This is a genomic window from Paenibacillus sp. PAMC21692 (assembly GCF_014303795.1).
GTDB lineage: Bacteria > Bacillota > Bacilli > Paenibacillales > Paenibacillaceae > Pristimantibacillus > Pristimantibacillus agaridevorans.
On sequence record NZ_CP060293.1, the window covers coordinates 802,056 to 917,398 of the forward strand.

At 50.2% G+C, this 115,343-nt stretch carries 104 protein-coding genes, 3 tRNA genes, 2 rRNA genes and 1 pseudogene (2 of these 110 cut by a window edge); 30 read left to right on the forward strand and 80 right to left on the reverse strand.

Going from position 1 to position 115,343, the window contains the following annotated elements:
- Nucleotides 1–998, reverse strand: partial view of a pectinacetylesterase family protein gene (locus H7F31_RS03145; RefSeq protein ID WP_261800285.1) — the 5' portion only. It extends 202 nt beyond the left edge of the window; 998 of the gene's 1,200 nt are visible here — the first part of the coding sequence; its start codon is at nt 996–998; the stop codon falls past the left edge of the window.
- Between the two features lie 218 nt (nt 999–1,216).
- Between H7F31_RS03145 and H7F31_RS03150 the strand changes: the two genes are divergently transcribed.
- Nucleotides 1,217–1,486, forward strand: coding sequence for a hypothetical protein (locus tag H7F31_RS03150; protein ID WP_222622735.1), 270 nt, complete (start codon nt 1,217–1,219; stop codon nt 1,484–1,486).
- A 219-nt stretch (nt 1,487–1,705) separates the two neighbouring features.
- Here the strand turns inward: H7F31_RS03150 and H7F31_RS03155 are convergent, their stop codons facing one another.
- From H7F31_RS03155 to H7F31_RS03195, 9 genes are all read right to left on the reverse strand, one after another.
- Complete coding sequence (locus H7F31_RS03155) at nt 1,706–2,890, reverse strand: glycoside hydrolase family 88 protein (protein ID WP_187103014.1); 1,185 nt, start codon at nt 2,888–2,890, stop codon at nt 1,706–1,708.
- A gap of 12 nt (nt 2,891–2,902) precedes the next feature.
- Nucleotides 2,903–3,970, reverse strand: coding sequence for a M14 family zinc carboxypeptidase (locus H7F31_RS03160; protein WP_187103015.1), 1,068 nt, complete (start codon nt 3,968–3,970; stop codon nt 2,903–2,905).
- Nucleotides 3,971–3,995: 25 nt separating this feature from the next.
- Entirely contained in the window at nt 3,996–7,241 is a 3,246-nt protein-coding gene (locus H7F31_RS03165) for a polysaccharide lyase family 8 super-sandwich domain-containing protein (RefSeq protein ID WP_187103016.1), read from the reverse strand.
- Between the two features lie 36 nt (nt 7,242–7,277).
- The gene (locus H7F31_RS03170; RefSeq protein ID WP_187103017.1) at nt 7,278–8,111 is read right to left on the reverse strand and encodes a carbohydrate ABC transporter permease; all 834 of its coding nucleotides are present in this window, start codon (nt 8,109–8,111) and stop codon (nt 7,278–7,280) included.
- Nucleotides 8,101–8,991: a carbohydrate ABC transporter permease gene (locus H7F31_RS03175; protein WP_187103018.1), complete on the reverse strand. Its 891-nt coding sequence runs from the start codon at nt 8,989–8,991 to the stop codon at nt 8,101–8,103. The genes H7F31_RS03170 and H7F31_RS03175 overlap by 11 nt, the downstream gene beginning before the upstream one ends.
- A 28-nt stretch (nt 8,992–9,019) precedes the next feature.
- Nucleotides 9,020–10,351 (reverse strand): ABC transporter substrate-binding protein, encoded by a 1,332-nt coding sequence (locus H7F31_RS03180; RefSeq protein WP_187103019.1) that lies wholly within the window; start codon nt 10,349–10,351, stop codon nt 9,020–9,022.
- A gap of 85 nt (nt 10,352–10,436) precedes the next feature.
- Entirely contained in the window at nt 10,437–11,204 is a 768-nt protein-coding gene (locus tag H7F31_RS03185; RefSeq protein WP_261800286.1) for a response regulator transcription factor, read from the reverse strand.
- Nucleotides 11,201–12,964 carry a sensor histidine kinase gene (locus H7F31_RS03190; RefSeq protein WP_187103020.1) on the reverse strand — a complete coding sequence of 588 codons (1,764 nt, stop codon included), beginning with the start codon at nt 12,962–12,964 and terminating at the stop codon, nt 11,201–11,203. Before H7F31_RS03190 ends, H7F31_RS03185 begins: the two co-directional genes overlap by 4 nt.
- Before the next feature lie 178 nt (nt 12,965–13,142).
- Nucleotides 13,143–14,819 carry a DUF6138 family protein gene (locus tag H7F31_RS03195; protein WP_187103021.1) on the reverse strand — a complete coding sequence of 559 codons (1,677 nt, stop codon included), beginning with the start codon at nt 14,817–14,819 and terminating at the stop codon, nt 13,143–13,145.
- 132 nt (nt 14,820–14,951) lie between these two features.
- Between H7F31_RS03195 and H7F31_RS03200 the strand changes: the two genes are divergently transcribed.
- Both H7F31_RS03200 and H7F31_RS03205 read left to right on the forward strand, forming a co-directional pair.
- Complete coding sequence (locus H7F31_RS03200; RefSeq protein ID WP_187103022.1) at nt 14,952–15,191, forward strand: hypothetical protein; 240 nt, start codon at nt 14,952–14,954, stop codon at nt 15,189–15,191.
- Nucleotides 15,192–15,363: 172 nt separating this feature from the next.
- Nucleotides 15,364–15,996 (forward strand): pentapeptide repeat-containing protein, encoded by a 633-nt coding sequence (locus tag H7F31_RS03205; RefSeq protein ID WP_187103023.1) that lies wholly within the window; start codon nt 15,364–15,366, stop codon nt 15,994–15,996.
- A gap of 13 nt (nt 15,997–16,009) precedes the next feature.
- Here H7F31_RS03205 and H7F31_RS03210 read toward each other — a convergent pair whose 3' ends face one another.
- The 7 genes from H7F31_RS03210 to H7F31_RS03240 form a co-directional block, all read right to left on the reverse strand.
- Entirely contained in the window at nt 16,010–16,651 is a 642-nt protein-coding gene (locus tag H7F31_RS03210; RefSeq protein ID WP_187103024.1) for a hypothetical protein, read from the reverse strand.
- Nucleotides 16,652–16,678: 27 nt separating this feature from the next.
- Nucleotides 16,679–17,395, reverse strand: coding sequence for a response regulator transcription factor (locus tag H7F31_RS03215; RefSeq protein ID WP_187103025.1), 717 nt, complete (start codon nt 17,393–17,395; stop codon nt 16,679–16,681).
- A gap of 1 nt (nt 17,396) precedes the next feature.
- Nucleotides 17,397–18,878: a sensor histidine kinase gene (locus H7F31_RS03220; RefSeq protein WP_187103026.1), complete on the reverse strand. Its 1,482-nt coding sequence runs from the start codon at nt 18,876–18,878 to the stop codon at nt 17,397–17,399.
- Nucleotides 18,879–18,881: 3 nt separating this feature from the next.
- Nucleotides 18,882–19,604 carry an ABC transporter permease gene (locus H7F31_RS03225; RefSeq protein WP_187103027.1) on the reverse strand — a complete coding sequence of 241 codons (723 nt, stop codon included), beginning with the start codon at nt 19,602–19,604 and terminating at the stop codon, nt 18,882–18,884.
- Nucleotides 19,601–20,323: an ABC transporter ATP-binding protein gene (locus tag H7F31_RS03230; RefSeq protein ID WP_187103028.1), complete on the reverse strand. Its 723-nt coding sequence runs from the start codon at nt 20,321–20,323 to the stop codon at nt 19,601–19,603. Before H7F31_RS03230 ends, H7F31_RS03225 begins: the two co-directional genes overlap by 4 nt.
- A 30-nt stretch (nt 20,324–20,353) precedes the next feature.
- Nucleotides 20,354–21,322: a hypothetical protein gene (locus tag H7F31_RS03235; protein WP_187103029.1), complete on the reverse strand. Its 969-nt coding sequence runs from the start codon at nt 21,320–21,322 to the stop codon at nt 20,354–20,356.
- A gap of 131 nt (nt 21,323–21,453) precedes the next feature.
- Nucleotides 21,454–22,368: an NADP-dependent oxidoreductase gene (locus H7F31_RS03240; protein WP_187103030.1), complete on the reverse strand. Its 915-nt coding sequence runs from the start codon at nt 22,366–22,368 to the stop codon at nt 21,454–21,456.
- A gap of 163 nt (nt 22,369–22,531) precedes the next feature.
- Here H7F31_RS03240 and H7F31_RS03245 point away from each other — a divergent pair.
- Nucleotides 22,532–23,413 (forward strand): annotated as a pseudogene (locus H7F31_RS03245) (LysR family transcriptional regulator).
- Between the two features lie 245 nt (nt 23,414–23,658).
- Complete coding sequence (locus tag H7F31_RS03250) at nt 23,659–24,876, forward strand: multidrug effflux MFS transporter (protein ID WP_187103031.1); 1,218 nt, start codon at nt 23,659–23,661, stop codon at nt 24,874–24,876.
- Between the two features lie 186 nt (nt 24,877–25,062).
- Here the strand turns inward: H7F31_RS03250 and H7F31_RS03255 are convergent, their stop codons facing one another.
- The 11 genes from H7F31_RS03255 to H7F31_RS03305 all read right to left on the reverse strand — a co-directional run bounded on the left by H7F31_RS03255 (nt 25,063) and on the right by H7F31_RS03305 (nt 37,145).
- Nucleotides 25,063–26,046: an NAD(P)-dependent alcohol dehydrogenase gene (locus tag H7F31_RS03255; protein ID WP_187103032.1), complete on the reverse strand. Its 984-nt coding sequence runs from the start codon at nt 26,044–26,046 to the stop codon at nt 25,063–25,065.
- A gap of 110 nt (nt 26,047–26,156) precedes the next feature.
- On the reverse strand, nt 26,157–26,858 hold the full coding sequence (locus H7F31_RS03260; protein ID WP_261800287.1) for a hypothetical protein: 702 nt from the start codon (nt 26,856–26,858) through the stop codon (nt 26,157–26,159).
- Nucleotides 26,821–27,168: a hypothetical protein gene (locus tag H7F31_RS03265; protein ID WP_222622736.1), complete on the reverse strand. Its 348-nt coding sequence runs from the start codon at nt 27,166–27,168 to the stop codon at nt 26,821–26,823. Before H7F31_RS03265 ends, H7F31_RS03260 begins: the two co-directional genes overlap by 38 nt.
- A gap of 204 nt (nt 27,169–27,372) precedes the next feature.
- Nucleotides 27,373–30,063, reverse strand: coding sequence for a winged helix-turn-helix domain-containing protein (locus tag H7F31_RS03270; protein ID WP_222622737.1), 2,691 nt, complete (start codon nt 30,061–30,063; stop codon nt 27,373–27,375).
- 348 nt (nt 30,064–30,411) lie between these two features.
- Complete coding sequence (locus H7F31_RS03275; RefSeq protein WP_187103034.1) at nt 30,412–30,978, reverse strand: hypothetical protein; 567 nt, start codon at nt 30,976–30,978, stop codon at nt 30,412–30,414.
- Between the two features lie 216 nt (nt 30,979–31,194).
- Nucleotides 31,195–31,671, reverse strand: coding sequence for a GyrI-like domain-containing protein (locus H7F31_RS03280; RefSeq protein WP_187103035.1), 477 nt, complete (start codon nt 31,669–31,671; stop codon nt 31,195–31,197).
- Nucleotides 31,672–32,751: 1,080 nt separating this feature from the next.
- A complete protein-coding gene (locus tag H7F31_RS03285) occupies nt 32,752–33,138 on the reverse strand; it encodes a VOC family protein (protein WP_187103036.1) in 387 nt (128 codons plus the stop codon).
- A gap of 282 nt (nt 33,139–33,420) precedes the next feature.
- Nucleotides 33,421–34,686, reverse strand: coding sequence for an ABC transporter permease (locus tag H7F31_RS03290; protein ID WP_187103037.1), 1,266 nt, complete (start codon nt 34,684–34,686; stop codon nt 33,421–33,423).
- Nucleotides 34,687–34,698: 12 nt separating this feature from the next.
- Entirely contained in the window at nt 34,699–35,430 is a 732-nt protein-coding gene (locus H7F31_RS03295; protein ID WP_187105190.1) for an ABC transporter ATP-binding protein, read from the reverse strand.
- A 212-nt stretch (nt 35,431–35,642) separates the two neighbouring features.
- The gene (locus tag H7F31_RS03300) at nt 35,643–36,053 is read right to left on the reverse strand and encodes a hypothetical protein (RefSeq protein WP_187103038.1); all 411 of its coding nucleotides are present in this window, start codon (nt 36,051–36,053) and stop codon (nt 35,643–35,645) included.
- Between the two features lie 288 nt (nt 36,054–36,341).
- Nucleotides 36,342–37,145 (reverse strand): nucleotidyltransferase domain-containing protein, encoded by an 804-nt coding sequence (locus H7F31_RS03305; RefSeq protein ID WP_187105191.1) that lies wholly within the window; start codon nt 37,143–37,145, stop codon nt 36,342–36,344.
- A gap of 542 nt (nt 37,146–37,687) precedes the next feature.
- Here H7F31_RS03305 and H7F31_RS03310 point away from each other — a divergent pair.
- The gene (locus tag H7F31_RS03310) at nt 37,688–40,321 is read left to right on the forward strand and encodes a chitobiase/beta-hexosaminidase C-terminal domain-containing protein (RefSeq protein ID WP_187103039.1); all 2,634 of its coding nucleotides are present in this window, start codon (nt 37,688–37,690) and stop codon (nt 40,319–40,321) included.
- A 274-nt stretch (nt 40,322–40,595) separates the two neighbouring features.
- Here the strand turns inward: H7F31_RS03310 and rlmH are convergent, their stop codons facing one another.
- Nucleotides 40,596–41,075 (reverse strand): 23S rRNA (pseudouridine(1915)-N(3))-methyltransferase RlmH, encoded by a 480-nt coding sequence (rlmH, locus tag H7F31_RS03315; RefSeq protein ID WP_187103040.1) that lies wholly within the window; start codon nt 41,073–41,075, stop codon nt 40,596–40,598.
- Nucleotides 41,076–41,335: 260 nt separating this feature from the next.
- On the opposite strand from rlmH, the gene H7F31_RS03320 reads away from it, so the two are divergent.
- On the forward strand, nt 41,336–41,491 hold the full coding sequence (locus H7F31_RS03320; RefSeq protein WP_087568469.1) for a DUF1540 domain-containing protein: 156 nt from the start codon (nt 41,336–41,338) through the stop codon (nt 41,489–41,491).
- 192 nt (nt 41,492–41,683) lie between these two features.
- On the opposite strand, the gene H7F31_RS03325 is transcribed toward H7F31_RS03320, so the two are convergent.
- Both H7F31_RS03325 and H7F31_RS03330 read right to left on the reverse strand, forming a co-directional pair.
- The gene (locus H7F31_RS03325) at nt 41,684–41,851 is read right to left on the reverse strand and encodes a CxxH/CxxC protein (protein WP_087568470.1); all 168 of its coding nucleotides are present in this window, start codon (nt 41,849–41,851) and stop codon (nt 41,684–41,686) included.
- Between the two features lie 109 nt (nt 41,852–41,960).
- Nucleotides 41,961–42,554, reverse strand: coding sequence for a TetR/AcrR family transcriptional regulator (locus H7F31_RS03330; protein WP_187103041.1), 594 nt, complete (start codon nt 42,552–42,554; stop codon nt 41,961–41,963).
- Between the two features lie 228 nt (nt 42,555–42,782).
- On the opposite strand from H7F31_RS03330, the gene H7F31_RS03335 reads away from it, so the two are divergent.
- Nucleotides 42,783–43,541, forward strand: coding sequence for an SDR family oxidoreductase (locus tag H7F31_RS03335; RefSeq protein WP_187103042.1), 759 nt, complete (start codon nt 42,783–42,785; stop codon nt 43,539–43,541).
- Nucleotides 43,542–44,436: 895 nt separating this feature from the next.
- Entirely contained in the window at nt 44,437–44,958 is a 522-nt protein-coding gene (locus H7F31_RS03340; RefSeq protein WP_187103043.1) for a hypothetical protein, read from the forward strand.
- A gap of 8 nt (nt 44,959–44,966) precedes the next feature.
- Here the strand turns inward: H7F31_RS03340 and H7F31_RS34540 are convergent, their stop codons facing one another.
- From H7F31_RS34540 to H7F31_RS03355, 3 genes are all read right to left on the reverse strand, one after another.
- Entirely contained in the window at nt 44,967–45,098 is a 132-nt protein-coding gene (locus H7F31_RS34540; protein ID WP_187105192.1) for a transposase, read from the reverse strand.
- Between the two features lie 696 nt (nt 45,099–45,794).
- Entirely contained in the window at nt 45,795–47,021 is a 1,227-nt protein-coding gene (locus H7F31_RS03350) for a hypothetical protein (protein WP_187103044.1), read from the reverse strand.
- A gap of 570 nt (nt 47,022–47,591) precedes the next feature.
- Nucleotides 47,592–47,801 (reverse strand): hypothetical protein, encoded by a 210-nt coding sequence (locus H7F31_RS03355; protein ID WP_187103045.1) that lies wholly within the window; start codon nt 47,799–47,801, stop codon nt 47,592–47,594.
- A 403-nt stretch (nt 47,802–48,204) separates the two neighbouring features.
- Here H7F31_RS03355 and H7F31_RS03360 point away from each other — a divergent pair, with 403 nt between their 5' ends.
- The 3 genes from H7F31_RS03360 (at nt 48,205) to H7F31_RS03370 (ending at nt 49,336) form a co-directional block, all read left to right on the forward strand.
- Nucleotides 48,205–48,357 carry a hypothetical protein gene (locus H7F31_RS03360; protein WP_187103046.1) on the forward strand — a complete coding sequence of 51 codons (153 nt, stop codon included), beginning with the start codon at nt 48,205–48,207 and terminating at the stop codon, nt 48,355–48,357.
- Nucleotides 48,358–48,485: 128 nt separating this feature from the next.
- Nucleotides 48,486–48,659: a hypothetical protein gene (locus H7F31_RS03365; RefSeq protein ID WP_187103047.1), complete on the forward strand. Its 174-nt coding sequence runs from the start codon at nt 48,486–48,488 to the stop codon at nt 48,657–48,659.
- A 485-nt stretch (nt 48,660–49,144) separates the two neighbouring features.
- On the forward strand, nt 49,145–49,336 hold the full coding sequence (locus H7F31_RS03370) for an ATP-binding protein (RefSeq protein ID WP_261800467.1): 192 nt from the start codon (nt 49,145–49,147) through the stop codon (nt 49,334–49,336).
- A 404-nt stretch (nt 49,337–49,740) separates the two neighbouring features.
- On the opposite strand, the gene H7F31_RS03375 is transcribed toward H7F31_RS03370, so the two are convergent.
- A complete protein-coding gene (locus H7F31_RS03375) occupies nt 49,741–51,183 on the reverse strand; it encodes a S1C family serine protease (protein ID WP_187103049.1) in 1,443 nt (480 codons plus the stop codon).
- 136 nt (nt 51,184–51,319) lie between these two features.
- Here H7F31_RS03375 and H7F31_RS03380 point away from each other — a divergent pair, with 136 nt between their 5' ends.
- Nucleotides 51,320–51,541: a hypothetical protein gene (locus H7F31_RS03380; RefSeq protein WP_087568475.1), complete on the forward strand. Its 222-nt coding sequence runs from the start codon at nt 51,320–51,322 to the stop codon at nt 51,539–51,541.
- On the opposite strand, the gene H7F31_RS03385 is transcribed toward H7F31_RS03380, so the two are convergent.
- The 14 genes from H7F31_RS03385 to H7F31_RS03450 all read right to left on the reverse strand — a co-directional run bounded on the left by H7F31_RS03385 (nt 51,474) and on the right by H7F31_RS03450 (nt 68,622).
- Nucleotides 51,474–52,316: an MBL fold metallo-hydrolase gene (locus H7F31_RS03385; RefSeq protein ID WP_087568512.1), complete on the reverse strand. Its 843-nt coding sequence runs from the start codon at nt 52,314–52,316 to the stop codon at nt 51,474–51,476. The two genes, H7F31_RS03380 and H7F31_RS03385, sit on opposite strands and share 68 nt — an antisense overlap.
- A gap of 280 nt (nt 52,317–52,596) precedes the next feature.
- On the reverse strand, nt 52,597–53,358 hold the full coding sequence (gene yycI / locus H7F31_RS03390) for a two-component system regulatory protein YycI (protein ID WP_187103050.1): 762 nt from the start codon (nt 53,356–53,358) through the stop codon (nt 52,597–52,599).
- 6 nt (nt 53,359–53,364) lie between these two features.
- On the reverse strand, nt 53,365–55,200 hold the full coding sequence (locus tag H7F31_RS03395; RefSeq protein WP_187103051.1) for a YycH family regulatory protein: 1,836 nt from the start codon (nt 55,198–55,200) through the stop codon (nt 53,365–53,367).
- Nucleotides 55,197–57,047, reverse strand: a complete 1,851-nt coding sequence (gene walK, locus H7F31_RS03400; protein WP_187103052.1) for a cell wall metabolism sensor histidine kinase WalK — start codon at nt 57,045–57,047, stop codon at nt 55,197–55,199. The genes H7F31_RS03395 and walK overlap by 4 nt, the downstream gene beginning before the upstream one ends.
- Nucleotides 57,044–57,799, reverse strand: coding sequence for a response regulator YycF (gene yycF / locus H7F31_RS03405; RefSeq protein ID WP_087568479.1), 756 nt, complete (start codon nt 57,797–57,799; stop codon nt 57,044–57,046). The genes walK and yycF overlap by 4 nt, the downstream gene beginning before the upstream one ends.
- A gap of 228 nt (nt 57,800–58,027) precedes the next feature.
- Nucleotides 58,028–59,590 carry a M23 family metallopeptidase gene (locus H7F31_RS03410; protein WP_187103053.1) on the reverse strand — a complete coding sequence of 521 codons (1,563 nt, stop codon included), beginning with the start codon at nt 59,588–59,590 and terminating at the stop codon, nt 58,028–58,030.
- 167 nt (nt 59,591–59,757) lie between these two features.
- Entirely contained in the window at nt 59,758–60,501 is a 744-nt protein-coding gene (locus tag H7F31_RS03415) for a hypothetical protein (RefSeq protein WP_187103054.1), read from the reverse strand.
- Nucleotides 60,502–60,701: 200 nt separating this feature from the next.
- Nucleotides 60,702–61,988 (reverse strand): adenylosuccinate synthase, encoded by a 1,287-nt coding sequence (locus H7F31_RS03420; protein ID WP_108993117.1) that lies wholly within the window; start codon nt 61,986–61,988, stop codon nt 60,702–60,704.
- Nucleotides 61,989–62,164: 176 nt separating this feature from the next.
- On the reverse strand, nt 62,165–63,526 hold the full coding sequence (gene dnaB / locus H7F31_RS03425; RefSeq protein WP_087568483.1) for a replicative DNA helicase: 1,362 nt from the start codon (nt 63,524–63,526) through the stop codon (nt 62,165–62,167).
- Nucleotides 63,527–63,646: 120 nt separating this feature from the next.
- On the reverse strand, nt 63,647–64,090 hold the full coding sequence (gene rplI / locus H7F31_RS03430; protein ID WP_087568484.1) for a 50S ribosomal protein L9: 444 nt from the start codon (nt 64,088–64,090) through the stop codon (nt 63,647–63,649).
- A complete protein-coding gene (locus tag H7F31_RS03435; RefSeq protein ID WP_187103055.1) occupies nt 64,087–66,048 on the reverse strand; it encodes a DHH family phosphoesterase in 1,962 nt (653 codons plus the stop codon). The genes rplI and H7F31_RS03435 overlap by 4 nt, the downstream gene beginning before the upstream one ends.
- Before the next feature lie 19 nt (nt 66,049–66,067).
- Nucleotides 66,068–66,973, reverse strand: coding sequence for a DUF2232 domain-containing protein (locus H7F31_RS03440; protein ID WP_373271274.1), 906 nt, complete (start codon nt 66,971–66,973; stop codon nt 66,068–66,070).
- Between the two features lie 173 nt (nt 66,974–67,146).
- Nucleotides 67,147–67,557 (reverse strand): CBS domain-containing protein, encoded by a 411-nt coding sequence (locus H7F31_RS03445; RefSeq protein WP_087568486.1) that lies wholly within the window; start codon nt 67,555–67,557, stop codon nt 67,147–67,149.
- 18 nt (nt 67,558–67,575) lie between these two features.
- Entirely contained in the window at nt 67,576–68,622 is a 1,047-nt protein-coding gene (locus tag H7F31_RS03450; protein ID WP_187103056.1) for an LCP family protein, read from the reverse strand.
- A 241-nt stretch (nt 68,623–68,863) separates the two neighbouring features.
- Here H7F31_RS03450 and H7F31_RS03455 point away from each other — a divergent pair, with 241 nt between their 5' ends.
- The 3 genes from H7F31_RS03455 (at nt 68,864) to H7F31_RS03465 (ending at nt 71,536) form a co-directional block, all read left to right on the forward strand.
- Nucleotides 68,864–69,217 carry a DUF4870 domain-containing protein gene (locus H7F31_RS03455; RefSeq protein ID WP_087568488.1) on the forward strand — a complete coding sequence of 118 codons (354 nt, stop codon included), beginning with the start codon at nt 68,864–68,866 and terminating at the stop codon, nt 69,215–69,217.
- 278 nt (nt 69,218–69,495) lie between these two features.
- Complete coding sequence (locus H7F31_RS03460; protein ID WP_087568489.1) at nt 69,496–70,158, forward strand: potassium channel family protein; 663 nt, start codon at nt 69,496–69,498, stop codon at nt 70,156–70,158.
- Nucleotides 70,145–71,536, forward strand: a complete 1,392-nt coding sequence (locus H7F31_RS03465; protein WP_187103057.1) for a TrkH family potassium uptake protein — start codon at nt 70,145–70,147, stop codon at nt 71,534–71,536. The genes H7F31_RS03460 and H7F31_RS03465 overlap by 14 nt, the downstream gene beginning before the upstream one ends.
- Nucleotides 71,537–71,677: 141 nt before the next feature.
- On the opposite strand, the gene H7F31_RS03470 is transcribed toward H7F31_RS03465, so the two are convergent.
- From H7F31_RS03470 to H7F31_RS03530, 13 genes are all read right to left on the reverse strand, one after another.
- A complete protein-coding gene (locus tag H7F31_RS03470) occupies nt 71,678–73,129 on the reverse strand; it encodes a SulP family inorganic anion transporter (protein ID WP_187103058.1) in 1,452 nt (483 codons plus the stop codon).
- Between the two features lie 366 nt (nt 73,130–73,495).
- Entirely contained in the window at nt 73,496–73,975 is a 480-nt protein-coding gene (locus tag H7F31_RS03475; RefSeq protein ID WP_187103059.1) for an ATP-binding protein, read from the reverse strand.
- A gap of 1,089 nt (nt 73,976–75,064) precedes the next feature.
- Nucleotides 75,065–75,325, reverse strand: a complete 261-nt coding sequence (locus H7F31_RS03480) for a metal-sensitive transcriptional regulator (RefSeq protein WP_108993104.1) — start codon at nt 75,323–75,325, stop codon at nt 75,065–75,067.
- 58 nt (nt 75,326–75,383) lie between these two features.
- The gene (locus H7F31_RS03485) at nt 75,384–75,863 is read right to left on the reverse strand and encodes a DsrE/DsrF/DrsH-like family protein (RefSeq protein WP_187103060.1); all 480 of its coding nucleotides are present in this window, start codon (nt 75,861–75,863) and stop codon (nt 75,384–75,386) included.
- Nucleotides 75,864–75,935: 72 nt separating this feature from the next.
- Nucleotides 75,936–76,160, reverse strand: coding sequence for a sulfurtransferase TusA family protein (locus tag H7F31_RS03490; RefSeq protein WP_187103061.1), 225 nt, complete (start codon nt 76,158–76,160; stop codon nt 75,936–75,938).
- A gap of 38 nt (nt 76,161–76,198) precedes the next feature.
- Nucleotides 76,199–76,768 carry a sulfurtransferase TusA family protein gene (locus H7F31_RS03495; protein WP_315970570.1) on the reverse strand — a complete coding sequence of 190 codons (570 nt, stop codon included), beginning with the start codon at nt 76,766–76,768 and terminating at the stop codon, nt 76,199–76,201.
- 137 nt (nt 76,769–76,905) lie between these two features.
- Nucleotides 76,906–77,685 carry a sulfite exporter TauE/SafE family protein gene (locus tag H7F31_RS03500; protein WP_187103063.1) on the reverse strand — a complete coding sequence of 260 codons (780 nt, stop codon included), beginning with the start codon at nt 77,683–77,685 and terminating at the stop codon, nt 76,906–76,908.
- A 91-nt stretch (nt 77,686–77,776) separates the two neighbouring features.
- Complete coding sequence (locus H7F31_RS03505) at nt 77,777–78,928, reverse strand: MBL fold metallo-hydrolase (protein WP_187103064.1); 1,152 nt, start codon at nt 78,926–78,928, stop codon at nt 77,777–77,779.
- 259 nt (nt 78,929–79,187) lie between these two features.
- Nucleotides 79,188–79,472: a 30S ribosomal protein S18 gene (rpsR, locus tag H7F31_RS03510; RefSeq protein ID WP_087568496.1), complete on the reverse strand. Its 285-nt coding sequence runs from the start codon at nt 79,470–79,472 to the stop codon at nt 79,188–79,190.
- Between the two features lie 27 nt (nt 79,473–79,499).
- The gene (locus H7F31_RS03515; protein WP_187103065.1) at nt 79,500–80,063 is read right to left on the reverse strand and encodes a single-stranded DNA-binding protein; all 564 of its coding nucleotides are present in this window, start codon (nt 80,061–80,063) and stop codon (nt 79,500–79,502) included.
- Between the two features lie 35 nt (nt 80,064–80,098).
- Complete coding sequence (gene rpsF / locus H7F31_RS03520) at nt 80,099–80,383, reverse strand: 30S ribosomal protein S6 (RefSeq protein ID WP_087568498.1); 285 nt, start codon at nt 80,381–80,383, stop codon at nt 80,099–80,101.
- Nucleotides 80,384–80,541: 158 nt separating this feature from the next.
- Entirely contained in the window at nt 80,542–81,507 is a 966-nt protein-coding gene (locus H7F31_RS03525) for an ABC transporter substrate-binding protein (RefSeq protein WP_187103066.1), read from the reverse strand.
- 166 nt (nt 81,508–81,673) lie between these two features.
- Nucleotides 81,674–83,236: an AraC family transcriptional regulator gene (locus H7F31_RS03530; protein WP_187103067.1), complete on the reverse strand. Its 1,563-nt coding sequence runs from the start codon at nt 83,234–83,236 to the stop codon at nt 81,674–81,676.
- 192 nt (nt 83,237–83,428) lie between these two features.
- Here H7F31_RS03530 and H7F31_RS03535 point away from each other — a divergent pair, with 192 nt between their 5' ends.
- Complete coding sequence (locus tag H7F31_RS03535; RefSeq protein WP_087572553.1) at nt 83,429–83,611, forward strand: YjzC family protein; 183 nt, start codon at nt 83,429–83,431, stop codon at nt 83,609–83,611.
- Between the two features lie 287 nt (nt 83,612–83,898).
- On the opposite strand, the gene H7F31_RS03540 is transcribed toward H7F31_RS03535, so the two are convergent.
- From H7F31_RS03540 to H7F31_RS03560, 5 genes are all read right to left on the reverse strand, one after another.
- Nucleotides 83,899–85,803 carry a WG repeat-containing protein gene (locus H7F31_RS03540; protein ID WP_187103068.1) on the reverse strand — a complete coding sequence of 635 codons (1,905 nt, stop codon included), beginning with the start codon at nt 85,801–85,803 and terminating at the stop codon, nt 83,899–83,901.
- Nucleotides 85,800–86,540 carry an ankyrin repeat domain-containing protein gene (locus H7F31_RS03545; RefSeq protein WP_187103069.1) on the reverse strand — a complete coding sequence of 247 codons (741 nt, stop codon included), beginning with the start codon at nt 86,538–86,540 and terminating at the stop codon, nt 85,800–85,802. The genes H7F31_RS03540 and H7F31_RS03545 overlap by 4 nt, the downstream gene beginning before the upstream one ends.
- A 1,012-nt stretch (nt 86,541–87,552) precedes the next feature.
- Nucleotides 87,553–87,643: transfer RNA gene (locus H7F31_RS03550), tRNA-Ser, on the reverse strand.
- Nucleotides 87,644–87,768: 125 nt separating this feature from the next.
- Nucleotides 87,769–87,981 carry a DUF951 domain-containing protein gene (locus tag H7F31_RS03555; RefSeq protein WP_087572549.1) on the reverse strand — a complete coding sequence of 71 codons (213 nt, stop codon included), beginning with the start codon at nt 87,979–87,981 and terminating at the stop codon, nt 87,769–87,771.
- Nucleotides 87,982–88,253: 272 nt separating this feature from the next.
- Nucleotides 88,254–88,490 carry a putative Se/S carrier protein gene (locus H7F31_RS03560; protein ID WP_087572546.1) on the reverse strand — a complete coding sequence of 79 codons (237 nt, stop codon included), beginning with the start codon at nt 88,488–88,490 and terminating at the stop codon, nt 88,254–88,256.
- A gap of 110 nt (nt 88,491–88,600) precedes the next feature.
- Between H7F31_RS03560 and yyaC the strand changes: the two genes are divergently transcribed.
- Nucleotides 88,601–89,209 (forward strand): spore protease YyaC, encoded by a 609-nt coding sequence (gene yyaC / locus H7F31_RS03565; RefSeq protein ID WP_087572545.1) that lies wholly within the window; start codon nt 88,601–88,603, stop codon nt 89,207–89,209.
- An 8-nt stretch (nt 89,210–89,217) separates the two neighbouring features.
- Here the strand turns inward: yyaC and H7F31_RS03570 are convergent, their stop codons facing one another.
- The 12 genes from H7F31_RS03570 to rpmH all read right to left on the reverse strand — a co-directional run bounded on the left by H7F31_RS03570 (nt 89,218) and on the right by rpmH (nt 100,597).
- Nucleotides 89,218–89,700: a DUF4446 family protein gene (locus H7F31_RS03570; protein ID WP_187103070.1), complete on the reverse strand. Its 483-nt coding sequence runs from the start codon at nt 89,698–89,700 to the stop codon at nt 89,218–89,220.
- 15 nt (nt 89,701–89,715) lie between these two features.
- Nucleotides 89,716–90,888, reverse strand: a complete 1,173-nt coding sequence (locus tag H7F31_RS03575) for an aminotransferase class V-fold PLP-dependent enzyme (RefSeq protein ID WP_187103071.1) — start codon at nt 90,886–90,888, stop codon at nt 89,716–89,718.
- 168 nt (nt 90,889–91,056) lie between these two features.
- Nucleotides 91,057–91,911, reverse strand: coding sequence for a ParB/RepB/Spo0J family partition protein (locus H7F31_RS03580; RefSeq protein ID WP_187103072.1), 855 nt, complete (start codon nt 91,909–91,911; stop codon nt 91,057–91,059).
- Entirely contained in the window at nt 91,892–92,665 is a 774-nt protein-coding gene (locus H7F31_RS03585) for a ParA family protein (RefSeq protein WP_087572541.1), read from the reverse strand. The genes H7F31_RS03580 and H7F31_RS03585 overlap by 20 nt, the downstream gene beginning before the upstream one ends.
- 484 nt (nt 92,666–93,149) lie before the next feature.
- Nucleotides 93,150–93,968, reverse strand: a complete 819-nt coding sequence (gene noc, locus H7F31_RS03590) for a nucleoid occlusion protein (protein WP_187103073.1) — start codon at nt 93,966–93,968, stop codon at nt 93,150–93,152.
- A 304-nt stretch (nt 93,969–94,272) separates the two neighbouring features.
- Nucleotides 94,273–94,995 (reverse strand): 16S rRNA (guanine(527)-N(7))-methyltransferase RsmG, encoded by a 723-nt coding sequence (gene rsmG, locus H7F31_RS03595; RefSeq protein ID WP_187103074.1) that lies wholly within the window; start codon nt 94,993–94,995, stop codon nt 94,273–94,275.
- On the reverse strand, nt 94,996–96,891 hold the full coding sequence (gene mnmG, locus H7F31_RS03600; protein ID WP_187103075.1) for a tRNA uridine-5-carboxymethylaminomethyl(34) synthesis enzyme MnmG: 1,896 nt from the start codon (nt 96,889–96,891) through the stop codon (nt 94,996–94,998).
- A gap of 12 nt (nt 96,892–96,903) precedes the next feature.
- Nucleotides 96,904–98,283, reverse strand: a complete 1,380-nt coding sequence (mnmE, locus tag H7F31_RS03605; protein WP_187103076.1) for a tRNA uridine-5-carboxymethylaminomethyl(34) synthesis GTPase MnmE — start codon at nt 98,281–98,283, stop codon at nt 96,904–96,906.
- 111 nt (nt 98,284–98,394) lie between these two features.
- Nucleotides 98,395–99,015 (reverse strand): RNA-binding cell elongation regulator Jag/EloR, encoded by a 621-nt coding sequence (gene jag, locus H7F31_RS03610; protein ID WP_087572536.1) that lies wholly within the window; start codon nt 99,013–99,015, stop codon nt 98,395–98,397.
- Entirely contained in the window at nt 99,012–99,794 is a 783-nt protein-coding gene (locus H7F31_RS03615; protein WP_087572535.1) for a YidC/Oxa1 family membrane protein insertase, read from the reverse strand. Before H7F31_RS03615 ends, jag begins: the two co-directional genes overlap by 4 nt.
- Before the next feature lie 132 nt (nt 99,795–99,926).
- Nucleotides 99,927–100,271, reverse strand: coding sequence for a ribonuclease P protein component (rnpA, locus tag H7F31_RS03620; protein WP_087572534.1), 345 nt, complete (start codon nt 100,269–100,271; stop codon nt 99,927–99,929).
- Nucleotides 100,272–100,462: 191 nt separating this feature from the next.
- Nucleotides 100,463–100,597: a 50S ribosomal protein L34 gene (rpmH, locus tag H7F31_RS03625; protein ID WP_087572533.1), complete on the reverse strand. Its 135-nt coding sequence runs from the start codon at nt 100,595–100,597 to the stop codon at nt 100,463–100,465.
- Between the two features lie 565 nt (nt 100,598–101,162).
- Here rpmH and dnaA point away from each other — a divergent pair.
- The 6 genes from dnaA (at nt 101,163) to gyrB (ending at nt 107,635) form a co-directional block, all read left to right on the forward strand.
- Complete coding sequence (gene dnaA / locus H7F31_RS03630) at nt 101,163–102,518, forward strand: chromosomal replication initiator protein DnaA (protein ID WP_087572532.1); 1,356 nt, start codon at nt 101,163–101,165, stop codon at nt 102,516–102,518.
- A 376-nt stretch (nt 102,519–102,894) separates the two neighbouring features.
- Nucleotides 102,895–104,031, forward strand: coding sequence for a DNA polymerase III subunit beta (gene dnaN / locus H7F31_RS03635; RefSeq protein WP_187103077.1), 1,137 nt, complete (start codon nt 102,895–102,897; stop codon nt 104,029–104,031).
- Nucleotides 104,032–104,060: 29 nt separating this feature from the next.
- Nucleotides 104,061–104,276 carry a S4 domain-containing protein YaaA gene (yaaA, locus tag H7F31_RS03640; protein WP_187103078.1) on the forward strand — a complete coding sequence of 72 codons (216 nt, stop codon included), beginning with the start codon at nt 104,061–104,063 and terminating at the stop codon, nt 104,274–104,276.
- A gap of 24 nt (nt 104,277–104,300) precedes the next feature.
- The gene (recF, locus tag H7F31_RS03645; RefSeq protein ID WP_087572530.1) at nt 104,301–105,410 is read left to right on the forward strand and encodes a DNA replication/repair protein RecF; all 1,110 of its coding nucleotides are present in this window, start codon (nt 104,301–104,303) and stop codon (nt 105,408–105,410) included.
- Nucleotides 105,411–105,437: 27 nt separating this feature from the next.
- Nucleotides 105,438–105,689: an extracellular matrix regulator RemB gene (remB, locus tag H7F31_RS03650; protein WP_087572529.1), complete on the forward strand. Its 252-nt coding sequence runs from the start codon at nt 105,438–105,440 to the stop codon at nt 105,687–105,689.
- A gap of 38 nt (nt 105,690–105,727) precedes the next feature.
- Nucleotides 105,728–107,635 carry a DNA topoisomerase (ATP-hydrolyzing) subunit B gene (gyrB, locus tag H7F31_RS03655; protein WP_187103079.1) on the forward strand — a complete coding sequence of 636 codons (1,908 nt, stop codon included), beginning with the start codon at nt 105,728–105,730 and terminating at the stop codon, nt 107,633–107,635.
- A 58-nt stretch (nt 107,636–107,693) separates the two neighbouring features.
- Here gyrB and H7F31_RS03660 read toward each other — a convergent pair whose 3' ends face one another.
- Nucleotides 107,694–108,470: a YheC/YheD family protein gene (locus H7F31_RS03660; protein WP_261800288.1), complete on the reverse strand. Its 777-nt coding sequence runs from the start codon at nt 108,468–108,470 to the stop codon at nt 107,694–107,696.
- 352 nt (nt 108,471–108,822) lie between these two features.
- Between H7F31_RS03660 and gyrA the strand changes: the two genes are divergently transcribed.
- From gyrA to H7F31_RS03690, 6 genes are all read left to right on the forward strand, one after another.
- On the forward strand, nt 108,823–111,303 hold the full coding sequence (gene gyrA, locus H7F31_RS03665; protein ID WP_187103080.1) for a DNA gyrase subunit A: 2,481 nt from the start codon (nt 108,823–108,825) through the stop codon (nt 111,301–111,303).
- 67 nt (nt 111,304–111,370) lie between these two features.
- Entirely contained in the window at nt 111,371–112,432 is a 1,062-nt protein-coding gene (locus tag H7F31_RS03670; RefSeq protein ID WP_187103081.1) for an HD-GYP domain-containing protein, read from the forward strand.
- A 374-nt stretch (nt 112,433–112,806) separates the two neighbouring features.
- Nucleotides 112,807–114,361: ribosomal RNA gene (locus H7F31_RS03675) — 16S ribosomal RNA — on the forward strand.
- Between the two features lie 136 nt (nt 114,362–114,497).
- Nucleotides 114,498–114,574: transfer RNA gene (locus H7F31_RS03680), tRNA-Ile, on the forward strand.
- Between the two features lie 30 nt (nt 114,575–114,604).
- A tRNA-Ala gene (locus H7F31_RS03685) sits at nt 114,605–114,680 on the forward strand.
- A 143-nt stretch (nt 114,681–114,823) separates the two neighbouring features.
- Nucleotides 114,824–115,343: ribosomal RNA gene (locus H7F31_RS03690) — 23S ribosomal RNA — on the forward strand; it runs 2,418 nt beyond the window's last position.
- The 16S and 23S rRNA genes sit together here with 2 tRNA genes alongside, the layout of an rRNA operon.

The window sequence follows — 115,343 nt, forward strand, 5'->3', positions numbered from 1 at the left end:
TAGCCTGGCACTACATCCGTTAGCTCTCCGGCAGACTGCAGCATGCGAGCCGACCAGAGATCGACATATTCGCCGTCATCCGAATCGTCATTATTCAGATCCTTTTCAAAGTCGAACAGTAGCTCGTCATAAAGCGTATTGGACTGCAAAAGTACCGCGTTGTCCGGAAGCAGCTTGCGGTTCGCCTCGAATACGGACGAAATCAAATCGCCGTGAACTTCATATCCGAAGGTTTCTACCATGTTAGCCTTCCATTCGTTATCGATAATATCCGGCCAGCGGTCGGAGTTTAAGTAGGAGCCGTCCGAATATTGATAAATGCGGGTATTCGGGTAGAGTTTTGCAATCTCGGGCGCCCAGAATGCAGCTCCGAATCCTCCGGCGCTTTCTCCCGCAATGAGGATCTTTTCCGGCTCGGCGAAATGGTTTGTAATCCATTCCAATGCTGCTCGCGTATTGGTTTGACCATTATAACGCATTGTAAACGGCTTGCCTTTGGCGTCCGTATATTCCTTGGATTCATTTCCGATATGCAGATCACCGGTAGAATAAGGGATATATACAATATTCCAATCCTTGAACGGATTGTCGGGATTATCATTTTCCAACAGGCCGCCAAGTGTACTTACTTTAAAGAATGGAATGTTAGGAAAGTAATATTTGATCTCGCCGTTCTTCATTACATTACTCAGACTAATCGGCTGCGCGGCAGTCGCCGCATCCCAGGCCACGCCGCCCCCGGAAAAATAAATGATCAATTTATCTTCAGCAGCCGCTCCCTTATTGGCAAGCAAATAGTATTTGGAACCATCGGCTGAGATGACTTGTGCATCCTGGTCAAACTTGATTTTATTCCAGACATAGTGCTCCGCAGCATCCCATTTATCCGGTTCGGCAGGCTTTTCAAGTACAAAAAAATAAACATAACCTGCTAAACCAGCTGAAATAAGCACAATTCCGCCTATTGCAGACAAAAGAATCTTGTTGATTCTCTTCATTGTTTTCTTCCTTGTCACACAAAAACCATCCTTTCAACCATAAAGTTATGCAAAAAATTCTCAAATAAAAATAGACTGTGTTCACTACCGTCTGTAACGCACTGTCGATCAGATTTTTTCGCTTCTTTTTATGAGTAGTAACTCAACGCCAGACATCAGTAACGCAGATCCTCTTAGCAATTACAGGAATTATACCATGTTCACAAGCATACACCTTCATGAATGGTGTTGGTACCAAGGACTGCTCAACTACCGCCACTCCAAAGAACATACATATGCGCCGTACATTGGTTTCTTCCGAGCAAAGCCTCGATGGCAAGCTGTTTATTGAATTTGTTGCACTCATTTATCTTTCTTACATCAAAAAGCAAATGCAGGATAGCGGTTTATTTAAAACGTATACGATGCAGGGCATTCTCGTCGATGTCATCGAATGTTTTGAAGCGCCCGGTCAGAAACTCCGGATCGGTGAGCTTCTGGAGTTATGAACCTGGATTTACTGTATGAGAAAACCTCTATCGAGGCCTTTCAGGGATGATCGACCGCGTTTAAAGGTGGGTTTTATCGCCAAATAGAATTTCGGTTTTCGATTTTTCGAAAACTTATAAATTCTATTGTGGTAAAAAAGGCCCCCTAGGCTGAACACCTGGAAAAAAGCGTTCAGGCCTGGAGGGCCGGTCTAATTATTTATCTTACTGCAAAATGATTTACCAATACATTTTCCAGTCCTTGGACAGACGCACCAGCGCCTCGAAGTAATAGTAGTCTCCCCACAGATTGCATTCATCCACGCCCATACCTTGCGGAACGCTATATACGGCATGCAGCAGAAGTCCGTTGCATTCCGGCTCAGAAGCGGCAGAATAGCTACGGATAAGGGAACGGACGATGGCTTTTGCCATCTTCTCGTACATTCCTTTGTCCGAATCCGTCTCCGGCAGAGCCTCTACGAGCTGCAGCATTCCGCATGCGGCTACGGCTGCCGCCGAACTGTCTCTCGGCACTTCTGGCCCCGACAGCGACAAGTCCCAATACGGAATCAAATCTTCGGGAAGTCTGTTCCAGAAATAATGGATCAGGTTTTGGCCAAGCTTCAAATAGTGTTCATCTCGTACGTAGGCATAGTTCAGCGGAAATCCGCATATCCCCCATGCTTGCCCGCGCGCCCAGCAGGAATCGTCGGCGTAACCGCCGGATGTTTTGCCGAAGAGCGGCTCGCCTGTTTCCGGATTCATGTAGTAAGTATGATAGGTCGATGAATCCTCGCGAACAATATGGGAGGCCGTCTGCTCCAGATGGCGCTCGGCCGCTTCCGCATAGCGGCGTTCGCCGCTTACTTCGCTTGCCCAATACAATAGTGGCAAGTTATTGAGACAATCAATAATAAAACGTCCGCGTTGATTGGGATCGCTCAGGTTGCCCCATGCCTGGATGATTCCCGCTTGCGGCAAGTAACGATCCATCAACCGATCCGCCGCTTCCAACGCGGCTTCTTTCGCTTTTAAGCTTCCTGTCAATTTGTAAGCCGATACGCAAGATAGGGTATACAGAAAGCCAAGATCGTGCGTCTCGATATCGATTCGCTCGCGAATACGGCGATCAAAGCTTTCCGTATGAATCTCGGCCGCCGCACGGTATTTCTCTTCTCCCGTCACCTCGTAAGCGAGCCATAGCTGCCCGGTCCAGAATCCCGTCGTCCAGTGGACATTGTCACCCGCCTCGTATTGTAGAGAGGTCGTCGTTGGTCCGGGAAAAGCATGCGTAAAGGCCTCGAGCTTGCGATCAATCTGCTTCAAAACAAACGATATCGCTTGTTCCAGTTCGTCCCGCCCGAGCGTCGTTGACGCAAATTTATCTCGAGATTGAATTTCTTCCTTCATAACCGTCTTCATGTGAACACCTCGTTATGTGATGTCTTGCCCTTCGGCATCTCCGGCTATCGGTATACCGTTATCGCCTGCAAGGAGATCGCGAATCAATTCTTCAAACAGGACAAAATGTGCATCCAAAATTTCGTCCGCGCTTAATACGATACCGCCCGCATCCAATCCCATGCTTGTTTCGTAAACCACGCTCGCCCCTCCGCATACATGATGGACGGCCGATGCCAAATTAAAGGACGGGGGCGGCGACTCCATTCCGTCTTCGGCCGGCGTAAGACGACTGATATACGGCAGGCCCCGTTCGCTTGAACGCTTATCCAGCCGTACGTCGAGACAATGCAATCTCTGTTTGACCGTATGCGGAATGTAATGGGTCGGCAGCATGCCGTTTTTTCCGTTGCCACCGGAATGAAGAAGGACGGTCATATCCGGCGCTTCATCAGCCGCAAGACGCAGGAGAGCTTTCGTTTCGTTCGCGAACGGTTCAAAAAACTGATCATGCATCATATTGACGCCGTCATCATTAAAGTAGGCGCCGAGAAAATCGACATGCTCGCGAATCGGATGCGCCTTCTTGCAATCCGGGTACCCGCACAGCGTGCCGTCCTTCCAAGTGCCTTGCATATAATAGCGCATCGTTTCCATTGTTTTGCCGGAGAAGCTGTCGAACGGAACACGCGCCCTGCCGTCCGGATTCATGCACGGAATGAGAAGAAAGCGAAGCCGCCGGGCATGCTCGAATATATAATCATGCCGTTTCCCCCTGCCGTCGACTCCCTTTTCCAGAACATGAATGAAATGGAGGAGCGCGACGATTGCGTCCATTTCACCGCCGTGAATCCCTCCGACGAGCAGAACGACAGGAGCCGAGCTCGTCTTGTCGGCGTAGCAGGACAGATCGCCCGCTCCGGCGGCGGAGCCGTAATTGGCTTGCCGCCTTAGCTCTGCCTTCGGGCCGTATTCAAACAGCGTCACTTCTCTATGGCCGGCCGAGCGGACAAGGACGCTCCTGCGCCCCGTCCGAACGGAGCTTGCCGCCGCATCAATATGCTCCGGCCTGGATGTCCACCAGTCAGGATGCGTTCCCACAAGCTTTCCCTCCCTGAACAACCGCTTATTGCGCGGTCAGCTTGATATAATCATTGCCGAGCGTGTAGCCTGAACTGCTAGCGTGCTTGCCCGTGACGATGAACCTGAACCGCTTAGTGCCTGCGGAGCTGAATGTATGCTGGCCCATATCGAACGTCTCATAGCCGTCAACGGAAGCATATTGATCCTTCTCCGTTCCAACGTACACGCTTTCCTGTGGCAAATAGAGCTTGAATTTTGCGCGCGTATTGTTGGTTTTGGCATGCAATTGAATCTGATACGTTCCTGGTGCCGGCACATCGTATTCGTACTCTACATAATCGTTCACGGCCGTCGAGTTCAGCTTCTGCCACAGGTTGTTGCTGGCCTTGGAATCCAGATGCTGCGACAAAGCCGCTCCCGAGGTAACGGCAGGCAGCTTCTCCGCTTCGCCCACTAGCTGGTATTCCAGCTTTACGGCATCGGCAATCGTATAGCCCGGATTGGTTGATAAAATTTTAATGGTGTTGCTCGTTCCGGCTTGCATATCGTAGTTGCCGATAAACACCCATTGTCCGCCGTTTTGTTTTTGGTTGACCGTTTTGTACGTATCGACGCCATCGGCGTCCCTTATTTCCAAAGGCGCGGCGGCCGGCCGATTGGATGCCGAGGCCCATTGCATATACAAAGCGTAGTTTCCGCTTTTCCCGATATACGGCGTCCACATGGCCCACTTCCCGGGATCGGCGCTGCTCGTATTGTCCGTCAAATAATCCTCGCCGTAATAACCGGCCACGTTGGACAAACTGCGCCATGCCGTATCGCTTGCGAACCCTTTGTCCTTATTGTCGACGATAATGACATCCTGCGCGGCGGGCGGACCCGGCGGCACCGGATTAGCAACGGGAGTACCGGTCAAGCTGAACTTCGCCTTGAGCGATTGGCCCATCGTTCCATTCACGTCGGCTCTGATCTTAATGGTCGGATGGTATTGTAACACCGTAATCCCGGGATCGGCGGAGATCAGTCCGGTCGCGCTTCGAGCGATGGATAGCTCGATGTAGCCGTCATTAAGCTGGGTAGGATCGGAGACGGCGATCTCGATGTCGCCGGATGTTTCACGCGTCATCACGGACGCGCGGCGGTTCGTTGTGATCAAGTCAACCGATTTTACGCCGTCGTTCCAGAAGTTGGCCGCGACGATACCCAGCCCCGTTTCCTTGACCGCGTGGACCTCGGAGGTGTTCTCGAGAACGACAATATCCGGAGCGGCCGCGTAATCCCCCGTTTGGACGGCTGTTTTATTAGGCAGCAGCACGTATTCGTACTTCTGTCCGGAAGGGTTGATCCCGTGGTTGAACCATAGATTCAAAAAGTTGTTCGTGTGCATCGCCGCCGACGTGACGGGACGGTCGTTGATGCTGGTCCAGCTGTCCGTTCGCGATTCGCGCAGGGCATTGACCGTTGCCGTCCCCGGAAAATAGTAGCCGATATCGGAGCCTGCCACGTTGCCGGTCAAATGAGCCCAGCTCGTATTCGACATGGTTTCGGACCATCCTACAGTGCTCGGCTTTGCCGTGCCGTTAACGATAAGCGCGTTGCCGCCGCTACCGTTCAGCTTGCGGTTCTCGACGATGCTCTCTACCGCGATGCCGTCCGTGCTTCGAATATCCGACCCTAGCGCAACGATTTCGTCATCAAACATAAACCATGATTTTTTGGCACTGAGATTCTGATTGTACGGATGCAGCGACATGCCGGATACGCCGTATAAGCCGGCGATGTCCGAGCCGCCGACCCATGCTTGATCGGAGAATCGTCTTGTCAGGCTGACGGAATCCTTCAGTACCGTCGTGCCGGGAAGACGAAAGGCGTTGACGGTCGGCCAGAAGTTGTCGCTGAACTGCGTCAAATCATTGTTGTACAAATAGGTCATCCCGTCCGATGTATGGTGCGCGCGCAAATTTTCATTGTGCATCGTCTCGAAATTATGAACGCGCATCGAATGCATGCTTACGCCGAAGCCGAACCCCGGCCTCAGATGGACAAGCCGGTCCATGGCGGGATACCGATGATGCTTCACCAATTCTCCTCTTGGAACAATGGCGGTATCGTTCATCAGCTCTTTCGTCCAAACAATCAGATAGATGGGGGCATCCCCGTAGAAGTTTCTCGTCGTGTCTTCTTGCAGCCAATACTTGGCCATTTGCTTGAAGGCAAGCGCGTCGCTTGGCGGCGCGAACTGCGAAAGCTCGATAATGGTGCCGATCAATTGCTGCCCGGAAACGTGCTCCTGAAGCTGCTCTCTGCTCGCCTCCCGGCCGGACACCATGCTCATCATGCCGCCCTTATAAATCAACGGTTCATAGGAGTCATACACCCATTGATATATATGGCTCAAGTCGGGGTCGGTTACTTCCCAAGTCGAGCCGTCCAGCAGCCGCACCATACCGGTCAAAGTGGCGAGCAGCGATCTGCCGTACCCCCCGTTGTAAGGGATATAGTCATGAAATATATAGGAGCCGTCCCTATAGAAGCCAGGCCCTTTATCCACATAGTCAAACACGTCGCTTAACGCGTCCCGGGCGGAAGCGATTTTGGTGCCGTCCTTCACGATAATGCCTCGAACGGCAACGATATTCGCCTTCCATACGCGGTTGGACGACGTACTGACCGTGTCCCCGCGCAACAATGTCGGATCGGGACTAAATGCTTCGACCGCATTCATATAATCCGTAATGGCGGAGGAGGCCAGCTCGTCGTAAAGCAGGACGACCGTGTCGTTAAGAGCGGCTGGAACGCCGATTTCCCAATCCCACCAATTATCGTAGCGAGTCACGGTCTCATTAAAGCGGTTGTCGTACAACCACTCCAGCGCGCTCTTCATATCGGACAAGAGGGCCGCATTGCCTTCAAGCGCGCCGCCCGCCGTCCGGTATGCAATAGCCATGCTTTTCAACCGGCTGTAGCTTCGCGTAATATCCGCCGATATGGCGGAGCTGGCGGAATCCGTCCATAAGAAGGTTCTTCCGCTCGACTTGTCCATACTGTCCCAGAACGTCTGGGCGCTTGAATCGATGGAGCCGATTCTTGCGGCGATGTCGGGATCGAGCGGATCGTAGCTCGAACCACCCGTCAATTTGTCCTCCAGCTTCGCGCGGAGTCCGTCATATTCATCGGCGGCTCGAGCATCCGATGGGGGAATCAAACAGAAGACAAGCGCAACGGCCAGCCATATATTCAGGATTCGGCGGCCGCTGCCCGCTCGATGATTCGTTCCGAATTCAAACATGAAGCATTCCTCCTTGTTTATATACAAGATAAGCAATTACTTCAAACCGGTATTGGAAATCCCTTCAACGAACTTGTTTTGCGCCACGAAAAATACGATAAGCAGCGGCAGAGTCGCCACGGTGGACGCCGCAAGCAGCAGCGGCCAATCCACGCCGGCGTCCGTCGTCAATAACGCAAGACCGATCGGTAGCGTAAATAGTTCTTTCGTATTGAGATAGATCAACGGATCAAAAAATTCGTTCCACCTGTCCAGAAACGTAAAAATACTGACCGTCGCAAGCGCCGGAACCGCAAGCGGAAGCATAATGTAGCGGAAGGTTTGAATGGGCGAGCAGCCGTCCAGCTTGGCTGATTCATCCAGTTCATCCGGAATCGTAATAAAAAATTGCCTGACGATAAACGCGCCGAAGATGGCTCCCGCCCCCAGCATCGGAGGCAAAATCAACGGAATATGCGTATCGACCCACCCAATCTCGGACATCCAAGTGAATAACGGAATGGCGGTGACTTCGGTTGGAATCATCATGCCCGACAACAGGACAAGAAAAATCGGGTTGCGCAGCGGATACTGCATCTTGGCGAAGCTGTAGCCCGCCATTGCGGCCACCAAGCCGGTTCCGGCAGTGACGATAACAGCAATATATACGCTATTGAAAAAATAAGAGCCGAACGGCATTTTCGTGAAAATATCGGCATAGTTTTGCCAAACCGGCGGATTGGGCAGCCATTGCGGCGGGAACTGGAAGACAGCCGCCTCCGGCTTGAGCGACGTTGTCACCATCCAGAAGAATGGAAACAACATGCCCAGGCTGACAACGGTAAGTCCTGCATATATCCATATCTGCCCGACGATCCCTTTATTGTTCATAGTGCACCCACTTTCTGCGAAGCTGCCATTGCACGATGGTGAGCAGCAGAATAATAAAGAACAATATAAACGCGATCGTCGACGCATACCCGAATTCAAAGGATCGGAATGCAAGCCGGTAAATGTAGTACACCATGACATAGGTGCTTGTGCCGGGTCCGCCCTGCGTCATGACGTACACCTGGCCGAACACTTTCAGCGAACCGATAATCGTAATAATCGTAGTCAGAAAAATAGCCGGCGAGATGAGCGGAAGCGTAATGCTGCGAAAGGCCTTCCACGGCGAAGCTCCGTCGATTTTGGCGGCTTCGTAATAGGACGTTGGCACAGTCTGGAGCGCGCCAAGGAAAATGACCATGTTCATCCCGACGTTTTTGAGCGCGCTGACTAGAATAACAACGGGCATCGTCCATGTCATGGAGTACAGCCACGGAATGTCCGTACCGCCGAACTGCCGGACGAGCAGGTTGACCAGACCGCCGTCCGTTGCAAATATAAATTTCCACACGATGGACCAGACCACGAAAGAAACGACGACCGGCGTAAAGATCGCCGTGCGGAACAGTCCGATTCCGGGCAACTTTCTCCGGAGCAGCAAGGCGAGCAGCAGCGCAGCCACGATATTGATCGGCACCATGCCGGCAGAGAAATACAGCGTATTGCGCAGCGTCGTCCAAAGTACCGGGTCCTCGGTCAGCGCCCGGGTATAGTTGTCGGCTCCGACAAACTCCAGATTGTTCATCAGCGACCAATTGGAGAAGCTCATAATGAACGCATATACAATCGGACCAAGCAGGAATAATGCAAAGCCCAGTACGATCGGTAAAATAAAGGCGTAGCCATAGACCATTTCCGTTCGCCTCAGGCTGCCGATTCGCATAGATCCCACTCCTTCATTTGCACCCTTCTTATTTCAACAGCGGATTAACGGCTTGCTCCATCAATTTAAGAGCTTCCTCGGCTGAAATGATGCCTGTCAGGAATGCATCCAAATTCGCGGCGATCTGCTCGTCGATTTGCACCCAATTGGGATGCCCCGGACGAATGCGCCCATTGTCCATGCGATCGTAGGCCGAAACTTTCATGGTTTCCGCGGATGGATGCGCATACAGATTCAAGTAATCGTCGGAATTAAGAATCGACTTGCGCTGCGGCACGAAGAAGTCGGCAATGGTTGAAGCGTTTTCTTTATTGGTTAGGAATTTCAGAAACTTCGCGGCCTCTTCTTGCTTCTCCGATTTGAATACGGAATATCCCGCAAATCCAAGCGCTACGGGGTGTCCGCCTGCTCCGGTCGGCACTGGCGCTATATCCCAGTCAAAATCGACCTTGTCGCGGTATTTGCTCGTATTCGTGACATTTTCGAGAGACATGCCGAGCTTGCCGCCGTCAAACGTAATTTGAGAACCGATGCTTGGGTGGGAACGGCTCTCGAGAAGCTGCTTGTAATAGTTCAGCACATTTACGCCAACTTCCGAATTCAGCGTAAACGCCGACATGTCTTCATTAAACACATCTCCGCCCATCGCCCATACGATGCCAAACAAGTAATCGCTCCAAAGCTTCGTGTTGACGCCGAACGTGGCGCCGAACACGCCTTGATTCGGGTCGGACAATGCCGCCGCCGTTTTTTGCAGCTCCTCATAGGTCCAGTTGCCCTCATTGAACAGCTCCATCGGCGTCTTCAAGCCCTTGCTTTCGAACATCGTCTTATTGTAGAAGATGACATGCGGCGGCGTGGAAAACGGGATGCCGTACAAACCGCCATTATGCTGAAAGATTTCCAGCGTACTCGGAATAATGTCTCCGAAGTCATAGTCCGGATCGTCCTGTACGTAGCTGGATATGTCCAGCAACTGGTCGTTTTTCAGGAATTGAGGCGCCATCCGCTCGGCCAGCCAAGCAATATCCGGCGCCGTCTTGGATGCCACCATGATCGATAGCTTCTGCTGATAATCCGCGAACGGAATCGACATGACTTCAACGCTTACGTGAGGGTTAAGCGCCTTGTATTCCTCCGCCAGCGCCTGATACGTTTCAACGCGCGCTTCGCTCCACACGCTCATCGTCAGCTTAACATCCTTCTTTGGAGCAGAGCCTTCCGTATTCGACTTCGCATCATTTCCCGAAGACGCCCCTTCTCCATTACCACCTCCGGAAATGCTCTCGCCTCCCGCGCAGGCCGCAAGCAAACTAACCAGCATAATCATGACCGCAATACCAACCCATTTTTTCGTCATAGGGCTCCCCTTTCTTGAAAGCGTTTTTTTCGCCTTCTCATTGGTAAGTATAGCAACGTCGGTACGGCTCCAAAAACCACGCAGGTTATTGAAAAGGTTCGTAATCTTCACCATTTTGCCGCTCGGTACGGTCTCGGTAATCAGTCGGCGTGCAGCCAACGGCTTGCTTGAATATGACCATAAAATGTTTGGCGCTGGCATATCCGCATAGTCCGGCAATCTCGTAAATTTTCAGTTTGCTTTCTTTCAACAGCTTCTTCGCTTTGTCCATTCTGCAGCGTTCGATATAATCGGAAAAGTTGATGCCCGTCTCGGCTTTGAACAACGTCGACAAGTATCTGTGATTCATATGCACCTCTTGCGCGATCGCTTGCAGCGTAATGGGCTCGTGCAGACGATCGGCAATCCGTTGTTTGATCGTACGGATAACTAGCCGCTCCTGCTTTGCGTCCTCCATATCGACGGAGGAGGCAAGCGGCGACTTCCCGTCCCGCACTTTGTTTAGGAACAGAGTCAATTGCAGCCGATTGATCGGCTTGAGCAAGTAGTCGTCGGCGCCGTACCGTAACGCCTTCTGGGCGTATTCGAACTCGCCGTGCGCGGATATGATCAATATTTTCATCTCCGGGTAACTCTGATGAATGCGCTCAATCAGCTCGAGACCGTCCATCCCTTTCATTCGGATGTCCGTGATGAGCAGATCCGGCGCCTCACGCTCCAGGCGTTCAATCGCTTCCGCCCCGTCGGAAGCTTCGCCGATCACCTTGAAACCGCTTACCTCTTGTTCCACAAAGTCTCGCATGCTGTTGCGAATTTTCAGTTCATCCTCCACGATAAAAACGGTCACCATCATTTATCCCTCCACTGGAACGGCAACCGAATCAAGAAAGCCGCGCCGCTCTCCACGTTATAATCCATTTGAACACCATAAGGTTCCCCGTATCGAATGCGAATCCGCTGGAACACGTTTCGTAATGCGACTCCTTTGCCTCGCTTGTCGTCAAACGCAACAAGCTCGGTGAACAAGTGGTCCCGCCGCTGCATTCGCTCCTCCAGTCTGCTCTTGAACTCGTCGGTCATGCCTACGCCGGTGTCGGAGATGCGTATCCATACATCGTCTTCCTCCATCCAAGCTTGAATCGTCACTTCTACCCTGTCAGAAGACGATGCAAATCCATGCTCGATCACGTTTTCTACAAACGGCTGCAGAACCAGCTTCGGTACCAGACAACTCTCGAAGGAGGAATCCACCTGATTCGTCCATACAAGCCGGTTATCCAATCTTGAGGATTCGATTTCGACGTACGCCTCGACGAACTGCAATTCGTCGCGCAGCGTCGCTGAACCGATCTGATTATGAATCGTGTAGCGAAGCAGCGCGCCCAGATCCGAAATCAGATCGGACAGCTCCATCACGCGATGCTTCATCGCCACCGCGTTCATCGACTCCAGCATGTTGTACAGAAAGTGGGGATTGATCTGGCTTTGCAGCGCGGACAGCTCCGCGTCGCGTTCCCGAAGCTTGGTTTCATAGACTTCCCGAACGAGGCGGTCGATTTCCGCCACCATATTGTTGAAGCCGACCGACAACACGCCGATTTCATCATTGGTAACGACAGTCGACCGGACATTGAACGAGCCGTTCTGCACCAGCTTCATCTTGCTGCGCAAATGGTGGATCGGCTTTACCAAATAGTTGGATGTAAGCAACGCAAGCAAGTAGGCCAGAAGCAATGCGGCCCCGGACGTGAACAAATTAGAGCGAACCAGCCGGTAGGCGTCCTGCTGCATATCGATGACCGACGCTATGCCGACGACTTGAATGCCTGTATAGTCCGATACGACCGAAGCCGTCAAGTAATCGTCGTTTTTCATATAAAGCAGCGGATCTTCGCTCGTCAAGTAAGGGTAGAGCAGCTGTTTGTCCCGGTCGAGCAAATATAGCTTATCGTGCGCATTCGGCTTGCCGGATGCATAAGCAATTAAAGACTGAAACGCCCCTGCAGTCAGGTCGATCTTAATCATTCCGAGATAGTCATAGCTGTATGGATCGTAGATTTTCCTGGCAACCGATATCGTAGGGTTGTCATCCTTGGAATAATAGCGGGTATGATGAGGCTTTACGATGACGAATTCCCCTTCGGACAACTTGACATCACTGATCCAAGGCTCGGACGCTTCGGACCATGTGTTGCTCACTTTCGATTTGCTGCTGAACAGATTACCGTCCGGCGACATCAGCACGACATTGCGAATTTCGGGGCGGTCAAACTCCAATGAGGAGATAAATAGCATCATCTTCTGCTGATCGTTAAAGGATACATGGGATTTCCGGCTTTCGTCCCCCGTATGCTTGGACAGGATGTTTATCACCTCGTTGTCATAATACAAGGCGAGTGAAAGCCTTTCCATTTCTTTGATGAAGCGATCCAAATTAATGTGGATCTGCTCCGTCATTTGTTTCGTGTTAACGGCGGCGCTGACCTTCACCTGCGACATATACCCCTGGTAGGTGACAATGCCGCTGATTACGTACGGGATTGTAATTAAAGCCATAAACAGCACCATGAATTTGGCTCTGAGCGGAACAAAAAGCTTGTCCCATTGCTTCATACGCATCCTCCTTTTAATGTCCGATAAGTATACTGGAACGACCGCTCGAAAGACACCATGCAAAGTATTGAAATGGTTCGTGTTATATTCTGAATATCGGAAGTTGAACGTCAAAAGAGAAGCCCGGAAATACATTCGGAGCTTCTCTTTTTCATCAAGAATATATCGTTGCCGTTACTTATGATACGGCTGCTTCATTCAACGCCAACAGCTGCTCCAATCCTTCTTTTAGCGGCGACTCTGCTTTTCGTGCGGCTCCTTCTAGCTTCTTCACGCTTCCAAAGACTCGGCACAGTACCATTTCAAGTTCATGAATCTCTTTGCCTTTCAGCGTCTCGATTAGTGCCTCGGCAAGCTCAGGACGGTCGATAGTTAGATTTTTGACCTGTCTTCCCTCGTCATTCCCTGCCAGCAAAATGGATACGATCACCGGCATATGCTCTGCCTTTACGCCATGCGCCTCGATAAATGCCTGCGCATACCCATCCTGTACCATTTGGTGCTCCGTATCCACCAGGTCCATATAGCGGCATACCAATGGGAAATAATCCTCGCTGTACAAGCCAAGGCCCAGTACGGCATAAGTGCCCGGCATAACCGATTTCTCGCCCGGCTCCACATCGCTGTACCACGCGAACTCCTCCATCGCTGTATCCGCATATTCCGCAATTTTTGGGAACAACGCCCGGTAGTTGAGTGCATTGGCAAAAAACTGATGCAGCTTGGACTTTGCCAGCTTTTTAAACGGAAGCAGATGCTTTTGGCTGCTTTTCAGCTTTAGATTGTACCCTTTGGGGAAGCCCTGCCGCAACAGTTCGATGATATAATCGATCGCTACTCCGTAGGCAGCCTCCTCTTCAGAGAGAATCCGGATGTCGATCATCTGCAATACGTCATTGTTGCGGGCCTCTACTCTCTCTCCCCGATAAGTACTCGCAAATTTCCCGCTGCCTATTTTCAAATAATCTGCTGCCCGCTTTGAACCCAATTGCACCGCAAGTTCTAGGTACTTCAGCCGAGTATCCGGATCAGTGAAGCCAATCTGTACGGCAGTATAAAGGAAGAAATCCATTTCTCCAGCATCTACGGAAGAATGAATGGCATCCTCCTTCAACACCCATTCGTTTCCATAAAAACCGGTTTGGTTAAAATGCCGCGGTAAAAAGTAATCCTGCGCCCAATGTTTGAAGGCCGAAGTATATTGGCTGATCCAAGCGTTTTTGCGCTCTTGGTTCGTCTTCAGCTTATCGGAGAGTCGTTGGATCAACGGTTCAATCTCTTTTACTTGCTGCTTCATCAGATCAGGATTGACCAAGTGGTTGGCAAAAAAGAAAAATTCTTTTTCTCCTGGTATCACTGGTGGATCAGATAAAACCTTTGTGTGAACAAATTGCTCCAGTGTCTGTTTCAATTGACTCAACTTTGGCTCATTGATGATCTGATGGTTAAACGATAATTTCGACTGTTCCCATTCAAACTCAAATACAACTTCAAACTTGTAATCAAAGAAACTCGCTCCCAGCTCCTCGGAACGGAACAGTCGATCTACACGTTCGCACAAGGCAGGAAAGAATTCCTCAGTTAAAAGTTCATCGGTCAACTCTGTTATATAGGAACCCGCTTCGACTTCATAGGAGCTGTCAGACCAAGAGAATGGCTCGTGCACATCGATATGTATGCGTCCATTTGCCCATGTAAACTTGCCTTTTCTCCATGCTACTCGAAGATAATCATTGATTCCGGCTTGCAGCCTGCTTCTATTTTTAAGTTCATTAATTCTCTTGCTTTCTTTTGCGTAAATCGTAGTGACTTCCTTCCATACCTCATTCAGAAAAGCTTCTACAGCGTGATTCAACGGCTTCCCCTCCCACGTTCTTTTTATTGATTTACCTAATTGAGTTAACTGGCACAGTATCATAATCCCCAAACCTCATCCTGTCAAGAGATAATGTGATGGGGATTGGATAGACAGGAAAGGAGGGTCTGCATGAACAGAGTGGACAAAATCAGATTTAAGCTCCTATACGGTAAAGCGCCCGAAGCAGAATGTTACGGGTACATGGAATTGAATCGGGATGGCAATATGATTGCGCTCTACAATAGGTATGGCGAGGAAATAGACATGAACGGCGGACATGAAATTGTCAGGGTACGGACAATTGGCAAATTCGATGATGAAGACCGCGATAACTTTTATTCCTTGTTGGAGAGCGATGATGCAGGATAATCTGCACGACAGAATATGAGCTAAAAGCCGCCGCTGTGCCTCAGCAATTTCCTCTTGGCTCGCCGGAATGCCTACTACTGTGCTATTATCTTTCCGATGAAGGAAAATCTCTAATCTCTCCATTAACGCATCTTTCATATGGAATGTCAGTAAAAGATAAGGAGGGTTTATGTTGAACAAGAAATCGCTCATTGCAAGATGGGACGACGACCAGCTCGCCGAAGTGAATCGATTGCTTGCCGCTGTTACAGGCAAACATAACCTGCATCAAAAAGACCGCTCCTTTCCATCGTCCCCCTATGGAAAAACGGATGCTGGACTAGAGGATTATCGGGGAGTTGCCCTGACCGAGACCATACAATACCTGACAGTGCAGGGCGCCGATCTGTCTTATGCGCGTTTCGATTATTCTGCAAGCTTGAACACCTCAACATTTACAAATTGTTGCTTTGACGGGGTCAAGCTGGATAGCAGATATGTGAATCATACATTCAGCCACTGTTCTTTCCGAGGAGCAAAGCTAAATCATGCAAGGATCGGTAAACAATTTAACGATTGCGATTTTACAGGCTGCAATTTAAGTAAAGCGATAGCGAACGATGTATCGTTCATACGCTGCCGTTTTTCCGACGCCAATTTTCGCGAGGCATTATTGTTGTATTGCCGGTTTGAGGAATGTAGTTTTGATGGAGCTTTTTTTCATAACGGTTCGTTAGCCGGAAGCCGCTTTACGGGAGAGACTGGCTTGCTCCCTGTTTGGGGAAATACGATACTGGACAATGTCAAAATCAAAGAATGTGATTAATTAAAGAAGAAATTCAAGAAAATTGCCAAAAACCTGCTACTGGATTTTGTATCTCATCCGTCCCGATCTTGGTGAAAATATAAAGAGAGCCAAAACCAAAAGGATAGCTGTAATCATCTTGAAGCAAAGTTTCGGGGTAACCGTCTTCATCTACCTGAAATAGAAAAGAAAATGATTCATCTTTCAGCTTCGTATAATAATAATCTTCATTTTGAATAAGTCTCGGGTTTCCGCCTAGTTTGATCAAGAAAGACTGATCCATTGCTTTCTCGTCATTGCTTAGTGCCCCGTCCGAAATTGCATGTCTTATAAGACCTGGGTTAGTGAACATATCTTTGACGCTTTCAGTTGAAATTGGATGCTCAATCACCTTTATCGAGCAATTAGGATACATATTGTTTTCCAAATATTCCTCATAGTCCTCAGGAATGAAGATCGAAATCATGCTCTCAGGTTTATAGGGAATGACGAGGCTCAAATAAAAGTAATATTTTAGGTTACCTTCGTGGATGAGGTCATCTCGATCATCAAAGAAGTCAGGTGCATTCCCGCCGATCCAGCCTTTACCCTGTTCGTTCGAAAGGCTTGATTCTGCATAATAAAGAATACTGTCCGTTCTCTCAACTAAAATATTCTTGTGATTTTCCATAGGCATATTACGAATCCCCGTTCATGCGTAAATTTAAACCTTGAAGCGATATCCAGCGCCCCATACGGTCTCGATAAACTGGTGCTGCGCCGGGTCCTTCTGGATCTTGTCCCGGATCTTCCCTACATGGACCGTGACCGTGGCGGTATCGCCATAATTCTCGATCCCCCAGACCCTGTCCAGCAGCGCCTCCTTGGAATAGACCCGATCCGGGTTTTCCGCGAGGAACAGCAGCAGGTCGAATTCCTTTGCCGTCATCGTAACCTCCGCCCCGCGCAGCGTTACCCGTCTTGCATCGACCTGGATCGCGAGTTCGCGAATGTTAAGCTCGCGCGACTTACGGGCATGCGAATGGCCGGTGCCTGCCGCGACACCGGTCAATCGGTCATATCGTTCGAGATGGGCCTTTACCCGCGCCACGAGCTCCGTCGGGCTGAACGGTTTCGTAACATAATCGTCCGCCCCTAAGCCGAGGCCCCGGATCTTGTCGATATCCTCTTTGCGGGCGGATACCATAAGCACCGGAATAAACTTGATCTCTCGGATCCGTCGCAAGAGATCAAAGCCGTCCATGCCCGGCAGCATGACGTCCAGAATGATTAGATCGTATTCCCGTTCCAGCGCTTCTTCAAGCGCTTGCCGGCCGTCTGCCCGAAGCGTAACCTCGTAGCCGTTTACCTCGAGAAAATCCCGCTCCAGCTCGGCAATCGCTTGATCGTCCTCAACAATTAACACTTTCCGCTTCGACATCTCACGCTCTCCCCGCTTCGTTGCTATCCCGTTTCATCGGAATGCTGATCATCACCGTCATGGACTGTCCCGGTTCGCTTTTCGCATGGATCGTTCCGCCATGATTCGCAATAATCTGCTTCACGATGGCAAGGCCTAATCCGGAGCCGGCCACGTTCTGATTCCGGTACGTATCCGCTCGATAGGAACGATCAAAGATCCGCTCCAGCTCGTTCGGGCCCATCCCGGGTCCGTTATCCGTAACCGCGAATACCCAATCCTTCGACTGCCGCCCGAAATAAACGTGAATATGGGGCTCTTTCTTGTCCATGAATTTCACCGAATTGCCGACTATGTTCTGCATGACGCGCCTCATCTTCTGGACATCCATCGTCACAACATCATCTTGCCCCGCCTCGTATTCGCCCGTCAGCCGCACGCCCGCGCTCTCGCATTCCATTTGAAGCTCGCTCATCGTCTGCCGATAGAACGGCTCCAGCGGCACCGTCTCCAGGTGGAAACGCTCTTGCTCGAGATCCAGCTTCGACAACAGGAACAGATCGTCGATCATCCGGTCCATATCGAGCGTCTTGGCATAAATCACGTCAATATACTTCTTCAGCTTCTCCGGATCGTTCGCAACGCCTACCCGAATCCCCTCTACATAGCCCTTGATCGAGGTCAGCGGCGTCTTCAGATCATGCGAAATATTCGAGATCAGCTCCTTGCGATTCTCCTCTAGCGCCAGCTGAGCGTCGATCGACCGCTGCAGCTCGCTGCGCATCTTTTCATACGAGCGGATGACGCTTCCCACTTCGTTGCGCGCCTTGGATTCCAGATGGAAGTTCAAGTCCCCTTCGGCAATGCGCCGGGATCCTTGTTCGAGCTTTCGCAGCGGCCTTACGATATCCTTCGTCGTGATCCAGAGCAGCGGGACCAGAATAATACCGACCAGAATCGCGATGCCGAGCAGCACGAATTGCTCGAATCGGCTCGTATTGGACTCTGCAATCGTCATGTCGGCCACCAGGTAATACGTTAAAGGATCGTCGATTTCAGGGAAATCATAGGCAATCGAAAGCAAGTCGCGTTCCTCCCACTCGCTCGCGACGAACAAGCCATCTTTGTCCGGCCCAGCCGTGGACACATCCTGCCGCAGCTGCCCCAGAAATGCCTCACCTTCGCTGAGCGCGCCGTAGCTTTCCCAGCGCTCCCCTTGCCGGACGACAAGGAACCCCCCGAACGGCTGCAGCCGATCGCCAATGGAGGCTCCGAACGCGGGGGACGTCAGTTCCTCCGGCGTATACCGCTCCGCATAGCGCAGGTCCACGAACAGATCGATGCCGCGAGAGAACGCTTCATGCGGGGATTGATCCTTCACGATACCGCTCGCGAGATACGAGAGGATCGCCGTGACGAGTCCGACTCCGGTCATCGCAACGATAATCGCCGTCAGTATCGTGCCAAATAAATACGTTAACATGAGTTTCAATCGAATGGACATACGTCAGAACCCTTTTCTCTGGAAGGCCAGCAAGCCTAATATAGTGCCAATAATATAGTAGGCTGTCATAAATAGCAACGTTGAAATGGTCATGCCGGCATTCCCCCCATACAGGAGCGGCTGCAGCCAATCGGCATAGTCCGTGACGAAAAACCGATTCAGCTGCGGCTCGAGAAATCCGACGACGCTCATTGCCATCCACAGCACGACGCTTACCGCCAGCCCAACACCGCTGCTTCCCACCCATAGAGACACGCTATTCGCCAATACGAGCAACAAGCCGCTGAACAGGATCGCGCCGCCAAGCTCCGCTAAACCCGCCCCAAGCGAGGAAGCCGCGGGCACGCCCTGAAGAATGAAGCCTCCAACGAATGTCGGCACGAACATACACAATACAATGAAAGCAGCGGCCGCCAACCCCGCGAACAATTTCCCCAGGAAAAGAAACTCCCGGCTGATCGGCAGCTTCAGCGCATGCTTGATCGTTCCCTTGCATTCGCCGACCATTAGGTCGCTGCCCAGCGCCGCCATAAGAAAAGGGAGCACGACCGCAAGCAGCAGCTCGATAGCCGTCAGCGGGAGGTTATCCTCCAGTCCGAGGCGGTCACCGATAAAGACGAAGAGAACGCCAATGATGAAGGAGAGAAGCAGCAGAACCTTCAGCTTGCCCCCGCGGAACAGCTTGCGCAGCTCCTCTGCGGCGAGGTAATTCATCTGCGCGATCATACGGCCCCGCTCCTTTCCTGTGCGAGATGATGCAAATAATAGTCCTCCACGCCCGCAAACGACTCCCGAACCTGTGCGATACCCGCCGTATGGATATGCCGCCCTTCGTAAACAATGCAAGCATGAGTCATCCAGTCCTCGATGTCGTGCACCTGATGCGACGACACAATGACGCTCATCCCCGTGTCAGCCACGAGGCCGCGCAGCATCAACGCAATCTCTCGCCTACCCTCGATGTCCATGCCCGAGAACGGCTCATCGAGCAGCATCAGCTTGGGCCGGTGAAGCAGCACGCTGGCCAGCTCGAGCCGCTGCTTCATGCCGGTGGAATACTTCTTGATCTTCAGGTCCCGGTGCTTCGTCATGCCCACGAGCTCCAGCGTCTGCTTGATGCGGGCTTCGTCGACACCCGGGTATAGCTTATGGTAGCATCTCAGATAGTCATATCCCGTCAGATAGAGGTACGGAGACGGCTCTCCGATCATCAGGCCCATGTACGGCCTCGTCAGCTCGGGCCGTTCGGCGACCGAGGCGCCGTTCCAGCACGCTTCCCCGCGGTCTGTCCCAAGCCAGCCGGCCATCGCCTGCATCGCCGTTGTCTTCCCGGCGCCATTGGGTCCCAATAAGGCGACAACCTCACCGGAATGCACGGTGAGGTTCAGCCCTTGAATCCCGCGACCGCCGGGATAGACCTTCGTCAGATCGTTCACTTTGAACATATTCGCATGGTCCTCCCGAGGTCAATTGCGTTAGCTGCGGTCGTCGAAAGTTGCCGCGTCGATCATTTCCACGGGCTTGCCGGCAGGGTCATACGCATCCGGCGTCGTGGCATTGATGCCGCTAACGTCGCCTGCGCCCTCCATCTCCACGCGGTGGGTGACGCCTGCCTTATCTTTGCCGCTCACCTCAAGCTCGCCTTGCACGCTTTGCACCTCGTTATTCGCATCGACCGTCATTTGCAGCCGCACATGTTCAATGGCAACGTCTTTCGTCAACTCCGGCAATTGAGCTTCCAGGTCGATTCCCTCAAGTCCTTGGAAAAAAGGAAGTTGTTTGAGTTGCTCCCACTCCGCATGCGCTTCCGGCGCATGTGCGCGCCCCACCCGTTCCTCAGCCGATGCCGCGTCCAATAGTAAACGTATCGGGAGCGGAATGTCCTCTTTGCTGATGTCGACCGTAATCGTCTTCGAGCCGTCTGCCAGGTTAGCCACGCTGAAGTTGTCCTTCAGATCGCCGACCATGAAATCGAGGAGCGCTTCTTCCGCTTTGTTCATCGGACGATCCTGGAACTCCTCATCCGACCATTCGCGATAATCGCCGGCGTGTTCATCGTTCATGTTGATCACCTGATAATGCAAATCATGCGTCCGGTCTACGATAAAGACCTTGTCGTCGCCACTGCTGTACAAGCTGGCGTTTCGTTCGACACCCATGAGCGTGAAGTCGAAGTCGCCGCTGACGTTGTGCCCGCCGCCTGCTTCACCCATTTTCGCCAAACCGTCCGCCTTCAGCACCGTCTGGCCGTCAACCGTAACGCTAAAGTTTCCGTTGAACGTCGCGCTTTCGATGGCAGTCCCCGACGTATGATTCGCTTTCAGCACCGATTTAAACGCATCATAACCTTCCGTGTTCGGACTATACGCGAAAGCCGTCGCCGTAAATAGTGTTATGGCACCCAATGCCGCGCCTATCATGATGAATTTGTTTTTCTTTTTCATTCTCGCTCGCTCCTTTAAGGTTGTATGGCCTCTCTCGCCTACAACTTCATTCTAAAGGAGGAGTCTAAAGTCCCTCGAAAGCAATTCGAAAAATTTTCTAAAATCGGGGAATTGGGTAATTCCGCCTCGCCTTATCCGATAGTGAGGACAATCTTGCCGCGGCCGTGCCTTGTTTCGATCAGTTGGTGTGCATCCGCGACCTGTTCAAGCGGGAACGTCTGCCGGATATGGATGCGCAGCTTGCCCTTACTGTGCAGATCGACGAGCTCGGCCAGACGGGCGGCGGAGCGCTCGCCGCGGATGACACGGAGACCAAGCTCCTCGATAAGGTCGTAAGCGACAAACGTACAAATACGGTTTCTGTCCTGCACTAAATCGACCGAGGCACGCACCGCTTCCGCCCCGGCCGTATCGAACGCGGCGTCGACGCCGTTCGGCGCTAGCGCCCGTACTCGCTCGACAAGCCCCTCCCCGTACGTAATCGGGATAGCCCCGAGCGAGCGCACGTAATCGTGGTTGCTTTCGCTGGCTGTGCCGATGATCGTCATGGCCCCCCACTCCTTCGCCAACTGTACCGCAAAAGCTCCAAGCGATCCGGCTGCGCCATGGATCAACACCGTATCGCCCGGTCCAACGCCGATGGCTTTCATGGCGACATACGCACCCTGGCCGTTGCCCGTCAGCCCGCCTGCCTCTTCCCAGGTCATACTGCCGGGCTTACTTGCGATTTGATCAGCGCCCACGACCACGTATTCGGCGTAACAATTCAATAGCCCGAAGCCGAGCACCTCGCTGCCTATGTCAAGGCCGGTAACGCCTTCGCCCACTTGATCGACGATGCCCGCGAACTCGTTGCCCGGAATTTGCGGAAGCCGAATGTCAACGCCCTGCGGAGTCCACCCGCTCCGCACGCCGCAATCGTAATGCTGTACCCCGGCCGTTTTCACCCGAACCCTGACTTGACCTGGACCGGCCTGCGGATCGGGAAAAGACATGACCTCCATAACCTCGGGTCCACCGACCAAACGAAATGCTGCTGCTTTCATCGTACAATCCTCCTCCTGTTTATCCCTTTTTCTTTATCAACGTGCAGTGAAAATCGTAGTTTTCTCGCTACAGGTTTTATTTTACAATTACGTATAGATAAACAGAAATATATCTTATAACATAAAGGTCATATACTCGGGTATATGGAAAGGAGAGACGCAAATGGAATTGCTGCAGTTGCAGTATTTTCGAACGGTTGCCCGGATGGAGCACATGACTAAGGCGGCACAGGAGTTGTTAATTGCGCAGCCTGCGTTGAGCAAGACGATATCGAGGCTGGAGCAAGATGTAGGGGTTCCGTTGTTCGATCGGCACGGAGGCCGAATTCGCCTGAATACGTTCGGCAAGGCGTTTCTGGACAAAGTCGAGAAAGCTCTCACCCTATTGGAATAAGGAAGGAAAGAAGTATCCGAGCTGGCGGGACTCGAGCAAGGGAGCATTCACCTCGCGACATCGACGCTGGACCGGTTATCGGATGCGCTAGGCGAATTTCTCGCGCTTCATCCGGAAGTCAACTTCAAGATTACACAGGCTTCAATGGAAGAGATGACGCAGTTAGTGGAGGCAGGCGGAGTCGACCTGTGCTTTACGGCGCTGCCAATCGATCTGCCCGATATTAGCGCGGTATCCGTCTTGAAGGAAGAGGTTTATTTGGCTGTTCCCCAAAGACACCGTTTTGCCGGAAGAAAGAGCATCCGGTTAAGTGAACTGGCGGAGGATCCGTTTATCGGATACAAGGAGGAATTTCCTTTTCAGAAAATGAACGATTTGTTTTTTCAAGAAGCCGGGATATCGCCTAACTTCGTCTGCCGGGTCGACGAGCCTGCCGGCATTGCAAGTCTTGTCCAGACCGGGCTTGGCGTTGCGCTTGTAGGAAATTGCGGCGGTCCCAACTCCCCGCTAAGCTTGCTGCATATTGAGTTCCCCGTTTGCCAGCGCAATTTCCAAATCGTATGGCATGAGAAGCGGTACCTATCCCTCGCTGCGCGCAGGTTTCGCGATTTTTTCATCGAGTACTATGCCAAATCAGCAAAACGGGCATAGTAACTCTTCCTCCCGATTACTTAAAGCTAGTAAACTAAGTTTACAAAACAAGCCTGCTGAAACCTGCTTGTGGCAATAAAGCAACCCTGTTATACTGCTAAAAAGATTATCTCCCCCTATAAACGAAAAGGCTGTTGATTCGAATGTTATTATTTTCCCGGTTATGCAAGTGCAAGCCCCCAATCCCGTAATCTCAACAAATAAATGATTTGATTGAGATTTTGCAAGTATAGGGGGAAGCAAAAGTGTTACGAAAAATCTCAGCACCATCATTATTGTTGTTAATCGTATTGGTAGGATTTCCGCAAATAAGTGAAACGATCTATACGCCGTCACTGCCCGATATTGCGGAGCAGTTGCAAGTCAGCGGCAATCGTATTCAATTAACATTAAGTATCTATTTTCTCGGCTTTGCCGTAGGTGTATTTTTCTGGGGCAGATTATCCGATCTAATTGGCCGCAGACCTTCCCTTTTGTGGGGGATCGCTGTCTATGGAATCGGAAGCCTTGGCTGTTATTTCTCGCCGTCTTCAGAATGGTTGCTTGTTAGCCGTTTTATTCAAGCGTTTGGGGCAAGTACAGGCTCTGTTGTGACACAGACCATTTTGCGGGAGAGCTTTCCGAATGACAAGCGACATGGCATGTTTGCCCAAATTTCTGCCGCACTCGCTTTCACTCCGGCTATTGGACCATTGCTGGGCGGATGGATAGATCAATGGCTCGGCTTCCGTGCTGTCTTTATGACCTTAATTGTGATGAGTGTTGCCATATTCGCCTTTACGTGGACCTCCTTGCAGGAAACGCGAGATGCAGCTTCGATTAAAAAGACTAACTCCTTTGCGGTAGCTCGTAAAATGCTTACAGATGGCCGCATCTGGGCATTCGGCTTTTTGATTGGCGCAATGAACGGGATTCTTTTTAGCTATTATTCCGAGGCCCCTTTTATTTTTATTGACTTCTTCGGACTGGAGCCTGGCTGGTTTGGGTTGCTTGGCATTTGTGTGGCCTTGTCGTCTATTATGGGCGCCATGCTGTCCAAGAGGCTTCTAAGTCGGCTAACCGCTGAAAAAATTATTGTCTGGGGCTGCCTTACAGCTTCAGCCGGGGCTTTGATATTAGTGGCCCTCGTTTTGATCGGACTTCAGTCCAGCACAATCTCGTTGGCCTTCTTCGTTGCCTGCCTATTTATTTTGCTGCTCGGCGTCGGTATGGCGATTCCGAATTGCCTAAGCCTGGCTCTTGTTCAGTATAAGGATGTGGTCGGCACTGCAGGAGCGGTATTCGGGCTGGGCTACTATTTACTTGTCAGCCTGATTACGAGCGGTATGAGCTATTTGCATAACGATTCTTTGCTTACGATGCCGCTTTATTTTCTCTGTCTGGCCATTGTAATGATCTTGGTCAGCACAGCTTTGGTTAGCAGGAGCACAGTAGGAAAGAGCCTTCAAACGAAGCGATCATAAGATTTTGGAGCTGGCCTAACTAGGTCAGCTCCTTTTTGCTAGAGAGGGCTCCGAGTGTGTCGAGTATTTGTGCTTCCTTCTGCAAATTTAGCATTACTTCGTCAAGTAAAATTTCATGTCTAACTCTGTTTACGATCACTTGTGGTAGGGCTCACCGTATCATCTATAGAACTAAATCGAAAGGCCTTAGAAATCATTTATACTATTCTGCCGAACGTTTAAAACCACGTTGCCTTTCTTATGGCCCTGCTCCACGTAGCGGTGAGCTTCCGCCGCTTGCTCCAGCGAATAACGGCGGTCAACGACCGAACGCAACGTGCCGGCCTCGATCAGTTCCTTCAAGTAAATCAAGTCTTCGGCGCTTTCCTTCATTGTTTCGCCAATCACCTTCTTGCCGCTCGTCAAGTTGATCCATAAACCTCGAACGATTAGCAATGGGCTTACTTGGACCGCTTGCAAGTAGAACCCTCCAGGTGTCAGAAGCTTGATGCAAACCTTGAATGGACTCTTCCCAACCGTATCGAAAATAATATCGTAAGCCGGACCGCCATCCGAGAACCGTTCTTTCGTATAATCGATCATACAATCGGCACCGAGCGATCTTACTAAATCCACATTCGATGTGCTGCATACTCCGGTCACCTCCGCGCCGAAATGCTTGGCCAGTTGCACCGCATATGTCCCGACGCTGCCTGAAGCGCCATAGACGAGCACTCTGCTGCCGCGCCGGATGTTGCCCTTCCGGAGAAAATGCAAGGCCGTACAGGCGCCGACCGGAACCGCGGCCGCCTCCTCGAACGTCATGTTCACCGGCATTGGTGCGACACTTCCCGTCTGCGGCAGGCATTTGTATTCCGCGTATGCACCGAAACTGGCACCACAGGCGGCATACACGGCATCTCCTGGCTTGAATCGAGTAACGCTTCTGCCCGTCGATTCGACTACGCCGGCTAATTCGAATCCAAGAATCTTGATTCGTTTCGGTCTCCATAAACCGTTGAACAACCGTGCCAGGAAAGGATCTGCCTTACGTAATCGCCAATCCCCCGCTGCGGCAGTTGCCGCATAAACCTTAATCAGGATCTCGTCGTCTTGCGTTACCGGCTTGGCGACCTCCCGCAGCTGCAAGACATCCGGTGGCCCATACCGCTCGTATACGATTGCTTTCATCCCTATCCCTCCATTTCTACGGTCCCAGTTCCGCGCGGGTGTAATGCATTTTCCCTTTTATCTTGTTGTTTCTTCGAGTTGTTACGAGCGCGACCTCTTTTATTCTCATATCAGGCTTTCTCACGCCGTTTGGACCAGACCGAGTACCCCAACCAAGCCAGACCCAATCCTACCGGCACCGCCAGTATCCGATCGTACGGGTGGTGGATCAGCGAAGACAGCGGGAGGGGCAGAAGGGTCCCAATGGTAAGCAGACCGGCAGCCCAGCGCGACAGAATGCCTGCGCGGAGCGTAGCGATGCCGAACAGCAGACCGCCGAGCAAATACAAGCCTCCTGTTACCGAATAGATCGTTTCGAGGAAGCCGACATTGATATCGCCGACATTGCCGCTTGGAATTCCCAACATGCCCTCGACAAAGGTTGGCGATTCCGCAGCGAGCGGTGGCGAGACAAAGGCTTCGATGAATTGAAAAGCCATTGTGAGGGCATAGAAGATGCTCAACAGGAGATAACCGGCCAAACCGAGCCAACCGGCCTTCTCCACTTGCCTTGCGTAGATCCCCGTTACGCCGAGCATGCCCAGAAAGCACATGGCGACGCCCAAGTAGTGAACAATGGCCCATCGACCGGTGTTGACTGACGAAAGAATATCGGCAGGATGGATCATCTGAACGACGATAAACAGGATCCCTGCCAGCATAGCGGCTATACCTGCGAAACGGATAAGATTCGGGGCTGTAATAGCGGCTCGCCGATTGGTTTGCATATGCTCGCTACCCTTTAGAACTGCGGTAGGTTGATTCGTTGTCATAGGTTTGTCTCCTTTTTTTCGAATGATTAGGATATTTGTTCTCGTTGCTATTCGGACCATTCGCCTGATTGGGATCAAGCTGGAGGACCGAGACCAAAGGCAAGCCGAGATCGCGAACTTTCCTGAGCACGCCGTGCAATGCGGGCTGATCGACCACTTGAACAGTGAGGATGGTTGTTCCGTCGCTGTCGTGGGTGAGGCTTAGCCCCTCGAACCTATAAATCCACCGGTCATCAAGGTGGCCCTTGAGTCGAATTTCATACAGATCGGGGTTGTGATGTTCCTCTGTGGAACCGTGTGTTTCACTCATTTTTTACCGCCGCCTTCCTTGCTTCTTCACGTAGACCAATGAGGTGGAATTGTTCCTTGCATAATTAAAAATACACGTACATAGGGTGAGACCGCATCACCACATGTGGTGAGTGACGTGGTGATTTGTTCAACAAGGGACTTGCTGAAAATGAAAAAACGCCCGGCAATTGTGCCAGGGCGTGGGGGGATGAACTATTCAAGCTCACTTTAATAGATCGAGTTCCTCAGCGCGGCGGACGGCTGCCCGACGGTTATTTACCTCAAGCTTCTCGTAAATGTTCTTGGTATGGGTCCGTAAGGTGTTCAGGGACACCCTGAGTTCGCGGGCCATATCCGGGCCGCTCAAGTCGGTTCCGAGCAGTCGAAGCACGTCGCGCTCACGTTCGCTTAGCGGTTCTCCCAGAGGTTTGCGAATAACCGGTTTGGCAAGCATTCTGCCCTCTTCTTTCCCAAATGCCGTCAGAAGGCGTCGGACATAGTTCGGGGCTATCCCCTCTTTCTCAGCCGCTTCCAGCAGGACCTCCAGTGGCCGGCCTTCGTCTGCAAAAATTCGGACGTAGTCTTCCCGCTCGGCAAGCGTTAAGGCTCGTTCCAGAAGCAAAAGCGCTGCAGGGATGTCGCCTTGCATATGGCGAGCAATTGCCTGCAACACCAGGATTTCGATCGCGCTTCCCGACCTTCCTCCTTCTTCGGCTGCTTGAAGGAGACGCTCCAGGAGACCGATCGCCTCAAGTAAGGTTCGATCCGCACGGTCGCTTCTATATTGGGCCAGAATCACCCTTGCCAGGATGATGTGCTCGAATTCGCGCAGGTAGCAAAGATCGTCCTTGGCGGACAGACCCTGCTCCCGTGCCCAATCGAGGGCTTCACCTAACCTCCCCTGCTTAACCCGCACCCGCGCCTTCAACGCCGCTATAGGACGTACATTTAGGAAGAAGTCGTCCACATACAGGGACTCCGCCTCGCAGAGAAGATCGTGCGCGTCGTTCAAATCCCTTTCGGCCTCCCGTATTCGAGCCATTGCGACTCGCCAGCGATACCGGTATTGCGGGAACCCAGTGTGTTCCCCCTGCTCCTTGCTTCTTAACAGGTTCCGTGTGGCGGCCTCCAGATCGTCATGCTCGCGGCAAAGTTCGCTCATTCCTACGTAAATGTCTGCCGTCCCCCGCAGAGCAGGCTCGCCATGTTCCGCCGCAAGCTGCAATCCCCGCTCATAGATGTGCATCGCCTCGCGGAGTCGGCCTTGTGCGATCCGTATTTCGGCCAAAGCGATGGAGCCATTGATCGCGTCGGAGATAGCCCCAGCCTGCTGCACGCTTGCTATGCCACCGGCAAATATCCGGCGCGCCTCCTCGAGATCCCCGTTCCTCCATAATGCGAGTCCCAGAAGCGCAGTCGCCGCTCCGCGCGGAAGATGGTCATCCTCTGGCACGAGTTCGAGCGTTCGCCGCGCGTAGTTCATGGCGGTGGGCACATCACCGAGAACCAAGGCTAGTCCGGCCCGATACACGGTGATCAAACCCGGGAGACGGCGAAATTCCTCTTCGTCCATAACGACCATCATGACCGGGCGGCCTTGCTGTCGTTCACCCGGATCTGCCACTGTCTCAAGCCATTGTTCGGCGTCTCGCAGTCGGACCTCAACGGCATCTAATTTGCCTCCGGCCAGCAACGCCCCGGCATACCAGACGCTGAGCACAGGTCTGCAACGGATCAGTTCGTCGGGGAGCTCCTCCAGCCAGTTCAACATCACAGCCTCTTGTCTGCTCCTGCGCAAGGCTGGTATCGCCAGCTCGATCAAGCCTGCCGCCCGCCCGAAATCATTGCCGGCCAGCGCGTGTCGGATCGCATCGTCCGGCAAGCCATGCCGCTCGAACCATATGCTTGCGCGCTGATGTAATGCAGCCACCTGATCGGGCTGATCCGACCTCAAATGGACAGAGAGAACCTCGGCGAAGAGGTGATGATAACGATACCATTGGCGCCTGTCATCCAGCGCAACGACAAAGAAGTTGCCTCGCTCCAAGGATTGGAGCCGCGCTATGCCATCCACCTGGCCGGTGATGGCATCACATAACGGTCCATGCAACCGGTCGAGAATGGAGGTCTGAAGCAAAAAGTTCCGGGTCTGGTCGGACTGGCACTGAAGGACCTCTTCGACCAAATAGTCCATAATGTACCGATTGTCTCCGGCAAATTCCTGAATGAACGTAGGGATATCCTCGCGCCCCTGCATCGAGAGCGCCGCCAGCTGAAGCCCAGCGATCCAGCCTTCGGTACGGGTTTCTATCGCCATAATTTCGTCGGCCGTAAGATTCAGACCCATGACCTGATCGAGGAACGCGGCCGCTTCGCCGGGAGTAAAACGCAGGTCGGTGTCGCGCAGCTCAGTCAAGTGGCTCCGGGCGCGTAATCGGCCCAGGGGAAGCTGCGGATTTTCGCGTGTGGCGATGACAAGGTGCATTTGTGGAGGGAGATGCGCGATTAGGAAGTTGAGAGCACCGTCGATCCATTCGGCATCAATAACATGGTAGTCGTCCAGGACGAGGACGAATTTGTATGGGAGAGCTGAGATTTCATTCAACAAGATCATTAGAATCGATTCGATTGACTGTGGATTCGGGGATTTGAGTGCAGTAACCGTGCCACCTCCAATATTGTCCTCAATCGTCCGCAGAGCAGCGACAAGGTGAGACAGGAAGCGCACAGAGTCGATATCCCCTTCGTCCAGCGACAACCATGCGACAGGTCGATCGCAACCAGCGACCCATTCGCTGACCAGCGTAGTTTTGCCAAAGCCGGCTGAGGCAGAGATGAGGGTCAGCTTGCGGTCCAGACCCTCGTTTAGCCGATCGATCAGGCGCGGTCTTTGGACAACGTTTGTCCGTGGCACGGGGATAAACAGTTTTGTGGCTAAAATGGTCATATTCATCGATTTATACTCACATTCAAATGAGTTCCGCCCGTATTTTTTAAAATAAGGATCACCTGCTCCATCCTACTACTTCATATGATTCATTTTATCGTCAATTTTAGCTTTTCACCACTTCATATTTACTTTAACAAAACGCCTTGTACCATGGCACCTTCCTGCACTTATTCTGCAGGCCTTTCGCCCTACTTGTGATACGGTTCAGCTTAACGGGGCTATCGGCGAAAAATGCTAAAGGAGCTGTCGCGGCCAGCTCCTTCGTTGATTTGCTTATAGAGTAGAGGGACTTCATATCCACTCACAGCCTTTTTACAACTGATAGGGCGGAGCTTTTCCGGCTACAATATTATCAGGATGAACGTCTGCCTGCTCATAGTCATTCATACAGAGAAGGATATACTCTACTTCTTCTAACGGCATTTGCAATTGTTGGCTGACTTCATAAAGTCCCATATTCTGCGTAAGAAGTTCCCGTGCTTGATTTATCTTTCCATCTAGCCAATTGTTTTCCAACATCCATTTTTTTACCTTAGCTAAAAATTGATTTTGCGTTTCCTTATCTGCATACTTCTTATATTTAGGAACAGACTCCGACATATAAGTATAGAGATAAATCCCTAATGCCTCACGTTGTTCATTTTTAGACATCAGTTGATACCGTTCATAGATTATGCTCATGTCTAACGCTAAAGTATTATCATTGCTATCAAAGCGTCTGAATGTTTTTCGGCCATAACTTTCAGGTAACACACGCCAGACAACAATGATATCATACGGAAACTGCCATGTTTCTGCTACTTCTTCTAACGGTAATAGTTCATCACTCAATTGACCTACACACGTTCCATGTGTATCTAGATAAAAAGCTAGTTTCATTCATGCCTCCTTCTTGTAGACAATATCAATCTCACTGCCAAATTTGAACTCATTATATACTATCAAAGTTTTAGCAAACATGACATCTAAGAGGTCTGCTACCTATTCCACAGATGATCTTGTTTTCTTAATATGCACAGAAGGCCACCAAAGTAATTGGCGGCCTTGTTATCGGTATTCAACTATCGTTCTCCGTAATGGATTCTTGAGGCATTTTTAGATTTTTTCTATCGGGATGCATAAGTACAATTCCCCACTATTGTCCTTTGGATTATAGAACTCTTGAATTGCTCCGACGATTTGATAATTGTTTGTGGGCAAGTAATCCGAAAGAATGTTATTCAAGGTATCTTGATATGTCTCTTGCGTACACTTTGACACAATATATTTGAATGCAGGGAGAGTCCACTTCCACCATCCCTCTGGAGGTATCGCATCGTCAGTAACTTCGCATCCCGCTAAATATTTGCCTCCTTCTTTCCACCTTTCAAAATTACCGCTAACATCACTCATAGCTCCCCAAATGCCAACAATGTTTCCATCAGCATCTTTTTTTGCGAGAGCACTGATTTCTATGAAATTACTGTTTGCTTCTTTCCATAGAGGTGGTATCCAATTTGAACTTTCAGATGAAAGTCCTTCCCCTAATTTACCAATTACAGAAAACCGCTGCTTTTCAATAATTTCGACCACTTCGACAGCCTCCCTAGAGCTTTTGATAATTGACAAATTCTACAAGATGTTTCAACTATCCTACCTGTTAGCTTAATTTAACAGCGCAGCAGCGGCATTTCGGGCTTCAAAGCGACTTGCGTATTTGATGTGTTCATGGTTATCGTTATTTCAAGCTTGAACTTAGGCACATTTGAATTCAGGCTGCTTTTTATGCTTATACTTAATGCTCCACTGGCCTTTCTTATTAATGACATCTACTTGAAACATGCGGAGAAGAAGATTGAGAATATTATTAAAGAGAACTCGGACGAAAAGCTCCAAGATTACCACATCGACAAAAAAGGTGGACGTAGCTTCTTTCTACCGTATACGGTGTTATTCATCCTTCCGATCTGTTTGACCTTGGTTTACATCAACTTGTTTTAATACGACTTGATTCTTAGCAAAATGTTTACGGCGCGTTACAATCAATTTCCGCACAAGATAGTGTGCGAATGAAGCTCGGACTACTTTATTCCGTAAAATGCCCCTATATGCCAAAACCAGCCATTAGATTGCTGGTTTTGAGCTTATAGGAGCTTAATTGGTTTTACGAATTGAGAAATGCTTGTTTTAAATAACCAAGTTAACATTGTAATGCTGGCTCTTAATCGTCGGTGCTGTTGGATTCAACTATTGTTCTCCGTAAGCTTAAGCAACTTTCCCGGTTACCGCCATTGAACGATATTAGGCGCCATCACGAACTCTTTCAAACATGCACTTTTTGAGCAACATCCCATAAGTATCCGAATGGATCCTTTAATCTTGCTCTTATGTCCCCCAGAAAGTCTCTTCGGGTTCGATTAGAACCTCGGCATCTCTATTTTTCATCTTTTGGATGAGCCTATAAACATCCTAAACATACATATAAAAAATAACTTGTTGAATATGTTCACTAGATGGTCCAAATGCATCCTCGTTTTCTTTGCTTAGGGTAAGATTAAGACCTGGTCTAGGATGGTTTGGAATCTCGTCATTCTCAAACCTATTTTTTTCTCTTCATGATACTCTCCTTAGGAAAAAGCACCAAAAAAATAGAACTTCCTTATCAATCTCCCCTTACTCCATCGGGATTTCATGATATAACTCGATTAAGTTTCCTGCGGGATCTCTGAAGTTCACACTCCTTATCCCATATTGTCTAGAAATCGGCTCCGATAAAAATTCAATTTTTTCTTTCAGCTCCAGAAATGACTTGTCTACATCCTTCACCTGAAACACAAGTACCATACGATCATTAAATTGATCGTTTACAGAATAAGCCTCGTTGATTGCATCAGCCATGGACTTTCTATCAAAAAGAGCTAGCGTGGTATTTCCTGCATTGAAATCAGCATATCTGCCCTCTTCCGTGCCCCATATAGGTTCAAATCCCATTACATCCCGATAAAACATAAAACATTCTTTAAAGCAATCCACTAGTATGCGAGTGTGAGTTAGTTCCATTTCAATGTTCCTCCAGACTCATATTTTTATAATAAATGCCAACACCTTACAATCACCATTATAGTTTCTATGTCACTCTTGTTGATTGTAAAAAACGGACTGACTTCAATAAAACATGTATGTTACCTCAACGAATAACGGCAACCGATCGCGTGGCCGGCTGCCGTCATGTCGTGGTGCTATTGACTCCCGTTAGTTGAATCCTCTTAAGTGGCCTGCTCCTTCAGGAGTCTTGCCCACATGTAGAATATACGAAATGGAAGCTGCGCCTCCAGAACTGTCCTACGCGGTCTCCTTCTCCTTCTCGCGCAACTTCATTACCACCTCACTTCTGCTTATCCCCCACCAAATCAATCCGCATACCACCGCTGCAGGAACAATCGCCCATAGCCCGGCCCACCTGTACCCTGCCAAGCCCGACCAGATGGACAGATGAGGCAGCAACAGCCAAAATCGTGATAACCGAATCGCTCGTTTGACCGAATCGCCTTTCCATGGAAACTGTGCCACGAATTCCTCAGCGTACCACTGCTCCCATTGCATGCGCAACCAAGAAACACCGATAATGAGGAATCCTATTATTAAGGCAAAAGCAGCGGGCGGAGACACCAGTGTTGATGCGTACGACGTAACAAACAGGAATCCGATCCACACCCGAAGAGGCATCATAGACCGCAAAAAAGCTTTCAATCTCATCTCGGCCAGCAGCGTACCCGCATCCGTCCCTCCAAATAAGCGTTGGGAACGCCTGAATAACAGCGGACGCTTCACTTTAACGATAGGCTTCGAAGGTATGATACGGCTCATCAAGAATTCCGTGCTGCTCAATCGCGCGTTGCGCTCGCTTCTGACCTCGGCCTCATAATGAATGCCTGTTCGCAAGCACACGAACAACGACAGCAGGAATACGAATGACATGCCAATCCAGGCTGGTATGAAATTGGATGAGCCAGGCGAAAGCATAAGCATCGGTATCAGATAAGCTGCCGCTAATACGATCAGCGTCACGAGTTGCAGCAGCCATTGCCGCCAACCTCGCGCGATGTTTTTCAACTGATGGAAGACCGTGGATGTGAACATTCCGTACAGCCAAGCATACAGATATGCTGCTCCGATATGCTCCCATTCCATTCCCTCAGCCCTAATCAGAAAAGGTAAGAGTATAGCAAAAGGAATCAGCAGCACAAGCGCCTGCTTCAAGAAGGAAAAGAACATGCCGTATCGCTTCAGCATCTGTAGCCACCTTGGCCGTTGCAACAGGAACAACCGATCCGCTTCCTCCATATAGGTTCGAATACGTCCAAACGCCATCAATACAAAAATGACGATCGGGTACAGCGCTGTCCAGGGAACATCAATCGCCCATTCGGGTAATCGTTGCCAAAGCTCCCGATAAAGCCCCCCGAATATGACGAGACCTGGAATAACCAAATATAGCCATACCGTCCAATCGAGTACACTATTCCATACCCGGAATTGCTCCTTTCCATTGTTTTTCAACCGAATAAGGAATAAGCGTCCTGGTGTTAACAATGTCTTGTTTAACATCATCTTACCTCCTTACGTCAAAGCAAGGAAGCATTCGGATAACGCAGCATCCTCCGGGCATCCCGCATCTATTCTAACCTGCTGAAGCGTACCTTGCGCCACGACGGACCCTCCATTGATGAGCACGAAGCTCTGGCAGATTTTTTCAGCGGTATCCAGCACATGCGTAGACATCAGCACACCTGCGCCTCGTGAAAGCTCGCTCATCAGCAGCTCAAGGAAGTCGCTTGTAGCGCGCGGGTCAAGTCCAACGAATGGCTCGTCCACTACATAGATATCCGGTTCCAGCAGGAACGCGATAATAAGCATCATTTTCTGTTGCATGCCCTTAGAGAAGTTCACCGGATACAGATGTTTTTGTTCTGTCAGTCTGAACCGGTCCAGCAGAGCTTCTGCTTTGCACTCAAATTCGCCTTCCTTCAGTCCGAATGCGCTTGCCGCAAGCCTCAGATGCTCCCACAGTGTAAAATATTCATAATATATCGGCTGCTCTGGCACATAGGCATAACGTTTGTGCTTGCCTCCCAGTTCAACTTGCCCCTTCACATGAGCCAGCAGGCCAAGAATTGTCTTCACTGTCGTGCTTTTGCCCGCTCCATTCGGACCGATCAACCCAACAAGCTCGCCCGGTGCAACCCGCAGTTGGATATCTCGTATTATTGGCTTATCCTCTTCATAGCCCGCCTCATCAATCGCTATACGCAATACATATTCTTCAGAATTTGTTGTTTTCTCTTCGTTCATCTTAACCACCACATCAGCTCCTAACTCGGGCATACTACAACTATTAATTCCTTTCCTGAATATGCATTACGAAGCAGCCATCCACCCGGTAACGGCATTTTGTTCAAAGCAACTCAAGTCGAAACAGCCACTCATCCTTGGCGGTGCGATGCGATACCGTGAATATGGTGTTAGATGAAGTACCTGACTTCTTGCCTTAAATTCAAAATTCATTACGGTCTTTCATATTTATCAATTATCTTCCATACCCCTTTAGAATATTTGACAGTTAATGTTATTGGAGCATGAGATCCATATTTCGATTCATTTGAACTAATGTCAATGCCTTCATATTTATATGTAATCCATACCTTTCCAATAAAAAAGAAGTGCAGCGCTTTACCAGTACTTAATGAAAATTTGATTTTATCATTTGAGCTTGAAGGATATATTCCTTGTCTAAAAAACTTATTCTTTAGCTCAGGTTCAACGTATTTCCCTTCGATTTGAGCATCTTGATCAGGATGTAAATAAATTGTCTTTAACGTATCTTTCACACTTGCGAGTATCCAAATGTAAAACCAAATATACAGGACCAAGAACAGAGATAAGGACAAAGTAATATAAAGTTTTTTTCTACTCATTGTTCTCTCCTTCAGGAATTTCGTCTTCTAACGTCTTATTCACGAACTTCGTGAATAGCCCGTCATCCCCTTATTTCAGAGCCCATTACCTATTCTTCATCCTATCACATAAATGGAAAACAACGGTAAATTTCCTAGCCAGAAAGAACTAAAACACTCCTGAACCAAATGGTCTCAGGAGCCCTAATATCGAAATATTCTTCGCGTTTCCCAATTACTCCCCGCAAACGACTGCGAAAAATTTCGCCGTCACTTATGATAAGGCCCAGCTTAACGGGCCTATCGGCTTTACCGATCGGACAGAGGCGGCTCGTCCTCTAACCAGTTCCACTCATTATTTTGGATAAACCGGCTCACTGCTTCGTGCGGAGCTATTCCCCACGCGTGAAAGGAACGAATACACTCCACAAAAGCCTGGATCGTTTCCCTCTTGGGATTCAACAACATTTCTTCCTGCAATTCAAAATAACGGTCCGGTATATGGGTTAGCGTTCTTAACACACCCATCATAGACTTGTGGCATGGGAACAACACTCGGTTATAGGCGAGCAGCAGACGACCGGAGAACAAAGCGACCTGACCGATCGCATGGATCAGTAGATATTTGTTTCCCAATTCGATCGCCCGATTCGCAAAGTAGCCACCATAAAGCTCTACTTGAGCAAAGAAATCCTGGAAATTCCTTTCCCTGTTTTGTTCGGGATAGACGGGGATTTTTGCGACTATATCCTCCAGTCCAGAAATCCGCGAGAATGCAACGAACGCCTTTTCGAACGAAGCACGGGTCGGCTCGCTGCCCCTGACGATAGCAGCTTCAAGGAAGCTAAAAGGTATAATTTTACCATCGTAATAGCCGCCTGGATAGTCGCATCCTTCACTCGCCAAATAAAACAATTGATCTCGTTGTTTCTTCTCTTCAAATAAATCATCGCTCACGACTAGATAGCAATCAATGTCAGAGTCCTCGCGTGCAACTCCTTTGGCTACAGACCCGGCGATAATAATAGCTAGAAACGAAGGGTCTGTGCTTAACTTGCTAACTAGATAATCAATCGAATTCTTATGATGGGCTCGTAACGTAATGCCCCTAATCTTGTTATCCGTGGTAACCCCCCCTTATTTTCCCACAATCTTAACATAGCAACCTTCATCTCTTTAGGGGTATTTCGGACATCCAATAAGGGTATTTAAGACATATTGAAAAGCCCATCATATCTCTGTGGAGAACTATTCCGGCAAAACTTGCCGTTATTTATGATACGGTTCCGCTTAACGGGCCTATCGGCGAAAAATATGCTGAGGCGTGTAACGACCAACCTTCTACCCAACCTGCGATTTTGATCAAATCTGCTTAATAAGCACACTAAAGGCCACCGAAGTAATCGGTGGCAAGATTGTCGGTGATTCAACTATCGTCTATGTGGGATTCCTTATAAAATAGAGATCCCTCTAATATAAAAATTTAGAGAGACCTAAGCAGTAACCAATTATGAATTTAAAGTTTTCTTTACATTTCAGCATGAACATGTCGAATGTGATAGTATGAGAAAAAATTTTGTGGATTTTTAGCTGCAATCTTTATTCATCTTAATATGTAATTGGAATTTGTGGGAATTAGGCTAGGAGGCAAAATGATGGGGAAGAATGTAATTCTATTGATGACAGCATTGTTTTTATGCTTTACTTTTGGAGGCTTTCTGATTGATACCCCAACAGCAGCAGCAAAAAGCTCTTCGGATTTCTCGGATTTGAAGGACTTGGATGCCGCAACAAAGGCCAAGTTCGATGCCTTGATCTCGGCAGGGGTATTTGATGGTGTAGCGGAAGGCACTTTTGGTCTTAAGGATGAGATGAATCGAGCGCAATTCGCTAAGGTTGCAGCAAAGATTTTTGATTTGGAGGTCTTTACGGACCTAAAGACGTCGTCATTCTCAGACGTCAACGCGAATGATGCTGCGAATGGTTACGCATTACCTTATATCGAGGCGGTGAAGACTGCGGGCATTACGGACGGATTTTCAGAAGGCCAGTATAATCCGGCAGGTAAGGTAACCAAGGAGCAGCTGGCTACGTTTTTGGTTAGAGGCCTTGACTTGAAAGTAGACGATTCCGCTTCGCTAGATGACAATTCTGTTTCCGACTGGGCGAAGGGGTATGTCGCTTTAGCGATAGAGAAAAAAATACTGTCGAACGGTGAGGACGGAAAGTTCGGTGGAACGACTAACGCAACGCGTGACCTTCTCGTTCTGGGTGCATATGAGGCCAAAGAACAATACCGTCCAATCGGGAAATTGCAGATCTCAGCGAAGCAGACAGGCCTTAAGAAGATTACAGTGTCCTTCAGCGCGAAAGTTGACTCGGCTAAGGCCGGTCTATCCGCGACGAAAGGCGAAGTTGTACAAGTCGATTGGAATGCTGATAACTCTGCTGCTACTTTAATCTTCGCGAAGCAATTGGAGCCAGGCGACTATGTCATCAAAGCAAGCGGCTTAGATGTCGACGCCCCCAATCCATTAACTACCACCGTGACTGCGATTCTCGAGAAAATCGTCAAGATTGAATTCACTTCAACATCCGATACAATTGCCAGATCGAAAGCGGTTGCTATCCCTATTAAGGCTACCAATCAGTTCGGCGAAGAGGTTGAAGATATCTCCAAATTTGAAGTACGAAGTAACGGCTCTGTTTCAATCGACCCAGTTAAGACGGCTGTTATTGCAGACACCTCGATAGAAGAAGGAAATAATCGTGTTTCCATTACCGTGTCCCACGAAGAAAGTGGAGTTCAAGTTAGCAAAATTTTCACTGTCGGCGAAATGCCTGTGGCTAATAGCGTAGAACTCTACGGGCTCCGTGATATGAACGGACAAGAGGTGTCGCAAGTCGAATGGGGTAAAAGTTATTATGTAAATTTTGATGCCTATGATCAGTATGGCAATATCATCTTGCACAACCCTGCTAGGACTGCTTATTTGGTCACTGCCACTTCTTCTGATCCTTTTATAGCTTCTCTTGGAACGGTGGGGGCAGCATTCGCTGGCGACCCTGGTGCCTTGTCACTTTCGGTCACATTAAGAAGCTATTTAGGGATTGGTTCTAATTATAACAATGTTTCTATATCCATTTACGCGAACGGAACAGGCAGGATGGATAGTATATCTTTAAATATAGCTGCGCTTCCACCGGCAGTTGTTGCGCCGATAGTCATTCCGCCTGCGCCTAGCGTAGTTGCGCAACCAACAACCGACATATCAAGCGGGGTTGTAGAGGTGGGAACGAGTGTTGCGCTGAGCGTCGCGACACAGGGAGCAACGATCTATTACACAACGGATGGCAGCACGCCTACTATTACCAGCATGCCTTATACCTCTCCAATCCCGATAACCGAATCAATGACGATTAAGGCGATCGCGGTAAAGAGCGGCTGGACGAATAGCTCCATTGCGAGTTTTGAATATGCCATACTTATCGAATTGCCTGAATCGATTGTATCCACCTCATCTTTGGTTGTCGGACAAGCCTATACAGGCAGCGTAGCGGCATCTGGCGGAACAGGAGCCCTTACTTACACGATTACGAGCGGACAGCTGCCTCCGGGATTGGGATTGGATTCGAGTACGGGTGAAATTACTGGAAATCCAAGCTCTAGCGGTTCGTATAACTTCACGATCAGCGCAACGGATTCGGCTATAACTCCGGCTACAGCGTCTATGCAATATATGGTGACGATCGCATCGCCAGCCCATACCTTGACCCATCTGACATCCAATCCGGCCAATGTTATGTTGATGGCTTTTGGTGCGACAGAAGCACTCGCCATTACGGCCAACTTCAATGACGACACATCGATCAACGTAACCGCGGACGCGCAATATGAGAGCGAAGACGAGAGGGTCGCGACGGTCAGCGCCGAAGGTGTCGTGACGGCGGTGACGAACGGAACCACGAACATCGTCGTCACCCATGGCGGCCTATCAAAGCATGTTCCGGTGATGGTGACAGCAGGGCGCCAATTGGAGTCCATTTACGCCTCCTTGTCATCTGTCTCGCTAGCAGTAGGGGTGACAGCTAACGTCACAGTCACGGCGTTCTTTGACGACTCGGCGGAGGGGGCGACCGCTTGGGCAACGTTTGAAATCGAAGATCCGGACTTAGCCGCAATCGATGCCAATGGCTATCTTACGGCGCTCAAAGCGGGCAAAACTAGAATTAAAGTTACGTTCCTTTCTGAAGAATTTATTACAGACGAACTCATTATCTGGGAATAGCCCGTCCGTCAGCCTCCGATTCTATCGGGGGCTTTTCCTTTTTTGTTAACCATCCCCGAGATAGTAATAGTTGCATCAATTCGAGTGGCATCTCGAACTGGAGCGTGGTACTCGTCATGTTTGGTGCTCCAGATCTTGACTAGCTAATCAAAGCAGAACAAGTGAAACCGATTAATGTCTATGAAGATGTTACGTTTAGAGCGAACAATTCGTCCTGCTTCATCCCTATGAGTTATCCGCGTCAAGTAAGTCTTTTCATTACAAAAGTTTCGCTTCACTTATGGTAAGGTTCCCCCCGATTAATCTTAAACGCCCTATAAACCTGCTCCAGCACCAGCACCTTCATCATCTGGTGCGGATACGTCATCCGCCCGAAGGACAACTTCTTGTCCGCCCGATTCATTACAGCGCGAGACAACCCTAGCGACCCGCCGATAACGAAGGCGACGGATCCACCGCCGTAGATGGCCTGCTTGTCCAGGTGGGCGGCGAGCTGCTCGCTCGACCATGTCTCTCCCTCGATAGCAAGCGCGATGACGTGCGCATCGGGCTTGATGGCCGCCAGGATGCGCTCGCCCTCCCGCTCCTTCACCTGCTCTGCCGCGGCGGCGCTCATGTTCTCCGGCGCTTTCTCGTCCGGCACCTCGCGCAGGTCCAGCTTGGCGTAAGCGCCCAGACGCTTCGAGTATTCGGCTACCGCGTCGTTCCAGTATTTTTCCTTTAATTTGCCTACCGTTATCAGTTGTATCTGCATCGCTGTGGAGCTCCTTCGTGAACCAAGGGACCGACGCTGGGATTGCGGACATGCACGGACGGCCCTCGCCTTTGTTTGTTAAAGCTATTGTAGTCGAATTAACAGTTCGAAGTCGACCAGCCGCCCTTTCGCGACAGAGTCTGCAAGCTCCGGGAACGCAAAATTACCCGATTTTTCTCAAAAAGAGATTCAAATCGGGCTGTTCGAGGTATATGGAGGTACACCGTTAGACCATCCTATTGCCAAGGAGGTGAGAACTCATGGCTCAAGATGTTCTGTGCGAAGTGAATTCCTGCAAGTACTGGGCGGCAGGCAACAAGTGCAATGCTTCCTCGATCTACGTTGTCAGTCACCATGGCAAGAAGGCGAGCAACTCGGGAGAAACGGATTGCAAAACGTTCGAACCTAAAGTTTAAGCAGCACCACCTGGGCAGCCGAGCCACCGGCTGTCCTTTTCCTTGCTCCCTTATATATTAACCAATAATGATAATTATTATCAGATATTCGGAAAAATTTTTCTGCCCGCGTATATCCGGACCGCCGCAAGGCGAACCGGCCAACGCACGGCATATCCGGCGCAGCACGGCTCACCAATTTACAGATCCGTCTTAGACGACCAAGAACTCTGCAGCGTCCTCGCAGAAGTCGCATTTTCTCGGCGGATCCCAATCCGCGAATTGCGTTTCCTTCAGGTCCACCACATCCGGCGCATCTTCGTATTCGTCGACGAATCGTTCCAAGGCTTTTTCAATATCCGGTTTGCATACACAATACATACGTTTTCGCTTCCTATTCTACAGTTGGTCTAGTCACATAACGGCTTTCTCCAGAATAGCAGATCAAGCAGTCCCCTGTGAAGCACGGTCATCAAAGTTTAGCTTCTCTTTACTTCCTCACATTCGTCCTTGCCGCCCCGGGCCGGTAATTCAGGATAAGCACCAGCTGCTCCTGCATATAAGCCGGTTCGTATTGGAATCCGCCCTCGATCCAGTGAAAGACGAGTCCCATAAGAGCGTTCATGGAATACGCCTGCATCAGCTCCCGATTGATCGGCCCCGTCGTCTCGTGCTCCAAGTCCTCGTTCGAAATCCTCTTCACTGCCGAGAACATCTTTTCTTTGACCATGGGCAGCACGTCGCTCTGGAACAGGACCGTATAGGCCTCCCTTCTGCTATAAATATGCTCGAACAGCTTCACCGCGGTTGCCGGCATCTCCTCCACCTTGAACAGCTCCACCTGATCGTACGGCGCGCGGAACGCGGCAATCAGCTCTTCGATTAGCTCGCCCAGCACCTCGTCCAACAGCGCTTCCTTGTTCTCGTAATGCGTATAGAACGTCCCCCGGTTGTAATTGGCCGTCTCCACGATTTCCGTGATGGACACTTGGGAAAAGCTTTTGCCCGACATCAGCGACAGCAGCGCCTCCTTCAGCGCCAGCTTGCTCCGCAAGACGCGGCGATCGACCTTCGTTTTCCCCATATGCCGCATCCTCCCTTATTTTCCTTCAAAAAGTATTCAACAATTCCCATCGCATTGTCTATTATCGAACAAATGAAAGCGGTTTATATATGGTTTGCCCCAAATTCATTATAGTATAATAACCTCAACAGATGTGCTCTATTGTACAGCTGTTCAATAATTATTTTCTCCTGCGTATCAGTCACTAGCAACAGCGCATACTAACCAAAATTCGAGGAGGAACCACTTATGAAGCTTCAAAATAAAGTAGCCGTCGTCACAGGCGCGGCATCCGGCATGGGCAAGGAAATCGCGCTTCTCTTCGCGGCCGAAGGCGCCAAAGTCGTCGTCTCCGACCTTAATGTCGAAGGAGCAGGCAAAGTCGTCGAGGAAATCACGGCGAAAGGCGGCACGGCCGTCGCAGTCGCCTCCAATGTAGCCAAGGAAGAAGACGTTCAAAACCTCATCGATTCCGCGGTCAACGAATACGGTACGCTTGATATTCTGATCAATAACGCAGGTATTATGGATAACTTCGTGCCTGTCGGCGATCTGACGGACGAGCTGTGGGAACGCGTCTTCGCGGTGAATACAACCGGACCTATGCGCACGATCCGCAAGTCGCTGCCGATTTTTCTGGAGAAGGAATCCGGCATCATCGTCAATATTGCATCCGCGGGCGGCCTGTTCGGCTCGAGAGCCGGAGCGGCTTATACGGCAGCGAAGCATGCCGTAGTCGGCTTGACGAAAAACGTCGGCTACCAGTATTCGGTCAAAGGCATTCGCTGTAACGCCATAGCTCCAGGTGGCGTTGCGACGAACATCAGCACATCTATTAATGCGCCGAACGAATTCGGCATGGGCCGCGCCATGGCGGGCATGGGCATCAACCCTCGTACAGGAACTCCAGAGGAGATTGCCAAAGTAGCTCTGTTCCTCGCATCCGACGACTCCAGCTTCATCAATGGCACGGTCGTGACGGCAGACGCCGGCTGGACGGCTTACTAAGCCAATAACCGAACGACGCGCCTACTCTCATTCAAACGGCGACCTAGAATTTCTATCGTCAGTTTTAACTGCAATAAACCGCGATCCCATGGGAGCGCGGTTTATTTGATGTGTCCATTCAGCAACATACTTAACTAAAAAATCAACGAAAATGCTTCTTACTCGAGCGACCACGAAAACAAATTGTGCATTTATAACCAAATTCAGAGGGTTGAGCACGTTTTTCATTTCCGGAAAACTGCCACGTACGAGAGGTTATTTGTCCATACTTGCAAAATAAGCTATTGCGTACAATAGCCGCCGGCTTTAGATAAGTATTGGAGGATACCCCTAATACATCTTCAAAAGCCTTTACATGGGTGTCCAAATCCAATACGATAATGTTGGTAAAGACTGGGGTATTTAGAATACGGGACAGCAAACCTTGTAGTCTCCCTGTTAGTATTTTTGTCTCCCGATCGTCGGCTGCTCCATATGATTGTCAGTAAGTGAAACCTTCATAATCGCCAGTTATATTGTATTCTCTCCTGAACCCGTACATAATAAATCGCCGCTCATCTTCCAGCGGCTGAAGTAAGTCGTGACACTCAAAGAAAAGAGGCCTTCGGCCACGCATAGGTTGGATCAGAAACTGAGCTATTTGGGGAACCAGCTGGGAAATATAATGCGTTTGACCAGGCGTTACAATCAATGCGCGAGCAATATTAAACGGATCGTGATCGAGACTTTCTCCAGACCCAACGTACAAATGGAGATCTGGGCTGTGGTCATTGTCTTAAATTAGTGGCTTTGGTATGGGAAGAAAACTTTAATATGCTTACGTCTACGCTCTTACTGATAATTATGGTGCAGAATAGAAAAAGACCAAAATTACTTTTTAGAGAGAAGGTATATAATGAAATTTAAGATATTATTCGTTATTTTACTATTGTGTGCTGCTATATTATTTTTTTATTACTCAATCAGCCCATTAAAAATTGTTGGATATACTGTTATTCATGATAAAGCAATAATAATTGAAATTAAAAACGAAGGGAAGAGCGATATCCAGATTGAGAATGTATTGGTGGATTCTCATCTTAACCACGTTCTAATAGAATTTGGAGTTAGTTACTCGTTACAAGTAGTAAATGGAACTGGATTGAATAAGGATAACAATATACTGTTTGAGGAAATAGGAAAACAGAAAATCCATCCTGATTTAACATATAAAAAAAAGATGGAAGAAATACGCATGAGGAATGGAACCCCAATTCATTATGGTATTCGCATTAATGACGAAAATATCAAAGAGGTGATTGTCAGCTATCGATATTGGGGAATGAGATTCTCTAAAAAAGTAAATTTTAAAAGTGGGGACATAGGAAGCGCTAGTGATGTCCAGAAATCGGAACCATTTTGGGGCCACCTAGTTTAAATAAATAATTAATCGACACTCCTATAGAACGTTTCAAAAAAGACGTTGGTGACTCCTTCGACTTTGAACAACAGCCAGAGTCCTTCGACTGGATTGAAATTCGGGCTGTAAGGTGGCAGAAAAAATTTTGGTGCGGAAATACCCTCATAGCAGTTTGTAACGACGTAGCACGATGAATGCTGCTGTTATCCAGAATCAGATCGATTTTTCCGTCAGGGTAAGCAACGAGAAGACCTGTAAAAATCGAATAAAAGCAGGAAAATCGGCTTTTACTTCTTCTCGGTGATGCAGAGATCCCCCGTTTCAACATTAATGGCTCCAAATAACTGCGATCCTTCGTATTTGCTATATGTTAGCACTTGCATTGTCTGACGCGTGGAAACCAATTTTTTTCCAACGCTTGTGACGAGCGAATGAACGCTTGATTCATCTTTAAACAGCAAATGATTGATTTTTCAGCTTCAAGTTACTTTTTGAATAGAGTGAAAGCCGTGCTTGTGGAAAAACGCTTGGTTCTCTTAATCGGCGTAAAAGTCGCTTTAATAGAGCAAAATTCATCCTTTTCAACATGAAGCTGATCCCGCGAACACTCATTTTGATGTTACATTCCCGCTTAATTCAAATCGCTACCAACGAGAACATCCAGGTGCACATTGTTAGTTTTTTAATTGCGTTGTACATAGAAAAGAAGCATACTCACAAGAAAGCCGGGAGAATTATAAGATAATAGGTAATAATGCAAAAAATTAATCAGAAATAAAGTAAACCTAAGAGCCAAGTTCCAGAACGCTAGAACTTGGCTCCTAGGTTTGCCTACTGCCTACTACTAATCAATGTTAATAGGTTGCGAAATACATGCTGTTGTTAGTGCCCATATCATAGTGATAATAAATATTATTGGTTGTTGTAGACCACGTCATTTCGTGAGCATTTTTGTGCACTGTAGTATTATTTCCGTTAAAGGAACCGATTGGTGTTGGGATCGTAAATGCAAGAGTATATTCACGGTCTGTACTATAACTTTTCGTTGTGCTTGCATTTTTAGAAATTTCAAAGTAAGCACCGTGTTGATTTGCTATAACTTCAGCCTTCGGCTTACTATTCGAAACATTATGAAACCACTGGACCGTAGCGCTGGAACCTACAAATGATTTAGGAAATACTCTGTGTTCCGTACGAAGGTAATCATTACGTAACCAAATTTCTTGTTCTTCATAACGATAAAGATATTTTGCATAAACTCCCCGAGTTGCTCCATTGCATATTGACGATCCGTTGAACGAAATACATGTCCCATCAAAGTTATAAGTTGCCGTCGTACCGCTAACAGAGGTCATTTTAACAGAATTATCAATTGACCACCCGGATCCTGTTCCCTTAAAACCAGTACTTAGACTATTCTGGGCCGATGTAGTTAATTTAAAAGAAGCTTTTTCACCATTTGATAAATTAACTCCACCTATTCTTGTATCCTGCGTATATTCATTTGCGTTTACGGTACATCTATATACAAAATTCCCTATATAAAAGCAACCGTCTGGACGATCAGCAAGTGTGCTTACTGGTTTGTCCTTGTCATTTTTAGGTCTGTTGTCTTCACCTTTAAAGTTAATTTTAACATTTGTCGGTTGTGCAGCTTCTAATGACTCTAGGTCTTTATGAGCTATTTGTTTTCCCTCTTTAGGTTTAGAAACTGTGAAATATTCTAACTTAAATTCTGCAAGTGGCGACACAAAACTAACTTCATACACATAATCTTGAATATCACTTGGGGTATCCTCGAGCCTTTTAGTCGTTTTCTTTGCATTGAATAAAATTTTACCGCTTTTATCAACTTCTCCTTGGAATACAACTTCAGGTTCTTCCACTGTGTTAAGTAGTCTAACAGTTACAACAGTACCTACTTCCGGCTTACCCTCGATGTTAAACGCCTCTAATGTTATTGAATCTTTAGTTATTAATTCCAAATTATTGATATCCTTGGCAGATACAGAATCTACAGTCGAGAGAGAAATTGCTAGAATGGCTGTAATAATCAATGACTTAAATCGAATAATTTTCATATTCTCCTCCTAAAAAGTATATTTTTTACTTCTCTTAAATCTTATAGAAAAGGAATTTTTTTGTCAACTGATTGAAATCGACATAAAATTACATAATTATACAAAATAGAGGTGTCTATTGCAACTCAGGCACTACTCCAGTTCCTGCAGATCTCTGATCATTGACCGCGCTAGGGCGTTTATGCAAACTATTAGAATAATCAAAAATTGGTAAATATAACTTATAACTACTTGGTTGAGAAAGTTCCTGCAACGTCATAGAATCGGCCATGATTCTCCTTGTGTGCAACAAAGAGAAAGGATGAAGAAGAGCATGGAGCAGATCCACCACTTAAAAGAATTGTAGCGTCAACAGTTGGGACTATATCAGATTGCTAAGGAGTTCGGGATGGATCCGAAGACCGCGCTCAAGTACATGGCGCAGAGGGATTTTTCCCCGAGGGCGCCGGAAACGTAAACACGAGAATCCAAGCTGGACCCATACAAAGCGACAATTGAAGCCTGGTTGAAGGCGGATGAGTAGAATCGCTACAAACAACGGCATACCGGGAAGCGCGTGTATGAAGGCTATTAAAGACGTACAACCTGGAATTCGACTGCTCTTATCCGAACGTCAATCGTTACGAGCGTCTGGTGCTTGGGCGGCAGCAACTGATCTAGAATGGATTCCTTGAGTTGGACTAGCATCCAGGCGAGGCGCAAGCCAGGCGAGGCGAATGTGACGTGATCTTCAACGGTGTCCACAGCGCCTGTCACAACCTGGGCGTATCTTTTCCACAACGCGGCCTTCGTTCAGTGCTTCTGGGAGAGAGAACTGAATGCCTCTGTCAAGAACTGAGGGATGTTCAGGCACGTCGGCGGTGTACCGAAGAGTCTGGTACTGGACAACGCAAACGGCTGACGCTGCACTTCAGGCGCACTTCGGGTTCGCGGTCACATTCTGCAACCCGGCCAGCGGACATGAAAAAGGCAATGTCGAGACAAGGTCGAATATGTCCGGCGCAACTACTTCGTCTCGCTGCCTTCCCGTCGCTTGAGGAATGGAACACGGACCTGCTGTAGATGTTCGATCCGGCAACCTCCGTGAGCATAAAAGAAGGAGACGTCGATCTGTGCGTACTGTTCGAAGCGGACCGAAAAGCGATGCTGCCACTGTCTCGGTTGCCGTTCGAAGCTTGCCGTTATGCATTTGAAAACGAATAGATACGGCAAGTTTGTATTGGACGATAAGCATACGTATACTTCGACGCCGCTGCAGGCCGAGGAGAAGAATGTGGTGCGTGCGGGAGCTCACATCTTAGAACCGCTCGAAGTGTTGGACGACACCATCTCTTGACATCACCGGTAGTTCGGAAACAGTTCGTACCGATACGGTCGATTGGCTGACTACGCTCATTGCCAAACCGGGGGCCTAGAAGAACAACATGATGTGCTCCCCAGCTGTCTTACGATGTACGCGACTACATGGACAATCTGGACCTCAGCGGCCTTCGGCAGGCGCTGCGCATGGTTAAGGATTTATCCGGGCGTTATGGGGTCGATAAAGCAGTCACCAGCTTGCAGAAGTCGATTGTGAGTCGTCTTGCGGATGGCATCTCGGCCAACACGGCAATGCCGGGACCGGACATTCGGCTGTAAGACGACGCGTTAATAACAAAACCGATAGGATAACTACGAATTGGATCGAATCCAGATTCGCACCAAAATGCCTAGTTTTATAGGTATCTTATTTTGAGTCAAAACCCTACGGCTATGCGATGAGGAGCGACGTCCAAGCAAGAATAGTTTCTGCACCAAGTGTTCCGGGAAGAGCCGAACACCGCGAGCTTCTGCGCAAAGCACGTGTTTATTCCAGCATGCCGCCTTCCTGATCCGTAACACGTTGTAGGGCTAAGAAATTTAACACACTGCGTCTTCCGACGACGCTAAATCCAGATAAGAAGAACCCGGTGGTGTTCGGTCCAGTGCGCATCTTGCCATTGCGCTGGGCGTGAAGGCTAGCAAGCTCGCCATGGTGACCCGTCTCCTCACCGAAGCTACACTTGTCAGTCGACTGAGCGAGAGCAAGCGTGCCGGAGCGCTAGAGCGCACGATGAAAGATTTGGAGAAGACAGAGGCTTCTGATTTTTGCCGAATGGGGCAGCATGTTTAAAAACGACCTGATGGCGGCGGCCCTGATTGACCGTCTGACGCATCACAGCCCACTGGTCGTGTTTCAAGGGCGAAAGCTACCGCTTGAAACACATCCTCATGCACCAAAAGTAGCCGTTGAACAGGAAACGGATCAGGGATTGTTGATGATTGTTGATGACTAACCAGGGAATTATCGATGATAAAACCAAGGGAAAACCGTTGATCTGACCAGGGAATTCCTATTGACCAAATCAAGGAATACTACTTGACAAAACACATACAACGGCTCATGGAGCAGCGTCTATAGCTGTTTTCGCTGGTGGGAAAAAGCGGGTATTTTTAACCGTATGTTGGACGTGTTGGCATTCGAACCTAAATCAGCTTTGCTGCTTTGTCTACGGAATGGGTGGTTTATTTGGTGCACCATCTAACATTTATATAACCCAAATACTAGTAAATCAACAAGCGTGCATATTTTTACTTCTTGCAAACAACACAAAAAAACTGCCGCTCCCAGCAAGATCCATTGGATCTCTACAAGTTGCGGCAATCTCATTCTACAACCGGCCAACGCGTAATGCTTCCCTTATTCCTCGTCCTCCGCCACGCTTTCGCCCAGCTTCAGCTTCGTCTTCTTGAGCTCGCCGTCCCGGTAATACGAAATTTCGATGGAATCGCCGATTTTCTTCTTCGAGTAGAGGTACTTTCGCAGCTCCATCGTCGTCCCGATCGCATGGCCGTCGAAATCAACGATGACATCGTTGAACTGCAGACCTGCCTTCAGCGCCGGGCCAACGGCTTCCAGCACGATGACGCCTGCCAGCACATTGTCCGGAAGCTTCAGATCCGAAGAGGCCCCGCCGGCTTCTCCCTCGCCGCCGTCGGGCTCCTCGCCATCCTTGCCTTGCTCTGCTGCACCCTCGGAGTCCTCAGCGCCAGAGCCGGAGCCCTCCTCTTCGCCAAGCCAGCCCTCGGGATCCTCGCCGAACAGATCGCCGAGATCGCCCATATCCTGCTGGCGCCAATACTGCTGCAGATCCAGCGTGTATACGCCAAGGTAAGGACGCGAGACAAAGCCTTGCGCCATCAGCTCCTCCAGCACGGGCATAGCCTTATTGATGGGAATCGCGTAGCCGATGCTTTCGACGCCGAAGTCGGCGATCTTCATGCTGTTGATGCCGACGACGCGGCCATTGAGATCGATCAGCGGTCCGCCGCTGTTGCCTTGGTTAATGGCAGCATCGACGCGAATGACCTCCTGCTCCCAGTCAATAACGCCGTTCTGATTAAGAGAGACGGGCACGACCTCTTCGATAACGCTGACGACGCCCATCGTAATGGACTCGCCCAAACCGAGCGGATTGCCGATCGCCATTACGAACTCCGCTTTGCGAAGGGCCGAAGAATCGCCAACCTCCGCTACCGTGTCGATGCCTTTGTCGTCGATCGCAAGCACGGCCAGATCGGTGATCTGATCCTCGCCGACAACGCTCGCTTCCCGTATTTCGCCGTTCGTGAGCACGGCACGCACCTTCTGGGCGCCCGCTACGACATGGTAATTGGTTACGATGTACGCCTTGCCGTCCTTCTTCTTAATGATGACGCCGGAACCGACTCCCGCTTCCCGCAGGATGCCCTCGCCTTCCTTCGCGTCTTCGCCTTCCAGCTTCTGGCCGCCCAGCCCGAAGCCGAAGAGCTGCTCGTTAATAATGCTGACAACGGCCGGACTCACCTTGGCCGCGGCATTGATAGCCCGCTCCGACGGGTCGCCCGTCGCGACGAGTCCGCTCGGCGTCGAGCCGCCCATGCCGCCTCCGCCTCCCGGAGCGCTTCCGAAGCCCCCGAAGACCGCCCCAAAGATCAACGTTGCCGCGACAGCGCTCGTGAACGATGAGATGAACGCGATTCGCACATTCGACCACTTGCGTTCGCCGCTTCTGTATGGAAACCTGGAGTCCTCTTGCCGGCTTTGCCGGACGGTTCGCCTGGACACCTTGGTGGAATAAAAATCGTCGTCGAAAATGCTCATCGGAATCGCTCCTCTCCTTGGAACCGAACCTTATCTCTTTTTTCATAATCTAGGAATGTTTTCGGAAGAAATGACTAAAATAATAATAGATTAGAGGCAGCCGCAACAACATTTTTTTACACTAGGAGAGATGTTCATGAAACAAAGCACGCCCGCCGCCTGGGAGCAGGTACAACTGGCGGCCAAGCTGGCCGACCTGAAGGATGACCATTACCGCACGGTACTAACGCTGAGCGCCATGCTGGAGCTCTTAATCGACAAGGGTTTGCTGTCCCGCGAGGAGCTTGCCGTCAAGGCCGAACAGCTGGACGAGCAACTGGAGAGTCTGATCGCCGCTTCACTTCATCCCATGGCGTAGGACGGTCATGGTATGTATGACGCAGCGGGAACTCCTCCTGCTTATAAAATATTCCGTGATTCTCCAATATAGAATTGACCGTGAGCATCGCCAGATCCATTTGATTATGATCCAGACTAAGATGGGCCAGATACACCCGCTTCGTCCGGTCGGTCATCAATTCCAGCAGCGCCTCGCCCGCCGCCACGTTGGACAGATGGCCCACGTCGCTTAAAATGCGCCGTTTAATATTCCATGGATAACGGCCCATGCGCAGCATCTCGGTATCGTGGTTGGACTCCAGCACAAGCACGTCCGAATCGATAATTTGCCGTCTCACCTTTTCGCTGACGTAACCGAGATCCGTCGCCAGGCTCAGCTTCTCGCCATCCTCTTCGAAGCAATAGCCGACCGGCTCCGCCGCATCATGCGAGATCGGATAGGACTGCACCTGCAAAGAGCCGAAGGTCAGCGCTTCGCCGGACTCCATAATCGTCCGCTTCTCGGGTGCGATCGTCCCGATGAGTCGTTCCATGGCTCCCCAGGTCGCTTCGTTCGCATAGATCGGAAGCTCGTACTTCCGCGCGAGAGCGCCCAGTCCCTTAATATGATCGGAGTGCTCATGCGTCACAAACAACGCATCGATCTCATGGCAGCCGATCCCCTGCATGCGCATAAGCTCCTCGAGCTTCTTCATGCTTAGCCCGGCATCGATGAGTACCGTAGCGCCATTCCCCTGCACGATCGTCGCATTTCCCGTCGAACCGCTTCCAAGTACCGTAAATCTGAGTCCCAAACCGTCCAATCCCTTCTCCTGCTACCCATTGGCAACACTGATATCGCGGGCCACATCGTTCGTATTCGACGACCTCTGCCCTATCCCCAAGCCAACTTATCCTCTTCCTATTATACCTCTATCAATCTCTTATCTACTAAGTAATTTGAAACGGTATCTATTAAAAAATCGCATGAAATAATAGCAGGATTGGACTCCCTCTATCTAACCATGTGGAGCCCGTCTCCATCCATACGAACTTATTCCCAATTGGATATGCTTCATATCAGCCTGACATCTATCATCCAGACTTGGCGCCGCCTTCCGCGTTTCCATCTTCCGCGCCATCCGTCGTTACTTCGCCGCTTATGGCGTGAACGTAAAAGATCTTGCCGTCCTCCAGCATCACACGCCATGACGGCGCCGACACTTGCTTCTCCGAGTCAAATATTTGCCCGTGATAGCCGAGCTGAATATCCGTGATAACGGACCCTTCCTTTAAATACGTCTCGATTAGGCTCGCCACGACCTTTGCCGCGGGCAGCACCTGCTTCTCCTCGCCTCTGCCGATCAGCTCGATCCGATCCTGCAGGTAACCCGTAATCTTAAGATTGCTATTGTACAGCTCCAGCTTAACGTTGAACATAGGGCGCCCGTCCACCATCCGATGATGGACGAATACGCCTTCCCTGCTGTTGTGCAGATCGTACACATAATGCTCCAGCTCCGGCACTTCGTCGCCGATTGCCCGGATCAATCCCTGCTTGTTAAAGTTAAGCGCGCTGTCGACAGGCGTCTCAAGCTCCGTAGGCTTAGACTTCTGATGGACATCGGAATGGAGCAGATACGTCAAGTCGCCCAGCTTCGGCGTATCCGACGGCAGGTTGGCCGATAACGTTATCCGCTTCTGCTGCATCAGCACCACCTTATCCTGCGGCAGCTCCGCCGAATTCACGTTGGCGTCCAGCTGCTCCCGAATATCGTTCCACAGCTGATAGCCAAGCAGCACATTCAGCATCAGGAACGAAATAATCAATACGCTCTTCGCTCTGCCCCAATCCAATCTCCATCACCTCCTGTTTCTGTCGTCAAGCCTTCCCTCGCCGGAAGGAGCCGCGATCCCGCTCACGGGAGGGTCTGCCGCCAAGTCTGTTTCCCCGTCTTCGCGAGCCGCCTCCGAGTCCCCGGGACTGCCCGGCTCTTCTTCCTTCTCATTGCCGCCCTGACCCGTGGATCCAACGCCCCCTGACGCTCCTTGTCCGGAAGCGTTGTTTCCTGCGCTCGCAGCGGCACTCCCATTCCCGGCATCCCTATCAGAGCTTTCGTCCTTACCCGAACTTAAGCCAGCGATAGTGTCTTCGCCGCCATTGCCGAAGCGATCCGCGACAAGCCCCGACAACCCTCTGCCGTTAAAATCACCTGCGGTCGTGCTGCTTTCGAAGCCGTTACCCTGTCCATCCTGATTCGCCCGGGCCCCGGTACCGCTGTCCACTCCTTCGCCATCAGGTATTGCTTCCCGGTTATCCGCGGACGCATCCTCCGAGTCGCCAGCTGCCTCCCCTTCTCCGCCAGCTCCGCCTTCAGGCGGCTTGGCCGGAGGCGAATATCCGACAGGATACGCGTCCGTCAACACTTCTTCGGTGCCGTCGGATAATCGAACTGCCCATACGGGATCCAAGCGCAGCAAGTCATCCTCCATCGGCACAGGCCGCAGCGCCGGAAACAGCGCCGTGATCTCGCTTCGCCGTTCGTAACCCTTCAGCCGCTGCTCCAAATTCTCTCCGCCAGGCAGCCAACGCACCTCGCGATCCTGGGCCTGGGGCTTCAGCGTAATCAGCGATCTCGAATATTCCGTCACGACGCCTTGTTGCAGCGTGAGCTGAATTTGGCCGTAATTAAACGGGCTGTTGCTTACTACAGGATACTGCTCCACATACTTGCGGAACGTGACCAGCTTTTGCTCCCTGTCCGCTGTCGTGCCCACCAAGGCGTGAGTGCCATCCCAACCGCCATGCTGATTAATGAATTCCACCGATGCATATACATTCTCGCTAAGCAAAACATCGCTGCTCTGCGTCGCGGCCGGGTTCGTATAGTTGATCCACAGGCCGTTTTGCTCCACCTTGAGACCGCGTTTGCCGTCGGTATAGATCTGCGACCCGCTGCGATCGACGATCGCTCTCGTCGTGCTGGGATCGAAGAACAAGCTTCGCTGCATCTGCTCCGGCGAATACGTCTCATAAGGGAAGGTCATCGCCGTCGCCTGCAAGGACTCCTTCGGCGCATACAGATCATCCCCCACCATCATATACTCGGGCAGATGCTGGCCGAAGCCGACATAATCCTGCACGTCGCGCACGGTCAAGTCGGCGCGTACCGACTCGTAGACGATGCCTTCCTCGCTGCTAAAGAAGAAGGTACGGATCTCCTCCGTATCCGTTGTCTTAAAAATCCAGATCCGATCGATGCTGTCGTTAAGAAACAACAGATCGCCTTCCAGCTTCAGCAGCTTCTGCAACAGATCGACGGCGATGCCGCTGCCAAACCGCAGCTCGATGCCGATGTCGTTTTTGCGCACCTCGTTCCAGTCGATCAGCGTAATCGGGCTGCGCTGGAAGCCCTTGAACTCGCGGCCGATTAGCCGCTGCTTCAGAATCATTTCGTAGAACTGCGTATCCGGATAGATCACCGTATGCCGATCATCGCCCATATGGATAATAAGGTCATCGGGAAAAATGGTGTTCTCCACATGAGACTGCGTACCGAGACGCTCCGTGTTTACGTAATCTTGATCGCTTCGCACCGTGGCGCCAAGTCTCGGCATGCTATAGGCAAGCAAGTAGCTCTGCAGCAGGCTGAGCGCGACCAGCACGATCAACACGCCCGTCTTCACTCGTTCCATCATTCGGGATCGCCTCCTTCCTGAAGCAGAGGAAGCGTAAATGTCACTTTCGACCCCTCGTTCAGCTCCGAATACAGCGCAATCGTACCGCCGTGCGCCCTCACGATTTCCCGGGCAATGGACAGGCCAAGACCGGTGCCGCCCATATTGCGTGATCTTGCCTTGTCGACTCGGTAAAAGCGGTCGAAGATGCGCGTCAGATCCTTTTTCGGAATGCCGATTCCGGTATCCTTGACGCTGATCTCTATCGAACCGCCGTCCGCCGTTCGCCGCGCGGTCAGACCGATCTGTCCGCCGTCCAGCGTATACTTGATGGCATTGGATATGAGATTGTCCAGCACCTGGTCGATCTGATCACGGTCGAGCCAGGCGTTTTTGAGTCCCCGCTCCACTCCGACAGTGGCGGATATCGACTTCTGTCGCAGCTGAAAGGAGAAGCGGTCGGCTACTTCGTCCAGCATGTCGTGAATATTCGTCTGCCGTCGGCGAAGCGGCGCCTGATTGGAGTCCAGACGCGACAGATGAAGCAAATCCGTTACAAGCCGTATCATGCGCTCCGTCTCGTTGCTGATGACGCCGACGAAACGTGTCGACAGATCCCGCTCCTCCAGCGCTCCGTCGCCAAGCGCTTCGGCGTAGCTCTTGATCGTCGTGAGCGGCGTACGGAGCTCATGCGACACATTGGCGACGAATTGCCGCCGCGACTGCTCCAGCTTCTCTTGCTCCGTGACGTCCTGCAGCACCGCAATCATGCCGGTGATCCCCTTGCCTCTGCGATGGATGGGCGTAAACGTAACCTTGAGCACGGAGTCTCCGGCTTCAGCGAGGCCGGCATCTTCTTGCGGTCCGCGGTTCAACACAATCGTGCCGCCGCGTCCTTGCTCAAACTCCGCCAGCTTATCCGGCGTAAGGATGAGCAGCTCCGACAGCTTCGCGTCCTGGAGCGTGTCCACCTCGAGCATCTCCAGCGCACGGCGATTCCAGACGATAATAACGCCGCGCTCGTCCGCCGCAACGACCCCGTCGCTCATGTTCGACAGGACGGAGACCAGCTTCTCGTTCTCCTCTTCGTTCGCCGACAACGCTTCCTTGAGCCGGATGGTCATATCATTAAACGCCATGCTGAGCCGCCCGATCTCATCATCGCCGAGTACCGGCGCCTTTAGATCGAATCGTCCATCCGCGACCGCCTCCGCCTGACGCGTCAGTCCCTGGATCGGACTCGTGATCGTATGAGCGAGCAAGATGCCGAGTACGCCCGTCAATCCAAGCGCGATCAGCGTACCCGAGAAGAAAATCTGGTTGACCCGATTTACCGTCTCGTACAGCTCCGTCATCGACGCAACAACGTAGACAGCGCCGACTACCTTATCGTTATAAGTGACAGGCAGCGCGATTCTCTTCTTTCGCGTATTGTCTTCGTCGATAATCTCTTCTTCGTTATCGGGAATGTTCTGCAGCGCGCGGCGAACCGCAAGCGAATTGTTTTTTTGCCCGATATTCGACTGATGCACCTGCAGCGACGTCGCGACGACCTTCCCGTTTGCATCAAGCACTTGTACCTCGGCCCCGCTGATGCTGAACAGATTGCGTACGACCAGATTAAGATCCTCCGTCGTGTTATCGGCGGAGTCTCCATCGCCCTCCTGGTTGGGGAGCAGGCTTGGAGCCGCGAACTTGGCCAAAATGTCGGCCTGCTCCTTCAGATTGTTCGTAAAGCTCGTGATGAGCGAATTTTTGACCGTGCTGATGAAATACACGCCAATAAGCTGCATCGCTACCAAAATGAGCAGCAGATAGATAATGACGAGCTTGACCTGAATCGTTCGGAAGAAGCTCCGTCCCTTCATCCGTACCCGAAGCCTCCCGACTTCGGATTGCGCATCATGTACCCCAGCCCGCGTCTCGTCATAATGTATTCCGGACGGCTGGGATCATCTTCGATCTTCTCGCGCAATCGTCTGATCGTGACATCCACCGTACGAACGTCGCCGAAGTATTCGAAGCCCCATACCGCCTGAAGCAAATGCTCCCGCGTCATGACCTTGCCGCTGTTGCGCGCCATATAATGCACCAGCTCGAATTCGCGGTGTGTCAGATCCAGCGGCGCTGCGTCCTTGTACACGACATACATGTCGGTATCGATAAACAGGTTAAACAGCTTGAGCCCTGTTTGCTCCGCATGCGGATCTTGACTGCCCTCCGAAGCCGCCGCGCTCTCGGACTGCTTGTCATTTTTCGTCTGCCGCCGCAGATGAGCCTTCACCCGAGCCAGCAGCTCGCGCGTGCTAAACGGCTTCGTGACATAATCGTCGGCGCCCAGCTCCAGACCCAGCACCTTGTCGATCTCCGTGTCCTTGGCCGTCAGCATAATGATGGGCATATGGAGCTTCGTACGCACCTCGCGGCACACATCCATGCCGTCCTTTACGGGCAGCATCAAGTCCAGCAGCATCAGATCGGGCTGTTCTTCGAATGCCAGCCTGACAGCCTCTCCGCCGTCGAATGCGCAGATGACCTCGTATCCTTCCTTCTCCAGGTTAAACTTCAATATATCTGCAATCGGCTGTTCATCATCGACCACCAAAATTTTACCGTGCATCGTTTACACCGCCTGTCGCTTGTCCAATAGATAGTTGCCCTTATATTCTAACATACGGGGGCGTCCCGTTCACAATGAAATTCCCTACAGGATGGCAATTTATCCTTCTTGTCCATCCTATAACTTCCATGCAACCAACCTCGCCTAAGCATCGTCTACAATAGAAGAAGCACCCTGGGAATTTGGGCTCCCAAGATGCTTCAATTATGGTCGTATTGGATATATATATTATAAGTACTTCAGCGGATTTTGGATCACGCCGTTCTTATGAATTTCGAAATGAAGATGAGTGCCCGTGGAATTGCCCGTATTGCCCATAATGCCGATGGAGTCGCCCTTCTCTACTTTGTCGCCTTTGCTGACTTTATACGAGCTGAGATGCGCGTAGACGGTCTTGAATCCGTTCTTATGGTTAATAATAATGGTCTTGCCCGTGCCTTCTTTCGTGCCGACGAACTCCACGACGCCATTGTCAGCGGCCATGATCGTCTTGCTGCCGATGAGATCGATGCCGTTGTGCATCCTTCCCCACCGCTGGCCGAACTTGCTCGTCAACCTTGCACTGGCTATCGGATAGCGGAACTTGCCCGTGCCTTCGTCCAGCACGACCATCGTACCTTTTTCGATGACGGTAGCGATTGGCTCCTTCAATACTTCTTTTTTTACCAGTTCCTCGGAGACGACATAACCGTTCTCCTTCTTGATGCTGTAGGTGAGCCGCTGTTCGCCCTCTACGCCTTGCGTAATGGTTTTGGACTCGCCGACGCGCATCTTCTCGTTCTTCGTATACTCGACGGGAATTGCAATCTTCTCCAGCTCCACCAGGCTCTCGGTCGTCACGACCGTCAGCTCCGGAAGCTGTACGGTCAAGTCCAGCTCGTCCCCTATTGTAATCTTGTCATCCTTGATCCACTTATTATTTTCGCGGATAAAGTCGGACGTTATATCGAACTTCTGCGCGATACAGCCGATGCAATCGCCTTCTTTTACGACATATTTGGTCGGCTTGGTGCTGCCCGTAATGATCTTTTTGTAGATATCGTCCGCATTCGCAATCTTCGAAGGTTCCGTTTCAATCTGCTCGATCGAAACATCCTCTACAAAGGTTACATCCGTGACGACACGTCCCGGCTTGGTAAGATCCGGCTTAGCCGCATCCGCCGCCGCCGCTTCGGCATCCTTGTCGTACGACAACGTCGTAACCGATCTGCTGTCCTTCTTGGCCGCTGCCGCCAGCTCGGGCGCATACTTGCCCTGCACGCGCGATAGAATGTCGTCCGCCGTGGCCTGATCCTTTACGACTCCGATGACGTTGCCGTCTATAACCACTTCCACGCCTACCGCATGCGAGGTTGTTGCGCCAGCCAGCTTTGCCAGCGTAGCCTCCGTCTCCGGAACAGCCTTGAAGCCGCTGGCCTCGACGTATGTAATTTCGCCGGTGTCCACTACCATCGTAATGTCCGGATTGGCTTGCTGCACCTCTTGCGTCTTCGACGCGATCCACTGCTCGACTTCGTCTTGCGTAGCTACCGTTCCTAATTCAACGCCATCTTTATATACGTGATAGAATTCGAATGTATTTCGTTCTACATATTGCGAGTATTGCTGGTAACCGACAATGCCCGCTACTGTAAGCAGAATTGCCGCGCCGCCGATCAGGCCGGTCGTCTTCTTCCGCCAGAATGGGGTAGAAACAACCAAGTCTGCGGTCTGGTGTTCGGTCTTGCTATCCAAGCCTTGTGAGCCCTTACGTCGAAAGTAGCGGGTGGAATTCTCCCATACCTTCTTCATACGACTCATATCCCTGAAACCGGTCATGATAGTCTCCTTTTCGCATCGCTTCTGAAAGAATCGCGCATTAAAAATAGAAAAAAGGCGAATAATCCCGTTGGATCACTCGCCTAATACTTTAACACAAGCCTAACAAATGGAGCAACCGTTGCCATCACAACGTAAAATTAATATTTTTTCAGAATGCTCATCATGTCCTCATACTCTTTCTTGTCGAGATGCTGTGCCATAATCTGTTGAATGTTGGTTAATTCGCGTTCTGTAAGCCCTTCCTCCATGTACGCGGAGATCTGCTGCAAGGACTCCTGGGGGAGCTTCGCCATCAATAATTCGAACAGTTTATTTTTGTCCTCGTCGCTTATCTTATCCTTCGTCTCCGTCAACTCGTCCGTCGTCAGCGCCGTCTCCTTCCCGTCTACGCCGTCCGATCCCCCGATGCCTTCCAGCGTTCCGCCTTCTGCGACAGCTCCGCCACTCTCGCCCTCAGCGCCTGTGCTGCCTCCTTCCGGCGGCTCGACGCCTCCGGCCGCGCCGCTGCCTTTGCCTACGCCGACATCGGTAAGAGAGGGCTCCTCGATCTGGCCAAACGCTTCCTGGGCTCCGTCATCTTCCGTTGTGCCGCTATTCTCGGCCGCGAGATCCTCCGAATCTCCGTCCGCTTCCGAACCGCCTTCGACGCCGCTGGCGCTTCCTACGCCGCTCTCCTCCACCGTTGTATGCGGGTCCGAGCCCCACAGCTTGCCCCATACGCCCGACATCGCCAAAGGCGGCACTTCGATCGGCAGCTCGTATTGCTTTAATATGGATTCTACATAACTCGTTACAATATACCCTGTCGTCCAGATCGACAAAAAGCTGATGATTAATCCCGCGGCCACCAGCTTGGCGATCCACGCCAATCCTCTAAACATCCTATCATCTCCTAAGCCGGCTCCAGGCATGAATCTTAGCCTCTGCCTCTCGCAGCCGTTCATTCCTTTCTACCAGTATGGTCAAGGTTGAGAGAGGACATTCCGCATTCCGCCTTGCAGGAGAAAAAAAGCCATTGTCTAAAGGAGCGTCTTTCGCTCCTTCAGGCAATGGCTTTGGTATGCTGCTTTAACCAGCTATTCTATTCGTAGATCGGACGAACCGGATTCGTCTGCTCGCGGTTGCGGCCTACGGAGAAGATAGCGATCGGAATACCCGTCAGCTCCGAGATGCGGTTCAAGTAGCTCAGCGTATTGGCAGGCAGATCCTCCAGCTTCTTCGCTCCCGAAATATCCTCGCTCCAACCCGGATACTCCTCGTATACCGCTTCGCACTCGGCCAGCGTCTTAAGACTTGCAGGGTAGTGCTGGATAATCTCTCCGCGGTACTTGTAGCCCGTGCAAATCTTAACGGTGTCCAGACCCGTCAATACGTCCAGCGAGTTCAGGGACAGACCTGTAATGCCGCTGACGCGGCGCGCATGACGGACGACGACCGTGTCGAACCAACCGACGCGGCGCGGACGTCCAGTAACCGTACCGTACTCATGACCCTTGTCGCGGATCAATTGGCCGATCTCGTTGTCCTGCTCCGTCGGGAACGGGCCGTCTCCTACGCGAGTCGTGTAGGCTTTGGCAACGCCGATAACCTGCTGAATCTTGGACGGACCGACGCCGGAGCCGATGCAGACGCCGCCCGCGGACGGGTTGGAGGACGTTACGAACGGATACGTGCCTTGGTCAATGTCGAGCATGACGCCTTGAGCGCCCTCGAAGAGCACCTTTTTGCCTTCGTCGATAGCGTCGTTAAGCACCACGGATGTATCTGTCACATATGGACGGAGTACTTCCGCGTAGCCCAGGTAATCCTTTACGATGGAGTCCGCGTCAAGCGCCTCTCCGCCGTAGACTTGCTCGATCAGATTGTTTTTCTCAACGATGATGGCGCGAACGCGGGATTCGAATTCCTCCGCATCCATCAGATCGCTGATCCGCACGCCGTTGCGGGCCGCTTTGTCCATATAGCATGGACCGATGCCCTTGCGCGTCGTGCCGATCTTGTTATCGCCCTTGCGGTCTTCCTCAAGGCCGTCCAGCACAAGATGGTACGGCATGATCACATGCGCGCGGTCGCTGATCTTCAGGTTCTCCGTGGAGAAGCCGTTCTCGTGAATATAGTTAATTTCGTCGATCAGAGCGGCAGGGTTAATAACCATGCCGTTGCCGATGACGCAAGTTTTATCATGATTGAAAATACCGGATGGAATCATCGTTAATTTGTATTTCTTATTGTCGATGAGGATGGTGTGCCCGGCGTTGTTTCCTCCTTGGTAACGAGCAACAACGTCAGCTCCCTCTGCAAGGAAGTCGGTGATTTTGCCTTTCCCTTCGTCTCCCCACTGCGTACCGACAACAACAACCGTAGACATAATCATACCCCCGTTCGATGCATAAAAACATCGAAAATTACCGTCCTTGCGGCAGATCCGGGTTCTTCACCGCGTCACTTACCAGAAGACAGCACTAATAGTGTAGCAGTGCGACGCGTAGAAGTCAAACGAAAAACGAACAATTGTGCGGACGTCCACACAATTGTTCGGATATTTTACGATGCCTGAGACGGATCCTGATGCGCCCGGTCCAGATTGACGAATTTATTGAAGTTTTTGAGGAACACCAGCTCGACCGTGCCGACCGGTCCGTTCCGTTGTTTTGCAAGAATGATCTCGATAATATTCTTCTTCTCGGATTCCTTGTCGTAATAATCGTCCCGGTACAGAAACGCGACGATGTCGGCATCCTGCTCGATGGAACCGGATTCCCGAAGGTCGGACATCATGGGGCGTTTGTCTTGCCGCTGCTCGACGCCCCGGCTGAGCTGGGACAGCGCGATGACGGGCACTTCCAGCTCCCTGGCAATCATCTTGAGCGTCCGCGAAATTTCGGATACTTCCTGCTGACGATTCTCGCCGGCCTTGCCCCGTCCTTCGATCAGTTGCAGGTAGTCGATCAAAATCATGCCCAGCCCGCGTTCCTTCTTCAGCCTTCGGCACTTCGCGCGAATATCGGCTACCGTAATGCCCGGCGTATCGTCGATGTAGATCTCGGCCTCGGCCAAGGCGCCGATCGCCATCGTCAGCTTCTCCCAATCGTCGCCTTCAAGGCTGCCAGTCCGCATCCGGGTCGCGTCGACATTGGCCTCGGCGCATATAATCCGCTGCACGAGCTGTGCGGCGGACATCTCCAGCGAGAAGATCGCGACCGTCTCCTTGGCCCGCACGCCAACGTTTTGAGCCACGTTAAGGGCAAAGGCGGTCTTGCCCACGGAAGGACGCGCCGCGACGATAATAAGGTCGCTTCGCTGAAAGCCGGCCGTCATCCTGTCTAGATCGACGAAGCCTGACGGAATGCCCGTCGGCCCGCCCTTGTTGCTGTACAGGAACTCAACCTTCTCGAATACCTCCATGAGCACATCGCGGATGGAGATGAAGCCGCCGCTGGAGCGTCGATTGGAAATTTCCAGAATTTTTTTCTCGGCATCGCTTAGCAGCACGCCGACGTCTTCTGCATTCGCATACCCATCCGACACGATATTGGTCGCGGTCCGAATCAATCTTCGCAGCATCGACTTCTCTTCGACAATCTGCGCGTAATAATCAATGTTGGCCGCCGTCGGTACGGCATTAGCCAGCTTGGCCAAGTAGCTAACGCCGCCAATCTCCTCCAGCAAGCCTTGATCTTGAAGATGGGCTGTAAGAGTAACGAGATCGACCGGCTGGTTGTTCTCGCCCAGCTCGATCATCGCTTCGTAGATGCGGCTATGGCTGCTGCTGTAGAAGTCTTCGCTGCGAACCCGTTCCATCGCTGTTATGAGCGCCTCCGGCTGAATCAGTATGGCGCCGATAACAGCCTGCTCGGCTTCCATATTTTGCGGGGGAACCCGGTCGAACATTAATTCCGTACTCATGCTTCACGCTTCTCCTCTCGGTCATCGCTCTTGGAAAATGGAAGACAGGCGCAGACGAATCTACGCCTACGCCCACCTCCGACATCTTCCGCTTATCTTAAACCTGATGATTGCTCTTGCTTATTCTTCGGCCGTCTGAACGTTCAGCTTCGCTTTCACTTCCGGATGCAGCTTGACCGGCACCTGGGTCATGCCCAGCGTACGGATCGGGTCTTCCAGCTCGATCTTGCGCTTGTCGATCTTAACGCCGAGGCCCGCGAGCGCCTCCGCTACTTGCTTGCTCGTAACGGCGCCGAACAGGCGGCCGCCTTCGCCGGCTTTCGCTTTTACGACCACGGTCATCTCTTCCAGCTTCTTCGCAAGCGCCTGAGCGTCTTCCTTCTCCTTCGCCTTGCGTTTCGTTTCCGATGCGTTTTGTACCTCAAGCGTCTTCAGATTGCCGTCGGACGCCGCTTTCGCGAGCCCCTTCGGCAACAGGAAGTTGCGTACGTATCCTTCGGAGAGATCCTTTACCTCGCCTTTTTTTCCTTGTCCCTTTACGTCTTGCAGGAAGATTACTTTCATTCGAATAACCCCTCTTCCGATTGTATTTGGTGCAGCACTTGCTTAAGTTTGGCCGCGGCTTCGCCCACCGTGCCTTCCATCTGAGCCGCCGCGTTCGTCAGATGACCGCCGCCGCCCATCCGCTCCATGACGACTTGCACGTTAATGCCCCCAAGGGAGCGAGCGCTGATCCCGATGAGTCCATCCGGTCGTTCGCCGATGACGAACGAAGCCAGAATATCGGTCATATTGAGCAGCGTATCCGCCGATTTGGCGATCAGCAGCTGCGAATTGCGCACGCCCTGCTCTACCACCGCGATGGCGATATGGTCGTACATTACTTCGGCATGCTTAATAATCTCGGCCTTGCTGACGTAACCTTCCAGATCCTCTTGCAGCATACGCTGGATGACCATGGGATCCGCCCCGTTCCTTCGCAGGAACGAAGCCGCCTCGAACGTACGGGCTCCCGTACGCATCGAGAAGCTTTTCGTGTCGACCGTAATGCCGGCAAGCAGAGCAGTCGCTTCCCTAATGTCGAGCCCGACCCGGTCATGAATGTATTGCAGCAGCTCGGTGACAAGCTCGCAAGCCGACGAAGCATAAGGCTCCATATAGACGAGAATCGCGTGATTGATAAACTCCTCGCCCCTGCGGTGATGGTCGATCACGACGATTCGATCCGTCGCCGTCAGCAGCTTCGGCTCCTTTACGAGCGAAGCCTTGTGCGTGTCGACGACGACCGCCAGCGATTGCGGCGTCATTAGCGTCAATGCCTGCTCCGGGGAGATAAACCGCTTGGACAGTTTCTCTTCTTCGCGCAGCAGTTCCATGAGCTTCTCCATAGAAGGATTGATACCCTCAAGTACGATATAGGCTTCCTTGCCAAAGAGCTGCGCGGCCTTGAGCACGCCGATGGCTGCGCCGATGGAATCCATGTCGGGGAGCTTATGGCCCATAATAATGATATTATGGCTCTCCTTCATGAGATCCCGCAACGCATGCGCCACGACGCGAGCCCGCACGCGAGTCCGCTTTTCTACGGCGTTGCTCTTGCCGCCGTAGAACGACTGGCGTCCCGCCACCTTGACGGTAGCCTGGTCGCCTCCGCGGCCCAGCGCAATATCGAGACTCGTATGCGCCCATTGACCGAGCTCCATAATCCCCTCGGCCCCGGCTGCAAATCCGATGCTCAGCGTGACGGGGATCTTTTGCTCGCCCGCCATCTCCCGCACCTCGTCAAGAATGACAAATCTGGAATGCTCCAGCTGTCGGAGCGTCTTATGATCGGTAACGAGCAGAAACCGGTCGGACGTGAGCCGCTTGAGATAGATTTTGTACTGCTGGGCCCATTCCGTAATTTCCGTAGTCACTTTCGCGAGCAGGGAGCTTCGCTGATGGTCGTCGAGACCTTGCGTTACTTCCTCCAGGTTGTCGATCATCACAACGCCGAGGGAGAGCTTCTCGTCCTCGTATTTGCGGCTGAGCTGCCACAATTCCGTGATGTTTTTGACGTAAAGAATTTTTTCTTTGGGCCGGAATATCAGCTGGTACATCTGCGAGCCTACCGCCGCTTCGATGATGCCGTCGCGATCCTTGGCATGCTGCAGCGTCGGGAATAGCTCCGTCAGCGGCATGCCGATGGCGTTGTCGCGCTCGAAAATTTTTGCAATGTACGGATTATGCCACTCCACGGTACGATCTTCATTATAGAGAATAATGCCGAACGGCAGCTCGCTGATGACATCGTTGCCGCCCTTTTTAACGCGATAAGATAAAGTGCCGAGATACGTCTTAAGGTCCTTGCGGAACGCACGCTCCGCAAAGTAGCTGTAGACGGCGACCCCGATCGTAAGGATAAGACCGGCCAGTCCTGCCGCCCAGTGAAACCAGGCGAGCAGGGCCGACAGCAAGGCAAGCACCGCAAGCGCAGCCATTTGATGCATGCCGTGCCATCTCGTAATTAGAAACTTAGGCATAGAACGTATCGCTCCTGTGCTATTGGGATTTAACGAACGCCTTCCGGATCGGGAATGCCGTATCCAGAACGCCGATCAGGCTTAGCGGAGGAATCAGCAGCACAGGGATGGCTATGAGAACGGGAACTGCCCTATTCCAATCGCGATGATGAGCAATATAGAAGAAGAAGCCGATCGCCTGAATCGCGAATACATAACTGAGCAGCGGCACCAGATTCATCAGTGCAACCGGGAGGAATGCCTTGCTCGTACTAAGCATGAACAGATCCATCACGTATGCGATCAGATAGAAAATAACAAGCGAGCGCGGAAGCTTCCAATCCCTTGCCTTAGGGAAGGCAGGCACTTCAAGCCCGCTCCGGTTCACGATTCTTCTCGCGAGATAATGCGACACGACCGTCAAGACGTACGCCAAAATGATGAAGGTGAGCGGAATCATGTTAATGATGACTTGAATAAGCGTGTCCGTGTGCGAGGAGGTCCACTCCGTCGCGAGCGTGTTCTGCGCCATCACGGTGTCGAATACGTCACGGATCATCGAGCTCATCTCATCAAGCAGGGACAGGTCCAGGAAAAGCTCGAATACGAGCAGCTCCAGCATAAGCTGGGCCAGCACGATGACTCCGACGATCCGTATCACCTTGGCCGCAGGTTCCTTTTTGCGGTATAAGTGACCCATGGCAATGCCGGGCAGCAGGAAGAACAGTCCGATAATAAGCACCGCCGGTCCCACGATCAGGGCGGCGGCTACCCACACGGGAATCGTGTGAAGGGCGAAGGCTCCCTTGGATAGCGTCGAATATAGAACGACATACGGAACCATCATGAACAGCAATGCAGGCAAGTTCAATACAGGTACAGCGAGAAGCAACAGCAGCAGAAACGCCGCCCCGCTCCACAGCAGGGGTTTCAGCCCAGTTTTCAATCGGTTCACCTCTTGCAGCTTCGTTTGCACACCCGATGATCAGGCATTTAACACCCATTATAGCACAAAAGCGGATTTCCGCATGCATCCCGTCCATTCCAACATTTGTGCCTGCGTCCAGCGGCGACCTGACTCCGTTCAAGTCCCCCTCAAAAAAAACTGCCCCGGGAGCCTTAGCTCCGCTGGGACAGTCCCTGCTGACAATAATCGATAATTTCGCTTCTTCTTACGAGTCCGATAAAATGATTTCTGTCGTCCACGACAGGCACGAAGTTCTGTACCTTGGCCAGCGAGATCATATCATCCATATTAGCGTCGATATTTACCGCTTTGTTCGTGACCCTCAGCGGCACCTCGGCAAGCTTTACCTTGTTGGTCGTCTCGAATGTCAGATCCGGCCGGCTCTTCATAAACCAGAGCAGATCGCCTTCGGTGACCGTTCCGTAATACGTGCCATCCGAGTGGAGAATCGGTACGGCCGAGTAACGATGATATTCCATCCGTTCCAGCGCTTGCCGCAACGTCGTGTCATATGTCAAACATACGACCTCTTGCTTCGGCAGCAGGAAAAACGCGATATTCATCCTTTGTTTCACTCCGTTCTATTGACCGGACGCGCTGGAGAGCGACTGTACCTCCTTCTCCACTGTCGCCGTGTACTTCGGAGGGAGGATCAGACTCGCGGACGGCGCGTCGGCATCCAGCCAATTATGAATCATGGTCTGTACTTGCTGCAAGTCCCCTTCATCGACAAAATAATACCAGGCCCCGCCATTCTCCAGGCGGCCGCCTTGGCCGAGCACCGTGTGGCTGTACATGTTCAGGCCGCTCTTCGTCAACATGGACTGCGACATGTCGATCAACTGCCCCGGCAGCATATCCGTGCTGAAGTTGTCGCCCATAATATCAATTAAGGAAGGGATCTTGCTCCACTGCTTGAGGCTTGTCGCCTTCTCTATAATAGCATGAAGGAACTGCTGATGTCGCTCCGTCCTGTTCATGTCGCCGCCCGCGTCCTCGCGGTACCGGACGAAGTTGAGCGCATCCGTTCCATTATAGAGGTCCTGACCGCCCTTGATGACGAATTTTTCGTGATCGTAATCATCGTTGACCATATCCTCTTCGATCGGAAGCGCAATGCCGCCCATTGCATCGATGGCGTCGCGGAAGCCCTCGAAGTTAATGGATGCGTAATGGTTGACCGGAGCGTCGAGCAGCTTCTCTACCGTATCCATCGTCATCCCCGGTCCGCCGAAGGCGTAAGCATGGTTGATCTTGTCCTCGCGGTCTCTGCCCACAATCTCGACATAGAGATCCCGCGGAATGGATACGAGCAGCATTTTGCCGTCATTGGGACGCACGACCGTATAGATCAGCGTGTCCGACCTTCCCGTTTCGTTGCCCCGTTGGTCCACGCCGAGCAGCAGCATGGAGAAGGGATCTTGCTTCTTTCTGTCGACGCCGACAGGTTTGACGGGCTGACGGTTTTCGACAGGCTTGTACGTGTTTTCCAAACTTTTCTCAAGCGAACCCTGCAAGAACCAGTCGAAGCCGGCCATTGCCAGCACTCCCCGATTCAAATACGCCGCGGTCAGCAGAACGACCGCAATGATTCCGATTGCATATAATCGTTTATGTTTCTTCTTCATATTGTCCACTCTCCAAGCGATTTGGTTCCGTCTGTCTCTATACCGGCAGCCTTGCTTTCTTATCATTCTAGACGATGGCAACCTTGCAGGGGTTACAAACCTATGACAAAAATTTTATCCCATTTGTGGTAACTTGTCGCATTTCGCAACCAATTTTTGCAACAAAAAAAGGTCTATTGCTTATGTACGGCGAATACAATTCTTGCAATACTATGTCCATAAGGAGCGTGACTCGTCCATTATGCAACCGGTACAAGTAAATCCGGATCCGTCTTCGACTGGCTTGGATCCCAAGGTGGCTGGCCTGCTTTGTTATTTGCTCGGCTTCATTACAGGTATCATCTTCCTCGTTCTGGAAAAGCAAAGCCGCTTCGTTAAGTTCCATGCGATGCAGTCTACGATCGTATTCGTGGCCATTGTTGCCATCAATCTGGTACTAGGCTGGATTCCCGTCATCGGATGGCTCATTTCGATTATTTTGGCCCCGATCAGCTTCATTTTGTGGATAGCCCTAATGCTGCTGGCTTTGCAAGGCAAGATGTTTAAGCTGCCATACATCGGCGACATCTCGGAGGAGCAAGCGAACAAATTCTAGTAAAGGTTTGAACACGCACCATTAAGGCTCCGATCGTATTTACACCGCCGGCCTTCATTATGAAACAGGGACAGCCCTTTAGTCGTATAAGACGAAGGGCTGTCCCTGTTCTATTTGTACCGCAATAAACCGAATGAAAAATACGCAGTAAGGGGATTACTTTTATAATAGAAACGTCTGTTAATTCTCTTTGACAAATAACCAATTGTCTCCTATGATTTATCACAGTTAATAGTTCGAATACTAATCATCCAATAGATAGTTGGGACGTGAGCGCTTTGAAGAAACAATTTATGGTGATCGGGCTCGGCCGCTTCGGCACGAGCTTGACCCGCACTTTGATCCAAAACGGACACGAAGTGCTTGCAGTCGACAAGAACGAACAGCTCGTCCAAGAAATGGCTCCCATCGCTACCCATGCGCTGCAAGCGGACTGTACGGACGAAAACGTGCTGCGCGAGCTTGGAGCAAGCAACTTCACGCATGCCATCGTAGCGATCGGCGACGATCTGCAGGCGAGCATCCTGACGACGCTGTTGCTTAAGGAATTGAAGGTGCCAAAGGTAACTGCGAAAGCGCGAAATGAAATGCATGGCAACGTCCTCAGCAAAATCGGCGCCGATCACGTCATCTATCCGGAGCGTGATATGGGGACGCGGCTGGGCAATCAACTTAGCTCGGACAACCTGATCGATTACATCGAGCTGTCGCCGGACTACAACCTCGCGGAGATCGGCGCGCCTCCCGCCATGGACGGCAAATCGCTCAAGGATCTCAACATCCGCGCCCGCTACGGTTGTACCATCATGGCTATCAAAACCGGCGATCGCATCAATATTTCGCCCAAGGCCGAGGATGCCATTCATACGGGCGATGTGCTGCTCATCATAGGCAGCAACGATGATATCCGCGAGCTGGAGAACGATTATGAACGCGCATAGCCACCCCAAGAAAAACGAACAGCCTTGGCTCGAGCGTTTCATCAATCATCTCAAAAATAATATCAGTCCGCCGCAGCTTATTACCGTCGTGTTCTTCGGGCTTATCTGGATCGGCGCGATTTTGCTCAGCATGCCCTTTTCGTCTAGCGACGGACATTCCATCGGATTGCTTAATGCGCTATTTACATCGGTATCAGCCGTTTGTGTTAATGGTCTGACCGTGCTGGATACCGGCACTGACTTCTCAGTCATCGGTCAGATTATCATTATGGTTCTGATCCAGGTTGGCGGCATCGGCTTTATGACGCTCGGCGTAATGGTTGCTATTCTGCTGGGCAAGAAGATCGGTCTCAAGCAGCGGCTCATTATTCAGCAGACGACTCAATCGACTTCGGCGCAGGGGCTCGTTAAGCTGTCTCTATATATGGTTCTTATCGTATTCGTATTCGAATCCATCGCCACGCTGGTTCTAACGCTGCACTGGCAGAGCGAGCTTGGACTGGGCAAAGCGGCATACTATGCGTTGTTCCACTCCGTATCCGCCTTTAACAATGCCGGATTTTCCCTATGGTCCGACAGCCTGATGCAGTTCGTCGGCGATCCCATCGTCAACTTGACGCTGATCCTCTTATTTATCGTAGGCGGGCTTGGTTACATCGTCATATTGGACGTGCTTCGCAAGCGTTCCTGGCGCAAGCTGTCGCTCCACTCCAAGGTCGTGCTAATCTCCTCCGGCGTATTGATCCTGGCAGGGTTCTTGCTGATTTTCCTGCTGGAGAGCTGGAACAGCGCGACGTTCGGATCGTTGAACACGGGCGAGCGGCTTTTGGCGTCGCTCATGCAGAGTACGACACCCAGGAGCGTTGGCTTTAACACCATTAATATCGGCAGCATGCTCGCCGTCTCCCAGTTCATCCTCATCATCCTGATGTTTATCGGGGCGGGATCCGGCGGTACTGGCGGCGGCATCAAAACCAATACGCTGGTCATTCTTATCCTGTCGACGATCCAGACCTTCCGCGGCGGCGGTCAAATCCACGCCTTCGAGCGCAAAATCTCGCAAGACTCCGTCATGCGAGCGCTGGCAGTCGTTATGACGGCGCTGGCTTTTGTATTAACCGTTACCTTGATTCTTACGGTGACGGAGGATGTGGCGAAGGACAACTTCCTGGCTGTCCTGTTCGAAGCAACCTCCGCGTTCAGCACAACAGGCTTGTCAATGGGGCTTACCGGCGAGCTGACTACGGCAGGCAAGATTGTCGTGACCATTACGATGTTCTTGGGCCGGTTAGGCCCTCTCACGCTGGCGTACGCGCTCGCCCAAAAGAAACAAAGCTCCAAGATCGGCTATCCCGAGGATCATATTCTCGTCGGATAATGCCCGGGCAAACATTCATCTTACACAAAGGCTGCCAGACGATACGTCCATTCATGGACTTCGTCTGGCAGCCTTTAGTTGTGCCGATGTATTTGATTTCAGATACTAATAAGGGTGGTCCCGATACCGGCAGGTTCAGCCTTAATGGCCGCCGGATACGGTCAAACCAACGAGGTCCACGAGTTTCTTGCTCTCTTCGTTCAAGCCGATAATGGTCACGGTCTTACCCTGCGCCTCATATTTGCCCAGAACCTTTGCAATTGCCGTAATCGCCGAGTGATCCCAGACATGTGAGCTGCCGAGATCAATCACGATATGTTGCGGATCCTGCTGCGGGTCGAACAACTCGCCGAAGTGGCTCATCGTGCCAAAGAACATTTGGCCCCGAATCCGGTAATGCTTAATGTCCTGTTCCGTGACATGCATGTCGGCATGCAGCTTGGCCATACGCCATCCGAAGAGAAGCGCGCTCATGATTACGCCGACCATAACGCCCTTTGCGAGATCATGCGTGTACACCACCACCGCAACGGTAACTACCATGATGATGGTGTCTGACAACGGGATCTTTCTTACATTCAGGATAGAGCCCCAATCGAAGGTGCCGATTGACACCATAATCATGACGCCAACCAACGCCGCCATCGGGATGCTCTTGACCACATCGCCAAGCACCATAATCAGGAACAACAGCACGGCACCCGCCACCAGCGTGGACAGTCTGCCCCGGCCCCCCGACTTGACGTTGATGACGGATTGTCCGATCATCGCGCAGCCCGCCATACCTCCAAAAAATCCGGTGATCGTGTTTGCGATGCCTTGTCCGCGCACTTCCCTGTTCTTATTGCTCTTGGTCTCCGTCGCTTCGTCGAGGATCGTTGCCGTCATTAAAGATTCCAGCAATCCGACGATCGCCATCGTAAACGAGACCGGCAATATAATCATCAGCGTCTCCCAGTTAAACAGAACGTCGGGAATATGAAAGTTAGGCAGCGAACGCGTAATATTGCCCATGTCGCCGACCGTGTTCACTTGAATGCCGCCGAATACAGTCACGCAGGTCATGACGATAATTGCGACAAGCGCGGAAGGCACGGCTTTAGTCAGCAGCGGCAGTCCATAAATAATGAGTAACGTTGCAGCTACGAGCACATACATGACCCAGGTGACATTCTCGAATTGAACGAGCTGTGTCATAAAGATCAAAATCGCCAGCGCGTTCACGAACCCAATGACTACGGAATGCGGAACGAACGTAATAAACCGCCCCAGCTTGAGCATACCCATCAGAAACTGAATAATGCCCGTCAGAATCGTAGCCGCATAGAGGTACTCAATCCCGTGATCGGCGACCAGCGTTACCATCAGTACCGCCATTGCGCCTGTAGCCGCAGAGATCATCCCTGGTCGTCCGCCCGTAATGGAGATGATAACCGCGATGCAGAACGATGCATGCAGCCCGACCATGGGGTCTACACCCGCAATGATCGAGAAGGCTATGGCTTCTGGGATCAGCGCAAGCGCGACCGTAATGCCGGCCAGCAAATCCCCTCTGACGTTAAAAAACCATGTGTTTTTCAGTTGTTGTAACAAAGAAATAATTCCTCTCTCTCCTCCAGGTCGTGTCTGAAAATCTGCTCCCCTCGGAGTATTCAGACACGCCTAGTAATTGGTGACCTCCCACTCTCAGAGAGGTCGGGGCCGATATTGGACGATTTTTATTATACACAGAATCCACAAGCGATCTACTGAATACCATTACGGGTTTAAACGCTTACATCCGTGTTATTCTCTCTTATTCTGTTTAAATCTCCTTTTTAGCCATCATTACGATCAATATAATTCCATGCTCAAAAGGCGATTCGAATTCGTCAGCCCCATTATCCACATGGGGATAACTTTTTTCGACGTCACCCTTTTGGAGTTATTCACTTGTGCATCTTCAATAAACGATACAATCTACAAGTCAGTCGGCAGCCAGCAGATAAAGGTCGTTCCCTTTCCATATACGCTATCCACCCGTATATCCCCACTCATGATCGCGCTAAAGCTCTGACTAATCGCGAGCCCTAAACCCGTGCCTCCATATTTGCGTGTGAAGGATGCATCAGCCTGCATAAATGGGTGAAACAGCTTTTCGAGCTGCTCTGGGGTCATGCCAATGCCCGTATCCCGAACAAAAAATTCGTAACCCTGCCGAGAATCCCTGACTTCCTTATAAACCTTGAATTCAATCAACCCGTTCTCGGTAAACTTGTTGGCGTTGCTTAATAAATTAATAAGAATTTGACGTAATTTTGTTATATCGGCCGTAATTTCTCCGCTCTCTTCGCAACTCAATTGCAGCCTGTTTCCCTTTCCGTCTACCAACGGTCCAATTGTAGTCATCACATCGTGGATTAATTCCGATATGAGGTAGGTCTCCAGATGCAGCTCCATTTTTCCAGCTTCTATCTTGGAGATGTCCAGGATATCATTGATCAGGCTAAGGAGATGATTGCCTGCTTTGCTGATTCAGAATTTGAACATTTTTTGAAATGATAGGACCCACTTTGATCAGCTAGCTTTAGATCGATGACGCCGACTTAAATCTTGAAAAGCAGCTAGTCAGCTAGCTTTAGATCGATGACACCGACTTAAATCTTGAAAAGCAGCTAGTCAGCTAGCTTTAGATCGATGACGCCGACTTAAATCTTGAAAAGCAGCTAGTCAGCTAACTTTAGATCGATGACGCCGACTTAAATCTTGAAAAGCAGCTAGTCAGCTAGCTTTAGATCGATGACGCCGACTTAAATCTTGAAAGACTGCTAGTCAGCGAGCTTTAGATCGCTGTCGCCGTCCTTTGCCTGCGCAGTAAGTTTCATTTACGAACACTTAGCCTTCCTTATGAGGCTGTCTATTAATTGTGCAAAGGTGAATTTGCGGGCGAGTGTCCAGAAAGAAATAAACGGGAGCAACCGTAACGGAAATGAAAGGCGTTATTTCGGCAAAAAGCTGCACTTCGCAAATCTAATGGAACTGACAGCCCTTATGATGGGCAAAAGCTCGCGATTTGCCTGGATTTCTCACGAATAACGTCGCAGAGTTCCGTTTAGATTTTATTATCACGCCAAACGTTCCATATAAGGGCCCTCATTTCCGTAAACAGGTTGCCGGCGATTGATTGCAGCTTCATTTCCGGTTTTGCACACAATGAATCGACATCCTCCTTATGTCCGTTAGATTCGGCAGGGGTTAATAATTGAACAATTAGCGTCACTGTTGTCCGTTAGATTTTTCAAATGTGATTTTCCAACCTTTTGTTCACAGCTCTTGGAGTTGCATCATTGTCTATAAAACAAAGAAAGAGGCTATCCTAAAACCAATTTGTGTTTTTTCGAGTCTCACGTGAAGTCGGATTTTCACATGAAAAAGGACCTTGAATTCCACTTTAAAATGGAGTTCAAGGTCCTTTCATGTAATTTCACGTATAAATTGACACATTCCCCTGTCATTTGAAAACTTTTGGGACAGCACCAATATTTACTTCTACCTGCTTTTGATTAACAGTCCTACAGCTTCCTGGACAACCTTACTGGTGTCCCCGCCCTTCTCCAGCTCTTCATGAATACATTGCTCCAGGTTTACCGCCACTACAAGCGCCAGCGTTTTGTCGACGGCGCTGCGGACAGCCGAGAGTTGGCTTACGACGTCCTTGCAGTTTTTGTTTTCTTCCATCATTTTTAATACACCGCGTATTTGTCCTTCGGCTCTACGCAGGCGCCGTTTCATATCATCATCGTATTTCATATTGGAATCCCCCCGATACATGTATAGGTATATTATAAACACATTGGGGAGTCGAGGATCAAATAAATAAGTTCACCTTCGCGTCTGCGGCATCTCCCAAATAAGCCGCAACGCCGGCATATTCGATTCCGTCGAGCAATTCTTCCTTCTGGAGACCCAACAAGTCCATCGTCATCGTACATGCAACCAGCTTCACGCCTTGCTCCTGCGCGAGCTCGATCAACTGCGGCAAGGTTAACGCATTATGCTTCTTCATCACGTGCTTAATCATCTTCGGGCCCATCCCAGCGAAATTCATTTTCGATAGACCAAGTTTATTCGCGCCTCGAGGCATCATCTTACCGAACATTTTCTCAAGAAATCCCTTCTTCAACGATACCGGTTGGTCCTTCCTGAGCGTATTCAATCCCCAGAACGTAAAGAAGATCGTTACCTCATGATCATAAGCTGCCGCGCCATTGGCAATGATAAACGCTGCTATCGCTTTATCCAGTTCGCCACTAAATAAAACAATGGTTGATTTCTCCTTTTGAGTCACATAAGGCTCCCCTTTCCTTTTTCAGTTATAAAACAGCTATTGCAGGTATCTGTTCTAGCTTCACGCTCGTTCTTACACCTTTTTAACGATAAATTTAAACACACCATTCTCTTCTCTCGCTTCAACAAGCTCGTGTTTTGTTTGATTTACCCAAGCTTTAAAATCGTTCATGGAACCTTTATCCGTTGTATGAAGCTCCATCGTTTGCCCCGTTTGAATGGAATCGATCCCCTTTTTTGCTTTGACGATCGGCATTGGGCACGCAAGCCCTTTTGCGTCGATTACGATATCTGCCATCTCAAATTCCTCCTCTTTAGTTAGGTGTGGTTGGTTTCTTATTCGTCATGCTCCGTGGGACCTTCCCAAGAGGACATGCCCGACGTGACATTCGTTACTTTAGAGTAACCTCGTTCGGAAAGCAGCTGGCAGGCGAAATCGCTACGATTGCCTGATCTGCAAACAACGAAATACTCCTCGTCCTTCGAGAGCGAATCGAGCTTTTGCTCCAGTTCGCCCATAGGTATCGAGATCGCTCCCGGAATTCGTTTAAAACTGTACTCCGCCGGCTCCCGAACGTCTATTAAAATAAAGTTTTCGCCGGCCATGAGTTTCCGGTTCAAATCTTCGTTGCTAATGACTCGCGGATGTTTTGTCTCCGGTTTTGTCTCGATTTCCAGGGACTTTCGCAGAAAATGGCGGTAGATGCCTCCTTCTTCCTTCAAGCCGATATATTGGTGACCTGTCCGCCCTGCCCAGCTCTGCAAATCCGCCACAGACCCTTTATCCGTTGCCCGTACTTCGAGCACTTCGCCGGCATTCATTTCCGCGATGGTTTTTTTGGTTTTTACGACCGGCATCGGACACGCCAAGCCCTCGCAGTTTAACGTTTGATTCGTTTGAATCATGGATGTCATATGATCTACTCCTCTCTTGTGTTTTAAATCCCTTAAACTACCTCTCCTTCCCAAAGGGACATGCCCCCGGGCATATTGGTGACCTCATAACCTAATTCTTCAAGCCGTTCGCATGCCAATCTCCTAATTCATGTTAGAATATCAAGCCAAATTTTAATGACAGTTGCGATGATCAATACGGCCAGGATCCATTGAAGCATCTTTACATTCATCTTCTTACCGACTTTCGCGCCAATCGGAGAAGCGATGATACTTGCGATTACCATGATGGCTGAAGGGATCCAGAGCATATGCCCTCCCATGATCTTGCCGGCCGTCGTCCCGATGGAGGAAATGAACGTAATCGCTAATGAAGATGCGATTGCAACCCGAGTCGGAATTTTAAGGAGGACGAGCATAATCGGAATGATGATGAATGCCCCCGCCGCACCGACGATTCCCGACAAAATACCGACCACGGCAGCCGATATGGATGCCAGGCTCCGATTAAATGTAATCTTGGTGAAATCGCCGTCTTCATTGCCTTTCTTCGGCATGAACATCATCACTCCGGCTAGTAGTGCCATAACCGCGTAGACAATATTGATGACACCGTCCGGAAGAAACTTTGAACCATACCCGCCAAGAAGACTGCCGATGATAATCGGAACCCCCATATACAGTACAAGCTTCGTATTCATGAAATTTCCTTTGCGATAAGCCAACATTCCCGCTAATGTCGCAAAAAACACTTGAATGGCACTTACAGCCGCAACTTCCTGAGCCGAGTAAGCCAAGAAACCTAATGCAGGAGGGATATACAGCAGCATCGGATATTTAATAATCGACCCGCCAATCCCAACCATTCCCGAAATAAAGGACCCGATAAAGCCGATGGCAAATAAGACGGTAATCAACATGATATCCATGCCCATAACGGAAATCCTTTCTTTTATACCCCACAGGGTATTATTTAGGTCAAAAAAATAATCTCCTCCCTACAGCCTTCTCCCGAATTCATTATTTATCGTGTACGGCGCAACGATTCGGTCCCCATTCCATCTCCCGTTGTTCTTCTTCGTTTGGCGTCATTCTGCCCATATTCGTTTGGCGAATTTCTTGATAGGCGTTTGGCTGCGGCGGAAGGTTCTCCGTCACTGCCGATCTAAAATCGTCATTGCTTTGCATGTTGAGCCCTGGATTGTTCTTATACAAGTCGCCGAGTCGTGCGGCAACCTTGCCATCTCGACCGAGCTCGGTTATCTTGCCGAAATGGGCGGGGAGTACCAGCAAATCGTCCGAGAGGCCTTTATACGTCTTGTACAGCGTCGATCTGAGATCCGCAACCCAATCCTCCGCCTTGCCGGCTAAGTCCGGACGACCGATAGATTCGACAAATAGGATATCCCCGCTAAGCAAGTATTGTTCGTCAATGATTAAGGACGTGCTTCCGATCGTATGACCCGGAGAATAGATAGGCTGGATCCGGATATTAGAATGACCAACCTTAATTTCCTTTCCTTCCTCTAGCGGCTCAAAGTCGAAAATGACTTCGGTTGCATCTTTGGGAGGGAGCCAGTATGTTGCTCCGGTTTTCTCCGCTAACAACCTGCCACCCGAGATGTGGTCAGCATGCAAGTGCGTGTCGAGTGTGTGTTTGATCTTCGCTCCTTTGTCGGAAGCAAATTGTTCAAAAACATCGATTATACGCAGCGTGTCGATCATCACGGCCTCGCCGCCCGACACTACCATATACGACAAACAACCCTTGCCAATGCGAACGAATTGGTATAGTTCCCCTCCATCCTTAAGATCGCCGATTTTGACAGGCTCCAAATAATCGCTCCAAGCTTTCATGCCGCCTTCCAGATAATGAATATTCGTTTTTCCTGCTTCGGCGAGCTGCTCCGCAATGAAGATCGATGAGCCTTCTTTGGCGCACACTACGAGGATGTTTTTGTCATCCGGAATTTTATCAAGCGCCTCGTCAACGCCATCCAACAAATCGAAGTACGGAATGTTCAATACATCTATTTTCACGCCTTCTATTTTCCAATTCATGAATTCCGACTCATTTCTGACGTCTAGAATAAACAATTCTTTTTGTGCAATGATTTTCTTCGTAAGTTCCTGAGGAGTCATTGCCTTTATCGTCGTTGTTGCCATTGTCATTACTACCTCCCTAATCGTATTTTATAGTTTCCCCGAGTGAGACTCAGCAGACTTTTAATACCCATGGGGGTATTATTTCGGGGAAATTTTATACCCCATGGGGTATACAGACATATTACAGTGTTCTTTTAGTTCTGTCAACCGTTATGCACTCGGCCTTTGTTTTTCTTAGCCATACAAACACAAAAAAACCCACGCAAGGATCACTTTTTCAAGTGTCCTGGCTTGTGGGTTTATCCGTTCTGCACTTCAGCACGAACTATTCTGTTGTGTAAGGCAGCAATGCGATCTGACGGGAACGTTTAATTGCAACTGTCAGCAAGCGTTGGTATTTCGCGCTTGTGCCCGTTACGCGACGTGGCAAAATTTTGCCGCGCTCGCTGATAAACTTCTTCAGCAGATCCGTGTCTTTATAGTCAATGTGAGTAATTTTGTTTACAGTAAAGAAACAAACTTTACGACGTTTGTTGCGTCCGCCTTTACGTCCGCTGAACTTACGCTCTGGACGCTCGTCGCCGCCGTTCTCTCTTGGTTTGAAAGCCATGGTGTACATCCTCCTTCTCGTAGAAAATTAAAATGGTAAATCATCTTCGGAAATGTCGATTGGACGTCCGTCATCCTTGAAAGGATCGCTGTTGCTATTGCCGTCGTTGCGCGATCCGCCCGAACGGCTTCCGCCGCCATAGGATGAACCACCGCCACCGCCAGCATTGCTTCCTCCACTGTATCCGCCGCCCGAATTGCCGCCGCCGTATCCGCCTCCACCGCCGCTGTTCTCATCACGCGGAGCTCCGCTGTTCTCGCGATTGGACTCCAGGAACCGGACATTGTCTGCAATAACTTCCGTTACATACACACGTTTGCCCTCATTGTTCTCGTAATTCCGCACTTGAATGCGTCCTTCAACGGCCGCTAAACGGCCTTTGCGTAAGTAGTTTGCGCATGTTTCAGCCAGCTGGCGCCATGTAACGATCGGAATGAAATCCGCTTCGCGCTCGCGTTCTCCGCCTTGACCTGCTGACGAGAATGGCCGGTCTACAGCTAGCGTGAATTGCGTTACCGCAACTCCGGCAGGCGTATAACGCAGCTCGGGATCCCTCGTCAATCTGCCAATCAGTATGACACGGTTCAACATCTCATCGACCTCCCCATTCCCTTGCGTGGACTAGACTAAGCTACGTCTCTGACGATCAACGAACGAATGACTTCGTCTTGGATCTTCATGATACGGTCAAGTTCATTTACAACTTCAGTCGTTGCGTTGAAATGTACCAGAACGAAGTAACCATCACGAAGCTTGTTGATCTCATACGCAAGACGGCGTTTGCCGATCACTTCGGATTTCGTGACCTCTCCGCCATTGGAGATGATGCCATTAAATTTCTCGACGAGAGCTTGAACGTTTTCTTGCTCGACGTCTGGACGAATGATGTACATCACTTCATATTTGCGCATATTGTTTCACCTCCTTTTGGACTAACGGCCCCATAAAATGGAGCAAGGAACGAGCCATAGGCTCGCATCTCTATACTATACCAAATCGAGAAGCCCATGGCAAGCCGAGAATCGGGAGGCAACTTTGGCGCTTCACCCTCCCAGCACCTGCAGTGCGCTTACTTCGCCAACCAGTCCGCCAGCTCCTCCGTTTGGCTTAATACGGCAATGGGATCGTAATACCAGGAACGTTCTTCCTGCCAGATGTACACTTGATTCTGCTTCACCGCCGCAAGCGAACCCCAGATCGGATCGGCTTTGAGCTTGTCTATCGTCCATTCGTTAACATCCCCGACCGTCAAAACAATATAATCGCCCACATATCCGGGCAACGTTTCCATAGACAATTCGATCCACTGCTTCTCCATCAGTTCCTCCGCAATGTCTTCTCTCGGCTTTCTTCCCAATGATTGATAGATGGGTTGCCCTCCGCGCCCAAAGTTATCCCCATAAGCCCAAACGGACTTATCCCCGAGCTCCAGAATCGTAAAGGTGGCATCCGGCGGTATGACCGCCTCCACACGCTGCTTGGCGGCTGCAATCCGTTCGTCGTAATCCTTGAGCCACGCATCCGCTTTATTCTCTAGGCCCAGCAGCTCGCCGAAATAGGCGATCTCTTCATGTGCATTTTTCAGATCGCCGTAGGGAACCGAAATCGTTGGCGCGATTTTATTCATCTGCTCGAACCGTTTCGGATCGTCTGTAGCCGTAATAATCAAATCCGGATCCAATTCCGTCATTCTCTCAGGCGACGAATTGCCGTAATCGCCGATGTCCGCTACAGCCTCAAGCGCCTCTACATAATAAGGATTCTTTAGATGTAAGCCAGGCGTCCCCACCGGAATGGCATCAAGCGCAATCAAGGTTCCTACGTAGTCGTCTGCAATAATACGTTTGGGCGACGTGGGAATTTGGATATCCCCGAACACCGTCGTGACCGTTTTGGTGCTTTCCTTCTCCTCGCCGTCTCTGCTTCCGCTTCCGTTATTATTGTTTCCGCTGCCGCAAGCCGCCAGCAATACCGCCAGTACTACCATCATTAACGCTGCCCCCAGAATGCCTCGTTTTGTTCCCTGTTTTCTCATGACCTTCTCCCTTTCCTATCTCCACAATTAGTATAATGATTATCATTATCACTAGAACACTTTACCTTCTCCCTCTGCAAAAGGAAATGTTCATGTATGATCTAGGAGCATGTCAATTTGTGATGTGGAACCTACGAGAAGCAGCCTTGGGAGACGGTGCAGTCTATCATGGAAGGAAACAATCCATCAAACTTTCCAGCTGCCGCTCTATCGACTTTGGGTCGATGCCATAGAATCTTCCGAAGTCGTTGAGAATATGCACATTGCCCCTGCGGACCGCCGTCAGTCGGCTCCATGCCTTGGACTGCAGCAATTGCCTGAATGAGAGCGAGTCATGCGCCATCGTAATAAACAAGTAGTCACAATCGATATCGGGCACTTCCATAACCGGGAAAGATAAACATCCCTTGTTCGTGATTCCTCTGTCCACAAGCTCCTGCGGAACAAGAAAGCCAAGATCATCATATAGAATAGGCGTTCCGCGACCAAAACCGCAATGGAATACATAAGCCGAATCCGCATAAATCTCCCACACCGCAGCCGTTCCCCGGACCACATGGTACGTATCAAGTTTTGCATTCGACTCGGCAGCCATGCGGTCATATCCCTTTATGATTTTCTCTGCTGCTTCCAGCTTCCCCGCGATTTCGGCTACTCGGCGGAACTGCTCGCGCCAAGGCAGCTTGGTCATTGGAATCGCTTCTACGGCTGCATAACGATATAACTGCCGATCCTCCTTGATATCGTCTGTTACAAGAATGATATCCGGCTGCAGTCTCTCCAATGTTTTATAAGATCCGATGCCCTCCGACCAGCAAAGCTCCCGCATTCCTTCCTCGCTTCGGTGTCCAGGATTTCGATGGCTCGACCATGCCGAATACGCCCCCAATACAGGCTCTATGCCCAGCCCAATCAGCATTTCCGTATAATTGTAGGTGGAAGCGACGATCCTGCGCGGCTTGTTTCTGTAATTGGCTGGAGAAAGGTTCAGAAGCGCTTTAAATTTTTTGCTCAGGTAGTAGCCGTCGCGATACCCGACATGACGCGCGATTTCGTTTAAATTCAGCCCATGTCCTTTCAGAATCAAAAGCTGCGCCTCCCTCACGCGCATAAGATTCAAATAAGCGGTATAGGTCATCCCCGTCTTCTTACGGAATACCCTCGACAAGTGCTCAGCGCTGACTTTCGCGTTTGCGGACAACGCGTCCCGACTCCACTCCTCCCTGAACCTCCGATGCAGCAGGTCGATTATGTTCGCCAGCCATGGCACATCCACTCCATCTCCTGCTTGCTTGTATTGCTCCAGCAAGGCTGTCAGCAGCTTAAGAAAGATACGCTGCGGTTCCAGGGGCTCCTCCTGCCGATTGGCCCAGGCTAATTCAAGTTGCCGGCCCATCTGGATGAAAGCATCGGACGACCCTTTGACGGGCTTCTCCGGCAAGCCTGAAGCAGCAGGCGGCATACCATCCAGCGTCAGCGCGCGATACTCCGCCACAATGGCTTTAAAAGCTTTCTCCGCTACCCACTCCAGGCTGCTGCTTGCATTGCAGCATAGAATGGTGTGCCTCTCCAGCTCCCGCTCCACTCCGTTATATATGACTCTTGCCCAGCCATCCGTCACCAGGATGATAACAGGCTCTCGTGGCCCGACTGCCGCGGTAGACCATGGCAATTGCCCGCTGCTTAGTTGATGTACCGCGATTGGAAAATAATAGGTGTAACCCGTCATGTCCGCTCCCTCCCGTCCTGTCTCAGTTATAGCGTGAATGCGGGGACAAGGCAAGCTGTGCACCGTTATCTGCTACTTATGCGATTGGGACGCTTTGTTCATACTAAGCGTTGGACAGGAGCAGGAGGCGTTTTTTATCTTCATCATGCTGCCTGACCGCTTCATACACAACTCATGGAGGTGCATCCAACGATGGGTGAATTTACGATCTTTAACCAGGGCGACCGGGCTCCGAATGACGGCACGTATATCGAGACTGGCGTCAATTCGTACCACATGGGCATTCAGAATCCCAAGAAAGTAACCTTGCACAAGGGGGAACGTTTCCCCGATAACACGAATCACGAGCGCAAGTGGATCCGGATGCCGAAATAACGTTTAAAAATATTTTGCAGCTGCATGAATACGTTGATGGTTATCGGGCATTATAATATCGACGGTGCAAGAGAGGTGTAGTTCCATTGGACCAGCAGGTGCAAGGATCTGAAGGAGAGTATTTCATCCACTACTTGTAAAGCGAGGCGTTGTGCTAAAGACTACGGTCCGTAAACACACAATTTCGATGAGCTCGAAGTGAGACAGGATACACGACGTACCAATCTAACAAAACCACCGTCGAGCAAGGGGGCTTCTCTTATGAGGAGCCCTCTTCTTCTTATCGCTTATGCTGGCTCGTAGCCGGCTGCCGTCTCGATGTAAATGACTTTCCGGTCAGCATCCCATTCTACTCCGAAGTTTAGGCTCTCGCCCAAGTCTCTAAGCTTGAAGTAATTATTCCCTTCAATATGATACGCCTGAAGATCCATCTCCACACCGTTCAAATAAATGTTTGACACGGTTGGGGTTACTAGTATTTTTTGGCGGCTATTCGTTATCTTCATTTCACCGCCAACGGCTGTATAGACTTCTCCTTTTGTCAGTTCAATGATGTTCTGCGATTGCTTGTATTCGACTTGAAAAGCCTTCTCGGACCCGCGCAACGCCATTGCTAGATCGCGAAGCTTGACATAGTTATTATCATTAATGTTGTATGCTTGGAATTCTACGTTTTTACCATCCACAAGCACTCGTGATGTTGTTAATCTCGCTTCCACTGATGGCATGAAAGCCTGTGTTGGATCGTAAGTTGCTCCCGGCTCTACGATATACCCCCACTTCTCGCCATCCAAACTGGCCCCAACCAGCCCTTCGGACGGATAGGATATATCGTAATATCGTGCATCAACGAGAACTTCTCCCTTCGCGTTGATTATGCCTACTTGCCCATCTGTGACTGCCACTTTATATAGCTGGTCACCGAGGCTTTCGATACCACTATAAATCGGAGGAAAAACTTCTTTTCCTTCCTCATTGATCGCTCCCATTGTAATGTCGTCCATATAAATATTATGATACAGAGCAATTCCATCCACAAAGTTTGTTATTCCGTCGAATTCCATTCCATCTACTAATATACGGCCCTTAGTATCGACAATCTCAATCATTCCTTCTTTTCGAATGGCCGCCTTCCCATCCATAAATGAGGTTATAAAGTGCCCTTCTGTTCGAAATAATTCTTTGCCATCACTGTCGAATACGATGGAATTACCCATCCTTTCCTCTTCTTCCGAATATTCTTGGATGAAGAAGCCATCACTATAATCGTACTTCAAATAGCTGATTCCATCCAATTGGGGCATGAATGCAATCGTATCGCCTTTTGTATCGATCATGCTTGTCTTACCATTCTTCTCGACTATTGCTCTTCCATTGTAAAAAGAGTACTTGTAATCGGATCTCATCCAAGGAAATTCCAACTCTCCTATCGGATAATCATATTGTGGCGGGACCACTACTTCCCCTTTCCAATCCAATATGCCCCACTTGTGGTTCTCGTCCGTTACCCAGAAATATTCTCCGTCTTGACTGATCATACCACTGTATATTTCGTTTTTTATGTTAAATGTGGTTTCATTAATTACCTTTCCGGTTGTATCGATAAAGTAGTACGGTGCATCTTCGTTATCTCTAACAACCGCGATCCCGTTCATAAATCCGGAGACGATCTCATATTGCGGAGGGATCACTTCTACTCCTTTCCGATTGACGAATCCTAAGCCTTTATCCGTTCGGACAGCAGCCATATCTTCAGAGAACCACCCAATATCATTATATTTAATGGGCACGACGATTTTGCCATTAAGGTTGATTACGCCTACCTTGTTCCCCTTTGATACCACCGATATTCCATCTTCATTGAAGTTTCGGACATAGTCATACTGAACAGGAATAACCTCAAGTCCATTTCGGTTGATGAATCCCCATTTTTCTCCGACACTGACTTCAGCTCTGCCTTCTACAAATGGACCGACATAATCGTATTTCGGCGGAACAATTAATGTGCCTGTAATGTTAATGAGCCCCCATTTGCCATCCTTCTTTACGAAAGCTACTCCGTCCTCAAAAGGACTAACTTCGTCGTAGATTGGAGGAATGACAAACTCATCATCTGCCGAGCTTACCGTTTTTCCTCCAGGGAGACTCCATGCAAACAGTAAGATCATTGACAGTACCAACGTTTTTTTCATAGTGGCCTGCATCCTTTCGCGGTTCTTCCTCCCATAACGACCAACCAACTCGCCAAATCGTCCGCTCTGCTGCGTTTGGCCGCATCCAGTGGCGTCAGACCGTCATAACCGACCCAATTGATGTCGGCGCCGCAAGTTTTGAGATATTCTGCGGCTTCCCTCTGCCCGCCGTGACAAGTCAGCCAGAACGCTTGATTGAGCTGTTTTTGGTTTTTAGACTTATCCTCTTCCACAAATCGTCTTACCTCATCCATGTTCCCGAGTGCAGCCGCATGCCATAATAACTGTTTTGCCCCTCGTTCGGCCAGTCGGCGCGCCGTATCCCATTGTCCAAACGCTACAGCATCACTTAGAGCTGTTCTACCGTCGATTACGGAGCCTCCAGCCTCAATATCTGCTCCCGCATCTAAGAGCGCGTCGAGCGCCTCTACATCGTTATTACTGGCCGCCCAGTGCAGCGGAGTCTCCGCATGTGCTCCTTTGAACTTGGCATTTACGTCAGCGCCGTTTTTTACTAACAATCGGATGACCTCGGGACCGTTCGGAATACGGCCTGGCCAATCCGTAGCAATATGTAGCAGCGACCTTATGCCGCGATAATCTTGATTCTTGGTTTCGATTCTGATTTTAGAAAGGCCTTCATGAGCCTCAAGCAACTTTTTCAACCCAACAGTGTCCCCGGCACGTATAACTGCTGTTATTTCCTTCGCCAACGGCTCGTCATCTTGTATGTACATCGGGATGTCATTCACTCCTTCACTTCAATTATCTTAGTTAGTGAAGCCATTACTACTGAGTCATAATTCGTTACCGAAATCTCTTCGAATTGTACGATAAATAAGGCAACCATTTTGAAGTGGAATTCATGAATATGTATGCCGCACGATTAGCAGGTGACTTGGAAGCCTCAACTTTGTACATCCGTCCAGCTAACGGACATGGGAAACGCTAAACTTCGATTTTCGTGTTTCTAAATTCTAACGGACACACCGAGGCTGTCGTTTCATTGTGCAAACGTGAAATTGCAGGCAAAAGAATCTGGTAAGAAATGAACGGGAGCAACTGTAACGGAAATGAAAGGTGTTATTCAGCAAAAAGCGGCACTTCGCAAATCTAATGGAACTGACAGCCCTTATAATGGGCAAAAGTCCGCGGTTTGCCTGGATTTCTCACGAAAAACGTCGCAGAATTCCGTTAGATTTTAAAATCACGCCAAACGATCCATATAAGGGCCCACATTTCCGTTAACACGTTGGCGATGATTGATTGCAGCTTCATTACCAGTGTTGCACACAATGAATCGACGGCCTCATACCGGACCTTACTTGCAGCATCCGAGCAGCATTTTGCTTCATTACGGTCGAATAAAGTCTCCCTTATCCGTTACAGTTTGATAATCTAAAAAAACAGGTAATTAGAGTCGCTGCTGTCCGTTAGAATTCCCAATCTGTCCATTAATTTGTAGGGGTGCACTCTCGTAATCCACTATCTGAAGTGCATGATTTTCTAAACAACAAGGAGAAGCGCATACGCCTTCCTCTGGCGAGACAACGCGTTTCCTGCCGAGGATTCTGACGTGGTGAGAAAGATCTAATGACCTCTACCTTGTCCCTTCAAGGATGATCGAGCAAGTTTAAAGTCTGTTTTTTCGTTAAATAAGTTCCCTAACTTTCGGGAACTTAAATATTCTATTGTAGAATAAAAAACTCTTCCACAGCATGCTGTAGAAGAGTTTGATTGGAATTTGTATGGCGGAGAAGGTGGGATTCGAACCCACGCACGCTTTGACACGCCTAGCTGATTTCGAGTCAGCCCCCTTGGGCCTCTTGGGTACCTCTCCGCGTATGGGTGACACAAGAGAGATTGTACCACAGAAGTAATCATCGTTGCAAGTCATTATTCAATAAAAATTCATCCCCTGCATCGTTGCCTACTCGGGTCCTCTCCCTCAGTTCTAAATGTTATTTATGCGTCTTCCTGGTCCTTGGGATTCGAACGCAGCACCTTCTTCATGTTCTTCTCGAACTTCGCTCGTGGAATAAGTACGCTATGCTTGCAGCCTACGCACTTGATCCGTATATCCATCCCCATACGAATAATCTCCATCTCGTTCGTTCCGCAGGGATGCTGCTTTTTCATCATAACGATGTCACCTAAGTCGAACTGTTTGCGCTCCAACATGATCCCTCCCACTGTGATTCGTCCTCATTCTATTAATTCGCGTTCAAAAAGTTCGATTTTCAGCACATTAGCGTATGCTTCCGATGATGCGTTTTTTTCAAAAACGCTGTAGAAGATTGGATGAAGGTAGAAACTGAGGAGCGGAGCGTAGTGGAAGCTACGTGAGCACCGGAAGTTTCGCCTGAATTCAATATTCGATGTCGAGTAAACTTCGTGGCATACATCGTGATCAAAAGCGAACTTTTAGAACAACCTCTATTATATCTTCCTTACTCTACCTCTCGATACCCTATTCCGTCTGGCTCGAAAATCCCTCGTATCTCCACCTGCTCCTGCACGATGATGGTTTTCACCTGCATGAGCTCCTCTTGGGGGAAATGAATCGATAACGCGCATCCTGCCGTAATTTCTTTGGGCGTTGGACAGATATCGATCTCAATATCTGCATATTCCAGCAGCATCTCGGCTCTTAGCGCCTGCTGGGTTGAATCAAATGCGATCAACATGACGCGCCGCTCCCTCCCTGCATCTTTATTTGTTCTGCATGGTCCGTATTGCGTATAAAATGGTTGTCCCATCCATATACTAGTAACATACTACCTATTGGAGGGATTCTATGAAGCTTCCATTTATGAAAGACGCGCCGTTTAAAGTGCCTTATACAAATGCGAATATTACGGGCATGCTTGTTCATCGGCTGACTGGGCTTCTAGAGGAAATTTCAGCGAATCGCCCCATTGTCATCGTCTGCATCGGAACAGACCGATCAACAGGCGACGCGCTTGGTCCTCTAATCGGAACTGCGCTGTTTAAATACAGGAGCCCTCACTTCCATTTGTACGGTACGCTGGAAGATCCCGTGCACGCCATGAATTTGGAGGATACGCTGCACGAGATTAATCGCAAATTCGAGAAACCCTTCGTTATCGGCATTGATGCCTGCCTTGGCCAAGTATCCAGCGTAGGATGCATTCAGATTGGGCAGGGTCCCGTCAAGCCTGGTGCTGGCGTAAATAAGGATCTTCCTCCGGTGGGAGATATCCATGTGACCGGGATCGTTAACGTTGGCGGCTTTATGGAATATTTCGTTTTGCAGAATACGAGGCTTCACTTGGTCATTCGAATGTCCGAGGTTATTGCAGCCAGTCTCATGTCCGCCATTACGAGTTATGTTCATGTATCCTCTTCCACCAGAGATCAGACTGCAGCTGCCGACTTTTCTTGATAGTCTGCTTACTTGGCCAATAGGATGACTTGCTTCTCCTCTGGTGTAAGCGGGTAATTGGATTCGCCCTTTTGCAGCGGTTTGGCATACATGTAAGTATTATCCCTGCCATGCAGACCGGAGAAAACAACTCCGTCCTTCTCCTCATTAACGATCGCCAAGGAGAAGCTGAGATCGCTGCCTCCTTCCGAGAAAGCATTGTATCTAATAATGCCGATTTTCCCTTTCACCAATGGCAATTCCGACTCTACTGCATCCACACGCTTTTTCAGCTTTTCCTCTTGTTGTTCTTGTTCATTCAACTTTTGTTTCAGCTCCAAGATCACATCTTCTAAGTTGCTTATTCCCGTATTGCCCATTACGGCAACATATTGCTTTCTTAACTTCTTGAGACGCGACCCTATAATTGCGATCCATACAATCAGCATGATGACCAGGAGCAATATTGCCGCACCTATCCCACCCATCAAGTACATTAGTTGTTCGTCCATGCTTTCCCCCATCTCTCAGTTGCCATAGTGCTTCGTTATCTCTGCCATAGCCGTTACTAATGTATCGACTTCTTCTTCTTTTGTAAATATGCCTACGCTTGCTCGTACAGCGCCAGTATCAGCAGTGCCCGCGCTTGCATGCGCTAGCGGCGTACAATGGTAGCCGGATCGAACGGCGATGCCGTAATGTTGATCGAGAATAAACGACAGCTCGGACGAATCAATATTCTCCGCCTGGAACGCCACAATGCCAGTGCGTTCCTCCCCCAGCTTTGGCCCTAACAGGCGAAGCTTCGGTATATGCAGCAGCCCTTCCATCATCCGCTCCGTCAATGCCCTCTCCTTAGTATGGATGTTCTGCACCGTCTCATTCAACACATAATGGACGCCAGCCTTTAGCCCCGCCAAGCCTGGCGTATTAGGAGTCCCTGCTTCGTACCGATCAGGCCGTACTAACGGCTGATGCGGGGCTTCCGATTGACTCCCTGTTCCACCCAACAACAACGGCTCCAGATCAACCTCAGGCGCGATATAAAGCCCTCCAGTGCCTTGGGGGCCTAACAGTCCCTTATGTCCCGGAAAAGCCAGCAGATCGATTCCTAGCGCCTTTACATCGATCGGCACTATGCCTGCGCTTTGTGCGGCATCCACCAGCAATTTCACATCATGTTCGCGGGCGATTTCACCAATTTCGCCTATAGGCAAAATAGTCCCAAGCAGATTGGAGCTATGGTTCACTGCTATTAATTTCGTATTTGGTTTTATAGCCTTCTCCAGCTCTGACAACTGTATTCGGCCATATTCGTCCGAGCGCAAGTACGTAACTTCTACGTCTTTTTCCTGTTCCAATTGGTATAGGGGTCTTCTGACGGAATTATGTTCGACGCTAGTCGTTATGACATGATCTCCTGCCTTAACTAATCCCTGTATCGCCATATTAAGAGCCATCGTCGTATTAGCCGCAAAAGCGATATCATTCGGGTTGCGAATACCGAACAGCTTGCCTAACGCTTTTCTTGTATCAAATAAAATACGGCTAGCCCTTACTGCCATAGCATGACTGCCTCTACCTGGATTAGCTCCGTCATTCATTAGCGCATCTGTCACAGCTTCTATTACACCTGGAGCCTTCGGCCATGATGTAGCCGCATGATCCAAATAAATCAACTTGCGTTGTTCGGCAGTCATTCCTCTACACCTTCCCTATCCATCTCTTTTTAAGCAGCTCTTTATGACCAACAAGGTTAACCGGTTGTTTCCATCCAAGAAAAATTCCTTATAATTGAATAATGGCATACCTTAGTTTAATCCTTCAGATGAAAGATTACAACTTAGATATGCCATTATTCAGTCCTTTTAGGCAAGCTGTTGAAGCAATTCGAGCAAACGTTCCAAATCTTGTTTATTGTAATATTGAAGTTCGATTTTCCCTTTATCCTTCTGCTGTTTAATCTTCACAGTTGTTTTGAAACGATCGCGAAGCGTCTCTTCCAGATGTTCAATGTACGGATCGCGTTTCTTCGGTTTTTGCCCTTTCTCCGGCTGGTCTTTCCCTTTATGATCCAGCTTCTGAATGGCATCCTCCAGTTCCCGCACGCTCCACTCCGAACCAATAATTTGCTCGGCGAATTCCTTCTGTACGCCAACATCTTTAATGCCCGCAAGTGCTCTGGCGTGGCCCATTGAAATTGTTCCACGTGAAACATATTCTTTGATCTCTGCTGGCAGGCTTAGTAAACGTAAGAAGTTTGCAATGTGAGAACGTGACTTACCCACTTTTAAGCTAAGCTCTTCTTGTGTCAATTTAAATTTATCCATTAATGCTTGGTATGCAATAGCTACCTCAAGAGCGTTTAAGTCTTCCCGCTGCAAGTTCTCGATTAACGCGATTTCCATGACTTGTTGATCACTGTAGTTCCGTATAACCGCCGGAATTGTCGTATTGCCGCAAAATTGCGAAGCGCGGAAACGACGTTCCCCTGCAATAATCTCATAACCTTTAATTACTGAACGCACGATGATCGGTTGAATGACACCATGCTGTTTAATGGATTCCGCAAGTTCCTTGATGGATTCTTCATCGAAAGTTTTACGTGGTTGGTAAGGGTTCGGACGAAGCTGTGATAGCGAAATCTCTACGACTTTATCATCATCATTGACGGACAGAGACGGGATTAGCGCATCCAGGCCTCTACCTAGCCGCTTGCTCATACATTACCACTTCCTTCGCAAGTTCAAGATAAACTTCTGCACCTTTGGATCTCGGATCATAAGTGATAATAGCTTGTCCATGAGACGGAGCTTCACTCAGACGTACATTCCGCGGGATAATCGTTTGATATACTTTCTGTTGGAAATATTTTTTCACTTCTTCAATCACTTGAATACCCAGATTCGTACGCGCATCCAGCATTGTAAGCAATACTCCCTCGATCTGCAGGGAAGTATTTAAATGTTTCTGAACAAGTCGAACCGTATTAAGTAATTGACTGAGTCCTTCTAACGCGTAATATTCGCATTGTATCGGGATTAGAACAGAATCAGCTGCAGTCAATGAGTTGATTGTCAATATGCCAAGGGATGGCGGGCAATCAATAATGACATAATCGAAATCGTTTTTAACCATATGGAGTGATTTTTTCAACCGAAGTTCACGCGAAATCGTTGGGACAAGCTCGATTTCTGCGCCAGCCAATTGAATCGTAGCTGGAATAACAGTCAGCCCCGGCACACTCGTTTCCACCATGGCATCTTTGGGATGTACTTCGTTAATTAATACATCGTAAATACAGTTGGAAACATCGGCTTTGTTAATGCCGAGTCCGCTTGTTGTATTTCCTTGCGGATCGATATCGACCAGAAGCACCTTTTTCCCAAGCGAAGCAAGACATGCTGATAAATTAACGGAAGTCGTCGTTTTGCCGACTCCGCCCTTCTGATTGGCAATTGCAATAATTTTCGACAATTCTTATTCACCTCATGTGTGAAACTTTTGTACAAAATGGCATCGCCGCCTTCATTGGAAGGCGGCATCATTTTGGGGAAATCAAGGTGAAACGGCTGACGTTTTCCCTTTAGCAACGCAGCGCGTTTCATTCCCGGAAATATAGAGAAAGTATGGCAAACCATCATAAATGCTTTTCCTATATTTCGAGTCAAATCGAAGCCCGTATAACCTTCTATACGGGCTTCTATCTCCATTATGATCCAGTCAGGAGCAAAGTGGAATTCAGCTATTTAGTAGGAGCAATCCTCTGAGGACTTTTTTCGTCTTTTCACTTTGTTCTATTATAGCATAGAAGAGAGGAAGAAGAGGAACTGTGATAGAAATCTAATATCTATTTTTAAGAGTTTGTTGAGAAAACCTATATTCCGGGGTCTTTAAGGGACTATGAACCTCCAGTTTTGCAAAAAAAGCTGCTTTGGAAGCATTGGGCGACAGATGATTACTAGCGTTTAGGAATTTGAATCACGATTTCATAATGATCCTCGTGATCCTTTTCATTGGTTTTGATCTTCAAACCCGAGCCCGACACCATATCAATGGACTGCCGAATAGTATTAAGAGCAAGACGTACATCCTTCGTGAAGGATATTCGTTTCGCTTTTTTATTTTTGTTCGCTTCATTTAAGAATGCGATCCGAACCTCGGTTTGTTTCACATTCAGATCCTTCGTAATAATTTCCTCAAGAACCTTCAGTTGCAGCTCTTCCGAATCCAGGGATAATAACGCTCTCGCATGTCGTTCCGAAATTTTTCGCTCCATGAGTGTAGCTTTAACCGGTTCCGGGAGCATAAGCAATCTCAGTTTGTTAGCAATCGTTGACTGGCTCTTCCCTAATCGTTGCGCTAAACTTTCTTGAGTCAGTTGATGTAATTCAATTAATTTCTGATAAGCCACTGCTTCCTCAATGGCGGTTAAATTCTCACGTTGGAGGTTTTCGATTAAAGCGATTGAAGCGGTCTGAGAATCATTGAATTCTCTTACGATTGCGGGAATGGTTTCATAACCTAGTTTCGTTACTGCACGCCAACGTCGTTCGCCGGCAATAATTTCATAACGATTATTACGAACGCGTACAACAATAGGTTGGATAACGCCATGCGTCTTAATAGTCTGACAGAGCTCCTCGATTCGATCATCGTCGAATAAGGTACGAGGCTGGAACGGGCTCGTATCAATCTCATGAATTGGCAGCTGCCTTACTTCTTCTTGAGGAGAGCGCTGTTCGGACAGGCCGAACAGGCGGGATAATGATTCTTTCATGAATGACTACCACCCGATCATATGATAAATCTATGCATAAAAATGCAATAGACTTTCCAGACATCTGAGATCATCCTTACTTTTCCCTATTAATTCGACTCCCTACCAATGAAATCCTGCTTGACACCTTATCAACTATGTAATTTAACAATTCGATTGTAAGAATACGACACTGAATATTCATAGATTAACAAATCCAAGCTTTAACGATTAAAGAAGTGCTATTCCCGCATGATAACGTAGAACAGCACTCCACTCTCCCTATAAGTTGATAATGTTTCACGTGAAACAATTTGTGAAAATACTAGATTAAAGGTTGCTTAAGCGGCGTTCCTGCTTTGCGTGGATATTTTTGGGGCGTAGTGCCTGTCTTCTGGATCACAACGATATGCCGCTCAGATCCTTCGTTAGGAAGCAACATGCCATGCTCACCTATCAGCTTACCTTTCAATTCCTTTAAGCTAAAACCCGCTTCCTTCATTTCTTCCTGAGATTTAGCACCCTTCATGGCAGCAAACTTGCCGTGGGGACGGACAAAGGGAAGGCAGAATTCATTAAGCACATTAAGACGTGCAACAGCTCTTGCCGTAGCCAAATCAAATTGATCGCGATATAAAGGCAACCTTGCAATATCCTCTGCGCGACCATGTACACACTCTACATCCTGGAGTTCCAAGCGCTCCGCCAATGCTTTTAGGAAGGAAATCCGTTTGTTTAGAGAGTCCACGATGACGACCTTTAAATGAGGAAAACAAATTTTTAACGGAATGCTTGGAAATCCGGCTCCAGAGCCAATGTCGGCAATAGATTTAATTCCATTCATATCGACAAAAAAGGATAAGGAGATAGAGTCATAAAAATGTTTTTCATAAACAGCATCACGTTCCGTAATGCCCGTCAGGTTCATTCGTTCGTTCCAATCCACCAGCATTTCCAAATAGGCTTCAAATTGCTCCAACTGGCGGGAAGAGATGGATACCCCTCTCTCCCCCAGTTGCTCAACTAACCATGTACTCGCCTTATCCATTTATGATCCTGACTTTCTTGCCGCGGTGACACGATTGTAATGTTCCAAATAAACTAACAAAATCGAAATGTCTGCCGGCGTAACACCGGCAATTCGGGATGCCTGACCGATAGAAAGCGGACGTATAACGCTGAGCTTCTGCTTCGCCTCGGAAGCGAGACCGCGTACATCGCCGTAATCGATGTCTTCTGGCATCTTCTTTTTCTCCATCTTGTTCAATCGTTCAACTTGGAGAAGTTGTTTTTCGATATATCCCTCATATTTGATCTGAATCTCAACTTGCTCCTTCATTTCGTCGCTTAATTCATAAGGGCTCGGGAGCACGCTCTCCAGTTGAGCATACGTAACCTCGGGACGACGAAGCAACGACAACGCATCAGCACCTTGCGTCATTTGCGCGGAGCCTGCTGTCTCCAGCATCACCTTCATATCATCCGGTTTCACCTTCGTACTGCGAAGTCGCTCAAGCTCAAGCTCCACCAGCTCTTTCTTTTTCAAGAACTTGCCATAACGTTCTTCCGTGATCAGACCGATCTCAAAGCCAAGCGGAGTCAGACGAAGATCGGCATTATCGTGCCGTAGCAGCAATCGATATTCGGCTCTCGAAGTCAGAAGTCGATAGGGATCATTCGTTCCCTTTGTCACGAGATCATCGATCATAACACCGATATATCCCTGCTCGCGTCCAATAATGACGCCTTCCTTCCCTTGCACCTTTCTCGCAGCATTAATGCCGGCGATGATGCCTTGGCCAGCCGCTTCCTCATATCCGGATGTTCCATTGATTTGTCCAGCTGTAAATAATCCGTCTATGACTTTCGTCTCCAGGGTCGGCCAGAGTTGAGTGGGGATAACCGCATCATATTCTATCGCATAGCCGTTGCGCATGATCTCAGCATTTTCCAAACCTGGGACGGATCTCACAATTTTGAGTTGCACATCCTCTGGCATACTCGTCGACAAGCCTTGCACGTAATACTCCGAAGTATGTTTTCCCTCCGGCTCCAGGAAAACCTGATGCTTCGGCTTATCGGCAAACCGAACGATCTTGTCTTCAATTGACGGGCAATAACGCGGTCCTGTGCCTTCGATGGCTCCAGAGAACATCGGAGCGCGATGCAAGTTATCATTTATAATACGATGTGTTTCTTCCGATGTGTAAGTCAGCCAGCAAGGCAATTGTTCGTTATCGGACGACTCTGTCTCATGAGAGAAAAACTTCAGTTTCTCGTCGCCAGGCTGGATCTCCGTCTTCGAGAAATCGATCGTATCCTTATTTACGCGCGGCGGCGTTCCCGTCTTAAAGCGAATCAGCTCGAGTCCATGTTCCTTAAGGCTTGCGGACAACCGGACCGACGGCTGTTGATTGTTGGGCCCGCTCTCATACATAAGCTCGCCCATAATGATCTTGCCTCGAAGATAAGTACCGGTCGTGACGACAATCGCCTTCGCCCGATATTCTGCGCCCGTCTTGGTCAAGATGCCTACGCATTTGCCGTCTTCGACAATAAGCTCTTCCGCCATCCCTTGGCGAAGCGTCAAATTCGGCGTTTCTTCGATCGTTTTTTTCATCAGATGCTGGTATGCGAATTTATCGGCTTGCGCGCGAAGCGCGTGAACAGCCGGACCCTTGCCCGTGTTAAGCATCCTCATTTGAATAAACGTTTTATCGATATGGCGACCCATCTCGCCGCCCAGAGCGTCGATTTCGCGCACAACATGCCCCTTCGCCGGACCGCCGATCGACGGATTGCATGGCATAAACGCTACCATATCCAGATTAATCGTCAACAGTAGCGTATCGCAGCCCATTCTAGCCGACGCAAGTGCAGACTCGCAGCCCGCATGTCCTGCGCCGATAACGATGACATCGTATTCACCTGCCACATATCCCATAATAGATCCCTCCTACTTTCCAAGACAAAACTGTGAGAAAATTTGGTCAATCAATGAATCGCCCGCTTCATCGCCCAAAATTTCACCAAGCGATTCCCAAGCGAGTCTTGCGTCAATCTGTATCACATCAATCGGTATACCCGAATAGGTTGCCTCTATTGCATCCTCAAGCGAACCTTTCGCCCGCTTTAATAGCGAAATATGTCGAACGTTGCTGACATAAGTCAGATCATTTGCCTCCAACTGCCCTTCGAAGAACATCTCGCTAATTGTAGCTTCCAAGCCGTCCAGTCCCCGCTCTTCCAGAACGGACATCCTTACAATGCGATCCGAAGCAACGTAACGTTCAACCTCGTCCATCTCCAGATGACCTGGCAAGTCGGTTTTGTTGATGATGGCGACAACCGATCTCCCTTCAAGCTGCTGAAGCAGCTGCCGATCATCGCTCTGCAGCGGTTCATTATAATTAAGCACGAACAAGATCAGATCCGCATCCTGAAACGCGTCGCGCGACCTCTCTACCCCGATCCGTTCCACAATGTCGCTCGTTTCCCGAATCCCCGCCGTATCCAGCAGACGAAGCGGTATGCCGTTTAACGTCACGAATTGTTCGATGACATCGCGTGTCGTACCCGGAATATCGGTCACGATTGCTTTGTTCTCCTGCGTCAATACGTTCATAAGCGACGACTTGCCCACATTAGGCCTTCCGACAATTGCCGTCACAATGCCTTCACGCAATATTTTGCCTTCGTTCGCGGTTTTTAGCAATTTGTCGATTTCGCCGATGGCAAGCTGACATTGTTCGCGGATATACGCGCTTGTCATCTCTTCGACATCATGCTCGGGATAATCGATATTGACCTCAATATGGGCAAGCAGCTCGATGACCGTCTGACGCAGCGCCTTGATCTTTTTCGACAACGCGCCTTCCGCTTGTTTTCGTGCAACGGAGAACGCCCGATCCGACTTCGATCGGATGAGGTCGATAACGGCTTCCGCTTGCATCAGGTCAATGCGGCCGTTCAGAAATGCCCGCTTCGTGAATTCGCCGGGCTCCGCCGTTCGGATATTATCCTGCAGCAACACGATGTCCAGCACCTTCTTCACCGCGATGACGCCGCCATGCGCGTTGATCTCGACGACATCTTCTGCCGTAAAGGAGCGCGGTCCGCGCATCAGCGTGAGCAGCACCTCCTCGATCTTCTCCCCGCTGGCGGGATCAACGATGTGCCCGTAATGAACCGTATGCGACTCGGCCTCGTTTAGACTTATTTTCGACGAAAAAATACGGGATATACCGCTAATCGCCTGCGGTCCGCTTACCCGAATGATCGCGATGCCGCCCTCGCCAACAGCGGTCGAGATCGCGGCGATCGTATCGTGAATCATGACTATCAACACCTCTTTATGCTTCTTGCGCAGAATGGAAAAACAGCAATGACCTTGGGAAGCCATTGCTGCGAATCGGATACCGGTATGGATGGTTAGGTAATAATCGCCTTACCTCAGCGCAATGACGACGCGCCGATTCGGTTCGTCTCCCTTGCTGAACGTCCTTACCTTAGGATGGTTCTGAAGCTGCGAATGGATGACCTTGCGTTCATGCGGCGTCATCGGCTCGAGAACGACTTCCTTTCTCGTGCGGATAACTCGTCCCGCCAATCGGTCGGAGAGCTCCTCCAACGTCTTGCGGCGACGCTCGCGAAAATCCTCTGCATCAAGGACGATACGAAGATGACTGTCTGAATAACGGTTGGCCACAATATTTACCAGGTACTGCAGCGCATCAAGCGTGCCCCCCCGGCGTCCAATCAGCATGCCCAGGTCTCCCCCGCCCGATACGGACAAGTAGAAACCTTCTTTCGTTTGCTTGCGATCGATCTGAACTGAAAGTCCCATTGTACGCGCGACTTCGACAAGGAACTGCTCGGCTTCCTCCAGCGGATCCGGAATAAGCTCCAGCTCCACCTTGGCTTCCTTGACGCCAATCAGCCCGAACAGCCCTTTGGACGGCTGCTCCAGCACGACAACTTTAACACGGTCTTCCGTTACTTGCCATTGTGTCAATCCATTACGCACAGCATCGTCTATCGTCTTGCCCGATGCAACGATTTTCTTCATTTTGCAAGGACCTCCTTCTTACCCTTGTCAGATGAACCACGTACGTACAGGAAGTAGTTTTGAACGATCGTATACGTGTTGCTGAATACCCAGTACAGCGGCAATGCAGCAGGGAACGACATCGACATCACGAAGATCAGCACCGGGAAAATCGTCATGATCATCCCCATGCCCGGCATTTGCTGCGTCTGCTGCTTCTGCATCATCTTCGATTGGACGAAGGTCGTAATCGCGGCTAGCACCGGCAAGAAGTACCATGGGCTTGGCTCGCCGAGTCCGAAGCCGAACAACGTTTCGGTACGGATGTCCTGATTCCAGTAGATGGCATTGTAAAGCGCGATAAATACCGGCATCTGAACGATCAACGGCAGACAGCCCGCCAAGGGGTTGACGCCATGCGTCTGGAACAGTTTCATCGTCTCTTCTTGTTGCTTCTGCGGGTTGTCCTTATATTTCTTCTTAATTTCCGCCATTTGCGGCTGTAACGCTTGCATAGCCTTGGAACTGCGATACTGCTTAAGTGTCAACGGCAGAATGAGCGTTCTAACGATAATCGTTAGCAGCAGGATCGCCAACACATAGGAGCCGCCGAACCAGTTAGCGAACGTATCAAGCGTAATAGCGAAATAATAAACGACGTTTTTCTCCCAGAAATTACCCTTGAGCAAGTCGGGCGTATCCATGGTATGATCGGCAGGAGCACAGCCTGCAAGGAGGCCCATAACCAATACTAGACCCGCCACGAGAAGCCATTTTCGATTTGTATTCCGAAACAACATTAAATCTCCTCTCTGAGAGCTTCTGCATAGTTCTATTCCAAGATAGACTATACCATAATTTAATACACAAATAAACAAGATGAAACGGCTGTCTCCGACCTTTGGCAGCGCTGTAAGTTTCATCACTAGAAATCATTGCTTCTTTAATAAGCCGGCTTTCCTCAGCACATGCCCGACGCTCTTCTCCATCTCCTTCATCTCCATGGCCGTTGCCGGCTTCCTGACGATGAGAATGAAGTCCGTTCCAGGTACGATCCGGTCCTCCATATGACGCACGATTTCCTTTACCATTCTTCTCATCCGATTGCGCATGACGGCATTGCCGATTTTTTTACTGGCCGACACGCCGAGCCGGAATGGGTCCGCTACTCTTTGCCTTGACCAATATACGACGAATTGGCCGTTCGCGAACGATTTTCCGCCCCGATAGACCCGATTGAAATCTTCGCGGCTGCGAAGACGCAATTTTCTACGCACGTCTTATATCCACCGTTCTCTCTTCATTCTATTATGAGGTTGTTCAAAAAGTCCGATTCCCATTACGAAGTATGCCAGGAAGCTAACTCGACATCGAAGATTGAAGGCAACCGAACTTTTTGAACTCGCACTATATGTCAAGTCTGTCCGAAACTGAGCAAAAAAAAAGACCACGTCCGGTGGTCTTCTGCTTACGCGCTCAGTACTTTTCTTCCCTTTTGACGACGAGCCGCCAAAACTTTACGACCGTTCTTTGTGCTCATCCGCTTGCGGAAGCCATGCACTTTAGCACGTTTGCTTACATTTGGTTTAAATGTAGGTCTCATTTATATTGCACCTCCTATATTACGTGTGGATCCATACATCGGACGATACGCGCCCGTCCAAGACAAAAATACACTTTTATAATTAAACCACGCGGAGGGCAAAAAGTCAATGTTTGCCCCTGCGCCGACGACTGCCATTTTTTTCGACTCATGCCTGTGGATAAATGAATGAACGACAAAGGTTCGACGAAAACTAATAACATGTGGACAATTTTTTGGGGCCAAAATCGAACTTTGTCGAAATGGTAACATGATATTAACAATATCTTGTGTTGTCGATAACTTTTATACACAAGCTCTTGAGTATGTGGATAATATCCGGCAATTCGTTGAAATACAAGGCATCTTTTGCTATGATAGATATGTTTTCGTTGTGGATGACCAACTATTCCACACCATTTTATTAACAGCCTGTGGATAACATTGTGAACAACATTATCCCCTATTTATAACTCACATCTTAAATATCCGTCATAATGTGGATATTTCGTGCATGCAGATAGGTATTCGACAAGTTTCCGCGCGGGCCCGCCTCTGGGCGACAGAAGATAAGGAGTGACAGTCTGTGGACAGCCATACCTACGATTTATGGCAACAAGTATTGTCCATCATTCAGACGAAGCTGAGCAAGCCGAGCTTTGACACCTGGTTCAAGGCAACCAAGGCTTCCTTCGTCGATGATTCCATACTTGAAGTAACGGCGCCGACCACGTTTGCCGCCGAATGGCTGGAAGGCCGATATACGAAGCTGATTCGAACAACACTGTACGAATTCCTCGGCAGACAGATCGATGTGCGCTTCTCCATCGAGGAACCGAAAACCGCCGCCGAGCATAGCATCGTGTTCCCTCCCAAAAACGTGCAGCCTCCTGTCTCGTCCGACGAGCCGCACACTCATATGCTTAACCCCAAGTATACGTTCGATACATTCGTCATCGGTGCCAACAACCGGTTCGCCCACGCGGCCTCGCTAGCAGTCGCCGAAGCTCCGGCCAAAGCCTATAATCCACTGTTCCTCTATGGGGGCGTTGGACTAGGCAAGACTCACTTGATGCACGCAATCGGACACTACATTATGGATCACAACCCCAATACGCGGGTTCTTTATATTTCTTCCGAGAAATTCACGAATGAATTCATTAATGCCATCCGGGACAGCCAGGGCGAGAGCTTCAGGACGAAGTACCGCAATATCGACGTGCTGCTTATTGACGATATTCAATTTTTGGCCGGCAAGGAGCAGACGCAAGAGGAATTTTTCCATACGTTTAACGCGCTGCACGAAGAACGCAAGCAGATCGTCATCTCCAGCGACCGTCCGCCGAAAGAAATACCAACTTTAGAAGACCGGCTGCGCTCCCGATTCGAGTGGGGACTCATCACCGATATCCAGCCGCCGGATCTGGAGACGCGGATTGCTATTCTTCGAAAGAAGGCAAAAGCCGAAAATCTCGATATTCCCAACGAAGCCATGAACTATATCGCCAACCAGATCGATACGAACATCCGCGAGCTGGAAGGCGCGCTGATCCGGGTCGTCGCCTATTCGTCGCTGATCAATGCCGATATTACATCGCATCTGGCCGCGGAGGCGCTTAAGGATATTATTCCGTCGAGCCGGCCGCGCATGATCACGATTCAGGATATACAGACGAAAGTTGGCGAATTTTACGGGCTGCGCCTGGAGGAGTTCAAAGCGCGAAAACGGACGAAAGCCGTCGCTTATCCGAGACAAATCGCGATGTACCTCTCGCGGGAGCTTACGGATTACTCGCTTCCGAAGATCGGCGAAGCGTTCGGCGGCCGTGACCACACGACAGTCATTCATGCGCACGAGAAAATAACAAGGCAGCTTAAGATCGATCAGGAGCTGTACAAGATCATTCAGAATTTGACGGAAAAAGTCAAAAATCAAATGTGAACAACAGAGCAAGCCTATGCACAAGCTATGCACATGTGGATAGGCTTGCTTTATCCGCTTTAAATGGGGTTATCCACATATTCAGGGCCCCTACTACTACGACTACTAAAAAATCTTTAAAATAATACCTATACAAATGCAAGTTCAAAAAGTTCGGTTTTCAACACCAAGAAGATTGAAAGAAGGTAGAAACTGAGTAGCGGAGCGTAGTGGAAGCTACGTGAGCAACGGAAGTTTCGCCTGAATTCAAGATTCGATGTCGAATACGCTGCTTGAGATGCTTCGTGATGGGAAGCGGACTTTTTGAACAACCTTTTCAACGACTTCGTCGTTTCGGGGCTGATACCCTCAAATCTTGTAGAAAACGGGTGAACAAATGAAACTCACGATTTCCAAAAACGAACTAAACGACGCGATTCAACAAGTCGCCAAAGCCGTCTCGGCCCGTCCCGCCATTCCGATCCTCGGTGGCATCAAGTTCGATGTAAACCATCAATTCGTAACGCTGACTGCCAGCGATACAGATATATCTATTCAAAGCTTTATCTCCGTAGAACAAGGAGATAAAATTATCGCGCAAATCGACAAACCGGGAAGCGTTGTGCTTCCTGCCAAGTTTTTCGTTGAAATCGTAAAAAAACTCCCTTCCGACCAAGTGATGATTGAGGTAAGAAGCGGCTTCCAAACGATTATTCGCTCCGGTTCCTCGGAAATCCAAATGGTCGGCCTGGATCCGGAAGAGTTCCCTGTCCTGCCGTCGATCGAACAGAACGACATTCTTCAAATTCCCGGAGACTTGATCAAATCGATGATCCGCCAAACGATTCTCGCCGCTTCGACAAGCGAACAAACGCCGATCCTGACCGGCGTGCTCTGGAATCTTCACGACAGCATGCTCAAGTTCGTTGCCACGGACCGTCATCGTCTTGCCAGCCGTACGACAAAAGTCGATTCCGAGCTGAACTTCAGCAATATCGTTATTTCCGCCAAGACGCTCAACGAATTGTCCCGTCTAATTCCGGATCAGAATACGCTAGTCGATGTCGTCGTTGCGGACAACCAGGTATTATTCAAGGTCGACAATATTCTGTTCTATACGCGTATTCTTGACGGCACTTACCCGGATACATCCAAGATTATTCCGCAAGTATTCGAGACAGAACTTGTGCTCGACACCAAAAACGTGATGGACGCAATCGATCGCGCCTACCTCATGTCCCGCGAAGAAAAGACGAACATCGTCAGACTTGCGACACTAGATGACGGTACGATTGAGATTTCGTCCAGTTCAACGGAGCTTGGCCGCGTAACGGAGCAGCTTGATGTAAAGCAGTTGACAGGCGAACCGCTGCGGATTGCGTTCAACTCCAAATATATGCTCGACGTGCTCAAAGTTATCGACAGCGAACAGCTGTTCATCGGTTTTTCCGGCGCTATGCGCCCCATTATCGTAAAACCGATGGACCACCCATACAGCATGTACGTCATTCTGCCTTACCGTACGACAGGTTAAGCCAAGCAAGCTGAAAGGGTGATGAAAGAATGAAAGAAGTATCCATTCGGACGGAATATATCGAATTAGGGAAGTTTTTGAAGCTGGCGGATTGCATATCCACAGGTGGACAAGCTAAATTTTTTTTGCAGGAGACGGTTATCCACATTAACGGGGAGGCCGACAATCGCCGGGGCCGCAAGCTTTACGCTGGCGACAAAGTGGAAGTCGAAGGGCAAGGCATGTTTGTCGTCACGCGCGAATAGGCGAAGCACCGGGAGGAACGAAACGTGTTTCTGACGAATATCGAATTGAGCAATTACCGGAATTATGCCGGCCTCGATCTTGCAACTCCGAACAAGGTTAACGTCTTTTTGGGTCCAAACGCCCAAGGCAAAACGAATCTGCTGGAAGCCATCTTTGTACTTGCGCTGTCGAAGTCGCATCGCACGTCCAAGGACAAAGAACTGATCGGTTGGCAAGGCGATTCCGCGAGAATATCGGGGGCGGTGGATAAGCGGTACGGCAGCATCACCCTCGATTTGCTGTTCTCCTCGCAGGGCAAGAAGGCGAAGATCAACGGGCTGGAGCAGCGCAAGCTGAGCGATTTCATCGGTTCCGTTAACGTCGTCATGTTCGCGCCGGAGGATCTCGAGATAGTCAAGGGCACGCCGGGCGTGCGCCGCCGATTTCTGGACATGGAGATCGGGCAGGTGCAGCCCGGCTATCTTTATACGCTTCAGCAATACGGCAAGGTGCTTCAGCAGCGAAACAACTACCTGAAAAGTGCAGGTCCGGGGACTGTCAACGCGACGATGATGGAAGTGTGGAATATGCAGCTTGCCGAGCTCGGTGTTAAAATTATGAAAAAAAGGAAACACTTTATACATAAATTGCAAATCTTCGCGGAACAGATCCATGCCGGCATTACGAACGGTTCGGAGAAGCTGACGATTGAGTATCGACCCTCCTTCGATGTGGACACGACGCAAGATGAACCTGTTTTATTTGATCAATTTATGTTAAAGTTATCACAAGTGAAAGATCAGGAGATTCGGAGAGGGGTCACGCTTGCCGGACCTCATCGCGACGATTTGGCCTTCTTCATCAATGGCAAGGAAGCGCAGATATTCGGCTCGCAAGGGCAGCAGCGCACTACTGCTTTGTCGCTGAAGCTTGCCGAGATCGAGCTGATTCATGAGGAGATCGGGGAATATCCGCTGCTCTTGCTCGATGATGTTCTGTCGGAGCTGGATCAGAACCGTCAGACGCAGCTCATCGAAACTTTTCAAAGCAAGGTTCAGACCTTTATTACAACGACCGGCCTGGAGAGCGTCAACACGAGCAAGCTCCACGATGCCGGTATCTATTATGTGCGAGAAGGCAGAGTCACCGTATAACGAGATGAACAGGGGGCTGGAGGAGACATGTACATCCATCTGGGCGGAGAAAAGATTATCAGGGCCGTAGAGCTCGTAGCCATCTTTGATATATCCATTGAGCAGTCCTCCAAGCTGTCCAAGCAATTCGTCGCGGGAGCCCATAAGCGCAAGGACGTGGAGACGATCGGCGAAGAAGAGCCGAAGTCTATCGTCGTCACAAAGAAGAAAATCTACTATTCGCCCATATCATCCTCAACGCTCAAGAAACGAGCCCATCATTTCGCGGCGAATGGATAAGCAATAGGAAGAGCAGTCGAGAGGAGCAGTGAGCTTGCATGACTTTGGAACAGAACACGTATGACGAGAGTCAGATACAGGTTCTTGAAGGGTTGGAGGCCGTCCGCAAACGTCCGGGGATGTATATCGGCTCCACCAGCGGAAAGGGTCTTCACCATCTCGTATGGGAGGTAGTCGACAACAGTATCGACGAAGCGCTGGCCGGCTATTGCGACAAGATCGACGTGATCGTGCACGAGAACAACAGCATTACCGTTATCGACAACGGACGCGGAATCCCGGTCGGGATGAACACGAAGCTGCAGAAGTCGACGCTCGAGGTTGTCATGACCGTTCTTCATGCCGGCGGCAAGTTCGGCGGCGAGGGATATAAAGTATCCGGCGGTCTGCACGGCGTAGGCGTGTCGGTCGTCAATGCCCTGTCGGAGTCTGTCATCGTGCAGGTTAAACTCCATGGCAAACTCTATCAGCAGGAATACCGCAGAGGCATTCCCCAATACGATATCAAGGTCGTGGGCGAATCCGAGGAGACGGGCACAAAGGTAACCTTCCTGCCGGATCCCGAGATTTTTACGGAGACGACGGTATTCGACTACGAGACGCTTCAGTCCCGTATTCGCGAGCTGGCGTTTCTGAACAAGGGCATCGAGATTACGCTGACGGACGAGCGTACGGACGTGTCCAATTCGTTTAAATACGACGGCGGTCTGAACGAGTTCGTTTTGTTCCTGAACCGCAATCGCGAGGCGCTGCATGAGACTCCAATCTATGTAGAGGGCTCGAAGGACCATATCCAGGTCGAAGTCGCGCTGCAATATAACGACAGCTACACGGAGAACATTTACTCCTTTGCCAATAACATCAATACGCATGAGGGCGGTACGCATGAATCCGGCTTCAAGAGCGCGCTGACGCGGATCATTAACGATTACGCGCGCAAAACGAATCTCATCAAGGACAACGATTCCAACTTCTCGGGCGACGACGTGCGGGAGGGCCTCACCGCGATCATCTCCGTAAAGATCCCCGAACCGCAATTCGAGGGACAGACGAAGACGAAGCTGGGCAACAGCGAGGTTCGGGGCATCGTAGAGTCGTTCTTCGCCGAGAAGTTCCAGGAGTTCCTCGAAGAGAATCCTGGCGTATCCCGTCGCATCGTGGAGAAAGGCCTCCAAGCCGCGCGCGCGCGCGAAGCGGCGCGCAAGGCACGCGAGCTGACGCGTCGTAAGAGCGCGCTCGAGGTTGGATCGCTCCCGGGCAAGCTGGCCGACTGCTCCTCCAAGGACGCGGCAATCAGCGAACTGTATATCGTCGAAGGAGACTCCGCGGGCGGATCTGCCAAGCAAGGGCGCGATCGTCATTTCCAAGCGATACTTCCGCTCAGGGGCAAAATCCTGAACGTAGAGAAAGCCCGCCTGGACCGCATTCTCGGCAATGCCGAGATTCGTGCGATTATTACGGCGCTAGGCACGGGCATCAGCGACGACTTCGAAATCTCGAAGGCCCGTTACCATAAGATCATCATCATGACGGACGCCGACGTCGACGGCGCGCATATTCGTACGCTGCTGCTAACGTTTTTCTACCGCTACATGAGGGAGATTATCGAAGCGGGCTTCGTCTACATCGCGCAGCCGCCGCTCTTTAAGATCGAGCGCAACAAGGTTGTCCGCTACGCCTTGACGGAGAAGGAGCGCGACGTGATCCTCGCGGAGTTCGGCGAAGGCGTGAAGGTAAATATCCAGCGCTACAAAGGTCTCGGAGAGATGGACGCCACCCAGCTGTGGGAGACGACGATGGATCCCGAGAGCCGTTCTATGCTCCAGGTGTCGATCCAGGACGCGATCGAAGCCGATACGATCTTCGATACGCTGATGGGCGACAACGTCGAGCCCCGGCGCGAATTCATTCAGAAGTATGCCAGATACGCAAATCTGGATATCTAAGCGGAAGCAGCCACCCATGACGGGGGCTGCTTTTCTTCTCAAGGACTGTACAGGGGGGTTAATGCTTTTTGCGTTTGATTCCTCCATAGGCTGCTGCATATCGGGTTACTTTGCGGTGCATCGACTTGTCGGCCAGCTTGTTGAAAATATAGGGATGTGGCTTCGTGTTCACTTCCAGTACCCAAGGGTGGAACTTTGTATCGATGGCGACATCGACGCCAAGCTCCTTGAGACCGGGATAGGCCGTTTGCAACTGCTTGCCGATCTTGACGCCAAGCCTCTTAAGCCTTGCTTGGAGCGCGCTCATCTCGGAGGCGGACAGATGAGAGGACAGCAGTCTCTCAAATGATATTATCGTTCCGCCGCCATGGTAGTTGGTTATGATTTTGCGAGGAGGCGCGAGTCTCCCGATAATGCCGGAGGTTTCCCATTGGTTGCTTAAATTTTTTTGCACCATGACGCGCAAGTCAAAGCGGCGGCCCTGATGCTTGAGCAGTTGAATGCCCTTCTGCACGATATAACCCTTGCGGCCCGCATAGGAATTTAACGCTTCGAACAAGGAATCGAAGCTGGCTCCATAACGTTCCGTCGTTCCGTGGTGGAAGCGGTAGCCGCCCCCTTGCCCTCCTGTACGCTCAACCCGGATGACTCCGTTGCCGTGTGTGCCGCTGACGGGCTTCACGTAGACCATCTCGTACTCTTGCAGCATGCGATGCAGAGATTCGCGGCTGTACCGCTTCGTCAGCGGGATGTAGCTGTGCATTTCGGCAGAGCGCAGGAGCACTTTTGTTTTTGCCCACTTGCTTCTGACACGTTGGATAGCCAGGGGATTCACCTCTTTCTATGGGATAGTTCCTGCAGGATGCCGGAGTTCTCGAAGCGGTGGAACGGCGCCGAATAAGCGACATCTTTTTCTTTTATCACCCGGCTCCTGGGCAAGACAGACTATGGAATGAATGGTATAATAAAAGTTGGGTCTATTTAATCTATGACCATTTTTCGCGTTCGGAGCTTGAGGAAAGGCCTATTTTTAACAATGGGTCCGGAACAGGCGATTCCGCCAAATGGAGCAGCCCTAGCGGTTGCTGTCATAACGGCACAACAGGTTTATGCAAGAATTAAATGTTAAAGATAGAACTAGGAATGGTTGACGATTCACCAGATAGATGACGTCAGGGAGGTAAAGCATGGCGGAAGAACAAAGAATGTCAGTGACAGACCGCGATATCGGTACGGAGATGCGCGACTCCTTCATGGATTACGCGATGAGTATTATCGTGAGCCGCGCGTTGCCGGATGTGCGCGACGGGCTTAAGCCGGTGCATCGCCGTATTCTGTTCGCAATGTCGGAGCTCGGCATGTCTCCGGACAAGCCGCATAAGAAATCGGCGAGAATTGTAGGGGAAGTCATCGGCAAGTACCACCCGCACGGCGATTCGGCGGTCTACGAATCCATGGTTCGGATGGCGCAGGACTTCTCCATGCGTTATATGCTCGTAGACGGGCACGGCAACTTCGGTTCCATCGACGGCGATATGGCGGCGGCTATGCGTTATACCGAAGCACGTCTGTCCAAGATGGCTATGGAGCTGCTTCGCGATATTAACAAAGAAACGATCGACTTCGCTCCAAACTATGATGGCGAAGAACAAGAGCCCGTCGTACTGCCTTCCCGATTCCCGAACCTGCTGGTAAACGGGGTAACGGGCATCGCCGTAGGCATGGCGACGAATATACCTCCGCATAACCTGAATGAGGTTATTGACGGCGCTCAGGCGCTTATCCGCAATCCGGACATTACTTCGCTAGAGCTGATGGAATATGTCAAAGGACCGGACTTCCCGACGGCCGCTTATGTCATGGGGCTATCGGGCATTCGCCAGGCTTATTTGACGGGCCGCGGCTCGGTAACGATGCGCGCCCGCGCGACGATCGAGGAGAACAACGGCAAAGCGCGTATTATTGTTCACGAGCTGCCTTACCAGGTCATTAAGGCGAGACTGGTTGAAAAGATCGCGGAGCTGGTGCGCGAAAAGAAGATCGAGGGCATTACCGATCTGCGCGACGAATCCGACCGTAACGGCATGCGGGTCGTCATCGAGCTTCGCCGCGACGTCAATCCGAGCGTCGTGCTAAACAACTTGTACAAGCATACGCAATTGCAGTCGAACTTCGGCATTAACATGCTAGCGCTTGTAAATGGCGAGCCAAAGACGCTGAATTTGCGCGACATGCTGTATCATTATTTGCAGCATCAGATCGAAGTCATAAGACGCCGTACAGAATACGACCTCAAGAAGGCCGAGGCGCGCGCGCATATTCTGGAAGGCTTGCGGATCGCGCTCGACAACCTCGACGAGGTCATCGCGCTTATTCGCGGATCGCGTACGACGGAAGAAGCGCGCGAAGGTTTGATTACCCGTTTCTCCCTCAGCCACGAGCAAGCGCAAGCGATTCTGGATATGCGCCTGCAGCGTCTGACCGGACTGGAGCGGGACAAAATCGAGGCGGAATATGCCGAGCTTTTGGCCAAGATTGCCGAGTACAAGGCTATTCTTGCGGACGAGCAGCTTGTGCTCGATATCATCAGCACAGAGCTTAATGAGATCAAAGAGCGGTTCGGCGACGAACGCCGCACGGAGATCACGGCCAGCGACGAAGAAATTCTGGATGAGGACCTCATTCCTCGCGAAGACGTAATCATCTCCATTACGCACTCCGGCTACATCAAGCGTCTCCCAGTGACGACGTATCGCAGCCAGAAGCGCGGGGGTAAGGGCGTTGTAGGCATGGATACGAAGGAGCATGACTTCGTCGAGCATCTCTTCGTATCGAATACGCATCACTTCCTGTTGTTCTTTACGAACAAAGGCAAGGTGTATAAGCTCAAAGCCTATGAAATTCCGGATCTCAGCCGTACAGCGCGGGGAACGCCGATTATTAACCTGATTCAGATTGAGCAGGGCGAGACGGTTAACGCCGTCATCCCGGTTCAAGCGTTCGACGCGGATCATTATCTGTTCTTCGCGACAAGACAAGGCGTGGTCAAGAAAACGCCGCTTGACGATTATATTAATATCCGCAAAGTGGGACTAATCGCGATCTCCTTGCGCGAAGATGACGACTTGATCGGCGTGAAGCTGACGGACGGCAACCAAGAGATCATCATGGGTACCGCCCAAGGCATGTCCATCCGTTTCTCGGAAGACGATGTTAGGTCCATGGGACGGTCGGCTACCGGCGTTAAGGGCATTGGTCTGGACGATGACGATACGGTCATTGACATGGACGTAGTTGTACTTGACAAGGATGTGCTTATCGTTACGGCCAAGGGCTACGGCAAGCGTACGCCGGTCGGCGAGTATCGGATCCAGAACCGTGGCGGCAAGGGGATTAAGACGCTTAACGTTACAGACAAAAACGGCCCGATCGTTTCCCTTAAGGTTGTCGAGAACGACGAGGATCTGATGATAATGACGGCGCTTGGCACTTTGATACGGACCAGCATGGAAGGAATCTCCACGATGGGACGGAATACGCAAGGCGTCAAGCTGATCAATACGCGCGAAGACGATACGGTTGCGACTGTCACTCGCGTTGCGCGGAGCGAAGAAGAAGTGGCTTCGTCCGAGGACGAACAGGACGTAGAAGGCTCGGAATCCGAATAAGGAATCAGCGGCAGTCGGATTTGTTAAACATTGATCCTGCGCTTTGTTCGCGGGGGAGGGGAATAGGATGGTCGCAGTAGCGGTTGCGCAGCTTAAGATGGGCGATAAGATCGGGGAGGATGTTCTCACCCCGCTCGGCGGCATATTGTTTCACAAAGGGAGAATTATTACAACGAAGGAACTGGATATTCTGCAAGCCTTCTTGGTGAATACCGTTATGGTCGACTACGGCGATGCAATTCCGCCGGAAGCCCAGCCGGCACAGGCGGCACAACCTGTACAGCAGCCGGTGACTCCCTTCCAGCAAGAGTACGAAAAGATGATCGAGGTGCTCAGGAGGCTGTTCAACAACTATGTGACCGGGCAGGGAATGCCTGTCATGGATCTTCGAGTGCAGCTCGAGAAGCTCTTGGGCCGGATATCGGAGTACAAGGTGCTCACCTTCGCGCCAAGAGTATTCCAGGAACGCGACTATCTGCTTCACAATAACGTGACTTCCGCGATGACCTCCTATCTGATCGCTCAGTGGGGGGGACTTCCGCAGAAGGATTGGATGCAGGTAGCGCTCGCCGGTCTTCTTAAGGATATTGGCAATGTGCGCATCGATAAATCGATTCTGTCCAAGCCTACCCCGCTGACGGCCGTTGAGCAAGAGGAGATGAAGCGGCATACCGTCCTGGGCTATCAGTTGCTAAAGAACGTTGCAGCGCTTAATGAAGGCGTCAAGCTGACGGCGCTTCAGCATCATGAGAAGGTCGACGGCACGGGTTACCCGCTTGGCATAGATGCCAGCCAAATTCATCCATATGCAAAGATCGTGAGCATTGCGGATATATTCCATGCGATGACGCTAAACAGGGGCTACAAGAAGGCCGTCTCTCCATACCTTGTATTGGAGCAAATATTGAGCGATGCTTTCGGAAAGCTGGATCCTGGCTATGTCAGAACGTTCGTGGAGAAAGTGACGCAGTTCCATAATGGAACCATCGTCAGACTTAGCGATGAACGGATCGGCGAGATCGTCTTCTCGGACCGTACCCATCCGACGCGGCCATGGGTGTCCATTGACGGCAAGATTGTCAACCTGGTTATCGAGCGGCAGTTCCATATTAAAGAAGTGTTGAAATAGCGCATCATAAGGGCAAGCCTATCGGAGACCGGAATCATCGGCGGACGATACGGTTTGCTTTTATTTTTTTACCATGGAATGAAAAAAGTTCGAGATAGATTAAGGAGAGGGCTTCGCTTGGAACGGTTAAAACGTTGAAATTAAATTAATTTAAAAAAACACTTGCAATCCAATAGGCGTTCGTGATATATTATTTCTTGTCGCCGCGAGAGATTGACGCCGGCAACGAAAGAAAAGATTGTTCTTTGAAAACTGAACAACGAGCGAAACTGCCCGATACAATCGCAAGATTGAATCGAATAACAAACTTTCGAATTTGGCTTGTCCAAGGAGGAAGTTTGGATAGCAACAACGTAATGAGCAAGTCAAACACTTTAATGGAGAGTTTGATCCTGGCTCAGGACGAACGCTGGCGGCGTGCCTAATACATGCAAGTCGAGCGGAGTTGATGAGGTGCTTGCACCTCTGATGCTTAGCGGCGGACGGGTGAGTAACACGTAGGTAACCTGCCCGACAGACCGGGATAACATTCGGAAACGAATGCTAATACCGGATACGCGATTTGGTCGCATGGCCGAATCGGGAAAGACGGAGCAATCTGTCACTGTTGGATGGACCTGCGGCGCATTAGCTAGTTGGTGAGGTAACGGCTCACCAAGGCGACGATGCGTAGCCGACCTGAGAGGGTGATCGGCCACACTGGGACTGAGACACGGCCCAGACTCCTACGGGAGGCAGCAGTAGGGAATCTTCCGCAATGGGCGAAAGCCTGACGGAGCAACGCCGCGTGAGTGATGAAGGTTTTCGGATCGTAAAGCTCTGTTGCCAGGGAAGAACGCTTGGGAGAGTAACTGCTCTCAAGGTGACGGTACCTGAGAAGAAAGCCCCGGCTAACTACGTGCCAGCAGCCGCGGTAATACGTAGGGGGCAAGCGTTGTCCGGAATTATTGGGCGTAAAGCGCGCGCAGGCGGTTCATTAAGTCTGGTGTTTAAGGCTGGGGCTCAACCCTGGTTCGCACTGGAAACTGGTGGACTTGAGTGCAGAAGAGGAAAGTGGAATTCCACGTGTAGCGGTGAAATGCGTAGAGATGTGGAGGAACACCAGTGGCGAAGGCGACTTTCTGGGCTGTAACTGACGCTGAGGCGCGAAAGCGTGGGGAGCAAACAGGATTAGATACCCTGGTAGTCCACGCCGTAAACGATGAATGCTAGGTGTTAGGGGTTTCGATACCCTTGGTGCCGAAGTTAACACATTAAGCATTCCGCCTGGGGAGTACGGTCGCAAGACTGAAACTCAAAGGAATTGACGGGGACCCGCACAAGCAGTGGAGTATGTGGTTTAATTCGAAGCAACGCGAAGAACCTTACCAGGTCTTGACATCCCTCTGACCGTCCTAGAGATAGGGCTTTCCTTCGGGACAGAGGAGACAGGTGGTGCATGGTTGTCGTCAGCTCGTGTCGTGAGATGTTGGGTTAAGTCCCGCAACGAGCGCAACCCTTGATCTTAGTTGCCAGCATTTCGGATGGGCACTCTAAGGTGACTGCCGGTGACAAACCGGAGGAAGGTGGGGATGACGTCAAATCATCATGCCCCTTATGACCTGGGCTACACACGTACTACAATGGCCAGTACAACGGGAAGCGAAACCGCGAGGTGGAGCCAATCCTATCAAAGCTGGTCTCAGTTCGGATTGCAGGCTGCAACTCGCCTGCATGAAGTCGGAATTGCTAGTAATCGCGGATCAGCATGCCGCGGTGAATACGTTCCCGGGTCTTGTACACACCGCCCGTCACACCACGAGAGTTTACAACACCCGAAGTCGGTGGGGTAACCCGCAAGGGAGCCAGCCGCCGAAGGTGGGGTAGATGATTGGGGTGAAGTCGTAACAAGGTAGCCGTATCGGAAGGTGCGGCTGGATCACCTCCTTTCTAAGGATATACCCAGTCACGATGATGACTGGATAGGAAGCATTGCTTCCATAGCAGTAACTCTCAGGCAGGAAGTTGCTCGCTCGTTGTCAGTTTTGAAAGACTAATCCTCTTTCACAAGCGTAATCATACCCAAGGGCCTTTAGCTCAGCTGGTTAGAGCGCACCCCTGATAAGGGTGAGGTCGGTGGTTCGAGTCCACTAAGGCCCACCATTATCATCACTGAAGTGTTGATCCCATTACGGGGCCATAGCTCAGCTGGGAGAGCGCCTGCCTTGCAAGCAGGAGGTCAGCGGTTCGATCCCGCTTGGCTCCACCAAGCACATCCCCTTAGGGAGCATGTGCGAATTTGCACCTTGAAAACTGGATAACGAAAGTAAATAGAAGATGAAAATCTTCTGCTGAACATCCTTTAGCTGGATTAACAGATGGCTGCAGCAATGCAGTTCGTCGAAAATACTAGGTTAAGCTAGTAAGAGCGCACGGAGGATGCCTAGGCACCAGGAGCCGAAGAAGGACGTGGCGAACAACGATACCGCCTCGGGGAGCCGTAAGCAGGCTTTGATCCGGGGATTTCCGAATGGGGAAACCCAGCTGGAGTAATGTCCAGTTACTCTCAACTGAATACATAGGTTGGGTAGAGGCATACCGGGGGAACTGAAACATCTAAGTACCCCGAGGAAGAGAAAACAAAAGTGATTCCGTCAGTAGCGGCGAGCGAACGCGGATTAGCCCAAACCAAGGAGCTTGCTCCTTGGGGTTGTAGGACATCTCACATGGAGTTACAAAGGAATGGATTAGGCGAAGAGGTCTGGAAAGGCCCGCCATAGCAGGTAAAAGCCCTGTAACCAAAAGTCCATTCTCTCCGAGGTGTATCCTGAGTACGGCGGGACACGTGAAACCCCGTCGGAATCCGGCAGGACCATCTGCCAAGGCTAAATACTCCCTGGTGACCGATAGTGAAGCAGTACCGTGAGGGAAA

Coding starts and splice junctions, on each gene's coding strand:
- rpsF (WP_087568498.1), bottom strand. CDS start 80,383: ATGCGCAAATATGAAGTGATGTACATCATTCGTCCAGACGTCGAGCAA.
- H7F31_RS03290 (WP_187103037.1), bottom strand. CDS start 34,686: ATGTTAAACAAGACATTGTTAACACCAGGACGCTTATTCCTTATTCGG.
- H7F31_RS03615 (WP_087572535.1), bottom strand. CDS start 99,794: ATGTTGTTTCGGAATACAAATCGAAAATGGCTTCTCGTGGCGGGTCTA.
- H7F31_RS03540 (WP_187103068.1), bottom strand. CDS start 85,803: ATGAAAAAAACGTTGGTACTGTCAATGATCTTACTGTTTGCATGGAGT.
- H7F31_RS03260 (WP_261800287.1), bottom strand. CDS start 26,858: ATGACAACGAATCAACCTACCGCAGTTCTAAAGGGTAGCGAGCATATG.
- H7F31_RS03330 (WP_187103041.1), bottom strand. CDS start 42,554: ATGGGGAAAACGAAGGTCGATCGCCGCGTCTTGCGGAGCAAGCTGGCG.
- H7F31_RS03310 (WP_187103039.1), top strand. CDS start 37,688: ATGGGGAAGAATGTAATTCTATTGATGACAGCATTGTTTTTATGCTTT.
- H7F31_RS03515 (WP_187103065.1), bottom strand. CDS start 80,063: ATGTTGAACCGTGTCATACTGATTGGCAGATTGACGAGGGATCCCGAG.
- H7F31_RS03435 (WP_187103055.1), bottom strand. CDS start 66,048: ATGCCTAAGTTTCTAATTACGAGATGGCACGGCATGCATCAAATGGCT.
- H7F31_RS03395 (WP_187103051.1), bottom strand. CDS start 55,200: ATGATGGAACGAGTGAAGACGGGCGTGTTGATCGTGCTGGTCGCGCTC.
- H7F31_RS03490 (WP_187103061.1), bottom strand. CDS start 76,160: ATGGCAGATATCGTAATCGACGCAAAAGGGCTTGCGTGCCCAATGCCG.
- rpsR (WP_087568496.1), bottom strand. CDS start 79,472: ATGGCTTTCAAACCAAGAGAGAACGGCGGCGACGAGCGTCCAGAGCGT.
- gyrB (WP_187103079.1), top strand. CDS start 105,728: ATGACTTTGGAACAGAACACGTATGACGAGAGTCAGATACAGGTTCTT.
- H7F31_RS03465 (WP_187103057.1), top strand. CDS start 70,145: ATGAACGCGCATAGCCACCCCAAGAAAAACGAACAGCCTTGGCTCGAG.
- H7F31_RS03375 (WP_187103049.1), bottom strand. CDS start 51,183: ATGAGCATTTTCGACGACGATTTTTATTCCACCAAGGTGTCCAGGCGA.
- H7F31_RS03525 (WP_187103066.1), bottom strand. CDS start 81,507: ATGAGAAAACAGGGAACAAAACGAGGCATTCTGGGGGCAGCGTTAATG.
- H7F31_RS03410 (WP_187103053.1), bottom strand. CDS start 59,590: ATGAAGAAGGTATGGGAGAATTCCACCCGCTACTTTCGACGTAAGGGC.
- H7F31_RS03445 (WP_087568486.1), bottom strand. CDS start 67,557: ATGAATATCGCGTTTTTCCTGCTGCCGAAGCAAGAGGTCGTATGTTTG.
- H7F31_RS03455 (WP_087568488.1), top strand. CDS start 68,864: ATGCAACCGGTACAAGTAAATCCGGATCCGTCTTCGACTGGCTTGGAT.
- mnmE (WP_187103076.1), bottom strand. CDS start 98,283: ATGATTCACGATACGATCGCCGCGATCTCGACCGCTGTTGGCGAGGGC.
- H7F31_RS03215 (WP_187103025.1), bottom strand. CDS start 17,395: ATGTCGAAGCGGAAAGTGTTAATTGTTGAGGACGATCAAGCGATTGCC.
- walK (WP_187103052.1), bottom strand. CDS start 57,047: ATGAAGGGACGGAGCTTCTTCCGAACGATTCAGGTCAAGCTCGTCATT.
- H7F31_RS03185 (WP_261800286.1), bottom strand. CDS start 11,204: ATGATGGTGACCGTTTTTATCGTGGAGGATGAACTGAAAATTCGCAAC.
- H7F31_RS03165 (WP_187103016.1), bottom strand. CDS start 7,241: ATGTTTGAATTCGGAACGAATCATCGAGCGGGCAGCGGCCGCCGAATC.
- H7F31_RS03360 (WP_187103046.1), top strand. CDS start 48,205: ATGCATTTGAAAACGAATAGATACGGCAAGTTTGTATTGGACGATAAG.
- H7F31_RS03575 (WP_187103071.1), bottom strand. CDS start 90,888: ATGACTGCCGAACAACGCAAGTTGATTTATTTGGATCATGCGGCTACA.
- H7F31_RS03480 (WP_108993104.1), bottom strand. CDS start 75,325: ATGAAATACGATGATGATATGAAACGGCGCCTGCGTAGAGCCGAAGGA.
- H7F31_RS03210 (WP_187103024.1), bottom strand. CDS start 16,651: ATGCCTATGGAAAATCACAAGAATATTTTAGTTGAGAGAACGGACAGT.
- H7F31_RS03500 (WP_187103063.1), bottom strand. CDS start 77,685: ATGGATATCATGTTGATTACCGTCTTATTTGCCATCGGCTTTATCGGG.
- H7F31_RS03535 (WP_087572553.1), top strand. CDS start 83,429: ATGGGTGAATTTACGATCTTTAACCAGGGCGACCGGGCTCCGAATGAC.
- H7F31_RS03365 (WP_187103047.1), top strand. CDS start 48,486: ATGGACAATCTGGACCTCAGCGGCCTTCGGCAGGCGCTGCGCATGGTT.
- H7F31_RS03560 (WP_087572546.1), bottom strand. CDS start 88,490: ATGTTGATCGCATTTGATTCAACCCAGCAGGCGCTAAGAGCCGAGATG.
- H7F31_RS03295 (WP_187105190.1), bottom strand. CDS start 35,430: ATGAACGAAGAGAAAACAACAAATTCTGAAGAATATGTATTGCGTATA.
- H7F31_RS03325 (WP_087568470.1), bottom strand. CDS start 41,851: ATGTATTGTGTATGCAAACCGGATATTGAAAAAGCCTTGGAACGATTC.
- H7F31_RS03420 (WP_108993117.1), bottom strand. CDS start 61,988: ATGTCTACGGTTGTTGTTGTCGGTACGCAGTGGGGAGACGAAGGGAAA.
- H7F31_RS03300 (WP_187103038.1), bottom strand. CDS start 36,053: ATGAGTAGAAAAAAACTTTATATTACTTTGTCCTTATCTCTGTTCTTG.
- noc (WP_187103073.1), bottom strand. CDS start 93,968: ATGAAAGAATCATTATCCCGCCTGTTCGGCCTGTCCGAACAGCGCTCT.
- jag (WP_087572536.1), bottom strand. CDS start 99,015: ATGAAGAAAATCGTTGCATCGGGCAAGACGATAGACGATGCTGTGCGT.
- H7F31_RS03670 (WP_187103081.1), top strand. CDS start 111,371: ATGGTCGCAGTAGCGGTTGCGCAGCTTAAGATGGGCGATAAGATCGGG.
- H7F31_RS03175 (WP_187103018.1), bottom strand. CDS start 8,991: ATGCGAATCGGCAGCCTGAGGCGAACGGAAATGGTCTATGGCTACGCC.
- H7F31_RS03275 (WP_187103034.1), bottom strand. CDS start 30,978: ATGAAACTAGCTTTTTATCTAGATACACATGGAACGTGTGTAGGTCAA.
- H7F31_RS03350 (WP_187103044.1), bottom strand. CDS start 47,021: ATGAAAATTATTCGATTTAAGTCATTGATTATTACAGCCATTCTAGCA.
- H7F31_RS03255 (WP_187103032.1), bottom strand. CDS start 26,046: ATGAAAGCAATCGTATACGAGCGGTATGGGCCACCGGATGTCTTGCAG.
- yycF (WP_087568479.1), bottom strand. CDS start 57,799: ATGCACGGTAAAATTTTGGTGGTCGATGATGAACAGCCGATTGCAGAT.
- H7F31_RS03180 (WP_187103019.1), bottom strand. CDS start 10,351: ATGACGAAAAAATGGGTTGGTATTGCGGTCATGATTATGCTGGTTAGT.
- H7F31_RS03225 (WP_187103027.1), bottom strand. CDS start 19,604: ATGATCGCGCAGATGAATTACCTCGCCGCAGAGGAGCTGCGCAAGCTG.
- H7F31_RS03340 (WP_187103043.1), top strand. CDS start 44,437: ATGAAATTTAAGATATTATTCGTTATTTTACTATTGTGTGCTGCTATA.
- gyrA (WP_187103080.1), top strand. CDS start 108,823: ATGGCGGAAGAACAAAGAATGTCAGTGACAGACCGCGATATCGGTACG.
- rsmG (WP_187103074.1), bottom strand. CDS start 94,995: ATGGATAAGGCGAGTACATGGTTAGTTGAGCAACTGGGGGAGAGAGGG.
- H7F31_RS03150 (WP_222622735.1), top strand. CDS start 1,217: ATGAATGGTGTTGGTACCAAGGACTGCTCAACTACCGCCACTCCAAAG.
- H7F31_RS03580 (WP_187103072.1), bottom strand. CDS start 91,911: ATGAGCAAGCGGCTAGGTAGAGGCCTGGATGCGCTAATCCCGTCTCTG.
- H7F31_RS03545 (WP_187103069.1), bottom strand. CDS start 86,540: ATGTACATACAAGATGACGAGCCGTTGGCGAAGGAAATAACAGCAGTT.
- H7F31_RS03380 (WP_087568475.1), top strand. CDS start 51,320: ATGAAACAAAGCACGCCCGCCGCCTGGGAGCAGGTACAACTGGCGGCC.
- yyaC (WP_087572545.1), top strand. CDS start 88,601: ATGAAGCTTCCATTTATGAAAGACGCGCCGTTTAAAGTGCCTTATACA.
- H7F31_RS03505 (WP_187103064.1), bottom strand. CDS start 78,928: ATGACAATGGCAACAACGACGATAAAGGCAATGACTCCTCAGGAACTT.
- H7F31_RS03240 (WP_187103030.1), bottom strand. CDS start 22,368: ATGAAAGCAGCAGCATTTCGTTTGGTCGGTGGACCCGAGGTTATGGAG.
- H7F31_RS03220 (WP_187103026.1), bottom strand. CDS start 18,878: ATGTCCATTCGATTGAAACTCATGTTAACGTATTTATTTGGCACGATA.
- H7F31_RS03190 (WP_187103020.1), bottom strand. CDS start 12,964: ATGAAGCAATGGGACAAGCTTTTTGTTCCGCTCAGAGCCAAATTCATG.
- H7F31_RS03495 (WP_315970570.1), bottom strand. CDS start 76,768: ATGATTCAAACGAATCAAACGTTAAACTGCGAGGGCTTGGCGTGTCCG.
- dnaN (WP_187103077.1), top strand. CDS start 102,895: ATGAAACTCACGATTTCCAAAAACGAACTAAACGACGCGATTCAACAA.
- H7F31_RS03450 (WP_187103056.1), bottom strand. CDS start 68,622: ATGAAGAAGAAACATAAACGATTATATGCAATCGGAATCATTGCGGTC.
- H7F31_RS03200 (WP_187103022.1), top strand. CDS start 14,952: ATGAACAGAGTGGACAAAATCAGATTTAAGCTCCTATACGGTAAAGCG.
- H7F31_RS03530 (WP_187103067.1), bottom strand. CDS start 83,236: ATGACGGGTTACACCTATTATTTTCCAATCGCGGTACATCAACTAAGC.
- H7F31_RS03475 (WP_187103059.1), bottom strand. CDS start 73,975: ATGGAGCTGCATCTGGAGACCTACCTCATATCGGAATTAATCCACGAT.
- H7F31_RS03570 (WP_187103070.1), bottom strand. CDS start 89,700: ATGGACGAACAACTAATGTACTTGATGGGTGGGATAGGTGCGGCAATA.
- H7F31_RS03320 (WP_087568469.1), top strand. CDS start 41,336: ATGGCTCAAGATGTTCTGTGCGAAGTGAATTCCTGCAAGTACTGGGCG.
- rpmH (WP_087572533.1), bottom strand. CDS start 100,597: ATGAGACCTACATTTAAACCAAATGTAAGCAAACGTGCTAAAGTGCAT.
- remB (WP_087572529.1), top strand. CDS start 105,438: ATGTACATCCATCTGGGCGGAGAAAAGATTATCAGGGCCGTAGAGCTC.
- mnmG (WP_187103075.1), bottom strand. CDS start 96,891: ATGGGATATGTGGCAGGTGAATACGATGTCATCGTTATCGGCGCAGGA.
- H7F31_RS03155 (WP_187103014.1), bottom strand. CDS start 2,890: ATGAAGACGGTTATGAAGGAAGAAATTCAATCTCGAGATAAATTTGCG.
- H7F31_RS03285 (WP_187103036.1), bottom strand. CDS start 33,138: ATGGAACTAACTCACACTCGCATACTAGTGGATTGCTTTAAAGAATGT.
- dnaB (WP_087568483.1), bottom strand. CDS start 63,526: ATGAGTACGGAATTAATGTTCGACCGGGTTCCCCCGCAAAATATGGAA.
- rlmH (WP_187103040.1), bottom strand. CDS start 41,075: ATGCAGATACAACTGATAACGGTAGGCAAATTAAAGGAAAAATACTGG.
- H7F31_RS03230 (WP_187103028.1), bottom strand. CDS start 20,323: ATGTTCAAAGTGAACGATCTGACGAAGGTCTATCCCGGCGGTCGCGGG.
- yaaA (WP_187103078.1), top strand. CDS start 104,061: ATGAAAGAAGTATCCATTCGGACGGAATATATCGAATTAGGGAAGTTT.
- H7F31_RS03170 (WP_187103017.1), bottom strand. CDS start 8,111: ATGAACAATAAAGGGATCGTCGGGCAGATATGGATATATGCAGGACTT.
- H7F31_RS03235 (WP_187103029.1), bottom strand. CDS start 21,322: ATGAAAAAGAAAAACAAATTCATCATGATAGGCGCGGCATTGGGTGCC.
- H7F31_RS03415 (WP_187103054.1), bottom strand. CDS start 60,501: ATGTTTAGAGGATTGGCGTGGATCGCCAAGCTGGTGGCCGCGGGATTA.
- H7F31_RS03335 (WP_187103042.1), top strand. CDS start 42,783: ATGAAGCTTCAAAATAAAGTAGCCGTCGTCACAGGCGCGGCATCCGGC.
- rplI (WP_087568484.1), bottom strand. CDS start 64,090: ATGAAAGTAATCTTCCTGCAAGACGTAAAGGGACAAGGAAAAAAAGGC.
- H7F31_RS03265 (WP_222622736.1), bottom strand. CDS start 27,168: ATGAGTGAAACACACGGTTCCACAGAGGAACATCACAACCCCGATCTG.